Here is a 105785-nt window from a genome sequence, read left to right as displayed (position 1 = left end):
TGTTTCGCTTGTTTCTCAAAGCGGGTGCAAAACTAAAAATTATTTTTGTTTCATGCAAGAAAAATTTAAAAATTTTTGAAACTTTTTTTTCGCCTCATCTTTCAAATCTCTCTTTCAATCTATCAAGGAACTTTCCGTGTTTTGCGGGGTGCAAATCTAAAAAGCATTTCCGAATCTCACAAGCTTTTCTGAATCTTTTTTTTTTGGAATTTTTACCCTCCTTTGATCCGTCTGCTTGTCAGTATTTCAGTGAACATTTTTCGTTGTTGCGGGTGCAAAAGTAGAACCTTTTTCCGCTTCTACAAGCTTTTTTAAAGACTTTTTTTAATCTTTTTTCGATCTTTTTCTTAACTCACTGATAACACCGTTTTTACATTTCAATTATTTTTCATTCACTGTACGGTTTTTCTTCCTTTCATTCTGTTTTTCTTGTTTTACGCGTGTTTTCGGTCGGTGCTTTTGCTAAGTTTTCAGTTTTCAAGACTGTTCTTTGAACGGAATTCAAGTCCGCAAAGCCTCCACTCCGTCGTTTTTAATTCCCTAAATCTTTAAAAATGCAAAGTTTCCCCCTTCTACATCTTCTGGAAACCCATCCCCTAGCCCCGATAGAAGCGGAAATCCTTTTGTTTTGGGGTTCAAAACAAAAGATTGAAGCGCATAGCGGGAAATGGCTCCTAAAAAAAACAATTTCTAAATTCCAAACATCAAGGCTTCGCTGCGCTTAGCATCATTCGCCTCACTTATTATATATTATATGTATACAAAAAAAACAAACATGACAGGTTTTCAAAATCTATCGGGCATAAAACGAGAATCACTATTATATACCGCAGGCAAAAAACCATACTTATATATAATAGAGTAAACTTGTACATATATATTGTATGTATTTTTGTAATCATGTATATTTGCATTCACAAAATTATAAACAATGATCAAGATTACTTTACCCGATGGGTCAATTAGAGAGTTCGCTTCAGGCGTAACTCCAATGGAGGTCGCTAAAAACATTAGCGAAGGTTTTGCTAGAAACGTGATTTCAGCATCTTTTAATGGTACAACTATTGAAACCGAAACTCCATTAACGACCGACGGTAATCTTATATTATATACTTGGAATGATGCGGAAGGTAAAAAAGCTTTCTGGCATTCGACTTCTCACGTAATGGCACAAGCTCTTGAGGAATTGTATCCTGGAATTAAATTAACTCTTGGACCTGCAATTGCTAATGGTTTCTATTATGATGTGGATTTTGAAGATCAGAAAATCTCTGAAGCTGATTTCAAAAAGATCGAAGATCGTATTCTTGAGATTTCAAGAGGAAAATACGATTTCAAAATGCGTCCTGTAACTAAAGCGGAAGCACTAGAAATGTACAAAGACAACGTTTACAAGACCGAATTGATTTCGAATCTTGAAGATGGAACTATTACTTTCTGCGATCACGCTACTTTTACTGATTTATGCCGTGGTGGACATATTCCGAATACTGGAATTATCAAAGCTGTAAAAATCATGAGCGTTGCTGGTGCTTACTGGAGAGGTGACGAGAAAAACAAACAGTTGACTCGTGTTTACGGAACTTCTTTCCCTAAACAAAAAGATTTAACTGAATATCTTGAACTTCTGGAGGAAGCAAAACGTCGTGATCACCGTAAATTAGGAAAAGAACTTGAATTGTTCGCGTTCTCTCAAAAAGTAGGTCAAGGTTTGCCTTTATGGCTACCAAAAGGAGCCGCTTTAAGAGAGCGTTTAGAGCAATTTTTGAAAAGAGCTCAAAAGAAAGCAGGTTACGAGCAAGTTGTTTCTCCGCATATTGGTCAGAAAGAATTGTATGTTACTTCTGGTCACTATGCTAAGTACGGCGCAGATAGTTTTCAGCCAATTCATACTCCAGCAGAAGGTGAAGAGTTTTTATTGAAACCAATGAACTGTCCTCACCACTGTGAGATTTACAATGTAAGACCTTGGTCATATAAAGACTTACCTAAGCGTTATGCTGAATTTGGTACTGTTTATAGATACGAGCAATCTGGTGAATTACATGGTTTAACTCGTGTTAGAGGATTTACTCAGGATGACGCGCACATTTTCTGTACTCCAGAGCAATTAGACGAAGAGTTCAAAAAAGTAATTGACCTTGTATTATATGTATTTGGTTCATTAGGTTTTGAAAACTTTACTGCTCAGATTTCATTAAGAGATCAAGAAGACAGAGAAAAATACATTGGTACTGATGAAAACTGGGAGAAAGCAGAAAACGCTATTATCAACGCTGCAAAAGACAAAGGTCTTAATACTGTGGTTGAATATGGTGAAGCAGCATTTTACGGTCCGAAACTAGATTTCATGGTTAAAGATGCTTTAGGAAGACAATGGCAATTAGGAACAATTCAGGTAGATTACAACTTGCCTGAGCGTTTTGATTTGACTTATAAAGGTGCTGATAATGAATTACATCGCCCTGTTATGATTCACAGAGCTCCTTTTGGATCTATGGAACGTTTTATAGCAATTTTGCTAGAACATACAGCAGGAAATTTCCCACTTTGGCTAATGCCTGAGCAGGCTATTATCTTGTCTTTGAGCGAGAAATACGAAAATTATGCTAAAAAAGTTTTAGATTTGCTAGAAAATCACGAAATTCGCGCCCTAATTGACAATCGAAACGAAACAATCGGCAAGAAAATTAGAGATGCAGAAATGCAGAAAATCCCATTTATGCTGATTGTAGGTGAAGAAGAAGAGAAAAATGGTACAATTTCTATTCGCCGTCACGGACAAGAAGGAAAAGGTAATATTACCGTTTCTATCGAAGAATTTGCTTCGATTGTGGACGAAGAAATAAAAAAGACATTAAAAGTATTTACAGTTTAACTTAAATTAGAAAGTCATAGCAATAAGAAGCAACAGAGGTTTTCAACCTCGAGTAGAAAAAAAAGATGCACACAGAATAAACAATCTTATTCGTGTTCCAGAGGTACGTCTTGTAGGTGAAAACATTGAGCCTGGCGTTTTCAAAATCGCAGATGCGTTACGTTTAGCAGACCAATTCGAATTGGATTTAGTTGAAATTTCGCCAAACGCGGAACCGCCGGTTTGTAAAATCATGGATTACAAGAAATTTGTTTACGAACAAAAGAAAAGAGACAAAGCTTTAAAAGCAAAATCTTCTCAAGTGGTTGTAAAAGAAATTCGATTTGGTCCTCAAACTGACGAGCATGATTATGAATTTAAAAGAAAGAACGCTGAGAAATTCTTAAAAGAAGGAGCTAAATTAAAAGCTTTTGTATTCTTCAAAGGACGTTCTATTATTTACAAAGATCAAGGTCAGATTCTATTATTACGTCTTGCTCAGGATTTGGAAGAACACGGTAAAGTTGAAGCTATGCCTGTTTTGGAAGGAAAGAGAATGATTATGTTCATTGCTCCTAAGAAGAAAAAATAGTCTCAGTTTGCAGTTTCAGTATTCAGTTTTGAACCTGAAACTGTAAACTTGAAACAAAATATAAGTAAGTAAGAATAAATTAAAACACTAGGAAAAATGCCTAAAATGAAAACAAAATCTAGCGCTAAGAAACGTTTTAAAGTTACTGGCTCTGGAAAGATTAAAAGAAAGCATGCTTTTAAAAGTCACATCTTGACTAAAAAATCTAAAAAACGTAAATTAGCTTTGACACACTCAGCGCTAGTTCACCAAACAGATATGAAAAGCATTAAACAACAATTAAGAATTATCTAATAATTCTTTAGGTTAAAAAATTATTTATATAACCTTGGAGTATGGCTTTAAGTTCCTTTGATTCAATTCAGGACGCCTGCTACAAAAACACATTAAAATTATGCCAAGATCGGTAAATTCAGTTGCTAAAAGAGCAAGAAGAAAAAAAATAATGAAGCAAGCCAAAGGTTTCTTTGGAAGACGTAAAAACGTTTGGACAGTTGCTAAGAATGCAGTAGAGAAAGCGATGAGCTACGCTTACCGCGATAGAAAACAAAACAAAAGAAATTTCCGTTCATTATGGATTCAACGTATCAACGCTGGGGCTAGATTAGAAGGAATGTCTTATTCTCAATTCATGGGGAAAGTTAAAGCTAACGGAATCGAATTGAACAGAAAAGTTCTTGCAGATTTAGCTATGAACCACCCAGAAGCTTTCAAAGCTATTCTTAATAAAGTAAAATAAAACGTTTTATAAACTCAATTTAAGATTACTTACTTATTATAGAAAAACCATTCGTCTATTCGAATGGTTTTTTGTTTTTACACTATTCTCATCCCAAATCAAAATAAAACCTACCTTTACTTATCAAACAACAAATACAATGCAAAACGCTATTCTAAATCATATTCAAAAGTTTATCCACCTTGAACCTTCGGAAATTGATATTCTAGAATCATGTTTTAGTACTTCGCAAATTAAACGAAAAGCTCATGTTTTAGAGGAAGGACAAATCTGTAACACGATGTATTTTGTTATAAAAGGCTGTATGCGTCAATACATTATTAATCCAAAAGGAACAGAACAAACCTTGCAATTTGGAGTTGAGAACTGGTGGATCACTGATTATTTAAGTTATCATAACCATACTCCTTCTCATTTCTATATTCAGGCTGTTGAAACAACTGAAGTTATTGCCCTTGAAAAATCTGTTTTAGAATCGGTATTGGTGCAAATCCCAAATCTCGAGAAATACTTTCGTATTGTTGCTCAAAAAGCTTTTGGCGCTGCACAAATGCGTATTAAATTTCTATTTACAATGTCTGCAGAAGAAAGATACCATCATTTCAATAACCAGCAACCCGACTTCGTTCAGCGTGTTCCACAATATATGCTTGCCTCCTATTTAGATTTTTCTGCAGAATTTATGAGCAAAATTAGAGCAGGAAAAGTCTAAACTGTATTTCTTGAAGTAGTTCAAGTTTTTGAGAGCATACATTGCTGACCTTTGTAATGAACTTTTAAAACATATAAAAAATGAAATCAAGAATTCTTATCCCGAATGTTGCTCCAGAAGCTTACAATGCTTTATTGAATTTAGAAAAATACATTTCTTCAACTTCATTAACTCCTGTTCATAAAGAACTAATCAAAATTCGTGCTTCTCAAATTAATGGTTGTGCTTACTGTATTAACATGCATACAGCTGACGCTAGAAAACATGGTATTTCTGAGCAAAGAATTTACTTAATAAGTGCTTGGCGAGAAGCTGATGTTTATACTGAAGAAGAAAAAGCAATCTTAGCTTTAACAGAACAAGTGACTTTAATCAACAACCACGTTTCTGATGAAGTTTATGAAAATGCAGCCAAATTCTTTGATGAAAAATACCTTGCTGAAATCATTTTAGCCATCATCACAATTAACTCTTGGAATAGACTTGCAATTACAACCGGATTGCGTGCTGTATAATTTATAAAGAGAATATTTACAAGCTCTTAGAACTCGAAAGTCCTTACTACAAAAGGGCTTTTCGTATTTAATTAAAAATCAGAATTAAAAAAATTGCCAATTGAAAATATTTTAAAATACCGTATTTATACTCTTTCAGGATTTCGGGGATTTTTTATTTTTGGCGCATGATACCAAAAAGAATACAATTATTTTGCCCCATAATTATATTTTTACTGATTCTTTTTTCTTGCCAGAAGAAAACAAGTATTACCAAAAATGAAATTACAAATAGCCCGGAAGTTAAGAGATTAATAGCTGTTGCCGACACCTTGTTTGATAATAATAAATTCGATACTGCTTTTTATTACTACAACGAAGCCATATTTAAATGCAATCCCATAAAAGATCCTGAGAACTATATCAGTACCCTAAACAGGATGGCTATTATTCAGCAGACGCATGGAGATTATGCGGGAAGCGAAGCCACTATTACTAAGGCTCTACCTTATACCAAATATGTAAAAAACCAACTTCATATCTGGAACTTGTATGTTACCTTAAGCACAAATTACCTAGATACTTATGATTATAAAAATGCTATTTTATATAATGAAAAAGCTTTAAAACTTGATACCAAATATTGGAGAAAATTAGCTGCTAAAAACAATATCGGAGTTGCCCTAATTCAGGATAGAAAATTTGAGGAAGCGCTTGACATTTTTTTACCACTAGAAACAAAAGAGCAAGTTATAAGAGATAAGGACTTTTACGGTTCATTACTAGACAATATCGGACTATGTTATTTCAAAATAAACGATAATGAAAAAGCTCTGAATTATATGAACAGAGCTATAAAAGTGAGACAGCAAATAAAAAACCCTTTCGGTTTGGGAAAAAGCTACATTCATCTTGCACAATTTCACGAAGAACAGAATCCTAGAATGGCTAAAAGATATATGCTTTTAAGCTATAAAGAATTCTCAAAAATCAATTATGTTGAAGGAAGACTATCAGCATTAAAAATGATCATCAAAAACAGTACAAATAGCGAATTAAGAAATTATTCTAATACGTATGTGAATTTAGTTGACAGCACTAATGAATTTAGACAAAAAGCTAAAAATCAATTTGCTAAGATCAAGTATGATTCAAAACGAGAAAAAGAAGAAAATCTAAGACTTAAGGCACATAAAGCCGAAAATGAATTAAAACTAGAAAAACAAAAAAACAGAAATATCATATCGTATATCATTATAGTTATAAGTTTATGTCTGATTCTTGTTTTATATTATTACCTCACTTCTAAAGCTAATCGTGAAAAAATAGAAGCTGCATACAACAGCGAAACTAGGATTTCCAAAAAACTTCATGACGAGTTAGCCAATGATATTTACCACACCATGGCTTTTGTAGAAAACAAAAATTTGTCTCTAACAGAAAACAGAGCACATTTATTAAACAACTTAGACACCATTTATGCCAGAACTAGAGATATTTCTAAAGAAAACTGCACCATTATAACAGACGAAAACTACACGATACTTCTTAAAGAAATGATTTCTGGATTTGGTACTAAAAACATAAACTTAATTTTGAACGGTTTAGATACTTTATCCTGGGATGAAATTAGCAAAACAAAAAAGATCACTATATACAGAGTTATACAGGAATTGCTCGTAAACATGCGAAAGTATAGCGAAGCTACTCTTGTTGGAATAAACTTTAAAACAACAGATAAAAATATATTTATTAATTATACCGACAACGGAAAGGGAATAGATACAGACAAAATTATATTTAAAAACGGTCTTTATAATGTAGAGAACCGAATCTTAAAAATAAAAGGAGCTATTGACATCTCAAGTAGTACGAATGAAGGATTCAAAGTTTTTATTAAAGTGCCCCTATAAATGAAACCTTCTAATTTTGTTAAAATTTTATTTCTAATCGTATTGTTTTTTCTAATTGCATCTTGCGAAAAGAAAAAACAAATAACCTCTGTAAAACCAGATTTTACCAGTGAAGTAAGAAAACTTACAACTGAAGCCGATCGTGAATATGATGAAAATAAATACGAAAGTGCTACCAAAAAATACAAACGAATCTTATCTATCGCTGATCCTGTAAAAAACAGAATTGACTATGTTGACGCTATAATTTCTCTTGGTTACATCTATCAAGATCTGGGAGATTATATTGAAAGCGAAGCCATTACCATACAAGCATTACCTCACTTAAAATACATGAAAAAACCAAGATTTGCTTGGAATGTATATTATATACTGGGGTATAATTATTTTAAAACCAACGATACCGAAAATGCTCTTTTGTATTTTAGAAAAACATTATACATCAATTCAAATGCATGGAGAAACTGGAGTAGCCTCAATAGTATAGGTATTGTTTATATGAAACAAAATAATTTCAAAAAAGCCGCCTATATATTTAATAAAGTCACAACAGAGGGCTATTACGGTGAGAAGTACAAAAAAAACAGCTTAAACAAATTCGATAAGATCGAATATATTATTATGCTAAACAATCTAGGTCTTTGCTATTTCAAACAAAAAGATCCAAGAGCATTATATTATTATAAAAAAGCATTACAACTAAGGCTAGAGACAAAAAATGAACCTTATATATCTAATAGTTACACTTCTCTTTCTGAATACTATTTAAAAAGCAATCCAAAGCTTGCAAAAAAATATGCAGAGCTAGGATACAAAAAGGCTTCAGAAAATAATTTATATGAAGACAAAAATTATTGCTTGTCTTTTTTAGTTCAAAGCAGTGAAGGAAATGATCTTAGAAAATACGCCAATCTTTATATTCACTTTACTGATAGTATCAATAACGTTAGATTAAAAAAGAAAAATCAATTTTCCAATATAAAATACCTCTCCAAAAAAGATAAAGAAGAAAATTTATATCTAAAAACGCTAAGAACAGAGAACGAACTTCAGCTGGAAAGGCAAAAAAACAGAAGTTATATATCTTATGTTATTATTTCTATTAGTCTTTTCATTTTACTTTTCCTCGTTTTTTACATTACTTCAAATGGAAAAAGAGAAAAAAATGAAACTGTTTTTAGAAGTGAAATGAGAATTTCGGAAAAATTACACAATGAACTCACTTCAGATTTGCGTCAAACTTTGATTTTTGCAGATCACAATAATTTACACGATGAAAAAAACAAGGAAGAATTGCTTCAGTTTTTAAATAATATTTACATCAAAACTCGGAACATCTCAAAAGAAAACAGTAAAATCCCAACCGACAATCGGTACAGTTCTGTCTTAAAAGAAATGATTTCAGAGTATATGACTCTGGATGTAAACATTATTTTAAATGGTTTTGATCTGATTCCGTGGAATTCGATTGAAAAAAACAAGAAAATAATACTTTACAGAGTTTTACAAGAGTTGTTGTTTAACATGAAAAAGCACAATAACTCTAATATGGTAAGTATTATTTTAAAATTAAAAGACAAAAAATTAAATGTTTTATATGTTGAAAACAGTAGTGAATTTGCGTCTAATCAAACTATTTTAGAAAAAAGACTACAAAATGTGGAAAACCGTATTAAAACAATAAAAGGAACTATTAATTTTGATACAAGCTTAGAAAAAGCGTTTAAAATAAATTTCACATTCCCTATATAAGATAACAATATGTTTAAGAAAGTTTTAGTTGCCGAAGATTTAGACAGTATCAGTATTGCTGTTGTTCAAGTATTAGAAGATTTACAAGTTCCTGTAATTGACCATGTGAAATACTGTGATGAAGCCTTACTAAAAATAAAAAAAGCTTTGCTTGAAAATGAACCTTATGACCTATTAATTAGTGATTTATCTTTTAAATCAGATCATAGAAAAACAATCTTAAACAGTGGAGATGAATTAATTGAAGCCGTAAACAAAGTACAACCCAAACTAAAAAAGATCATTTTTTCTATTGAAGATAAAAGTTTTAGAATTAAAACCCTTTTTAATGATTTAGGAATAAATGCTTATGTATCTAAAGGAAGAAATAGTATCACCGAACTTAAAAATGCTATTATAAGCACTTATAATAATGGAGAGAAAATTGTTTCTTCTGATTTATCTTTTAGCTTTAATGACAAGGCTTTGATTGAAATTGAATCATATGACATCTCTATTCTTAAACTTTTGTCTCAAGGCTATATTTTAGAAAGTATTTCTAAAGAATTCAAAGATTTAGCTATTACACCAAACGGAACAAGCAGTATCGAAAAAAGAATTAACAAACTAAAAATCTATTTCAAAGCCAACAATAACGTACATCTTATAGCTATTGCAAAAGATTTTGGTTTGGTATAATCCATGTCTTTACGGAATCCCGTAAAGAAAATCTTTTTTATAGCCCTAAATTTGTTAATTGCCCCCTATCAACCTACGAATGAAACCAAAAAATAAAACGATTACTTTTTTTGACAAAATCAACACCACTCAAAATAAAATCATCATGAAAACCATGTTTCTGTGTCTATTTTTATCGATAAGCTTTGCGTATGTCTCTGAAAAAACCGGCTGGCTGGAAATTGATTGGAAAATAATTTTTATTCCAGCATTACTTGTATTGCAAATTATAATTATTGGAACTGCTTTAAAAAACAGATATAAAAAACACTAATAATTTAGGAGAAAGGCCTTATGGATATTATAGGAAATACCTATATATTTGATTTCATTCCATTTTTTACATGAAAAGTATTCTAAGCCCTGTACTCCTATTATTTACATTTTTATCTTTTGCTCAAACCAAAGTTTTATCATGGAATATCCAAAACTTTGGTAAATCAAAATCTGATATTGAATTAAATTATATTGCTAAAAAAATTTCCAACTACGATATAATTGCTATTCAGGAAGTAGTTGCTGGTTATGGTGGAGCACAATCTGTAGCTAAACTGGCTATGCTTCTTAATGAAAAAGGAAATAAATGGGAATATACTATTAGTAATCCAACTACAAGTAGCAGTTACAAGGCCGAACGTTATGCTTTTATCTGGAAAACAGCAAAAGTTAAATTAAAAAACAAACCTTGGCTGGAACAAAAATTCAATTTAGAGATTGACAGAGAACCTTATTTCGCCACATTTGAAATAAACAAAAAGACAATTACACTAGGTAATTTTCATGCTATAACTCAAAAAAGGCAACCCGAAACGGAGATTAAATATTTCAAATTTTTACCCAACGAATATCCAGATCTAAATCTTGTTTTTCTGGGTGACTTTAATTGTCCTGAGAAACACACTGTTTTTAATCCTCTAAAAAAAATGGGATACGATTCTGTTTTAAAAAATCAGAAAACAACATTGAAACAAAAATGTAAAAACAATGTCTGTTTGGCTTCAGAGTTCGATAATATCTTTTACAAAACTTCCAATTTCAAAATCATTAATTCAGGAATTATAAAATTTTATGAAGATTTTGATTCTCTTCAGGACGCAAGAAAAGTGTCCGATCACATTCCGATTTGGTTTGAATTCTCTTTAAACTAAATTATGTTTTAAGCTTCTTCTTTCTCGCAGCCGGAAACAAAACATTGTTCAAAATCAGCCTGTACCCAGGAGAATTAGGATGCAAATCTAAAACTGTTGGCGGGTCTCCAACCTGATGTTGATAATCTTCAGGATCGTGTCCTCCAAAAAAGGTAAACATTCCTTTTCCTTTTTCACCGTGTATATATCTTGATTCTCCATTAAACTCGCAAGTTCCCATTATCAGAACGTTTGATTTTATTAATGAAGTATCAAAAGAAGTCGTTTGTCCCATAAAACCTTTTACCAATTGTGTATGATTCTGACAAAGCATACTTGGAATAGGATCCCATTTTGCAGAAAATTCCATTAAAGTAAAATAATCCTTATCCATCACAACTCTTCTCTTTGTCGTCATATCAATATCTGAAAACTCATACACTTCTGGTTTTCTTTCTAACGTAAAATTTTTAAACGCAAAAGAGTTGTTATAATTTAATTTTGATTGATAATTTGATTCGCTTGGATCTCCGTCAAACATTGCTTCACAAATATCCACTCCATCAGCAGATAGCGCAATATCAAAGCTATCTGTAGCAGAACACATAGCAAACATAAAACCACCTCCCACAACAAAATCTCTGATTTTTTTTGCTACAGCACCTTTTTCTTGAGACACTTTTGCATAACCTAATTTTGTAGCCAATGCCTCAGTATCTCTTTTTTGATCAATATACCAAGGCGTATTTTTATAAGCTGCATAAAATTTCCCATACTGACCTGTAAAATCTTCATGATGCAAATGAAGCCAATCATACATTAAAAGTTGATCACTTAAAACTTCTTCGTCATAAATTGGAGTAAAGGGAATCTCAGCATAAGTCAGTACTAACGTTACAGCATCATCCCAAGGTTGTTTTCCTTTTGGAGTATAAACAGCAATTTTTGGCGCTTTCTCCAAAATTACTGATTCCATATTTTGCGATGGACTCGAAATTTCATTTAAAATTGAAGCCTGTTCACTATCCGAAATAACTTCAAAACTAACACCTCTAATTTTACATTCTTTTCGAATTTCCTCAGCATCTGGAAGTAGGAAAGAACCTCCTCGATAATTTAGAAGCCAACTTGCTTTATAATCTCTACTCAGACACCAATACGTTATACCATACGCTTTTAAATGATTCTGTTGTGTAGATTCATCCATTGGAAGCAAGATAAACGATGCCCGAATATTAAATGATATTAAAAGTATAAAAAGGCAGAATAGGCTCTTATTCATCAGAAAATTATTTTAGTAAAGATATAAAGGAAGACTTAAAAAAAAGAATGCTCACTATTTTTTCTGGCCTAATAGAATGTTAAATAAAGAAACAGGGGGTAAATACCTGATTTGGAATGTGTAGAAAAAACAGGTAAAAACACCTATAGGACGCTAGAATAATCTATCTACATTTGCTATCCCAGATCATCAAACTAATCAATGTAAAAAACAACCAACCATGAAGTTTAATGATAGTAATAATCAAGAAAAGGGTATGAATATAATTCAAAAAATAGGTTTATGTGTACTTGTAGTAACCATTATATTGTATTACATCTTGTCAATTCAATTTTTGACAGCGAATTAAATCGTCAAAACTGCTAAGTCATTCTGAATAGCATACACAACTAAACCAGCGATATTTCGTGATTCTGTTTTAAGCAGTAAATTATTTCTGTGTCCTTCTATAGTTCTCGGACTTAAAAAAAGCTGTTCTGCTATTTCTGCAGTTGTCTTTTGCTGGCAAATCAATTGCAATATTTCGACTTCACGAGGCGAAAGAAAATTAGTTTCCAATCCACCTTTCGAATTTTTAGGTGAAACTATGGTTTCTTGAATTGTTTTTAGAACACTTTCGTTATAGTAGAAACCTTTAGCAGCTACTTCATTGATTGTGAGAATTAAATCTTTTGGAGTGGTATTTTTTATCAAATAAGCTACTGCACCAACCTGAATCATATTAGCTATAAATGACTTTGTATCGTAACTTGTCAAAGCAATAATCTTAATATCAGGATATGTTTTTCGAATAATTTTTGTGGCTTCAACACCGTTTAAGATCGGCATCTTCAAATCCATAACAATTATATCGGGTTTGATTTCGTTTTTATCTAACTGAGAAATAAGTTCATCTCCGTTTGAGGCTTCAAAAATAATTTCAATATTTTCTTCCCTCTGTAATAAAAAAGAAATTCCTTTCCGAAACAAAATTTCATCATCGACTAAGGCAATTTTAATAGCAGCATTCATCTTATTTGATTTTGGTCGTTTAGTTTGGTCTGCCGAATGTACGAAATATCATTTACAAATTACCTAATTACCTTATTTTATTGACCAAAAACTATATTTAAAGTATATCGTTTAGCCTAAAAAGTGAAGTTTACTATAATTCCGTTATTAATTTCTGAAGTAATTTTTATTGTTCCTTCTAAAAATGAAATACGACTGTCAATATTTTTCATCCCCAGACCTTTTTGATTATCAGCACTTTTACTATCAAACCCAAGCCCATTATCTTCATAGTCACAAATATTCACTCCTTCTTTAGTGGTAAATGCTATCCAGATTTCTGTTGCTTTGCCATGACGAATGGAATTATTCATCAGTTCTTGTAAAATTCTGAAAACATGCAGAAGTCGATCGATATCATTATCATCAAAATCGATTTCATTTTTATAATGTGTTTTTACAGATTTACTGCTTTCAAATTCTTCACACAATTCCTCTATTGCAGCATTTAAACCAAATTTTTCAAAAACTGGCGGTAGTAAATTATGCGCAATTTTTCTAGAATTGTCTAAAGCTTTCGTTGTTAAGGCGATTATGTTTTCTGTAATTTCAGTCGTTTCTGCTTCTGTAAGATTTGGTGCCGTTAACAAATGACTGTTTAATGAAACAATATTTAATTTTGAACTGATATCGTCATGAAGATCCTGTGCGATTCTTTTACGTTCTTCTTCTTGTGTAACAATAACAGCATGCAACTGTTCTTTTTGGTATCGAAGTACTAAATCTTTTTTCTCCAATTCCTTTTGAATAATTTTCTTTCTTGAATAATAAAAGAATATAATTAATGCTACGGCAACAATTATAAAAAACAGGGAGATATATAATATAATTGCAACTAACTCTTTATCAGGAATTGAATGGGCGTTCATCTTTGCTTATTTAGGTTACAATTACAAATTAGCTTTGTAAACTTTTTTGTTTGAAAAACTCACCATCCATTCGTACATAATAAAAAGATAATAAACTATATTTAAAAATGCATTCAGTTTCCAACTTAAATATTTCACATCACTATTCAGTGTCGAAGTAAGATTACCGATAATAAATAATACCGTACTAGATAATAAATAAATGATTATTCCCATACTCACGTAATAATAAGACTTGTTTTCTGTCAGCATATTATAAAAATGCAATAGGGCAAAAACAACAATCATCAATGATGTCAGGGTAATTCCAAACAAATTAAACTTCAGGAACTCGTGAGGTGAATTAATAAATTGTATTGAAAGGACGCATAAAGCCAGAACAAAACTGATTCTTACAAATTGTTTTTGAACTTTTACTTTTAAGATCGACTGATAAAACAGACTTAAAAATATCATTTGACCTATAAAAAAACTATTTACTAAAAATAAATTATTCATTTTAAGATGCCATAATGTTTCCATTGAAACTTGCATAAGCAAGGCATAAGCTAGGTAACAAACAAAAAAAACATTAGCTTTTTCCTTTCGGAAAAAGCTATATGAATATAGTATTAGATCAATTAATAGAATCAAATAACCTGAATATATTAAAAAATCATCCATTATTGAAACTTGTTTTAATTAATACGGAGGACTTGGGCGAGAACCATCATAAACAACATCTCCACCTTCTACAGTACCTTCTGGCGGACCGTAAACATCAATGTATTTACCTGTTTTTTCATCTTTTTTTGCACCAACAAAAAGCAAAGTTTTCTCATTGTCGTCATTAATACCGATGTAAGCACGAACAGCTTCAGTTTTTAGTTTCAAAACCAGTTCTAAACTTTCTCTTGGTATTAAATAAGATATTACTTTTTTGCTAAGATCTTCGACAGCTTTATCGTCTTCGTATCTTTTCTCCCATTTTTTAGCAGTAGCTAAGGATACCTCTATAGGTCCCGGAAAAGTTTCTTCATTCATAATTTTAATTTGTTATTGGTTAATAATTTAAAAAAATAAAATAGTTTCTTAATGGTATGGCTAAACTACTGATTTTAATTAATAACATAACACTCAAATATAAAAAAAACCTTAAAAAATAAGGCTTTTTACATTTTATTAAAACGGAACGTCACTATCATCGTCATCATCATTCAAATTGCTTCCAAAAGCTTCATTGGCTGAAGGCAGATTTTTAGTGATAAACGGATTGTCGTCGTGGTTCATTTTTGAAGGTAAATCATCATATCCACCAGTAAATTCTTCAAGATTATCAAACTTACCAAGATGTCCTAAGAATTTCAGACGAATATTCTCTAATCCACCATTACGGTGTTTGGCTATAATAAACTCCGCCTGACCTTGTGTAGAAGAAGCTTCGTCATCATCCCATTCTTCAATTTTATAATATTCAGGACGGTAAATAAACGATACAATATCGGCATCCTGCTCAATCGCTCCAGATTCACGAAGATCCGAAAGAAGTGGTCTTTTACTAGATCCACGCGTCTCAACGGCACGAGACAACTGAGAAAGTGCAATTACCGGAACGTTCAACTCTTTTGCCAAAGCTTTTAAGTTTCGGGAAATTGTAGAGATCTCCTGCTCACGGTTTCCTCCTCCTTTTCCACTTCCTCCCGCAGTCATTAACTGCAAGTAGTCAATGATAATTAATTTGATTCCGTGCTGAGAAGCCAAACGACGACATTTTGCACGTAAGTCGAAAATAGAAAGTGAAGGCGTATCATCAATAAACAATGGTGCCTTTTCTAAGTTCTTAACTTTTGTACTTAATTGCTCCCATTCGTGTTTTTCTAACTTACCAGTTCTTAATTTTTCAGAAGATAATCCTGTTTCAGAAGAAATAAGCCTCGTAATCAACTGTACCGACGCCATCTCCAGAGAGAAAATAGCAACTGCATGTCCAAACTGAATACTTACGTTTCTCGCCATCGAAAGGACGAAAGCGGTTTTACCCATACCCGGACGAGCCGCAATAATAATTAAATCCGAAGGCTGCCATCCAGAAGTTACTTCATCTAATTTCTCAAATCCAGTTGCAACACCACTCAATCCTTCTTTTCCAGCAATTTCCTCAATACGTTTTTTCGCCTGAAGAACCAAACTCTGTGCTGTTTCAGAACTACGTTTAATGTTTCCCTGAGTTACTTCGTATAATTTAGATTCGGCTTTATCCAACAAATCGAATACGTCTGTAGTTTCGTCATAAGATTCTTCAATAATTTCAGAAGAAATTCGGATCAAACTTCTTTGAATAAATTTTTGAAGAATAATACGCGAGTGGAATTCGATGTGTGCAGAAGAAGCAATCTTTTGCGTAAGCTGAATTAAGTAAAAATCTCCACCAGCTAAATCTAACTTTCCATTTTTCTTTAACTGAGTCGAAACCGTTAGAATATCAATGGGCTGTGTTTCGGTAAAAAGTTGCAGAATCGCTTCAAAAATATGTTTGTGAGCGTCTTTATAAAAAGCATCAGGCTGCAAAATATCAATTACATCATCTACCCCTTTTTTATCAATCATCATAGCGCCAAGTACAGCCTCTTCCAAGTCAATTACTTGAGGAGGAAGCTTACCTTTTTCTAGATTGATAATGGTGGTTTTGTCGACCTTAACAGGGTTTAAGTTTTTGAAATTTTCCATATAGCGAAAGTAGCAAAATTTAAAAAATATATGCTATCGAGTTATAACTATTACGATGTTTATAAATAAGTTTTTTTGTTGATAACCAAAAAAAAATCCGAAACCGTAGGGCTTCGGATTGTAAGTCATTTTTTATGAATTTATTCTTTATACTCGCCCATATTACTGTATTTGTCCATTCTTTGGGCAATTAAGTCAGCTGTTGATAAGTCTTTCAATTCATTATATCCTTTAGTGATGTATTCTGCAACTGTTTTAAAAGTTGTTTCACGGTCATAGTGTGCTCCACCAAGTGGCTCAGGAATAACATCATCAACTAATTTTTGTCTTTTCATGTCAGAAGAAGTCAATTTTAATGCTTCTGCTGCACGTTCTTTATACTCCCAGCTTTTCCATAAAATAGAAGAGCAAGATTCTGGAGAAATTACAGAATACCAAGTATTCTCTAACATATATACTTTATCTCCAACACCAATTCCTAAAGCTCCACCAGAAGCACCTTCACCAACAATAATGGTAATGATTGGCACTTGCAAACGAACCATTTCGAAAATATTTCTAGCAATAGCTTCTCCTTGCCCTCTTTCTTCTGCTTCTAATCCTGGATATGCACCCGGAGTATCTACCAAAGTCAAAACTGGAATTCCGAATTTTTCTGCCATTTTCATCAAACGCAAAGCTTTACGGTATCCTTCAGGATTTGCCATACCAAAATTACGGTACTGACGTGTTTTAGTATTAAAACCTTTTTGTTGACCAACGATCATAAACGATTGTCCGTTTATTTTTCCAAGACCACCAACCATTGCTTTATCATCTTTAAAACCTCTGTCTCCATGAAGTTCCAAAAACGTATCACCACAAATTGCTTTAATATAGTCTAAAGTATAAGGTCTATTTGGGTGTCTTGACAATTGCACACGCTGCCAAGCAGTAAGGTTTTTGTATATATCTTTCTTGGTTTCTTCTAATTTCTTGTTGATTTCTGTACAAGTAGGTGTTACATCAACATCAGATTCTTTTCCAATAATAACGCACTTTTGTAACTGTTCTTCAAGTTCTTTAATTGGAAGCTCAAAATCTAAATATTCCATGGATTTTTGAATTTTGTTTGTAAATCGAACCGCAAATATAAAAATATTATATCATTGGCGAAGTTAATTGTTATTTAAAGTATAAAAATGCAATTTAAAAATAAGGAAACTATTACAAGTTTTCTTTCTTATTCTGATAATGTTTAAAAACACCATTCAAGATTACTGTGATAATAATTATGACAGCTCCTATGTAAAATTCTACGCTCATTTTCTCTTTTCCACCCAATATAAAATAAGCCAAAACGATTCCGTAAACAGGCTCTAAATTAGTGGTAAGCATGACTGTGTAAGGCGTCAAACGCTGCATTACTTTTACCGAAGCAGTAAACGCATAAGCGGTACAAATTGAAGCCAAAATCAATAATAAAACCCAATTATTTAAAGACATTTGAAAGAAATCTGCAGTAAATTTCCCCTGAAATAAAAAATAAATCGTGATAAAGAAAACTCCTGCACCAAATTCATAAAATGTGATTACAGAAGGCTCATGATCTGAAATCAATTTCCCATTCATTAAAGTAAATAAAACTCCAAGAATGATCGCGGCTAACGCATAATAAACACCCGTAAGATATTTAATTTCGACCTGAAGAATTAGTGCTAAACCTGCAATAATTACAAGTCCGAAGAAAACTTCATACCAAAGCACTTTCCTTCCGTAAAACAATGGCTCCAATAATGATGCAAAAAATGCCCCTAGAGAAAATATAGAAAGTGTAATGGATACATTGGAAACATGAATCGCTTTAAAAAAGAAAATCCAGTGTAAAGCAATTAATAAACCAACAAAAATCAATTTAAAAAATTCCTTTACAGGAACCTGAAACGACTGTTTTTTAAAGGCAATAAATCCGCCAAGAAAAATCATGGCAATCAGCATTCGATACCAAACCAAATTATCGGCATCAATAGTTATTAAAGCGCCTAAAATGGCTGTAAAACCCCAGATAAAAACAATTAAGTGAAGATTTAAATAACTTTTTAAATTATCGTTTCGCATTGCGTAATAAGTAAACTGCCAGAATTCCGAAAACAATGTTTGGGAACCATACAGCTAATAAAGGTGAGAAAGTAGATTTTTCGGCAAGTGTACCAAAAATTTTATCAAAAAACACAAATGAGAAAGCAATGGCGATTCCGATTGCCAAGTTAGTTCCCATTCCACCGCGTCGTTTCATAGAAGAAACAGCCACTGCAATAATCGTTAAAATAAAAGCCGAAACTGGTACGCTATATTTTTTATAAAGAACAACTAGATAAGTATTGATATTCCCAGAACCTCTTTTTCTTTCCTTATCAATAAAATCGATTAATTTACCTAAAGTCAATGTTTCTGCGATATATACAACAGGTGTTAAATCAGCAAGTTCAAACTTAAAGGCAACATTCTTTTCCGGTGATTTTTCAAGAACATCGTTTAAATCACCAATAGTTCTTTTAGTGTAATCGTACAAAATATAGGTCTTTTTCTTAGGATCCCATTTTATACGACTTGCTGTAATTTTATAGGTTAATTTTTCTTTTTCAAAATGTTCTAAAGTAAAATTAAAAGCGGTTTTAGATTCCTCATTAAAACTATTTACAAAAATAAAATCGTTGTCATTAATTTGTCTGTAAACGTTGGTATTTTCCCCGCGCATGAGCTCCTTACCTCCTCCTTTTAAATATGTATATCTAAAATTGTTGTACCCTTCACTTGCCGCAGGAACAATAAAAAATCCCATTAACAATACAAAAACCGAAACAATTGTAGCACCTATAATATAAGGACGTAAAAAGCGAGTAAACGAAATTCCAGAACTCAAAATCGCGATAATCTCCGTATTATTAGCCAATTTGGAAGTAAACCAAATCACCGATAAAAACAGGAATATCGGAAACAGTGAATTGATAAAATAGATTGTAAAATTGTAATAATAGAAAGCAATATCCATAAACGGAATCTTGTTTTCGAGCATTTTATTTACTTTTTCAGAAACGTCAATAACGATTCCGATGGGTGCAAATAAAAGTAACATCACAGAGAAAGTTCCCAGATATCTTTTTAAGATGTATTTATCTATTATTGATAACATATTTCAAATTATAAATTATGAATTATGAGTTATGAGTTACAAATTATATGCGCAAGCTAATTTATAATTTACAACTCATAATTTATAACTATTTTTAAAGTCTTTGACTCATATTTTTAACCATCATTTCTTTCCATGGTCTAAAATCTCCGGCTAAGATATGCTTTCTCGCTTCACGAACCAACCACATATAAAACCCAAGATTATGAATGGTTGCAATTTGTTTTCCTAAATATTCATTAGCAGCAAACAAGTGACGCAAATAAGCTTTTGAATATTCTGTATCCACAAAAGTATGCCCCATTTCATCAATTGGAGAAAAATCAGCTTCCCATTTTTTATTTTTGATGTTGATTGTTCCGTTTGCTGTAAACAACATTCCGTTTCTCGCATTACGCGTTGGCATAACACAGTCGAACATATCAATTCCTAACGCGATATTTTCTAAAATATTTATTGGAGTTCCAACACCCATTAAATAACGAGGTTTATCTTCTGGAAGAATTTCGCAAACTACTTCAGTCATAGCATACATTTCTTCAGCTGGCTCACCAACAGAAAGTCCGCCGATAGCATTTCCTTGCTGACCTGCATTTGCAATATATTCAGCCGACTGGCGACGTAAATCTTTGTAAGTACTTCCCTGAACAATCGGGAAAAACGTTTGTTCGTAACCGTATTTATAAGGAACTTTTTCCAAATGATTAATACAACGATCCAACCAACGGTGCGTCATATGCATCGAACGTTGTGCATAACGATAATCACAAGGATAAGGAGTACATTCGTCAAATGCCATAATGATATCAGCTCCAATGGTACGCTGAATTTCCATTACATTTTCTGGAGTAAAAAAGTGGTAAGAACCATCAATATGCGATTTAAACTTTACTCCTTCTTCTTTAATTTTTCTGTTTGACGAAAGAGAATATACTTGATATCCTCCAGAATCGGTCAAAATATTACGATCCCAGTTCATGAATTTATGCAATCCACCAGCTTTTTCTAGAATTTCAGTCTGCGGACGTAAATATAAATGATAGGTATTTCCAAGGATAATATCCGGGTTAATTTCTTCTTTCAATTCACGCTGATGAACTCCTTTTACAGAAGCCACCGTCCCTACAGGCATAAAAATTGGCGTTTCAATTACGCCGTGATCAGTAGTGATACTTCCCGCTCTTGCTTTAGACTGCGGATCTTTTTGTAATAAATCGAACTTCATTTGTTTCTTTTTTCAGAGCGCAAAGATAGTTTAATTTCAGGGAAATTTTATGAATTAGAAAATTTGTGAATTAGAAAATTAGCTAATGTTTTCTTAATTTCAGATTCCGCGATTTAGAAATTCACAATTAACAACTAGTCATTAACAATTATTTTGGCGTTTCCCAAGGGTCGGGCTATCCGCTATATCTTTTGCTCCAGTTCGTTTTGTGTATAATTAAGACCGTTTAATTGTCGCAAAAGGATGCCGCTTCTATCCCTAACGCAAACGTCGTTGCAAGTACCATTCAATTCTAAAATTTCAAAACGAATGTAAAAACTACAATATCAAACCAATAAAAATGTAACACACCAACCTTTCTATTTCGTAATTTTAGATAACTCGAAATAAAACATTCTTTCAACTAAAATTATAGAAATCATGATAAACGCTGACGAAAAATTAGACCAAATCAAAGATGATCAAATTGAAAAAAACCTTGAAAACATGAATTATCCAGCAAACGAAGATATTTACAATCAGGACAACAAACTGGAAGATATTAATCCCGAAGAAATTTCAGGTGAACGAATCATCAATCAGGACAATCACGAATGGAAACAAAACAGTGACAAAATCGGCAACGATCTCGATGTTCCTGGTTCTGAATTAGACGACCAACAGGAAGATATTGGTTCTGAAGATGAAGAAAACAATTATTATAGTGAAAGCGATACGAATTAAATCTTAGCTTTTAAGAGAAAACAAAAAAGTCCTAGATTTTAGGACTTTTTTGTTTATCTAATATATACTCATTTTTTTACTATATATATATTATATCCATTTACGCAGTCAATTTTTTCTATTCTTTTCAAAGAAAGTAAATTCTGAATTTCTAATTCTTCTTTCGCTGTTACATTCATTTTTGTTTTTTTAGCCACCCTAGAAACTATATATCTTGATTTATCTAACTCCGAATCAAGAGGCAAAATCTTTTTATCCATTGAAAATTTATTATCTGTGAATGCATTAAAAGACTCAGTAGTTCTTATTGATTTTTTTGTAAAATAAATTTCATTTACATCTATTTCATTGAGTTTTTCATACAAAGTATAGACATTATTATCATTTGCTGGAGTATACAAAGAATACAAAAACAAAGTGATAATTGAAACTAAAACATATATTTTTTGAAAATGCTTTTTAACTATAGTAAAATCTGAAATAGTCACTATTGATGATCCTAGAATCAAAATAAGAAAAGGAGAAATATAGAGATACAATCTATCTGAAAACGGATACATGTGAAAAACATTCAATGTTAAATGTACCAAAACAATGCAGAAAAGCAACGCAATTTCATCTCTAAACATTACTCTCTTTTTGTAAAAAACCAGAAAAAAAGGAACCATTAGCAACATCATAAAAACTCCCCAAATTTCAAAAGAATTTAAGATATAAATCCATAAGCCATGAATTGTATAAAGTAAATATTTAAAAATAGAACCATTAAGTGGTACAAAAGTACCGCTCCAATATTGAACCATAAAAGCCTGTAACTCTTTAGCCCCTTTCTGATTCATAAACCAGAAAAAATAAATTACATACGGCACTGGTGTTAAAATCGTAAGTATGTTCTCTTTTATGTAATTTAAAAAACTTGTAAAACTTGCAAAAGCTCGCTGAGTAAAGAAACCATAAATTAAATATCCACAACAAGCAAACAATCCAATATTTGACATCAAACCCCAAATCAAAAAGAAACACCAATTGTATTTTTTAAAAATTTTCGATTTAAAATAAACCAATAAAAAAATAACCCCTGTTAAATCAATCGTATATTGCTTTACTGTTATCGAATTATAAACAATAAACGGATTGAACAGAAGAATTATAAACAAAAGCAAAAATATAGGTGCATAATTATTTCTCTTTATAAAAACATAAAACAATATCACTCCAAGAACTGAAGATATGAAACTTAAAATTTTAATATTTATCCAAAAGCTAAAAGGAAAAACCTGAATAAAGATTTTCTGGAGCCATAAATACAATGGAGGAGCACTTTGATAAAAATCTAACGGATAAAGCAGTTCTACAAAACTCAAGTGTTTGATATTGTTTCCTAATGCAATTTCATCAACATTAAAAACCGGAAAAACAAACTGCATTACAAATCTGAGAATAATACCAGAAATCAAAAGAATCAAAAACACTTTTTTCATTTAACCGCATATTTTAGTATACAATAAATAGCTCTAAAACCATCTTTCCAGCTTATTTTTTTACCTTCTTCGAATGTTCTTCCATAATAACTTATTCCAACTTCATAAATTCTAATTCCTTTAATTTTAGAAATTTTTGCTGTTACTTCAGGCTCAAAACCAAATCTATTTTCTTTCAGTTTTACTTTTTGAATAATTTCTGTCCTAAACATTTTATAACAGGTTTCCATATCTGTTAAATTTAAATTAGTAAACATATTACTTAAAAAAGTTAAGAACTTATTTCCTATACTATGCCAGAAAAACAATATTCTATGAGGTTTCCCTCCCATAAATCTACTTCCATAAACAACATCAGCATACCCTTCTAAAATAGGAGCCAATAATACATTATACTCTTTAGGATCATACTCTAAGTCGGCATCCTGAACTATTAATATATCCCCTGTAGCTTTATTTATCCCAGAATGAAGAGCCGCTCCTTTCCCTTTATTTTTTTCATGAGTCAAAATTACAATATCCAAGTCAGGATTATCTGCTTTATATTTTCTAAATACCGCTAGTGAATTATCTGAAGAACAATCGTCTACGATTATAATTTCTTTAGTAATATTTTCTATTAATTCAACTTTTCTAATTTTATCTAATATAAATTTTATGGTATTTTCTTCATTATAAGCAGGTATAATGATTGATAGTTTTTGACTCATTCTTAGGACTCTTAGTGGGGACTTATTCTTGTTCGTTTCTATTCAAAAAACAGAAAGTACACAAAAATGTTTCTGGTTAATTAAAGCTTTTGTTTTAAAAAAATTCGAGGTAAATATACTCGTTTTATGATGTGCAGAATATATATATTTAATATTTCTTTAAGTTTTAATTAACTAGCAAAAATTCAATTACTTTCTTCAAATTAGCTTTCAGATAAACAATGGCACAATTACTATTCATTTTTTTTCAATCAGAAACGACTAATTAGAAGAAATTAGAAAATCCTTTTATACAGTAAAAAATGAAGTTGTTACTTTTTTTTTATTATTATTAAAAAAAGTTCAAAAAAATATCACAATTGAAACCAACTAAAGCAGAAAATGATTTGTCTTCCCGCAAAATAACCTTTACTTTTGCTTCAGTTTAAAAATTTTACATATAAATGAAGCCTAACACACAACAATTAAGCGATTTAACGATCCAAGTAAGAAGAGATATTCTTAGAATGGTACATGCTGTAAACTCTGGACACCCAGGTGGTTCATTAGGTTGTACTGAATTTTTGGTAACACTATATCAAAATATAATGGACCGCAAGGAAGGTTTTGATATGGACGGAATTGGAGAAGATTTATTTTTCCTTTCAAACGGACATATTTCACCTGTATTTTATAGCGTATTAGCACGCAGTGGTTATTTTCCAGTTTCAGAACTTGCTACTTTTAGATTATTAGATTCTCGTTTACAAGGACATCCAACGACTCACGAAGGTTTACCTGGAGTTCGTATTGCCTCTGGTTCATTAGGACAAGGTTTATCTGTAGCTCTTGGAGCGGCACAAGCTAAAAAATTAAACAAAGACAACCATATCGTGTACACTTTGCACGGTGATGGTGAATTACAAGAGGGTCAAAACTGGGAAGCAATTATGTATGCCTCTGCTAAAAAAGTAGACAACATTATTGCAACAATCGATGTTAACGGAAAACAAATTGACGGAACAACTGACGAAGTTTTGCCAATGGGAAGTCTTCGTGCTAAATTCGAAGCTTTCGACTGGGATGTTTTAGAAATCAAAGAAGGAAACAATATCGATGCAATCATTGCAGGATTGACTGATGCTAAATCAAGAACTGGAAAAGGAAAACCAGTTTGTATCTTACTTTACACAGAAATGGGTAACGGAGTAGATTTCATGATGCATACGCACGCTTGGCATGGTAAAGCACCAAACAATGACCAATTAGCAAGTGCTTTGGCTCAAAACGTTTCAACTTTAGCAGATTATTAAAAAGCTTTAAGCCATAAGCAGTAAGCTTCAAGCCTATTGCGTATAGCCTATTGCGTAAAGCATACAAATAAAAATGAAAAAATACGAAAATACAGGAAGTAAAGATACTCGTTCTGGTTTTGGAGCGGGAATGACTGAATTAGGTCAAAAAAATGAAAATGTTGTAGCATTATGTGCTGATTTAATTGGATCATTAAAATTTGATGAATTCAAAAAAAATCACCCAGAACGTTTTTTCCAAATCGGGATTGCAGAAGCTAACATGATCGGAATTGCAGCAGGTTTAACAATTGGAGGAAAAATTCCATTTACAGGAACTTTCGCTAACTTCTCTACAGGTAGAGTTTACGACCAAATTCGTCAGTCTGTTGCTTATTCAGATAAAAACGTAAAAATCTGTGCTTCTCACGCTGGTTTAACTTTAGGAGAAGACGGTGCAACTCACCAAATCCTAGAAGACATCGGATTAATGAAAATGTTACCTGGAATGACTGTAATCAACACTTGCGATTACAATCAGACTAAAGCCGCTACAATTGCATTAGCAGACCACCACGGCCCAGCGTATTTACGTTTCGGACGTCCAGTTGTAGCTAACTTTACTCCTGCAGACGAACCATTCGTAATTGGAAAAGCTATTTTATTAAACGAAGGAACAGATGTTACTATCGTAGCTACTGGTCACTTAGTTTGGGAAGCCCTTATCGCTGCTGAAGCTTTAGAAGCAAAAGGAATTTCTGCTGAAGTAATCAACATTCACACTATCAAACCACTTGACGAAGAAGCTATTCTTAAATCGGTTGCTAAAACAAAATGTATTGTTACCGCAGAAGAGCACAACTACCTTGGAGGTCTTGGAGAAAGCATTTCTGGCGTATTAGCCTTAAACAATCCAGCTCCACAAGAATTTGTAGCTGTAAAAGATAGTTTTGGTGAATCTGGAACTCCAGAACAATTAATGGAAAAATACAAATTGAACAACCAAGCAATTGTTGAAGCTGTAGAAAAAGTAATCAAAAGAAAATAATTTTTAGATTTTCTTACTTTATACAAAAAACCTCGAAATCTTATTTCGAGGTTTTTTTATTCCTTAAAGCAATCAAAAACAAGTCCAAAAATTGAATAGCAAGAACTTTTCTAGAACAATTTCAAAATTCAACATCTTTCCTATTAGAAAAATAATCAAAAGATCAACAAACAAAAAAGCCTCGAAATTTACATTTCGAGGCTTTTCTTTTTTCAGACTTATCTTTTCTTACAAAGGATAAGGATATGTTTTATCTAAGTGAATTCTTAATCTACCAGGCGTAGTGTAATCTTCTGGAACAAAAGCTCTAGGATTTGTTTTAGATTCCGCTTGAGATGGATCCTTAAGCGCTCCAGTAGGTCTTCTTGGAATTCCCCACGGCTCAGACTCATCTATATTTGGAGTTGCAGGATTATCAGGAACAGGCTCATTATACGGATAATACCTACTTATTCCGTAATAAAAATCCTGTCCATTAAGTTTACCCCATCCAACCTGATCTGTTGGCTTAGTAACCTCCAATCTAGTGGTGTAACCATCTCCATCATCATCAAAATCAAGATAATCAGGAATCCCATCCTTATCACTATCATCACCAAGCATATAATCAGGCGGATTTGGATATCTAGTTGTATTTCTAAGATCATAAAGATAACCATCACCATTTATATCCTCTAAATAATCTGGAACACCATCACCCACAATGGTTATCCCTGTACTAGTGACATTATACTCATTATCCATTCTCTGAAGAGCAAACAGCTTAATATTAAAGTAAATACAACTATAAGCCGGAATAACACCACTCGGACTAGCATAATACGCCAATCCAGAAGGTAAAAACATAACTCCAGCCCCATAATTGTCATAAGTTATCACACCATCATTAGAAGTAGTTGGACTATCTCCTGTTTTAAATTTAGGCATAATCTCAGACCAACCTTGAATAACAGTATTTCCACTTGCGAATGGGAATAAATTGGCTGTAAATGGATTTCCATAAGACGAATCCGCAAGAGTATTATTCATTAAATAACAACTGTAAGCCACAGAAACTCTATCTGTATTGGTAGGAGATTCACCCGTACCTTCTCTTAAAACTAAATAATAAACTGTATACTTGACATCATTACTATAAACCTCTCTACTTTGCAACTTATACGTTTGCTGATCCCAAATAGAAGTCTGAGTTCCTCCTGCTGGTATTTTTGATATTTTTGCCTCAAAATCAGCTGTAACATTTTCAATATAATTGGTCTTCAAAAATTTCTCAATAGAATCTTTATCTGCTTCATACTGCACTTTATAGTCCCTGATCGGAGTAACTTCAATCTCATCATCATCCTTTTTATTACAAGAAACGATGGCTAAACCAGCAAGTAATAAAACAAAATAATATTTAAATCTATTCATTATTATGATTTTTTTAGGTGCGCAAGATACAATATTGATTTATTTTTGTAAAGAATTTAACTTCTATTTTAGAAAAATTATGAGAATAGACAAATACTTATGGTGCGTTCGATATTACAAGACCAGAAACATGGTTACAGAGGCTTGTAAAAAGAACCATATCACTGTAAACGGGCAGGTTGCAAAACCATCTAAAGAAGTTTTCCCTACTGACCGCATCACCTTTAGAAAAGATCAAATTACACAGATAATAACAGTTCTAGATATTCCAGAAAGCCGTGTCGGAGCAAAATTAGTCGATATTTATCGCAAGAATGAAACTCCACCAGAAGCTTACGCACATTTAGAACTTCTAAAACTATCAAAAGAGCATTATCGAAAAAGCGGTACCGGAAGACCAACCAAAAAAGATCGTAGAGATATCGACGATTATGGAGATGAGATTTACGACGAGGAAGAGGATGAGAATTAAATTCCAATTTTAAAAATTCCAAATCCCAATTTTAAACGATAACAACAAACTTTTAATTTTCACTTTTAAACAATGCCAATTTACTTTTACAAATTTGGAATTTGGAATTCATAAATTGGAATTTCCTTTTTTAAATATTGGAATTTAAATTAAGTATATTAGCAAAAAATTACATTATGAGCAATAACATCATCCTAACCAATCAGGAAATCGAACATAAAATTAAACGTATCGCTTATCAAATCTACGAGACTTTTGTTGATGAAGAAGAAGTTGTTATTGCCGGAATTGCTTCTAACGGATTTGTTTTTGCCGAGAAAATAGCCGTTGCCTTAAGCAGCATTTCTACATTAAAAGTTTCAATCTGCGAGGTTAAAGTAAACAAACAAAAACCACAAGATGCTATACAAACTTCGTTAAGCCAAGAAGAATACACTAATAAAGGATTAGTTCTTGTTGATGATGTTCTAAATTCTGGAACAACCTTAATTTATGCTGTTCGTCATTTTCTTGATGCGCCGCTTAAGAAATTTAAAACAGCTGTACTTGTAGACAGAAACCATAAAAAATACCCTGTAAAGGCAGACTTTAAGGGCATTTCTCTTTCAACTTCACTATTAGAACACGTACAAGTAGTTTTCGATTCAGAAAACGGCGACTACGCTTCTTTAAGCTAAGATTTTTAAAATATCCTGAACCGTTTCTTCGACAGATCTATCATCAACCACTACTTTATGTTGTGCTTGATTGTAGTAAAAACTTCTGTCGAATAAATGTTTCGCGATAAATTCTCTCATTTCCTCTTCATTCATATTAGCAATTAAAGGACGCTTACTTTTATTATGTATTAATCTATTATATAAAGTATCAATTGATGCTTTTAAATAAATAGAAGCAACATTATCTCCTTTTAGCAATTCATGATTATTGGCATAACACGGAGTTCCTCCTCCTAATCCAATAATATTATTTTCGTCAGATTGCAGTAATTCGACAAATATTTCGTGTTCTAATTTTCGAAAATAGATCTCTCCATGCTTCTCAAAAATCTCATTGATGGACATTTTTGCTCTTTCTTCGATAATTTTATCCAAATCTAAGAACGGAATATTTGTAATTTTTGACAAATTTTGGGCAATTGTCGACTTTCCGCAACCCATGTAACCTAACAATACAATTTTTTTCATATTAATAAAACCTTATAAACTAAGCGATTGGAAACTTTTCCAAAAAAAAGACAAATTTATGATAAAATTCCTTGGAAACTTCAAAAAAAACTCCTTATATTTGCACCCGCATTCAAGAAATTAAATGACTCGATAGCTCAGTCGGTAGAGCACATCACTTTTAATGATGGGGTCCTGGGTTCGAGCCCCAGTCGGGTCACAAATTTTGTGATTAACAAATTAAATTTCTTGAAAGCAATGACTCGATAGCTCAGTCGGTAGAGCACATCACTTTTAATGATGGGGTCCTGGGTTCGAGCCCCAGTCGGGTCACAAATTTTGTGATTAACAAATTAAATTTCTTGAAAGCAATGACTCGATAGCTCAGTCGGTAGAGCACATCACTTTTAATGATGGGGTCCTGGGTTCGAGCCCCAGTCGGGTCACAAAAGGTCGAGTATTAATTTACTTGACCTTTTTTCATTTTAGGCCATGTGGAGAAACGGTAGACTCGCCATCTTGAGGGGGTGGTGCTCTTAAGGGCGTGAGGGTTCAAATCCCTCCATGGTCACTCAAACGGAACAAAGAAGATTTTTCTACTTTGTTCCGTTTTTTTTGAATTCAAATTTTTCTCTTTATAAGTTTTCAAAACTTCAAAAAAAATAAAATAGTTTTCAAAAAAATCACAAGTTTTCTCAAAGAGACAGAACATTCCGAAAGCAGACATAATATCTGACAAAAAAAATATTTTGCAGGATATTTTTCTATCTTTGGAAATCAGATTTTTTAATCTGCATGGCTTTAACTTTGAGCCTTTAGAAAATAAATACGCATTATGGAACAGAAAATACATCAGGGAAGAAACGTAAAACGTTTTAGAGAAATGCTTAACATAAAACAGGAAGCGTTAGCTTATGATCTGGGAGAAGACTGGAATCAGAAGAAAATTTCTATGTTGGAGCAGAAAGATGTAATTGAGGAAAATCTTCTAAAACAAATTTCTGCAGTATTGAAAATTCCTGTAGAAGCGTTTCAAAATTTTGATGAAGAACAAGCAATAAATATTATTTCTAATACTTTTGGAGAACACGCTTTCACTAATTCTTTTAATTACGGAACAATTAATATTCATCCAATTGATAAATTAATTCAACTTCACGAAGAAAAAATAGCTTTGTATGAACGCATGCTAAAAGAAAAAGAAGAGATGATGCAAAGACTTGAAAAGCTAATCAAATAAATAATTCAGAAAGATCAGCGGTTTCAATTCTACACCGTTAAAGTCACCAAAAAATCAAAAGCCTATTTTATTGTAAAATAGGCTTTTATAATTTATTCTAAAAATCATTTCAAAAAAGGTGCGAAAAACTAAATAAAGTACTTATCTTTGCACCCTCATTGAAGAAATGAATGACTCGATAGCTCAGTCGGTAGAGCACATCACTTTTAATGATGGGGTCCTGGGTTCGAGCCCCAGTCGGGTCACAAAAGGTCAAGTAATTATTTTTACTTGGCCTTTTTTGTTTTTAGGATATTTTGAAACTCTATAACAATTTGTTCTTATACAACAACTCCAACTGACTTTCTCTCATATCAATTCCCATAATTAAACCAAGCTTATTTCTGTAAGCAACATCTAGCAATTCTAAGAAAGACTCCGCAATCTTGCTATCTTCAAAATGCAAATTGTCTTTATCGAGATAAAGAAGCTCAACATCTTCATGCGTTATCCAATTTGAAATTCCCATCCTATCTTGAGACAAAAAATCATTCCAATTATCGAGTTCTCCAATGATATTCCAAGAAATTGTTTTTATCGGAATATCAAAATTTCTAGACACACCACCCTTTCCCAATCCTAAATGCGGATTGTAGTCGGCACAGGTTTTAAATATATAATATTCCAGAAATTGACAAAATTCATAATGACCATCAAGGCTTCCTATAAAACGGTTTTGAGTATGATAATCGGTAATTCCATGAAATTCTTGATGAATTTTAAACGTTTCATCAAGCGACTTTGAGACAGAAATAATCTTTTGAATATTCTCTTCAATAAGACTATTCAATTTTTCTTCAGAAAAACGAGCAATTCCTCCAACCAGATAATGTTTTAAGAATTCCCGAGTGGCTTCGGTCAAATCACCAACTTCTCCTCTTAACTGCGGAACTACTTCACTATAAAATAATTTCTTATCATCAAACAAGTGTAGACTGCACCAATATCCCATCTTAGATTTTTCTTACGAATGTAAATAAATAATCTAACCGAAACTGATTTTATCTCATTATCTAAACCATTATTTAAAAAAGAAATTCTCTTACAAAATAAAAACTTTCTTAAATTCGTTTTAGAAAATAACGAATCACTAATCCCAAATTAGTTTTATGAAAAACCTACTATTAGCATCACTTATGATGATGACTTGCTCTATCTGGGCACAATCTGCAACTGGCTATTTTGATAAAGCCATGAAAAAAGCTGAAGCTGGAAATACAAAAGGCGCAATTGCCGATTACACTAAAGCTATTAGCATGAATTCTAAATTTGTCGAAGCTTATCAAAATCGCGGTGTCGCAAAATACAAATTAAACGATTTGAAAGGCGCTGAAGCAGATTTCAGCAAAACCATTGAATTGGACAACATGAATGCCGATGCTTTTACCGGCAGAGCAAACGTGTATTACAAATTGAAAAACTACAAAAACGCCATTGATGATTGTACTTCTTCTTTAGGTTTAAATCCGAAAGATTATATCGCTTATAATTTACGAGGGTTAGCCTACAATGAAAATGGCGATAAAAGAAATGCTTGCAAAGATTTTACTAAAGCAATTGAATTAGGAAGTCAAAGCGCCATAAAAAACAAAGCGAATTATTGCAAATAATTCCAACTCAAAACAAAAAACAGTCTTCTTATTTTTATTTGAAGGCTGTTTTTTATTTATTATCAAAGTAATAATTTTCTTAAGAAAAAAATACCTGATTTTAGGTATAAAATATATTTTAAATATATAAACCGCTAATCTTCTATCTTTTTAATGTGCTTTTAAGGTTGTATATTAGATTTTGTTTTACATTTGTTGACCTAATCGCAAAAAATGATAAACAATATAAAAACTGTTTTCAGCATAAAAGATCTTGAGAACTTATCTGGAATTAAAGCGCACACCATACGCATCTGGGAAAAGAGATACAATATTCTTGAACCAATGCGAACCGATACCAATATAAGATTTTATAATCTACACAATCTTCAGAAACTTTTAAACATTACGTTATTACACGAATATGGCTATAAGATTTCTAAAATAGCAACGTATCCAGAAGAAAAGATACCGCAATTGGTACGCGAAATCATTTCAAAGAAAAACTCCCAAAACTACGCCATTACTTCATTCAAAATGGCGATGATGAACTTTGATCAGGAATTGTTTTTCAATACTTTCGATTGGCTTATTTCTGAGAAAACTTTTAAAGAAGTTTTCAAAGAGCACTTTTTACCTCTTCTTAAAGAGCTTGGATTGTTATGGCAATCTGAAACTATAACTCCCGCAAATGAACATTTTATGAGTCATTTGATTAAACAGAAAATCTTAATATATACGGAGAGTTTACAAATAAGAAAACCAACCAAAACAGACCGAATTTTTGTTTTATCGCTTCCGCTAAATGAAATTCACCAAATTGGATTATTGTATCTGCAATACGAAATTCTGGATAAAGGCTACAAAACGATTTATTTAGGCGAAAGTATGCCAATTGAAAACCTTCAGGATTTAACACGTCATTTTGAGAACATTACCTTTATCTCGTTTATGACTGTTCAACCAGATCGAAGCGTAATCAATCAATACGTAAAATCGATGGGACAGAAATTGTTGCAAAAAAACAACGAAATCTGGCTGATGGGAAAAATGGTCGAACATATCGATCAAAAGATTTTAAACGACAGAATCCGCATTTTTGACTCCATGGAAGAAACTATTAACATGATCTAATTTTATTTTGTTTAAAGTTTTTCTATATTTGTTAAACAAATGAGAAAAACAATCAAAATAATCGGATCTGGCTTTTCCTCCCTGGCCGCCGCATGTTATCTTGCTCAACAAGGAAACAGTGTCACTATTTATGAAAAAAATCCAACTATTGGAGGCCGTGCCAGACAATTTAGAAAAGAAGGTTTTACTTTCGACATGGGACCAAGCTGGTATTGGATGCCCGACGTTTTTGAACGTTTTTTTCAAGATTTCAATAAAAAACCATCCGATTTCTACGAGCTTGTAAAACTAAATCCGGCTTATCGTGTTTATTTCGGAATCAATGATTTTATAAGCATTTATGATAATCTGGAAGATATCAAATCTGCATTTGAAGAAATTGAAAAAGGAAGTGGTCAAAAACTTCAAACCTTTATCGATCAAGCCAAAAGCAATTACGACATTGCCATAAAAGATCTGGTTTATCGCCCAGGAGTTTCTCCACTTGAATTAATCACAAAAGAAACCGCTTTAAAACTCAATCAGTTTTTGGGTAATGTAAGTGCTGATATTCGTAAAAAATTCAACAATAAAAAACTGATTCAGATTCTAGAATTTCCTGTTTTGTTTCTTGGCGCAAAACCAACCAAAACACCTTCCTTTTACAATTTCATGAATTATGCCGATTTTGGACTTGGAACCTGGCATCCGAAAACCGGAATGTTTGATGTCATTAGAGGAATCGAAAAATTAGCTTTAGAACTTGGCGTAACCATTAAAACCAATTCGCCAATCGAAAAAATAATTGTTGAAGACAAAATCGCAACCGGAATTGTCATTAATGGAGAAATCTTAAAAGCTGATATCATTTTAAGCGGAGCCGATTATCAACATACTGAAACTTTACTGGAAAAAGAGCATCGCGCTTATTCTGATCAATATTGGGAAAGCCGAATCTTTGCTCCTTCTTCGCTCTTATTTTTTATTGGTTTCAACAAAAAGATCGAAAACATCTCGCATCACGCTTTATTTTTTGATACTGATTTTAATCAGCATGCGATTGATATTTACGATCATCCAAAATGGCCTGAAGAACCTTTGTTTTATGCCAATTTTCCATCAAAAACAGATTCAAGCGCTGCACCAGAAGGAATGGAAACAGGTTTCTTTTTAATTCCGCTCGCACCAGGAATTGAAGATAACGAGGAACTTCGCGAAAAATACTTTGAAAAGATAATCACTCGTTTTGAGCAACTTACACAGCAAAAGATAAAAAATAGCATTATATTTAAGGAATCATTCTGTAAAAACGATTTTGTGGCAGATTACAATGCCTACAAAGGAAACGCCTACGGAATGGCGAATACTTTATTGCAAACGGCATTTTTGCGACCAAAATTAAAAAGCAAAAAAGTTCGTAACTTATATTTTACAGGACAATTAACTGTTCCTGGTCCAGGTGTTCCGCCTGCGTTAATTTCTGGAAAACTAGCAGCTGAATTAATTCAAAAATCTTTAAGATCTTAAAAAAATGAAATCACTATTCGACGCCGTTTCTTTCAAATGCAGTAAGCTGGTTACCAAAAACTACAGCTCTTCTTTTTCGATTGCCGTAAAAATGTTGTCACCAAGCATACGCGACGCCATTTACAGCATTTACGGATTTGTACGTTTTGCAGATGAAATTGTAGATTCTTTTCATGATTATGAAAAAGAATACCTCATTGAAGATTTTGAAAAAGAATATTACAAAGCAATGGAATTGGGAATTAGTTTAAACCCTATTCTTAATTCTTTTCAACATACCGTTAAAGAATATAATATTACAGACGATCTGGTTCAGGCATTTTTAAAAAGCATGAAATTGGATCTTATAAAAACAACTTACAACAACCAAACCGAATATGCCGATTACATTTACGGTTCTGCCGATGTTGTGGGTTTAATGTGCTTAAAAGTTTTTGTTTCAGGAAAAGAACACAAATACGAACAGTTAAAAGAAGAAGCCATGCGATTAGGTTCGGCTTTTCAGAAAGTAAACTTTTTAAGAGATTTAAAAGACGATAATACCATTTTAAACCGAACTTATTTCCCTGGCGTTAATCTCGAAAATTTCAATGAAGATTCTAAAGAGCAAATCATCAAAGAAATCGAAGAAGATTTCAGAATCGCTTATCAAGGAATTGTAAAACTTCCTATGGAAGCCAAATTTGGAGTTTATACGGCTTATGTTTATTATAAAAAACTGCTTAAAAAACTAAAAAATACGCCATCACACGAAATTGGAAATGCAAGAATTCGAGTTTCTAATTATACCAAAGCGGGACTTTTGGCGCAGTCTTTTGTGACTTATAAATTGAAATTGGTGTAAACTAAGCGTACAGTTTGTCATTTCGACGAAGGAGAAATCGCACTAGTAGATCGACAAAGATTGGTAATTCACGTTGCGGAGCTTCTTGTGTGATTCTTCGTTCCTCAGAATAGCAAACAAACAAAAAATTCATTTGAGTTAATCTTTTATAATCTAAAGCTAAACTCAACAGATTTAAAACTATAATTTTAATTACAACATTTATAAAATGATTTCTTTTCTAATCTTTTTAGGCGTTTTTTTATTCATGGAATGTGTTACCTGGCTTACGCACAAATATGTAATGCACGGTTTTATGTGGTATTTTCATGCCGATCACCATCAGCCGAAATACGAAAACACCTTTGAGCGTAACGATATTTTCTTTGTCATTTTTGCTACTCCAAGTATTATCTTATTCTACTTTGGCGTTCAGGGCGGATTCAATTATTTATTTTTCATAGCCTGCGGAATCACACTTTACGGTGTTTGTTATTTTTTAATTCACGATGTTTTAATTCATCAACGTTTTAAATGGTTTAAAAACACGAAAAACAAATACCTCATCGGACTTAGAAAAGCGCATAAAATACACCATAAACACCTTAACAAAGAAAAAGGAGAATGTTTTGGAATGTTGTTTGTACCCTTTAAATATTATAAAATGTAGCCTTCAAAAGCCATTTGTAACAATTGATTTAGGAAAAGATGAAATTATACAAAATAGCAACCGTTCAATATGTAAATGCCAGTGTAGAAGAATGCTGGGATTTTTTCTCAAGTCCAAAAAACCTGCAGACCATTACACTCGACAATATGAATTTCGAAATCAAAGACTTCGATGACAAACGAATGTATCAGGGACAAATTATAACCTATACTTTGAGACCGCTTTTAGGAATAAAGCTTTCTTGGGTTACTGAAATTACCACTTGTAAAGAAAATGAGTATTTTATCGATATTCAGCGTTTTGGTCCATACAAACTATGGCATCATAAGCACTTTTTTGAACGAACATCAGATGGAGGAACAAAAATGACAGACATTGTACACTATTCTTTACCTTTTGGAATCTTAGGACGTTTAATGAATCGATTAGTAGTAAGAAACAAACTGAAAAGCATCTTCGATTTCCGTTACCATAAAATCGAAGAATTATTCAATTCTAAATCACAACCCAAAATTATACAGATTAATGCTGAACAAAAAAGCATTTAAATCTAAAAAATAATCTCGCAAAGACGCCAAGTCGCTAAGTCTTTTCTTTTCTTAAGCATTTAATAAAAACTTGGCGACTTGGCGACTTGGCGAGGAATTTTCATAGCAAAAACTTTAAAATCATCGAGCGAAAATAAAAACAATGACAAAACAAAAAGTTTCTTTTTTCTGGTTTAGACGTGATTTGCGTTTAGAAGACAACACCGGATTATTTCATGCTTTACAATCTGATTTTCCTGTAATTCCTTTATTTATTTTTGATGAAGATATTCTGGACAATCTTCCGAAAAATGATGCTAGAGTAAGTTTTATTTACGATTCACTTCAAAAAATAAATACCGAATTAAACACATTTGAATCTTCAATTTTAATCAAAAAAGGAAAAACAAAAGAAGTTTGGAAATCTCTTTTGGAGGAATTCGATATTCAGAATGTATTTTTCAATAAAGATTACGAACCTTTTGCCACCAAGCGCGATACAGCAATAACAGCTTTATTAAAAGAAAACAAAATAGAATCTTTCTCTTTTAAAGATCATGTAATCTTCGAAGAAAAAGAAATCACAAAAGCCGATGGGCTTCCATATACCGTTTACACACCATATAAAAATAAATGGCTCGAAAAATATCATTTTCTAGGAACAGCTCCCGAATTTGACTCGACTTCCTTTCAATCTAATTTCTTCAAAAGCAAATTCAAATTCCCTGAATTATCTGAAATTGGCTTTGAAAAAAGTACGATTAAAGTTCAACCTCACAATTTAACGCAAATTGCCAATTACAAAGAAATAAGAGATTTTCCTGCCATAGACGGAACTTCTTATCTTTCTCCACATTTGCGTTTTGGAACTGTTAGTATTCGAAAATTAGTGAATTGGGCAAACCGAAAAAATCAGACTTTTTTAAGCGAACTGATTTGGAGGGAATTCTTTATCCAAATTCTATTCAGCTTCCCAAATTGTGTGAATCATAATTTTAAATCGGCTTACGACGGAATTCAATGGCGAAATAATGAAGATGATTTCAAACGCTGGTGTTCCGGAACTACAGGTTATCCAATGGTCGATGCAGGAATGCGTCAGCTCAATGAAACGGGTTACATGCACAATCGTGTTCGTATGGTTGTCGCTAGTTTTTTATGCAAACATCTCTTAATCAACTGGCAATGGGGCGAAGCTTATTTTGCCGAAAAACTTTTGGATTTTGAATTGGCTTCAAATGTAGGCAACTGGCAATGGGCTGCTGGAACAGGTTGCGATGCTGCGCCTTATTTCAGAGTTTTTAATCCTGAAATTCAACAAAAGAAATTTGACGAAAAAGGAGCATACATTCGCAAATGGATTCCAGAATTTGATCTTGGTTATAATGAACCAATGGTTGATCACGCTTTTGCAAGAGATCGTGCGATTGCAACGTACAAGGCTGGGATTTTGAAATAAAATTATACTTACATAAACTTGTCATTCTGAGGAACGAAGGATCACACAAGAAGCTCCGCAAAGATTTTGACCCTAATGTTAAAACATAGCCCAAGGTTTCAACCTTGGGTACACAATATATTCTTTCTATGGGGAATTACTAGTGTGATCCTTCGTTCCTCAGGATGACAAACTAGACGAAAAAACCTTTGTCAAAGTTCAAAACTTTGACAAAGGCTGTTCTTTCTAAATTTGGATTTTGGAATTTACGAAGTCTAGTATTTCAAATAATTATCCACCACAATCTTCGCTTTCAAATCGAACATTAAATTATACAATCCGAAGAAAGTACGGTTCATGTAGATGAAATGTTTGGAACCACGGTTTCCGTTCATTTTTTTCAGATTCGTATCTTCAGAAAAGCGTTTTCCTAACTCTGCGATGGCGTTAAAGAACTTTTCATCTGCAAAATCGAAAGTTTCGTTTTGAAAAGGTTGTGTGAAAAGTGATAATAAATCATGAAACATAGCCGTGAAATATTCTACTTCTGCTGGTGTATCATCTTCACGAAGGATTTCTAATTCAAATAATTTTTTATTGAAAAGCTCTTCATTAGTAATCACATTTTTATTGATTAGCTCAAAATATGGTACATAAAAATCTTCTGGAATTTGTTTCATACAACCAAAATCCAAAGCAATTAATTGATTTTGATCACCAACCAAGAAATTTCCAGGATGCGGATCAGCATGAACTTTTCGTAAAACATGTATTTGATACATGTAAAAATCCCAAAGCGCCTGCCCTATTTTATCTCCAACTTCTTGATCTGTATTTTTAGCCGTAAATTCCGAAAGATGAATTCCAGTCATCCAATCCATCGTAATGATTTTCTCTGACGAAAACTCTGGATAATAATTCGGAAAAGTGATATTTTCTATTTTACTACAAGCATCAACTACTTCCTGACTTTGTTTTAATTCCAACAAATAGTTTGTTTCTTCAATCAATTTATCTTCAACTTCTTTAAAATATTTATCAGAATCTTTTCCTTGAAGATTGAACATTCTAATTGCAATTGGTTTTACCAAAGCCAAATCTGATGAAATACTATTCGCAACTCCAGGATACTGAATTTTAACGGCTAGTTTTTTGTCATTTTTCTTTGCCAAATGCACCTGACCAATACTCGCCGCGTTTACAGAATTCGGGTTGAATTCGTCAAAAATTTCATAAGGCGTTTTGCCAAAATTATTTTTGAAGGTTTTTAAAACCAACGGAGCCGAAAGAGGCGGGACAGAAAATTGCGACAATGAGAATTTCTCCACATAAGCCTGTGGCAGAAAATTCTTGTCCATGCTTAACATCTGTGCGACTTTAAGTGCGCTTCCTTTTAAGCTTTTTAGTCCGTCGTAAATATCTTCGGCGTTGTTTTCGTTTAGTTTATCTCGAGTCAAATCTGGATTTACTACTTTTTCAGCATAATGCTTGATATAGTTTACTCCGATTTTAGCCCCCGTTTGAACTAATTTTCCCGCTCTTTCAATTTTTGAAGTTGGGATATAATCGATTGTTTTCATTATCTGCTGTGTATTTTTTCTTTAAATAGAAATTTTCCAAAATCTATCAAATGATTCATTGGCGCTACATTCATCAATTCAAACGAAGCATTAACCGATTTCTCGATGAAAATATCTGTTTTCTCAAAAGCTGCCGATTCGTCTTCCATCCAGAATTTAATCGTCATCATCAATTGCAGCCAAGATGATTCTTGAATAGCTTTTTCTTGAAACTTCTGGAATTTTTCTTGCTCCAGTCTATAATCGTCAGTTAGGATTTCTGAAACGTAATTCTTGAAGCTTTCGCGAAGCGTAGTCAGCTGTACTAAATTTTTAAGCGGATTTCTGTCGATTTTAAGCGTTTGTAAAACATAGCTTCGGTTTGCCGTTAAAATCTCGAAGAAAGTAAAATAGAAACTTAGCATTTTATTTTTCATATCGTATTGCTGATATTCTTCGTTTTTATGAAGCAGATTTACTGTGTTTTCAAAAAACAATCTAAAAATTTCTTTTTCTAAACCTTCTAATGTTCCAAAAAAAGAATAAAATTCAGCTTCTGTAAAATCATTTTCCTTGGCAAAATGATAAACTGATTTTGGTTTTTGACCTTTTTCTAAAACCTCATCCATATATTTTGAAACGATATCATCTTTGGTAATTTCCTTTTTTTTAGTCGCCATTTTATTAAAATTTAGAATTTGCCATAAAGGTAAACATTGTTTAAGTACCTTTACTAATCCTTAAACAAGTTAGACTGTTAAATATATTATAAACTATTATGACTCAAAATGTTCTACTAACAGGCGGAAGCGGTTTCATTGGAAAACATTTAACTGATGTTCTTCTAGAAGCTGGATTTTCTGTTTCTGTTTTGAGTCGTTCCAAAAGAGAGAATTCGCCGGCAATTCAATATTACAAATGGGATTTGAATAAAAGTTACATTGATGAAGATGCCGTTTTAAATGCCGATTATATCATTCATCTTGCTGGAGAAGGAATTGTAGAAAAAAGATGGACTGCAAAAAGAAAAAAAGCCATTGTTGAAAGCCGTGTGAAACCAATCGATGTAATTCTTTCTGTTTTAGAAAAGCACAATAAAAAACTCGAAGCTTTTGTTTCCGCTTCAGGAATAGGAATTTATGGCGCCATTACAAGCCATAAAATCTGTATCGAAAATATGTCCCCAGCTGATGATTTTTTAGGCACAACCTGCCAAAAATGGGAAAGCGCCGTTGATAAAATTGGCGCTTTGAATATTAGAACTGTTAAAATTAGAACTGGAATTGTTTTAGGCAAAGATGAAGGTTTTCTAAAAAAACTGACTCCGAGCTTTAAAGCTGGATTTGGCGCCATATTAGGTTCAGGAAAACAATATCTTCCTTGGATTCATATTGACGATTTATGTAATATCTATCTCAAAAGTATCCAAGATCAAAACTTAGAAGGTCCTTACAATGCCTGCATAACCGACAATACTACCAATTCTAGATTTTCTAAAACGTTTGCCAAGCAATTTGATTATACTATTTGGCTTCCTAAAATTCCACCTTTTTTTCTCAAATTAGTATTGGGAGAAATGAGCGAAGTCATTTTAACCGGACAGCGTGCCTCTTCAGAAAAAATTCAGAAAACAGGTTTTGAATTTCAATTTACGGATTTAGAAAAAACGTTGATTAACTGTTTAAAATAGTTTTAAACACATAGAAACATAGATTTTGTAATCTATAAAAAGGCGTTTCACTGGTTTAAATTCACATAGTAATAATCCAAATTTACTTATTTCAAAGTAGCATACATCGTTTCATCGCTATGTACTATTCCAGTCAATTCTGTATTGGCAGTTTGAGCAATTTTAGACGCAATTTTACTTGGAATTTTAATATTGAAATCTGAAACCATAATTGGAAAATCTGAAATGATCTGAATTCCGTCCTGAACTCTTTTGATTAAAGCATTAACGACAATCTCTTTCGTCTTTCCTTTCATGTTTAATTTCCCTTTGATTTCATATTTCTTTTCGACTTCATTAATATCTTTCAAATCAAATTTTTCAATCTTACCTTTAAATACCGCTTTTGGATAGCGATTGCTTTCTAAATAATTTTCGTTAAAATGTTCTTGCATTAAATCCAATTTAAAGCGAAAATCTTTGATCATAACAGTACAGATAAAAGTACTTGTTTTAGGTTCTAAAAGAATCATAACCTGTCTGTTTACTGCTTTTATTTCTTCAAAAAGAGGTACAGAAGCTTCAAAATTTACAGTACCGGTGCTGGTAAAGAACTTGTCTTGTGCCAATACAGAAAAAGCAGTTAAAAGTAAAAATAATAAGGTAGTTGTTTTCATAATCGTCTGCATTTAAACAATTATGTCATTCCATTTTCCTGTTTAAGAGAAGGTAAAAATTAGATTCAGATTAAGCTTGAAAATTGAACGGCAATATTCCGTGAAAAAAAATTTCGTAACCCTAATGATTACAATTAAAGTTACGAAATTTATGCTTGCATAGTTCTCTCACTTATGCTAAATATTTGTGAATGTTTTGAATGCGAAAATCAGTTTCAAAATTTAAACTACATTTTCTACTTCTGTGCAGATTTCAATTAAAAAACCATCTAAATCTCTAACATATGCCACAACTTGTCCCCAAGGTTTTTCAACAGGTTCTGAAACCATTATGGCTCCGTGCGAAGTCGCTTTTTGTAAAATTTCTGGAACATTATCTACAATAAAACCAATTTCTATAGCAAAAGGTTTATCTCCCAGACTGCTTTCTAGAAAACCATCTTTTAAATTTTGCGATGCCAATTGTTTTGAAGCAAACGAAAGTGTTGTCCCGCCAGTAATTAATTCACCATAATCATGATCGGGGCTTATAAATTTGCGTGAAAAACCAAATGCATTTTCATAGAATGTAATAGATGCCTCTACATCCTCAACGTACAATATTGTATATCCAAACTTTATCATCTTTTCTCTATTTAATGTGTTTGAAATAAATATAAGAAAATTAACTGATTTCTAAAAGAACATTATATTTTTCTAAACTTGCTAAATCTTCAATCGAATTAATTCGAGACAATTTTTCGTGTTCTTCCACTTCTTTACGAACCTCAATATGTTTAATTGCTTTTCTGAAGCGACGAACTTCCTGCAAATTAGACAAAATCAATCCAGGAACTTGAACACTTTTACCTTCTTTATCTTTGGCAACCATTGTAAAATAAGATGAATTACAATGTTTGATTACTCCTGTTTGAATGTTTTCGGCTTCTACTCGAATTCCAACAACCATCGAACTTCTTCCAACGTAATTTACAGAAGCTTTCATGGTTACCAATTCTCCCACTTCGATTGGTTTCAAAAAGTTTACTGTATCAACAGAAGCCGTCACACAATAATTTCCACTAAATTTTGATGCCGAAGCAAATGCAATCTGATCTAATAATTGTAAAATATATCCTCCGTGAATTTTTCCGCTGAAATTAGTATGCGAAGGAAGCATCAATTCTGAAATGCTCACTTTTGATGAAGAAACGGGTTTAAAATCTGTAGTCATGTTTTTGTTTTTGGTATTTTGTGATTAGTTGTATTTTTTCTAAACACATAGAAACATAGATTTTAATTTTATTTAAAAAGAGTAATAAAAAAGAAACTAGTTTCTAACACATAGCTATGTGCATTTATGAAAGTGAAACGCCTTTTTTAAGTTTACAAAGCCTATGTATCTATGTGTTAAATTTTTAATTTTTAATTCAATAACTCATTTTCATCCGAATTTAACGCTCTGGAAATAATACTTTCAGGAAGAGATTTCTTTGCTTTGGCGCCCATTTTTTTCAATCTTTCGACGCTGGTAATCAAATTTCCTTTTCCTTCAACCAGTTTATTCATGGCGCTTTCGTATTCTGTTTTCGTGTCTTTTATTTTATTTCCAATTCGGACTAAATCAGATACAAATCCTTCAAATTTATCATATAACGCACCTGCTTGTCTCGCAATTTCAAAAGCATTTTCCTGTTGTTTCTGATTCGTCCACATGCTGTCGATTGTTCTTAAAGTAGCTAAAAGTGTACTTGGCGTTACAATTACAATGTTTCGGTCAAAAGCTTTATTGTATAATGCTGGATCTTCATTTAAGGCAATGGCAAAAGCAGGTTCCATCGGAATAAATAATAAAACAAAGTCAGGACTTTCTATTTGATATAAATCGTGATAATTTTTACTCCCAAGACCTTCTACGTGTCTTCTAATAGAATTGACATGTTCTTTTAAAAACTCTATTTTCAACAGTTCCGATTCTTCATTGATCCATTTCTCGTAAGCAGCAAGCGAAACTTTAGAATCGACAATCATTTTCTTACCGTCAGGAAGATTAATTACCACATCTGGAAAAACACGGTTTCCTTCTGAATTGGTAAAACTTTGCTGTACTTCATATTCTCTACCTTTCTCTAAACCTGATTTTTCAAGAACACGTTCCAAAACCAATTCGCCCCAATTTCCCTGCATTTTACTGTCGCCTTTTAAGGCTTTGGTCAAGTTCAAGGTTTCTTTGCTCATTTGTGCATTCATTTCGCTTAAACCAATAATTTGTTGACGAAGTGCAGCATGATAATCGATACTTTCTTTATGAGTCTGATCTACTTTTTGTTCGAAAATTTGAATTTTATCCTGTAAAGGCAACAGAATACTTTTCATGTTTACAGTATTTTGTTCGGTAAACTTCGCCGATTTTTCTTCTAGAATTTTATTGGCTAGATTTTCAAATTCTTTGGTGAATTTTTCCTGAAGTTCACTGATTTCGCTTTTTTGTTCTTTATGACGCTCCCATAAATTTTCAAAATCGACTTCTTTTTTAGAAAGCTGAATGGCTAAACTGTCTTTTTCTGTTCGAATATTTTCTTTCTCCACATTATTGAATTGCAATTGTTTCTGAAAATTTTTTTTTTCACTTTCAAATTGTTCTTTCTGCATTTGCAATTGCGTGTCTAATACCTTTAGTTTTTCTTCTAAAATAGCTTTTTCCGACTGATTTTTAGAAGTCGAAAGCAATTTTCCTAAGTAAATCCCAATGCATAAGGCAATGATAAACCCCAATAAAAACGGTAAATAATCTAACATAACTAAGTTTATTTTACGTAAAAGTACGCAATAATACGTAGTACTTAGTTTTTAAAATCAAAATTTCACGAATTCATAATCAATCCAAACTAAACCAACATTTTATCAGAAAGAAAAAAATAAAAAAAATTACAACACCTACGCAACCTTTTAAAAAAAGCACCATCTACAAGATATAAACCTATTAAAATAAATTATGAAAAAATTAATGCTGAGCTTATTTGTAGCTTTTGGATTTAGTGCCTGCTCCCTTAATAATGGAGATGATGCTAATATGAATTGCGGAGTTAATAGTCTTGTAAATTTTACTGGATTTCCATTTTTATGCAACTATACTATTAAAACCCCACCAGTTATTCCTTCTGTTGCTGTCGTTACGTCTCAGGAAGAAATGGATAAATTGTTTACAAAAACTGCAGGAAGCTGTCCAGTTCCAAGTGATCCAAACATTGATTTTACAAAACAATATCTAGTTAGTATTTTCTCGGGTACAAAGACTACCAGCGGTTATGCTGTTAAAATCACTTCTATCGTAGAAAACAACTGTGAGATCATTGTTAACTATTATGAAAAAGCTCCTGCTGCTGGTGAAACAGTAACACAAACTCCAACTAACCCGTCTGATTTTGTTTTAATTCCTAAAACATCTAAAGGATTCTTATTCAACAAAACAAACGAAAATCCGGATAATATTGTAATTGGAAGTTTTTACAGTGAGTGTGCAAGTTCAAATTGTCAAAAATTCTATCAAATTAATGATTACAACACTTTAGAATTCTTAAATGTTGAGTCAGGACAATATGAATTTGGTCAGTACAAATATACTCCAACCATCAAAAGAGGAGAATATAGCTTACTTTTAAAAGATGTTCCTTCTGAAATTTTAGCTTTAAAAGGACAAACTAAAACTTACGGCTCTCCAGATTCTGCAGATCAAGGTGGAATTTATTTCGAATTACGTCAGGGTGCAGCAGTAACTAAAGTTTATATTGACAATACAGACACTGCAGATCAAAGTGCTGCTATTATAGCTTTCAAAAAAGTTATTCAAAATAAAATCACAAGCTTAAAATAACTCCATTATGAAACACCTTTTTGTATCTTTTACTGCCTTTTTTCTTTTTGCCAGTTTTATTTCAGCGGATGCTTCTAAAGTAAATTCGAGCGCAATTATAAATACTTGGACTTGGGAAAAATCTGTTGGAGGAACGAAGAATCCGTACCTTGCAACTCCGAAAACTATTGGTTTCACCAAGAAAGTTATCTTCACTCAAACTGGAAGAGTAATAACTTATAAAAACAATGTAGAAATTAGAAACAGTGCTTACGAGATAGAAAAAGGAATAGGTTATTCTGACCAGACAGAACATGACTTAATTACCTTTGAAGGTAAAACTTATGTAATAGAAAAACTTGATAATCAAAACCTAACGATTGTAAGCAACAATCAAGATGGTTCTCGAACTATTTTTAAAAGATAGTTTTGTAAGCTATTTAAAACTATTTTTGCCAAATCAAATTTGAACCATTTCTTGAAAGACGAGTTAGAAAAATACATCAAACTGTGCATGAAAAATGACAGAGAGGGACAACTGAAAATTTATCAGTTGTTCTCTCCTGTTTTGTATGGTATCTGCTTGAAGTATATGAAAAATGAAGATGACGCGAAAGACGTTTTTCAGGAAGCTTTTGTAATCGTATTTCAAAAAATAAACCAATATAAGTTTGAGGGAAGTTTTGAAGGATGGCTTAAACGGATTTTCATAAACAAACTCATCGAAACTTTAAACAAGAAGAAAAAAGAGAGTTTTTTTCTCGATGTTTTTGATCCCGACACAGATTTTGTAGAAGAAGAGGAATTAGAAGCGATTCCGATGGAACAGGAAAAGCTTTTAGAATACATTCGGGATTTACCAGATCAATATCGGACCGTTTTTAACCTATATGTTTTTGAGAAAATGAAACACAAAGAAATAGCCGAATTACTAAAAATCTCCGAAGGGACATCCAAATCAAATTTAAATCGCGCCAAACATATTTTACAAAAGCGAATTTTGAGCATAAAAAATTTTAAGACAGCATGAAGAAGCAAAAAATAGAAGATATTTTTTCATCAATGGAAGACTTTTCTAGTGTTCCGCCTCCTGAATTGTGGGCACAAATTGAGGAAAAATTAGACAAACCAAAAAAGAAGAAGAGAGCTATTCTTTGGTGGTCGGCTGCTGCATGCTTATTATTAGGATTACTTCTGCCTTCAATTTTACATTTGAGTTCTCTAGAAAATAAAAACTTTGACACTAACGGATTTAATAACAACCAAGTAGTTCTTGACGAAAAAGGAAATAATACCTCTAAAAACAATAATACGAATCAGGATAAAAACAATAATGAAGTAAAAGATTCTTTAAAAAATAGTACTCCATCAGAAAAACAATTCAATAATTTAAATTCTAACGGAATTCAAGAGCAGGAAACAGCTGTTGCACATAGCGATTCTAAAAACAAAACCAATAAAAAGGATTCTGAATCTAATCTGCAAAAAAGCACAAATGTTCCAAATCAGTCTCTTGCAATTCAGAATTACAATACATCAGAAGATAAAACCAAAGCGACATCTTCTAAAAAAGCTATTTTAGTAAACAAGCAAACCAATAACAAAGGCATTTCTGAAGAAAGAATTGTTTTTGGAAAAGAAAACAAATTTAATTCTACTGCTAAAAAACAGCTTTCTAATTCGATTTTTGAAAGTTTAGCTCCTTCTAAAAACAATAATCTTGCTTTTTCAAACCAAAATTCACAAAAAGCACCAACCGAAAATACATCTACTGAACTGGCATATAAAACCAATTCAAAAGAGAATTCAACTAAGTTTAAAGAAAATGTTTTAAGCAAAATTGATTCTGTTCAACTTGCAGAACTTCAAAATCTAGAAAAAGGAATCTTGAGTCCGGAAGCTAAAAAAGAAGAAAAAGAGAAAAAAGACAAACTTATTGATAAGAACGAAAAATGGGCAGTTGCTGTTTTTGCTGGAGTTGCTAGTTCTGAAAATACCAAAAACGAAAAGACTCTTGGTAACACAAACGATTCTAAACAATCCAACTCTTATGGAGTTAGAACTAAATACAATATCAATAAAAAATGGGCTGTAGGTTCTGGTTTAAAAATTAATGAATTGGGACAAAGCGTTGCAAATGTATCGTATGTAAGTGCCAAAAGTAATACACTTTTTATTCCCGGCGCTTATCTTACTGCCAATGCTAATGCTGCTCCTGTGAGTAATAATCCAGATTACCTTTTGGTATCCAGCACTACAAAAGAAGCTTTAAAAGATGCAACCAATGTTCAAACAGGAAAACTGGATCAGAATCTAAGATATATTGAATTGCCTCTAGAAGTGTCTTATTCTGTTTTTAATAAAAATAAGGCAAGCATTAATTTAAATACAGGAGGATTTGTTGGGAAATTGATTTCGAACAATGTCGCCTTAGATGGACATTCTATTGGACAAAATACTAGTGCCAATGATTATGTTTATGGTTCAACGTTGAGCAGTACATTACAATATCGCGTTTACAAAAAAACCAATGTATTTGTAGAACCTGCAATGAATTACTATATCAATCCGTTAAGCACTCAGTCTTTCAACCAGTTTCAATGGGGATTAAATTTTGGTTTGAATGTTTCGTTCTAAATTTAGTTTAGCGTAATTTTCAAAAAAAATTAATTCTTGTTTATGGATTTTACAGCTTCTTCAATCGATTCTCTTTCAACTGATTTAAAATTGGCAAAAGAAATTGTTTTTGAAAAATCAGGTTTAGCAATCAGATTTCTTCAAAAAGAAAACGAAAGCGAGGAATACAGTGCTTATCGTTTTGAATTAAACGATAAAAAAATCTGCTATCGGGAAGCCAAAATAACTCCAACCAAAACAGGACAATTTGTTACGCTTTGGAAACGAAATAAAAACGGAATTATTGAACCTTTCGATTATTCTGACTCCATTGATTTTGTGATAGTAAGTGTTCGAAAAGACGTTAATTGGGGACAATTTATATTTCCCAAGAAAATATTGCTAGAAAAAGGGATTTTTTCGACACCAAGCAAAGAAGGAATTAGAGCAACTAGAGTTTATCCGCCTTGGGATGAAACTACGAGTAAACAGGCTCAAAAAACTCAAAAATGGCAATTAGACTATTTCTTTTCTTTCACTGATCAAAATAATATTGAACTCAACAAGCTAAAAAAAATATTGGAATAAAAAAAGGCAGTCAATTTAAGACTGCCTTTTCTTTTATGTTAAAAATCTAGATTATTTCTTGATAATCTTATCTTTAAAAATCACCTTATTATTTTCTGTAACCGTATAGAAATAAACACCTGAAACAAGATTGTTAACAGAAACAACTGCTGTACTAATTTCAGATTCATTCTTAACGCTTATTGGACTACCAACTGCACGTCCGTTAAAATCATATAATCTAATTTTCAGGTCTCTTCCTTGCGTTGTTTTAATATCAAAGTTTAAAACATCCGTCGCTGGATTTGGATAAGCTTTTACATAATATTTGTTTTTTCCAAAATCTGGCGTAGAAAGCACATCTTCTTTTAATTGGAAACGGGCAATAACTGGTCCGTGATCTGAAGTTGTACTGATATAATTTGAAATATCATTTCTAGGATCATAAACTGCAATTGACTTAGCGATATATTGATCTGTTAATTCATTCGAAATAATAATATGATCTAAGAAACTTGGCGGAGTATAATTTAAATAACTAACAGCTCCTGCTTTACTAATTTCTAAAGTTAAAGGATTAAAACCAGCCGTATCTTCTACAAAACTCTGATAAGATGATGGAGTACTTGCGTTTCCAACCCATGCTTTTACATCATCATTTAAATCTCCTAAAAGAATGATATTTTTATCTGCATAATTGGCATCTAAATCTTGTTTTAGATAATCAACGTCGTATTTACGTTGATTGTATTTCATTACATCAGTACCGCTATTGGCACGTGCGTGAAAGTCAATTAAACTAATTGTTTTTTTAATACCTCCAATGTTCGTTTCCAACTCAACCAAATAAGGCAAACGTCCTGAAGCGAAAAAACTATCGTCATTTCTCTCTGTAGCACCTTCTCCTGGATAATTTGGAAGAACCACTACATCATTACGAACTTGATCATACACTTCCTTAAACATCACTTTTGTGCTTTTTACGGTAGTTGTTTGTGTATTGTAAAGTACTACTAATTTCTGAGCTGGATAATTTGGATCACTTGGAGGATCTTGCCATGAATAAGACCAAGAAGTAGAAGTCGCTTTAGCGAAAGTTTTTCCATTGATATTGATCTGTTTAATCAAATCATCTATTGATGTATCACTTGATACTTCTTGAAGAGCGTAAACGTCTGCATTCAATTTGTTCATGACTTTTGCCACATTTTCAATTTGCAACGCATTGTTTGTTGGACCGTATGTATTATTTGTTGATCCAAAAAATGATACGTTGTATGTTACTACATCAAAAGTATCTGCTTTTGGCCATGAAGAAGCCGTAAACGAACCTATTTCTTTATTTAATGAAGTACCTGTAACTGTTAAGACACCCGAAATTGTTGGTTCTTTTGTTGTAGGTGCGAATCTTGCATAAACCGTTTTTCCGGCTGCTGCATCTGCAGAAGAAACAACTATACTAGAAGTAAATGAGATATTATCTGCTGATAATTGATACGAAGCTGGAGCTTGAAGTGTAATATCATTATAGCCCGCTGCTTTAAAAACAAAAGACTGACTTGCAGAAACCGAATTTGGATTTACATCTCCGAAATCTAAAATTGGATTTGAATCTAAATATTTCGTTTCATTGACAACAGCAAAATCATCAAAAGACCATTCTGCAGCGTTCCCACTTCCTCCTGCTGTTGTTTCATAAACCCATGCCAAATAAGTATGATTGGTTTTGTAAGCAGAAAGATTAATATATTGTGATTGAGCGTAAGATCCTGTTGTATTTGGAAATTTACCATCTATTACTGTCCATGTAGCTGTACTTGGATTACTTGTTCCATCATAATCAGTAGAAACCATTAGTTTTAAAGATGGTCCATCATAAAATTGACGAGAATAAAAAGATAGCAATGGAAGATCAGTAAAACTATCTAAACGTAATTTTGGAGAAATCAACCAATCTTTACTTGCTCCAGAATCAGAAAAACCATTCACAAGAACAGCTCCTGTTCCAGAATTTACGTTTCTAGCTACAGTCGTGTGAGTCCATTTGTTTAGTGGTCCTGCCTCATTATATTGTGACCATCCGCTGTTTGTTAAAACATTAGGGTCATCAAAATTTTGTATAAAAGGATTTGTTCCAAAAGCTGTTACATCAACTGTTTTTGTTGGGCCACCAGTTGTTTCGTGAGTAATTTTACCCGTAAAACTACCAATTGCATTTGGAGTAAATTTTACATAAACTGTTGGCGTTGCATTAGAAGCAAAATCAGCAGGAATAAATGTTAGCGATGATGCGAATGTAGCATTGTCTTTTGAAAGTAAAAAATCTGATTGAGCCGTTACCACAACATTTGCAGTAAGATCTGTAGCTCCTACTTGATAACTTTTAATTAAAGCATCAAAATTTGGTTCAGTTCCACCTAAATTTAACACATCAACTGTTGTAGAAATAGCAGGAGGAGTAACACTTATCGTTTTAACATCTACCTTATTTACTGTAGCTTGTACATTATTATACGGATCCTCAGAGATTGAGAAAACAGAATAAGCCGTATTTAAAGATAAACCTGTAAAGCTTTTTAGATAATCAAGAGAAGAATTTGTAACATCAAAAACTCCTGATTGTAACGCAGCAGTTCCATTTGCATTTTGTCCTGCTTTTATTTGTGCAACTGTTGGCTCTGCACTTCCGCCTGCTACCAATACGTAATATGTTTTTCCAATCTCATCAATTTTACTAGTAAAATCGAAACTATCAGCCAGAACATTATCTGCTTTTGGATAACCTGAAACATTTATTGGAGCAAAAGTATCTTTTCTAATATCAATATTATCAATTGCAAAAGACGGACGTCCTCCACCACCAGAAACTTGTCTAGAAGCCCAACGTAACTGCACTATTGGCTGATTGTCACATTCTGCAGGCAATGTAATTTTTCTTAGCTGAGAATTAAGCGGCAGAGTAACATTAGTTGTCTGATTAACATCATTATTTCTGTAAGCAGTTCCTAAAAGTGAAGTAAATTCTCCTGTAGTACCTACTCTATATTGCAAGATCACTTCATTGATTCTCGTGTTTGTAGCATCAACGAAATTTCTTATCGTCATAATATCGTACTGAACCTGTACATTGGTAGTTCCTTCGCTTGAAAAAGCAAAACCAATGGTAAGATTAACATTTCCCGTATTTAAAAATCCTAATTTACCAACATAGTTATAGAAACCACCTCCTGTATTATTTGCTCCTCTACCCGTAATTATAGTATTAGAATCTGTAAAAGTTGGAGAAGTTAGGTACTGAGTTGCTCCAGAAACATTACTACCAAGAGTCCATCCTTGAAATCCTGCAGGAAACTGTGCATCAGTCGCATCCCATCCTTCAAAATTTTGTTGGTACGGTAAGTTCTTTTGAGGATCCGGCATAGTCTGGGCAAACAAATTTCCAGAAAAGCAGACCAACAAACATATCAAAGCCAAAAGCTGGCGCGAAAAGTAAAGTTTTTTCATACTGTTAAATAATAGAGTTTTTAGAATTCAAATTTATCGCCTTTAAAGTTAAGCCAGTATTATAAAACCTTAAACTTAACGTTTTGGATTTTGTTAATATTATTCAACAAAACCTAGCTTACACTTAAAGTTAATAAAATAAAACCAACCAAACAGCATTTACACAAAACATTATTCAATACAGGACATTCTACAGACAGCTAAAACAAATTCCATATTTCTTACAAATAATAGTATTTTATAAAACAAAAAAAGCAGCAAACTTTCGCTTACTGCTTTTTCTAATTCAAAATATTATACTCTAAAAAATATTATACCGCTGTATAACCACCATCGGCAATAATATAACTTCCTGTAGTAAATGATGATTTATCTGAATTTAAGAAAACCACCAATTCTGCAATTTCCTCTGCTGTTCCTAAACGGTTCATAGCCGACTTTGCAGCAACAGCTTGCATCATATCTTTATTTAAATTGTCTTTTAAAAGTGCTGTTTCAATATAACCTGGTCCAACAGCATTACATCGAATGTTTTTCTGGGCATATTCTACAGCTATATTTTTAGTCAAACCTACAACTGCATGTTTAGAAGCTGTGTACGCAGGACTAAGTGGTGCGGCAACTTGACCATGAATAGAAGCAATATTTACAATACTTCCTCCTCCATTTTTCTCCATTTGTTCTAATTGGTAACGACAGGCATAAAAAACACCATTTAAATTGAGTCCGATAACACGATCCCAGTCTTCAGGTTCATATTCACCGGTTGGTTTTGCTGGTCCGCCCATTCCTGCATTGTTGCAGGCAATATCCAATCTTCCATATTTTGAAACCGTAACCTCAACCATATGTTTGTTATCGCTTGCACTCGACGAATCTCCTTTTATAAAAAAAGCTTCTCCGCCTTTATCTTTTATCATTTTAACGGTTTCTTCACCGTGATCCACATTGATATCTGAAACTACAACTTTTGCTCCTTCTCGAGCGTATGCCTCTGCTACTGCACGCCCAATTCCAGAGCCGCCACCAGACACAAAAGCTACTTTATTTTCTAAAAGTGCCATATTCTTACGTATTAAATTTGTTCTCTAAATTTACGAAGATATCAGCGGATACTCAAGATTTGACGCGAGTTTAGAATAAGATTAACGCTTCAAGCTAATCTTATGTTATTTGACATTAAAATGACTTTGTTTCACTAAAAATTTCGTATTATTTTATTGGTCTTCGTCCAATTTCATATTGCCACGATCCTCATGGCTTTCAGGATTTGAATTCGGATATCGATTGGGTGTGATATCAGAATTACGATCTTTGTTTTCGACCGTTTTTTTAGCTTCCTCATCAGAACTTACACCACGATTTGCATTTGGATTATTGGAATCCGTCTTTGAAATTTTGGTTTTAATATCTTCGTTTTCGTTTCTTGCTCTTTCCACTATTTTTTTATCTCCATCTGCATCTGTTACCAGTTCTTTATTGAGTTTGGCATCTTTCAGATCTTTATCGTGCGAAACGTTTTTTCCTTTAGATTCGTCGATATTCTTCTGAGTTCCGTTTATCTTTTTTGTTCCTAATTTATTCGTTTCCATAACATTGTCTTTTAATTTATAATATTACAAATTCTAAGTATGAAAAAATTATGACTTAAGATTGCTTTCTTTTATAATTGCCATCTGCTTTTTATTTTATTACCTTTATTCAAAGCAACTTAACAAACTAATTATCATGAATTTCTTCAAAATCAAAACTAGCTGGTCTAATGCCGAATTTATCTTAATCAAACTTTGTATGGCTTCTGTTTATATTTTGGTTGGAAGTTATTTTCATGAATTTTTCGAAAACTATTATTCGGTTTTGATAGTCATTTTTATCATTACCACAATTTGGTTTGTTTACCAATGGCTGAAAAAGATGAAATCAAAAAAGCAGTAGTTGGTTTTAATTTTATGAAAGAACTATCTTTGCAAAAAATTAAAAATGCACAGACACTTCCTTCTTTTTAAACCTTACGGTTATTTAAGTCAATTTATCTATGAATTAAAAAGGAAGAAAAAGCTTTTGGGCGAATTACATGATTTTCCCGAAGGAACAATGGCTATTGGAAGATTAGACGAAGATTCTGAAGGTTTATTACTATTGACAACCGACGGAATGGTTAGCGAAGAAGTAAGAAGCAAAAAAGTTGACAAAGAATATTACGTTCAAGTTGACGGCGTTATAACACCTGAAGCAATAGAACAATTACAAAAAGGTGTTGAAATTGGTTTTGACGGCGGAAAATACAAAACCAAACCTTGCAAAGCTTTTATTGTTACTGAAATTCCTGATTTTGGACCAAGAGCCAAAAAAATCAGAGACGAGCGCCACGGTCCAACTTCTTGGGCTTCTATTACCATTAATGAAGGTAAATTTCGTCAAGTTCGAAAAATGACTGCAGCCGTTGGTTTTCCAACTCTTCGTTTGGTTCGCGTTCGAATAGGAAATGTATATTTGCAAAATCTAAAAGCGGGCGAAGTGCTAGAGGTTGAGAATTTTCAATTGGATAATTAGATAATGTGACAATTAGATAATTCCCAAAAACTCAAAACTCAAAACTCAAAACTCAAAACTTATAACTTATAACTTATAACTCATAATTCATAACTAAAAACATGCTAAACGTAGTTCTTGTTGAACCTGAAATACCAAATAATACCGGAAACATTGGCAGATTGTGCGTGGGTACAGAAAGTCGTCTTCATTTAATTCACCCTTTCGGATTTGTCATTAATGATAAAAATCTAAAACGTTCTGGTCTGGATTACTGGGTTCATTTGGATGTTACCGAATATCAAAATGTAGAGGAATGGATTGCGCAAATTCCAGATCATTCCCGTGTGTTTTTGATGAGTTCACATTCTGAAAAATCTTATCTGCAAAATGAGTTTCAAGATGGTGACTGGCTGGTTTTCGGAAAAGAAAGTGTTGGTTTAAGCGCAGCGTTCATGTCAAGATTCGAAAATCATTTGACGATTCCGATGTCTCCGCTTATTCGTAGTTTTAATATTGCGAATTCGGTTGCTTTTGTGGTTGGTGAGGCGAAAAGACAAATTGGGATTAAAAAAGTTTAATCGTTTATTTGTTTAGCTGTTTAATCGGAAAATCATCTTCTGAAAACGGAACCCCTAGCCCTGATGGAAGCGGCATCCTTTTGTGGTGGGGTTCACCACAAAAGATATAGCGGACAGCAGGATTAGCTTCAAAAAAACTAACTCACTAAAAACTTCCCTTTTTCAGCATCAAAAACAATATTTTCGTCTTTGAATAAATTGCTGAAACTTCCGTTTGAGATTAAATTACATGGTTGATCTTGTATGATATTTTCTGGTGTCATCATAATCATTTCGTCACTTAATTGAATTGCCAGATCAATATCGTGTGTAGAAAACAAAATGCATTTTTGAGTTTCCTGAGTTAGTTTTTTCAATAATTTGAATAATGAAACTTTGTGCAATAAATCCAAATGTGTTGTCGGTTCATCTAAAATAATTAACGGAGTATCTTGTGCCAAAGCTCTTGCAATTAAAACTTTCTGTAATTGTCCATCGCTAATTTGAAAATGCTTTTTTGAAGCTAAATGTTCTATTTGAGTTAAACTCATAGCTTCATGAACTTTTGCAATATCTTCATCAGACAATTTATCAACCCAATTCGTGTATGGCTGGCGGCCTAAGGCTACTAATTCAAAAACAGAAAGATTACTTGGAGGTAGTTTCTCCGTCAAAACCAAACTTAGGTTTTGAGCTAATTCTAAAGGTTTATAATCGGAAATATTTTTTTCGTTTAAATGTACATTTCCTGATAATGGCTTTTGAATTCCTGTAATAGTTCGAAGTAAAGTCGATTTCCCTATTCCGTTTGCTCCTATTAAAGTAATTAGTTTTCCTGCTTCTAGGTTTAGATTCAGATTCTCAGCAATAGTCGTAACGCCTTTGTTGGATTTATATCCAATATTTAGATTTGAAGTTGTTAAGATGTTTTTCATTTTTTTTAAGATTCTAAGTTGCTGAGATACTAAGTTTCTAAGTTTTTTCTTTTGCCACTGATTAGAAGGATTAAAATGATTAAAAAAAATCTGTGTAATCTGTGGCTAAACAAATTATCTAAAATTTCTTTTCCTAACTAAAAGCCAAATGACAACAGGCGCACCAATGATAGACGTAATCGCATTAATTGGAAGTGTGACCTCAAAACCTGGCATTTGTGACACAATATCACAAAACAACATGATAATGGCTCCGAAAAACAAAGTACTCCAGAATAATATGGTGTGATTACTGGTTTGAAAAGTCAATTTTGCAATATGTGGTACTGCCAAACCAACAAAAGCAATTGGACCTGCAAATGCGGTGATGGCCCCAGACAATATACTTGTTGCAAATATGATTATTAATCGTGCTTTTTTAAAATTCAGCCCCATGCTTTTAGCGTAGTTTTCTCCTAAAAGCAAAGCATTTAAAGGCTTTATACTTTTCGCACTTAAAAGCATTCCGATTCCAACACAAAAAGTCAAAATTCCGATTGTAGGCCATGAAAGATTTCCAAGACTTCCCATTGACCAGAAAGTAAATTTTTGCAACTGTTCGGCTGTACTGAAATACGTTAAAACATTTATTATTGCTGCGCTAAAACTTGCAAACATTAATCCCACAATCAGAATTGCCATTGTATCCCTCAATCTTTGTGAAACTACTAAAACTAAAAGCAGAACCAAAATACTTCCAGCTGTAGATGCTAGAACAATTCCGTACGAAGACAATGCGATTGCGCTTAAAAAAGAAGGCAAAAATCCAGCTCCCAAAATCACAAAAGCAACTCCTAAACTAGCGCCAGAACTCAATCCTAAAACATAGGGTTCAGCCAATGGATTACGGAATAAAGTCTGCATCAAAAGTCCGCTGATTGAAAGTCCAGCACCAACCAACACTGCAGTAATTGTTTTTGGCAAACGGTAATTAATGATAATATATTCCCAAGTCGATTTTGTTGCTTGGCCTCCAGTTAAACTTGCAAAAACATCTTTCAACGGAATCATAACAGAGCCTAAACTAATGCTTGCCAAAAACATCAGCAAAAGACCTAAAGCTAGAATAACAAATAAAATGGTATTTCGTTTTTTATTCGCCAATTTAATTCAGTTTTGATGCAAAAGTAAATTCATAACTGGCCAATAAATCTGGATGGAAAATTTTGATGTAATCTTTTAAAACTAAATCTGGTCGGCTCGGTGCCAATTCGTAATAAACAGTTCCTCCAGTTGCGCCCAATTTCCCTTCAAAATTATAAACCGTTTTATTTCTGAAAGCATCAAATTCTGCATAATGCGGATTTGCTTTCTGTAATTCTTCCAGATTTTTAAACGATCCTGAAGCAATCCAAACATTGGCACTTTTGGCTTTGTCTAATACTTTTTCAAAAGACAATCCTTCACTTCCTGTTCCTTGTAAATTGGCCCATAAATAATTGGCTTGTGCGTCTTTCATAAATTGCGCTACCCAGCTATTTCCTTTGGCAACATACCAAACATCTTCATACATTGAACCGTATAAAACTTTAGAAGTCGCTGGTTTATCGGCAACTAATTTTTTAGCCTGATTATAACTTTCTACAATTTTATCAAAAAGCTCTTTTGCCAGCTCTTCTTTACCAAATAAAGCGCCATAAAGTTTAATCCATTCTGCTTTTCCAAGCGGTGATTGTTCCATCCAATCTCCTTGAATCAATACTTTTAATCCGCTTTTTTTCAAATTATCAAGCATCGGATTGTTATTGTCTACTCCAAAAGTTACAATTAAATCAGGAGACAATTCTATTAATTGTTCAATGTTTAGTTTTTCATTTTGTCCAACATTTTTCACAGAACCTTTGTCAATTAAAGCTCTCGTTTTTTCTGAAGAAATATAATCGGTATGTGGAAAACCAACTAATTTGTTTTCTACTTCCAGCATTTCTAAAAACGGAATATTAGTAGTCGAAGTAACCACAACAGACGTTAACGGAACCTGAATTGTTGTATAAGTTTGAAGGCTGTCTGGAACTTTTGCATCTTTTTCTTTTAAAATATATTTGAAATCTTTATTCGCACTTGGCCATGGATTTGAGACAGTTACAACTGAATAATCATCATATTTCACAATCGAAAGTCCGCTTGCGTATTCTATACTGTTTTTTACATTTTCTGCTTTTACTGTTTCTGTATTTTCATTCTTCTTACATCCTGTCAGGATAAAAAAAGAAGCTATAAAAATCATTTTCGGTAATAAATGTCTCATATTTTATGTTTTGGATCACGACAAAGGTAAAGTATTTTCTATTTTTTTTGTTTACCTTTATTCTTACAAATTTAAACAATTGTATCTTTACAACATGAATACCACAAAAATGAAAATTTGCTCAAGCTGTGATTCTGAATTCAGCTGTGGAGATATATCTGTAGAAAAAAAGTGCTGGTGTAATGATTACCCGCCTATTTTTAACCTTTCCGAGGGAGGCGATTGTCTTTGTCCTATTTGTTTTAAAGAAGCTTGTGAAGACAAGATCGAAGCATATGTAGAAACCATGACTCCCGACAAAGCTCCAACCAACAAAGCTATCTCGCTCCCTAAAACCGATAATTTAATTGAAGGTATCGACTATTATATCGAAGATGGTCAATATGTTTTTAAACCTTGGTTTCACTTAAAAAGAGGAACTTGCTGCGGAAACGATTGCCGACATTGCCCTTATTAAAAGTTATGAGTTATGAATTAAAAGTTATGAGTTGGTCTTCAAAATTAATTATAACTTGCCAAACGAAACTCATAACTTATAACCCCTAACTTATAACTACTAAAACATGATTTATTTGGTGACCGGTGGCGAACGCTCTGGAAAAAGCAGTTATGCTCAAAAACTGGCTTTAGAACTTTCTGATTCTCCTATATATGTAGCAACCGCCAGAAAATGGGATTCTGATTTTCAAAATCGTATCGATCGTCACCAACAAGAACGTGACGAACGTTGGACGAATGTTGAAGAAGAAAAATATCTCAGTAAAATTGATTTTTCTGAAAAAACAGCCTTAATTGATTGTGTCACACTTTGGCTCACAAACTTTTTTGTTGATCATCAAAACGATGTTCATCTAAGTTTAGAAGAAGCAAAGAAAGAATTTCTAGCCATTACAAAACACCAAAACACTACTATCATTATTGTAACAAACGAAATCGGAATGGGAGTTCATGCAGAAACTCATATTGGAAGAAAATTTGTTGAACTTCAAGGCTGGATGAATCAGTTTCTTGCCGAAAATGCTGATGAAGTCGTTTTGATGGTTTCTGGAATTCCTGTTAAAATAAAAGGATAAAAATCAATGTCAATGTCAATGTCAATGTCAATGTCAAAAATAAATAACAATTGTAAAATTCAACTGCATTTCAATTTTAAAAATTAATAATCTGTATTTTTTCCTATAAGTCAAATATTACTTTTGATTCCAAAACGAATACTTTAACTTTACAAGAATTAAAATTTTTCAGATTTAAAATTGAATTTGATTTTTGAAAATGTTATTGATTTTTGAAAATGAGCCAACTAGACGACATCTTAAAATCACGCCGTGACACCCGACACTTTACAAATGACGAAGTTCCTGACGATGTAATTCAGAAAGCGTTACAGGCTGGGCACTGGGCACCTTCTGTTGGGCTTACCGATGCTACTAGATATTTCCTGATAAAATCTAATGAAGTTAAAACTTCAATTAAAAAGCTGTTTTTAGATTATAACAAAAAAGCAGCTGAACTTACGGATAACAAAGAACAAAAAGAACTGTACAATTCCCTGAAACTTGAAGCAATAGAAGAAGCTCCAATTGGGCTAATTATTGCTTATGACCGTTCTGTTCTCAATCAGTTTACTATCGGAACTATTGGCAGTAATGAAGCCGTTAAATTTAGCTCGGTTTGTGCGGCACAGAATATTTGGCTTTCGCTTACTGAACAAGGGTATGGAATGGGATGGGTTTCGATTTTAAATTATTATCAATTCAAAAAAATACTCGATTTACCAGACAACATAGAACCTCTTGGTTATTTCTGTATTGGAAAACCTGCTACCAATTACAACAACCAACCTATGCTACAGCAATTGCATTGGAAGCAGAAATCGGAAGCTCCAATTTGTAGCGAGATTTCAGAAATTCAAAAGATAAACATTTCTAATCTTGAATTAAATTCCAAAAGTAAAACGGAAAACGAAACTGATTTCTCTAAACTTTTACGGGAGAAAATAGATTCTAAAACAAAACCTCTTGGCGCCTTAGGAACTTTAGAAACTTTAGCTTTTCAAATGGCAACTGTTTTTGAAACCTTAAACCCTAAAATCACCAATCCAAATATTGTTGTTTTTGCCGCAGACCACGGAATTGCCAATCATGGCGTAAGTGATTATCCGCAAGACGTGACACGTCAAATGGTCAATAATTTTCTTGATGGAGGCGCCGCAATAAATGTTTTCTGCAAACAAAATAATATCGAATTATCTATTGTAGATGCTGGTGTAAATTATGATTTTCCAACCAATGTCAAATTAATTGATGCTAAAATTGCTAAAGGAACGCAGTCTTTTCTATATGTTCCAGCCATGAGCGAATCTGAAGTTCAATTGTGTTTGGACAAAGGAAAAGCCATTGTAGAAAATATCGCAAAAACAGGTTGCAACTGTATCGGTTTTGGTGAAATGGGAATTGGCAATACCTCAACGGCTTCTGTTTTAATGAGTCTCTTAACAGGTTTTCCTATCGAAGATTGCGTCGGGAAAGGAACCGGAGTTTCTGACGAAAAGCTAATTCAAAAGCAAAATATTCTCAAAAAAGCAATCGAAAATTATTCTGGTCAAGCCGAATTAATATCGCAACTTTCTTATTTTGGAGGTTTTGAGATTCTACAAATGGCAGGCGGAATGCTCTCTGCTTTTGATCATAAAATGCTGATTTTAATTGACGGTTTTATTTGTACGACAGCTTTTTTAATTGCTACTAAAATCAATCCGAATATTTCAAAAAATGCTGTTTTCTCTCATTGTTCCGCAGAAAAAGCACATATCAAATTACTTGATTATCTCGATGCAAAACCGATTTTAAATCTCGATTTGCGATTAGGTGAAGGAACCGGCTGTGCAATTGCTTTTCCTATCTTAAAATCTGCAGAAGCTTTTTTGAATGAAATGGCTAGTTTTGAAAGCGCGGGAATAAGCAGGAAGTAGTTTGCAGTCGCAGGTTTCAGTCTCAGAAAACTTCAAAACATATTGATTCTTCAAAATAATTATGTTACAGCATTATTTATTCTCATTTTTGCCATGGAAACCAATTATAAAAAATGAAAAAAGAACTACATATTTTCTTTACCTGTTTAATGTTCTATACCCGAATTCCATGTCCAAAAAACATTACACATCATCCTGATTATTTAAATAAAGCCACAAGATATTTTCCTTTTATTGGATGGATTGTTGGAAGCATTTCATTTCTTACTTTCTATCTTTTTTCACTTTTTCTTTCAATAGAAACTGCTGTTATTTTTGCCATTATAATTTCTGTTTTAACAACGGGCGCTTTTCATGAAGACGGTTTTGCAGATGTTTGCGACGGATTTGGCGGAGGCTGGACCAAAGAAAAAATCTTAATGATTATGAAAGACAGTGCCATTGGTGCTTATGGAGCAATTGGATTGGTTTTGCTTTTTCTCTTTAAATTCAAATTACTTTCGGAATCTATTTCACTTTTTACACATAATTTCATTTTAATTTATCTCCTCTTTATTTGTGCCCATTCTTTAAGTCGATTAGCAGCAATCAGCATCATTTTTACTCATGAATATTCTCGTGAAGACGCTTCGAGCAAAAGCAAACCTATAGCCAAACAATATACTTGGAAAGAAGTTTTTGGCTCATTCTTTTTTGGTTTAATTCCGTTAATTATGTTTTCTTATTTTGATTATAAATTCTTTCTAGCTGTAATCCCTGTTTTTATTACCCGATATTTTTTAGCGCGTTACTTCCAAAAATGGATTGACGGTTATACAGGAGATTGTCTTGGAGCGACACAGCAAGTTTGTGAAGTAATTTTTTATTTGAGCATTTTATTTATATGGAAATTTATCTAGTTCGTCATACGGAAACAATCTGCGAGAAAGGAATCTGCTACGGACAATCTGATGTCGCTATTCTAGAACCTTTTGATGAAATATTCAGTAGAATTGTTTCAGAACTTCCTTCAGAAGCTGTTATTTTTTCTAGTCCTTTGAAACGTTGTGCAATTCTGGCAAAACACATTCGTGAAAACGTTAAAACAATTTCTTATCAGGAAGATGATCGATTAAAAGAAATGAATTTTGGTGACTGGGAATTGAAAAAATGGGACGAAATTCCGCCTCAAGAACTTAATCCGTGGATGGAAGATTTTGTGAATATCAAAGTTACAAATGGAGAATCTTTTATAGAATTACATGAAAGAGTTGGTCGTTTTTTTAATGAAATTTCAAAAATAAAAGAACCTATTATTATTGTTGCTCATGCTGGAATTATTAGAAGTATTTTATGTCACCAAACTTCTCTTCCTTTAAAAGACGCATTTAATAGCAAAGTTGATTTTGGAGAAGTTATCAGAATTGAATTATAAATTGGTGTTTTGTTTGAGTATTACCTCTTAAAAATTACACAAATTTGATTAATCCATATTTTTAACTTTATCTTTGCAGCAAATTAAGGTTGTGTTTTTTTTATAAACACATTAAAAGGGAATCAAGTAAATTCTTGAGCTGTACCCGCAACTGTAAGCTGAGTTCTAAACGAATGCTTGTTGTTAACTGCAAAGCCACTGTCACGCAGCCGTGATGGGAAGGAAAACAACAAGACGCAAGCCAGGAGACCTGCCTTTATAACCAATATCGAGCTCTCGGGAAAAAGAGTGTAGAAATTATGACTATAAAATTAAGGTTTGCTTTTTGTCTTCTATTGTTGTGCCAGATTACTTTGGCGCAGAACGATTCTATCAATAAACTAAAAGAGGTCATTGTTTCTGATAATAACCTTAAAAACTTCTCGAATACGCAATCCATTCAACGCTTAAATGATTCTATCATTAGCAAAAACCAATCGTCATTAACTTCTCTTCTGAATTATAATACCGTAATCTATTTTAAAGAAAATGGATTAGGCATGACTTCGGCGCCTTCATTTAGAGGAACTACTTCTCAGCAGACTGTTGTAGTCTGGAATGGAATAAATATCAACTCTCAGTTATTAGGACAGGCAGATTTTAATACCATTTCAACAAGAGGTTTTAATTCGATTGATGTAAAAGCAGGCGGAGGAAGTGTAGTTTATGGAAGTGGTGCAATTGGAGGGACCATTCATTTAAACAATGATTTGAAATTTTCGGATACTTTCAAAAATGATTTTCAGATCTATTATGGTGAATTTAATACTCTAAGTGCTGTTTACGGGATTACTGCAGCAACTAAAAAATGGAGTTTTAATGCCAGTTTTACCAGAAACAGTTCTGACAATGATTTTAAATTTGTCGGACAAGAAGTATGGAACAAAAACGGACAATATTACAATAATACACTCGATGCTGCTATTGGTTATAAAATAAATGACAAAAACAGCATTAAATTTTACAGTGAAATATTTGATGGCGAAAGACATTTTTCGCTCACTTCTCCAAATCAAACCAAAACTAAATATCAAGATTACAACACTCGTAATTTAGTAACCTGGAGCAGCTCTTTTAGCAAATTTGATTCAAATTTAAAGCTCGCTTATATTACTGAACATTATAATTATTTTGAAGATATAAATCGGGACGGATATACTTCGGGAGGCGTAAAAAGCTTTATCGGAAAATATGATCTTGATTACACGATATCTTCTACAATGAAAATAAGTACCATTTTAGATTATACCAAAAATGATGGAATAGGTTCTGGAATTGGCAAAGCTAACCGCGAAATTGGTGGTGCTAGTTTGCTTTGGAAACATACCCTGACAGATAAATGGAATTACGAAATGAGTGCCCGAAAAGAAGTTTCAGACGCTTATAAAAGTCCTGTTCTTTTTTCTGTGGGTTCCCGATATGATTTTTCAGATTTCTATAAGCTTAAATTTAATTTATCCAGAAACTTCAGAATTCCAACATTTAATGATTTGTATTGGTCAGGAAGTGGAAATCCAGATTTAAAACCAGAAAGTTCCTTTCAGGCAGAAATTGGAAATGAATTTAAATACAAAGATTTTCATTTGACTGTCACAGCATATGGAATGAAGATTAAAGATATGATTAGATGGATTCCAAACAGTTCAGGAAACTGGATTCCGGAAAATACAGACAGAGTTACGATCTATGGTGCTGAAGCACTTTTAGGATGGAAAAAAAGTTTTGACAAACACACCTTTGATTTTAGTGGCACCTATGCTTATACTGTTTCATTAAACGACCAAACAGACAAACAGCTTTTTTATGTCCCTTATCATAAACTAACTGGTTCATTGTCTTATTATTTCAAAAAACTTTCAGCCTATTATCAAATTATGTATACAGGTGAAGTTTTTACAACATCAGACAATAGTCCGAAATATATACTTGATGCTTATAATGTTTCAAACGTTGGTGTTGATTACAATTTTAGCAAAAAAAATATCTTCAAAATAGGCTGCAAAGTAGCCAATGTTTGGAATGAAAAGTATGAAGCGCTTCCTAATCGCTTTATGCCCGGAAGAAATTTAACCATTTATTTAAACCTTAATTATTAATAACATGAAACTGAAAAATCTTTATTTAGGAATTATAGCATCGGCTTTTCTGTTTGCTTCTTGTAGCAGCGATAATGATGACAAAATTGATACTCCGCTAGGAGCATACGACAATGGAGTACTTATTTTGAATGAAGGAAACTTCTTGTCGACAAATGCTTCTGTATCTTACCTTTCAAATGATTTAGTTACTTTTCAAAATGACATTTTCAAAGTAGTAAATCCAACTGTTGTTTTAGGAGATGTTGCTCAATCTCTAAGTTTTAGCGATGATAAAGCTTTTATTGTTGTAAACAATTCTAACGAAGTAGAAGTAGTAAATCGTTATACATTTAAAAGTCTTTACACAATTACTGAAAAACTTGAAAATCCACGTTACAGTGTTGTTTTAAATGACAAATTGTATGTTACAAATGCTATTTCTAAAGCAGTAACTGTTTATGACGCAAAAACATATGCGTACTTAACTTCGATTTCATTAAATAAAACAGCTGAAAAAATTGTAGCAGCAAATGGAAAACTTTATGTTACAAACGCTTCTTACGGTAACGGAACTGAAGTTACAGTAATCAATCCATCAACTAATAGCGTAACGAAAACTATTACACTTGAAAATGGCATCAACTCAATTGAGGCAAATAACGGAACTGTATATGTATTAGCTGGAAACAGTACTAAAAGTCAATTATCTAAAATCAACACTTCTACTGATACAGCAACTTCTTTCGAATCAACTACAGTTAAAGGAGCTTTGAATATGGATATTGATGGAAATAAAATCTATTACACTCAAGGATTAGGAGTTTATGCAATGAATTTATCTGCTACGACATTTTCTGAAAAAGCCATATTCTCGGTACCAGATAATAACTGGTCAACTTTTTACGGGTTTGGCGTTATTGACGGCAAAATATATTCAGGAGCTGCAAATGAGTTTACTCAGGACGGAACTGTTACGGTATATTCTTCAACTGGAGAAGTTTTAAAAACAGTTACTGCTGGTTTAGGACCAAATGGTTTTTATTCTAACAATAACTAGAATTAGTTTACATTTTGGATAAAAAAAGGCTTTCATTTCTGAAAGCCTTTTTTTTATTTAAAGAAGTCCTTAAAACCCTTTTGGTGCAGTTTTTAAATACATACCATGATTCAAACCGTTGATGATTTTAGAATCTGTAAAATACGGACGATTTGGCTGTGAATCATCAGGAATTCTTTTGGCTGTCGCTCCTGTAATTTTTGAAATAGCAAGATTCAGTAATGGTTCAGAAGCATCTCCTAAAACTCCATAATTAGTAACTCTTTCATATTGTTGATATGTTGGTACCAATCCACCTGTATAATCTCCAAAATTTTGCGAGTTTGTAATTTTTAAAACCAAAGGCTGCATCGCATATTTATGATTTGGATTAACATTCCTTTTTGTCAAAGTTTCTGAATCGTAAACTGTAAACGAACCTACATTTTTTCCTGTTGTAGTTTCTCCAATCTGAACCACATTGATATACGGTTTTAGTCCGTTGATAATTAATTCACTTGCAGAAGCCGTACTCGCCGTCGTTAAGATATAAACAGTACTCATATTTAGGCTATTTAAATTCTTAACAAATCGCACATTTAAATCTTCCAAATCTGCAGTAGACAAACCTTGCATTAGTTTAGCATTATATGTCATTTTTGAAAAAATCTGTGTATCAAATTGCCCTGTAATCATACTGGCAAGTTTAGCTGCCGATGAAATGGCTCCTCCTCCATTATAACGTAAATCCAAAACAAAATCTGTAACACCTTGCGCTTTAAGTTCTCCAAAAGCCTGATTTAATCGATCATCATATTCATCATAAAAACCATTGTACATCAAATAACCAATTTTATGACTTCCAGAAACAATTACTTTATTAATAAAAATCGGATTCTCTTCTAAAACCGTTTTTGTCAAAGCCACTGATTTTCCATTGGAGACAAAAGTAGTTCCGTTATAATCGGCTAAATTCAAAGTATAACTGTCCTGATTCAATAAAGTCTGATAATTTGAAACCGTAAGTTTGGTTCCGTTTATACTTGTAAATATATCACCACGTTTTATTGCTTTATTCGAAGCATCTGAATTTGGAATAATATAACGAACATAACCCCATAAATCATTTGAATCTGCACTAATGTAACTCAACCTAAAGTCCACTCCATTGTTTTTTGTAATACCGCTTAATTGTTGTTCCAAAACAGTATAATCGTCAACGATCCAGCTAAAACGGTCAACGGCTCCCCCATTTGGATATTTACTTTCCGGTTTGTATAATAAATCTTCAAACAAATCTTCCGGTTTTGAATATCCTTTTAAAAAAGAATTGAAATCGGGCTGTAAATTACGACCATCGGCTAGATTTGGAACATCAGCCTGCCATAAATAAACTTCATTTAAACCTCTCCAGATAAAGCTATTAATTTGTACATCTGCAGGAGCAGCAACATCATCATTATCTTCGCAAGACTGCAAAGAGAAAGCTAGTAAAAAAAGAAAAAGAATACTTTTTAAAGGTGTTTTCATATCGTTTGGGTTTCTATAATAGAATAAACGTAAAAGTAGTATCTTTAGTTTTAGCTTCGTCAAAAAGCAGTATTTTTTTACGTACAAAAAAATATTTTAGTTTTTGTTGTAACAAACAGAATTGTGCCTCGTCTTGAATATATAAGCTAACGACTAACCATCAGATTAATGAACCAAATTGTATTTATAGAATTAATAAATCCTTTTAAAGACAAAGTTTTTCGTCTGGCAAAAAGATTGCTTACAAGCACTGAAGAAGCAGAAGATGCGACTCAGGAGGTAATGGTAAAATTATGGAACAAAAAAGAAAGTCTGGAAAGTTACAATAGCGTGGAAGCCCTAGCCATGACAATGACTAAGAATTATTGTCTGGATCAGCTAAAATCTAAAAGAGCCAGTAATCTCCAGATTGTTCATAATAATTTTACAGATCGACAACCACAACTGGACAAAAAACTAGAAGATGAAAATAGTCTGGAATGGGTTGAAAAAATTATAAACGAATTACCCGAACAAATGCAGTTGTTAATACAGCTTCGGGATATTGAACAATATGAATTTGACGAAATAGCAAAAATCGTCAACATGAATGAAACAGCAATACGAGTTGCACTTTCGAGAGCAAGAAAAAAAATTAGAGAATCAATGACCAATACACACCTTTATGGAACTAAATAAAATAGAAGATATATTAGAAAAATACTTTCAGGGAGAAACTTCTATTGCTGAAGAAAATCAATTAAAAGAATACTTTTCTTCATCGAATGTTGCGCAGCATTTGGAGCAATACAAACCTATGTTTGGATATTTCTCTCAAGCAAAAGAACAGAAATCGACGTATGAAATTCCACTACAATCTAAAAAACGTAACGTAGCGTGGTTATCGATTGCGGCTTCGGCTGTTGTTTTGCTGGGAATTGGAACCTACTTTTTTGTAAGCGAAAAAAAGGATACTACTGCAGTAGCTTCGCAAACCGAATTAGGAACTTACGATGATCCCGAAGAAGCGCTAAAAGCCACTCAAAAAGCTTTAGCATTATTATCAAACAATGTTAATGTAGGTATCGAAAGTGTACATTACATTAAAGAATACGAACAATCAAAAAACAAAATTTTTAAACAGTAATTAAATTCAAATAAAAAAAATCATGAAAAATTTCATTATAACTTTAGTATTCGCCTTTGTTACCACAACTTTTTACGCACAAGGCGCTTTTGACAAATTTGACGGTCAAGACGATGTAACTTCTGTAATTGTAAACAAAAAAATGTTCGATTTAATGAGCAAAGTAAAAGTAGATGCTTCTGATAAAGAAACACAACAATACATCAATCTGATTAAAAAATTAGATTATCTAAAAGTGTTTACAACCAAAAATCCTAAAATTGAGGCCGACATGAAAGCTTCTGCAGATAAATACATTAAAACTGCAGGTCTTGAAGAATTAATGCGAGTAAACGATAGCGGTAAAAATGTCAAAATAATGGTAAAATCCGGAGCAAGCGACACACAAATCAAAGAATTATTGATGTTTGTAGATGGTGCTAAAAACGACGAAACGGTTTTATTATCTTTAACAGGTAATTTTGACCTTAACGAAATCTCAGTTTTAACAGATAAAATGAATCTTCCTGGTGGTACCGACCTAAAGAAAGCTTCTAAAGGCAAAAAATAAAATGAAAGCAACTATTTTCACTTTAGCACTTGCAGCTTTACTAACGTTAGGGAGCTGCAATTCTGAACCAACACTGCAGAAATATTTTGTTGAGAATTCGGAGAAAAAAGATTTTATTGCTTTAGATGTTTCTCCAACTATTCTAAATGTTGATAAAACAAAATTATCAGCAGAACAAAGTGAAGCTTTAAACTCGTTTGACAAAATGAATATCTTGGCATTTAAAGCCGATCAAAATAATCAAGCGCAGTTTGAGACCGAAAGAACAAAGGTAAAAGCGATCTTAAAAGATCCGAAATATCAAGAATTAATGAAAATTGGTTCTGGTAAAGATGGCGCTTCTGTAAGTTATGTTGGTAGTGATGACAACATTAAAGAGTTTGTCATTTTTGCCAATAGAAAAGAAAACGGATTCGCTGTAGTTCGGGTCTTAGGTGAAAATATGAATCCGAACAACATTATGACTTTAATGTCTGTTTTACAAAAATCTAAAATAGACATGGAGCAGTTAAAACCTTTAGAACAATTGCTTAAAAAATAACACAATCTTACTTTTTCCATTTAAGAAAGCTCCATTTTATGGAGCTTTTCTTTTTAACAACAAGAAAGATAATACGTACTAATTTAAATCTGATTTATTTTCCCATTAACTAAAATTAGTTACATTTACGATTCAAATCTCAAAACCTAATTAAACCAGAATTGATATGATACAAAAAACTTCAAATGCCTTTATTGCGGCATCTTGGGTAGCTCTTGGAGCAGGAACAATTGGATTTATTGTCGGACTTGCCAGAGCGGAAATGCTTTTAAATGAAAAAGGATATTATTTTACCGTTTTAATGTTCGGACTTTTCGCTGTAGTTTCATTACAAAAAAGTGTAAGAGACCGTCTTGAAAATCTTCCAGTAACCGATATTTACTACGGAATCTGCTGGTTTGGAACCTTATTATCAATCGTTCTTTTAGTTGTTGGGTTATGGAATGCAACTATTCTTCCAAGTGAAAAAGGTTTCTACGCATTTGCTTTTTTATTAGCTTTATTTGGCGCTATTTCAGTACAGAAAAATACTAGAGATAATATGAATTTCGGTCAAAAGGAATAGATTTAAAATTCATTAAGTTAAAAAAAAAGCTCCAATTTTCATTGGAGCTTTTTCTTTTATAATAGAATCTGAGATTATTTACTCAAATACATTTTTCTTCTAGAGTACAATTCGTAGAATTGATCGTCTTTTAAGTCATCAATAAACAAGATACTTTCTCCTGTTGACTTCATTTCTGGTCCTAACGCTTTGTTTACGTTCGGGAATTTGCTGAAAGAGAAAACTGGTTGTTTGATTGCGTAACCTTTCAATTGTGGGTTAAAATCAAAATCAGTTACTTTATTGTGACCTAACATTACTTTTGTAGCGTAGTTTACGTAAGGTTCTCCATAAGCTTTTGCAATAAACGGAACCGTTCTAGAAGCTCTTGGATTTGCCTCGATAATGTAAACCGTATCGTCTTTAATCGCAAACTGAATATTGATTAATCCAACAGTTTTTAAAGCTCTAGCAATTTTATGTGTATGATCTTTAATTTGCTGCATTACAAATTCTCCTAAGTTGAAAGGAGGCAATGTTGCGTTACTATCTCCAGAGTGAACTCCACAAGGCTCGATGTGCTCCATAATTCCGATGATATAAACATTTCCATCAGCGTCACAGATTGCATCAGCTTCTGCTTCGATTGCTCCAGCTAAGTAGTGATCCAGTAATAATTTGTTTCCTGGAATTGCTTTCAACAAATCGATTACGTGCTCTTCAAGCTCTTTTTTATTGATTACAATTTTCATTCCCTGACCTCCTAATACATAAGAAGGACGAATTAAAAGTGGGAAATCTAAAGTATCTGCTAATTTAGAAGCTTCATCTGCCGTTTCAGCGATTCCGAATCTTGGGAAAGGAATATGTAATTCAGTCAACAAGTCAGAGAAACGTCCTCTGTCTTCTGCTAAATCAAGCGCGTCGAAACTAGTTCCGATGATTTTCACTCCGTATTTAGAAAGTTTATCAGCCAATTTAAGAGCTGTTTGTCCACCTAACTGAACAATTACACCTTCTGGTTTTTCGTGTTGGATGATGTCATAAATATGCTCCCAGAAAACTGGTTCGAAGTATAATTTATCAGCTGTATCGAAATCTGTAGAAACCGTTTCAGGATTACAGTTAATCATGATCGTTTCGTAACCACATTCTTTAGCCGCTAAAACTCCGTGTACACAAGAGTAATCAAACTCGATTCCTTGTCCAATTCTGTTTGGTCCAGAACCTAAAACAATTACTTTCTTTTTCTCTGTAACGATACTTTCGTTGTCTACAAAACGTTCTCCGTTTGCCTTTTCGATTTCAGCTTCAAAAGTTGAATAGTAATATGGAGTTTGTGCTTTAAACTCAGCCGCACAAGTGTCAACTAATTTAAACACACGGTTGATGTTCATGTCTGTACGTAAAGTGTGAACTTCACTTTCTAAACAATTCATCATGTGTGCTAATTGCCTGTCTGCAAAACCTTTTTGTTTCGCTTCTAACAACAATTCTTTAGGAAGATCTGCAACTTTGTAGTTTGAGATTTCTTTTTCTAAAGTATAAAGCTCTTCGTATTGTTTTAAGAACCACATATCGATTTTTGTAATTTCGTGAATTGTACTCAACGGAATTCCCATTGCAATTGCATCGTAAATTACGAAAACACGATCCCAGCTTGCGTGAGTCAGTTTATCGATGATTAATTCGTAATCTTTATATCCTTTTCCGTCAGCTCCTAAACCATTTCTCTTAATCTCTAAAGATTGAGTTGCTTTATGAAGTGCCTCTTGGAAAGAACGTCCGATTCCCATAACCTCACCTACAGATTTCATCTGAAGTCCTAAAGTTCTGTCTGAACCTTCAAATTTATCGAAGTTCCAACGTGGTATTTTTACGATTACGTAATCTAAAGTTGGCTCGAAAAGAGCCGAAGTAGATTTTGTAATTTGATTTTGCAATTCATCTAAGTTATATCCTAAAGCTAATTTAGAAGCAATTTTTGCAATTGGATATCCAGTCGCTTTTGATGCTAAAGCAGAAGAACGAGATACACGAGGATTGATTTCGATTGCTACGATATCTTCTTTTTCGTCTGGCGAAACTGCGAACTGTACGTTACATCCTCCCGCAAAGTTTCCGATACTTCTCATCATTAAGATAGCATAGTCACGTAATTTTTGGAAAGTTGTATCTGATAATGTCATCGCTGGCGCTACTGTAATCGAATCTCCAGTGTGGATTCCCATTGGGTCCATGTTTTCGATTGAACAGATAATTACAACGTTGTCATTTTTATCTCTTAAAAGCTCTAATTCGTACTCTTTCCATCCCATCAAAGCTTTGTCGATCAAAACTTCGTGAATTGGAGAAGCTTCAAGTCCGCGAGTTAAAAGCTCATCAAAATCTTCTTTTTTGTAAACTACTGCTGCTCCAGTTCCTCCAAGTGTAAACGAAGGACGAATTACAAGTGGGAAACCAAACTCCTGAGCTATTTCTTTTCCTTCTAAGTAAGAAGTAGCTGTTTTTGCTGGTGCAGTTGGTACATTTATTCTTTCTAAAAGCTGTTTAAATTGCTCTCTATCTTCCGTAATATTAATTGCGTTTACATCAACACCGATTAATCTTACTCCGAAATCCTGCCAGATTCCTTTTTCCTCAGCTTCCAAACACAAGTTTAAGGCTGTTTGTCCTCCCATTGTTGGTAAAACAGCATCAATTTGCGGATGTTCCTTAAGAATTTCAATAATCGATTTTGTAGTTAATGGTTTCAAATAAATATGATCGGCCATAGATGGGTCGGTCATAATTGTCGCTGGATTGGAGTTAATCAAGATAACTTCAATTCCTTCTTCACGAATAGAACGAGCAGATTGAGAACCTGCATAGTCGAATTCGCAAGCTTGACCAATAACAATAGGTCCTGAACCTATTATTAAAACGGATTTAATTGATGTGTCTTTAGGCATTTTTTATGTATTGTGTAGTTATATAAAGTACTTAAAAAAACTTTTCTAGTGTGCTATAAACTAGAAAGTTGAGAAAATTTTTACCGACAAGGTATAAAAAAAGGCGATACTAAAAAAGTAATCGCCTTATGTATGTTTATACAAACATTATTTTTTGTGTCTAGGCTCGCTAGAAACAGTTAATTTATGTCTTCCTTTTGCTCTTCTACGCGCTAGAACTTTTCTTCCATTCGCAGAAGCCATTCTGTCCATAAATCCGTGCTTATTTCTTCTTTTTCTTTTCGATGGTTGAAATGTTCTTTTGCTCATTGCTTTGTATCTTTAAAAATGGTATCTATTAACTCGTTGTTTTGGTTTTGGATATCGTTATTCAAAAACCGAGTGCAAATATACAAAGACTTTTTTTTCTGGCAAGCACTTTTATAAAAATATTTTTAATTCCTTTTACTATCTTTGCAATCACAAATTTACAACAATTATGTTTCACAAGAATATTAAACTTATTTTGGCCGGACTTCTAGTAGTAGCGGGCATTTGGCAATTTACAGAAAGTAATATCGGAAATGGAATTTTTCTTATTTTATTAACTGCAATTCCAATTTTTCTTTATTTCAAAAACGAATTTATCCTTTTAGCTTTCCTAAAATTAAGAAAACAAGACTTTGAAGGCGCTAATAAATGGTTATCATATATTAAAAATCCTGAAGGTGCATTAGTAAGAAAACAACAAGGATACTTAAATTATTTACAAGGTATTATGTTGTCTCAAACGAATATCAACCAAGCTGAGAAACATTTCAAAAAAGCAATCGAACTTGGATTATCAATGGATATGGATTTAGCTGTAGCGAAATTAAACCTTGCAGGAGTTGCCATGTCACGTAGAAGAAAACTGGAAGCGACTAATTTGTTAAATGAAGCTAAGAAATTAGACAAACAAGGAATGCTGAAAGAGCAAATCTCTATGATGAAAGAGCAAATGAAGAAAATCTAAATTTTCTTTAAATTACAATATTAGAAATCCCAAATTCCAAAAAGAGTTTGGGATTTTTTTATCATTGCGTACCCAAGGTTGAAACCTTGGGCTATGTTTTTAAATATTGGGAGTTAAAATCTTTGTCGAATTACTAGTGTGATCCTTCCTTCGTCAGGATGACAAACTTTGGGGTTACTTTATCCGAATCTTTCAAAATTTTAAAACTTTGACAAAGATCTAAAAACTAACAATTGGAATTTGGAATTTGATTTTTTTTGGAATTTTACTCCAATATAATAGAAGGCAGATTCTCATTCAGCCATTTATATTTATTTAAGATCATAATATGCGTTCCTCCTTTTACTATAATACATTTATCAATGTACTTAATAGGAAAAACATCATCTTGATCTCCGTGAATATGTATTACGTTTTCATCGATTTGATTTCTGTCCCATAATATTACATTTTCTACCGCCCATTGCAGATAACCTAAATCACGAACAGCTAAAAACTTTTCATATAGCTTAATTCTTTTGTTGACTTTTTCACCAAATGAAAATTTAGCCAATTTCTCTACATTTAAAATCAACTGCATCGGGATTAATTTGTAAGCTTTTGTTGTCTTCCCTATTTTCATCCTTCTAGGAAATTCGACATTACTTCTAACACTCGATATAATAATGATTTTCCTCGCTTTGATATGTTTAGAAATTTCCTGAACCAAGATTCCTCCAAAAGAAACTCCTATTAAAACAGGATTTTCATGTTTTATATTTTTACTAATTCGAAGCGCGTAATCTGACAAAGATTCTTTTGGGCTTGGAATTTCCCATTCCAAAAGATGCATTTCAAAAGCATTTTCATCCAATTTAATTCTTTCAAAAATAGATGAACTTGCCGCCAGACCCGGCATAAAATAAACTGGAATTTTACTCATAACATTAAAATGAAATTACCACTAGGACATTTATTCGAAAAAATAAAGTTACCTTTTTTAACAGGATGACAATCAAAATTTAAGCCTAATTATCATTAAAATTCAAAAAAATCAAATTTCAAAACGACATCCCAAGATTTACAACTTTAAAAAATAATTTAATATTGAAAATCAAATGATTACCTTTGCATTCGAAATATTTCTTGAAACAAAACCTTATAAAGAATTTTCTTTCATAAATATTTTGGATCCCAAATTCACTATTTACCGTAACCTAACAAGAAATTACTATGGAAACTTTTGTAACTATGGAAATCAAAGACAACACTTTTGCACGCCAATTTGAAACTGTCGTACCTGAAGGAATGCTGGCAGTTGAATATTCATTTCAAGAAAAAAAAATCTTCTTAACCAAGATCAATACACCGGACTCTTACGAAAATGAAGAAGCCATAAATGCTTTACTTAAAAACGTATTGGATTTAAGTTCTGAAAAAAATTACAGAGTTGTTCCAATTCACCCAAAGATTGTTTCATTCTTCAAAAAAAATCCTAGATACAAAGAATTACTTCCTCCAGGAATAAGAATCTAAAAATCACCAATAATTCGGAGCCACAATCCTCCAATTACCATATAAATCAAGAGCATAACCAAACCTGTCACCAGTCCTTTGATCCACCAGCTCTTTAAATCTACGTAGCCGCTCCCGAAAAATACGGGTGCCGGACCGTGACCATAATGCGTTAAAGTTCCGTAAAGCGAACCTATAAATCCGAGCATAAAAGCCAGTAACAATCCTGGAATTCCAAGTGAAATTCCTACTCCAAGCAAAGCCGCATACATTGCTGCCACGTGTGCTGTTGCACTTGCAAAAAGATAATGGCTGAAAAAATACACTAAAACTATAATCGGAAAAGCCATTTGCCAACTTAATCCACCAATTTGAGTTTTTACCAAATCACTAAACCATGCTATAAAACCAAGTTCGTTTAGTGAACTCGCCATCATCACCAGCACCGAAAACCATACAATGGTATCCCAAGCTCCTTTTTCAGCTTTGACATCATCCCAAGTTAAAACAGACGTTAGAAGCAAAATTACTAAACCAATAAAAGCGGTTGTTGTAGCATCAATAGAAAACAGATCGCCTGTCATCCATAGAAACAGAAGAATAAAAAAAGTTAAAAGCATCATCCATTCATTTCTCGTTACTGCTCCCATTTCTTTTAATTTTTGAGCCGCAATTTGCGGAGCATCACCTGTTTTCTTTAATTCTGGCGGATAAATTTTGTACAGCACAAAAGGAATCACAAAAAAAGCACACAGACCAGGAACAATTGCTGCCGCCGCCCAAGACATCCAGGTAATCTTAATTCCCAAATTAAGAGCAAACTTTTGACACATTGGATTACTGGCAGTCCCCGTCAAAAACATAGAAGACGCAATCAAATTCATATTATAACTATTTAAAGTCAAATACGAACCTAATTTTCGATGGGTTTCAGACTGATCTGGCATTGAACCAAAACTCATTGACATTGATTTCATAATAGGATAAATAATTCCACCACCTCTAGCCGTATTACTTGGAACGGCTGGCGCTAAAACCAAATCGGCCAATCCTAAACCATAAGCCAATCCTAACGAACTTTTTCCGAATATTCTAATAAACAAAAAAGCTATCCTATTTCCTAAACCTGTTTTAATAAATCCTCTTGCTATAAAAAACGAAATTCCGATCAACCAAATTACTTTATCTCCAAAACCTTTTAACGCCAACGTAATTGATTTCCCTGGATCTCCGGGAGCCAAAACTTGAGACATCGCCGTTAAAGCAACTGCAATCATACACATGGTTCCCATTGGTGCTGCTTTCAGGATAATTCCTAAAATTGTAGCGACGAAAATGGCAAAAAGATGCCACGCTTCTATTTTAACACCATCTGGTGCAGGAATAAACCAAATTGCGATTCCAATTATTAATGTTATTAAAGTCTGAGGGATTTTTACTTCTTTCATAAAAAACAAAATTTAAGTGAATTATAATCGGAGCTGCAATTGTATTATAAACAAATCGTCGTTGTAGGTTGACGTATTAGGAACATTCCTATCAAATCTATCAATTTCAAATCCCATCTCGATTCGGCCTAAATAAGCTTTTCCAAATTCTAAACTTATCATTGGCGTATAAGTCTGCCTCACGTTTGAATCAACTTTGTAACTTGGATCAAAAGTTTCATAGCGACAGGACAATTCTAAAGCCGTTAATTTTTTATAATTCACCACATAACGCAGATTTGGTAAAAAATAAATTCCGCGCATTTGATAATTAGACACATCTCCTACTCTGTTTTCAGCAGGAAGTGAGAAATACAAATTATGATTGGTACCTTGTTTATACTCTATTTGAAGATCAAAAGCAAAACGATCTGTCAGTTTAAAATCACTGGTAATATCAGCTCCTATTGCAAAAACATTTTCTTTAAATACTTTTCCGAAACCACCGTTTAAACCCAGATTTATTTTATGTTCTTTGGACAATTCAAAAACCCATCTTGTAGAATATTGTTTTCCGTTGTCTTTATCCATTTCGACATTTTTCCCATTTCCATTTAAAACAGAAACAGCATAATTGACCGGAATTTTTCCAATATCAAAAGCTCCAGTTGCCGAAGCTCCAATTTGAAAACTGGTCCAGCCATTTTTCCCAAATTCATAATATTGATTCGAGAAATCAAAAGATTTAATGATATCAACCGGAACAAGCTCTTCTATACCAAATGCGGGACGAAATTGACCTCCTGTTAAAGCAATGTATTTATTAAAAGTATATTTTCCGTAGGCATTTTCAAGAACTTTTCCTTTGGTATCCGATTTAAAATCGGCTAAGTTGACTAAGATTACAACTTCTGTAGCTTCACTTAATTTGGTATTTAAACCTACACGCATTCTTTTAATATCGAAAGATTGCTGTGTAACATCTCCAGTAGCATGATGAGCTCCTAAAACATCAACATTATCTCCGAAACTTTCGAGATATCGTGCCTGTAAAAGACCTTTAAGCTGATATTGCGGATATTTTACTTCGCTTTCTGTTTTTTCCGTTTTTTCACCTTCGTTTACATCACCTTGAGCATGCAAACAGAATGGCATTATAGAAAATAAAAAAACAAGTGGAACTAGTAGAATTTTACTCATAGACTTCAAATAAATAAATTATCAATTTTTCTATAACCGAATTCAAAATATTGCTCTACCGTTTATCAAGAGCCAAATATTTCTAGTTAACACGAAATGGGAGTACTAAAATAGCAAAAAAATATATTTATTGTAAAAAAAATTGCATTAAAATAGTGTTATCAATCTGTTGAAAACAAAAAAAGGGACAAGAATCAACTTGTCCCTTTTTAAGTATTTTATCTAAAAAACTATTTTTCTATTTCTCGCATAGAATCCATTTTCTTGTGCGCAAGGAAACCTGCAACATCTTCAAAATGCTCTTTCACTCTTTTGTTTCCAAATTCAAAAACTTTAGTCGCTAATCCATCAAGGAAATCACGGTCGTGAGAAACCAAGATCAAAGTTCCGTCGAAATCACGTAAAGCATCTTTAATGATATCTTTAGTTTTCATATCTAAGTGATTCGAAGGCTCATCTAGAATCAACAAGTTAACTGGCTCCAATAACAATTTAATCATTGCCAAACGAGTTTTCTCTCCTCCAGAAAGCACTTTTACTTTCTTGGTAATATCATCACCTTGGAACATAAATGCACCTAAAATATTTTTAATCTGCGTTCTAATATCTCCAACTGCAATACTGTCAATTGTCTCAAAAATTGTTGCATTTTCATCTAATAATGCTGCTTGATTTTGAGCAAAATATCCGATTTGCGCATTGTGACCAATTTCAACACTTCCAGAATCAACACCAATTTCTTTCATGATCGCTTTAATCATAGTTGATTTTCCTTCACCATTCTTTCCAACAAAAGCTACTTTCTGACCACGTTCGATTACAATGTTTGCATCTTTAAAAACTACGTGATCTCCGTAAGCTTTAGACATTTCTTTTACAATAACAGGATATTGACCAGAACGTGCTGCTGGCGGGAATTTTAATCGTAAAGCAGAAGTATCTACTTCATCAACTTGAACAATTTCTAATTTTTCCAACATTTTCACACGAGATTGAACAGCATCTGTTTTAGAAAAAGTCCCTTTGAAACGCTCAATAAAAGCACGATTTTCAGCAATCATTTTTTGCTGTTCGTCATACGCTTTTTGTTGGTGAATTCTACGATCTTTTCTTAATTCTAAATAATGCGTATATTTTGCTTTATAATCATAGATTCTTCCCATTGTAACTTCGATAGTTCTGTTTGTAATATTATCTACAAACGCTCTATCGTGAGAGATTACTACAACGGCTTTTGCCTGATTCAACAAGAAATCTTCTAACCACTGAATACTTTCAATATCCATGTGGTTGGTAGGCTCATCCAGCAAAATCAAATCTGGTTTTCTCAAAAGAATTTTAGCCAATTCGATACGCATTCTCCATCCTCCAGAAAACTCAGAAGTCTGACGTGTAAAATCTTCTCTTTCGAATCCTAAACCAACTAATATTTTTTCTACCTCAGCTTCATAATTCACTTCTTCGATTGCATAAAATTTTTCGCTTAAGTCAGAAACTCTTTCGATTAATTTCATGTATTCGTCACTTTCATAATCGGTACGAACAGTCAATTGCTCATTGATTTCGTCGATTTCAGATTTCATTTTAAAAATCTCACTGAATGCTTTTGACGCTTCTTCCATTACAGTTGCTCCATCTTCTGTAAGCAAATGCTGTGGCAAATAAGCAACAACAGCTTCTTTTGGAGCAGAAATACTTCCGGTTGAAGGTTTATTTACACCAGCAATTATTTTTAAAAGTGTAGATTTTCCCGCACCATTTTTACCCATAAGGGCAATTTTATCATTTTCATTAATAGCAAAAGAAACATCGCTAAAAAGTGTAGTTCCGCCAAACTGAACCGAAATATCGTTAACTGTAATCATTTGTTTTCTGTGAATTTATTGAATCGGTTAATCATTTGTTTGATCAGCCGTTTTTTCGTGGTGCAAAGATAGATTAATTAGATAATTAGGCAATTTGAAAATTAGATAATTTTGGAAATGTGTCAATTAGACAATTCACTAGTTAATAACACTTTAATTCTGATGAATGAAACTCAATCGTTTTTTAAAATTTCAAAAATTTAATCTTACCTTGTAGTGTAATTTTAAAAATCAGCAAAATATGAAAACGAAATTAAAACTGACCGTTTACTTAATTGCAGGGTTACTATTTGGACTTTCTGCAAATGCTCAAAAAACTGTAATTAAAAAAGAGGCTTTACCTGCAAATGCTCAAACTTTTTTAAAAACACATTTTGGATCAAAAAAACCGAACTATATACTAGAAGACAAAGAAATTCTTTCGACAGAATACAAAGTTAAATTTGACAACGAAATTGAAATCGAATTTGACAAAAAAGGAAATTGGAAAGAAGTTGATGGCCAAAACTCCAAAATTCCAAAATCGATCGTTCCTAAAAAAATCGCTTCTTACATCAAAACTAATTTCCCAAAAGAAAAAGTAACCAAAATAGAAATCGGAACTTCTGGTTACGAAACAAAACTTACTAATGGCTTAGAATTGAAATTCAATCTAAAAGAAGATTTCACTAAGGTTAGTAAATAAATGAGATAATTAGAAAATTAGTCAATTAGAAAATGCTCAAAAAACCTTAGATAAAAACAAAACCCGACAGGTTTTTGAAACCTGTCGGGTTTTCTATGCGAAAATTTTAGCCACAGATTACAGGATTTTCATTGATTTTTTTCTAAATATGATTTAAAAAAATCCTTTTTAATCATATAATCTGTGGCAGAAAAAAAAAAACAAAAACAAAACCCGAAAGACAAAAGTCTATCGGGTTTGAAAAATTATCTAATTGACTAATTTTCTAATTATCTCATTAAAAACTTAATCTTTTCTCCACTTTTTAGTTTCTTCGAAAATGTGTTCTAAGATTGCCTGTTCCGTTGCATCAAAATCGATATTTCTTCTTGACAAAACTAAACGCGCTGTTTCAAAAGCTTTTTTAGTCACATAAGTTGTAAATCCGGCTGCGCCTCCCCATGAAAAACTTGGCACAAAATTACGAGGAAAACCTGATCCAAAAATATTGGCACTTACTCCAACAACAGTTCCGGTATTAAACATAGTATTGATTCCACATTTACTGTGATCTCCCATCATTAAACCACAAAACTGAAGTCCAGTTTTAGCAAAACCTTCTGTTTCGTAGCTCCATAATTTCACTTCTTCGTAATTATTTTTTAGGTTTGAATTATTAGAATCTGCACCAATGTTACACCATTCGCCCAGAACAGAATCGCCTAAAAACCCTTCATGTCCTTTATTTGAATTTGCAAAAAGAACAGAGTTTTTAACCTCACCTCCTATTCTAGATCCAGGTCCAACCGTTGTTGCACCGTAAACCTTAGCCGACATTTTTACCATTGCATTTTCACATAATGCAAAAGGTCCGCGAATTACGGTTCCTTCCATAATCTCGGTATTCTTACCTATATATATAGGTCCGTTTGAAGCATTTAAAGTCACAAACTCTAACTTTGCCCCTTCTTCAATAAAGATATTTTCAGGAGCAATTACATTTACACTTTTCGGAATGGGCTGTGATTTTCGATCTTCAGTCAAATAATTAAAATCCTGACGAATTGCGGCATCATTTTTAGAGAAAATATCCCAAGTATGCTCTATCGTTATACAGTCATCATTGTACTGAATAATTTCATAAGAATCAAAATCGACTTCCTCCTGATTTTCGCTTGCAAAAAATGCAATCACATCTTCACCTTTAAATATAGCTTGATTTTCGGATAAATTAGAAACCATCTCTGCCAGCGCATCATTTGGCAAATACGCTGCATTGATCATTACGTTTTCTTCCATTTCAACCATCGGAAATTTTTCAGACAAATATTCTTCGGTTATGGTTGTAATCGTAGATCCCAGACGTTTTTCCCATTTTTGGCGAATCGTCATAATTCCAACCAAAATATCGGCAACTGGTCGCGTAAAAGTAAAGGGCAATAAAGCATTCCGAACGGGGCCGTCGAAAAGAATGTAGTTCATAAATAATTGAGTGTTTGTTAAAATATTGATTTGGTTACCTGCCCCAAAGTTACAAATATTTTGCTGGTTTCATTAAAAAGCACTTTAACGAAAAGTAATATTTAACGCATAAAAAAAGCCTTTCAGAGATTGAAAGGCTTTTGTATAATTTAAAACAGCTATTATTTTTTAGCGTGTTTAGCATATTTAGTTTTGAATTTATCAATACGTCCTGCAGTATCGATAAGTTTAGATTTACCAGTATAAAAAGGGTGAGATGTTCTAGAAATCTCCATTTTTACAACTGGATACTCAACTCCGTCAACTTCAATTGTTTCTTTTGTATCTGCAGTAGATTTAGTGATAAAAACGTCATCATTAGACATGTCTTTAAATGCAACTAATCTGTAATTTTCTGGGTGAACTCCTTTTTTCATCTTTTCTTTTATTTATTGTTTTAGAGTATTTTTATTTTGAAGCTTTTCCTTGATTTTGAAAAGGTGTAAACAATACTACTCTTTTTTGTTTAAAAATTTAATTATTTTTGAGTGTGCAAATTTACAATTCTTTTTTAATAAACAAATACTTAGCTCACTTTTTTTTAGTTTATTTCGAAAAGCTTTTTTTATCTCCGATTATAGTATGAATTACTATATTTGTGGATTAATTTTAAAACCTATAGAAATATGATTAATGAAGTTATAAAAAAGAATGGAATTACTTATGGAATCGCTTTAGGAGTTATTCTTTCATTGATTACAGCAACTATGTATGCTATAGATCTTAAATTATTTGTTTCAGGCTGGATTGGTGGCCTTACTTTTGTTATTTATTTAGTATTCGGAATCGTTTTACTAACCAAAACAAGAAAAGACATTAATGGCTTTTTCTCTTTCAAAGATGCCTTTACGACCTTTTTTATAACTACCATAATTGCTCTTGCAATTTCTTCACTGTTCAGCATTTTATTATTTAATGTAATTGACCCAGAAGCAAAAAACACTTTAAGTGAATTACTGGTTAAATATATGGCCGAAACATTACAAAAATTCGGAACTCCTGCTTCTGCAATAAACGAAGCATTAACTAAAATGAGAGAAAACAATCCTTTTTCGACAATAGAACAAATAAAAGCTTTGGCTTTTAGTATTGTCGGTTATTCTATATTAGGATTAATTCTGGCTGCATTTTTTAAAAGCAAATCTACACAAGAATAAAAATATAAATGAATTTATCTATACTTATACCGCTTCTAAACGAGGAGGAATCACTTCAAGAACTCTATGCATGGATCATTAAAGTGATGCAATCTAATAATTACTCTTATGAAATCATTTTTGTAGATGATGGTAGTACAGATAATTCTTGGCAGATTATTGAAGGTTTTTCTAATGAAAATCCGAATGTAAAAGGCATTCGTTTCATGAAAAACTTTGGAAAATCTCAGGCTTTGCATGCTGGTTTCGCAAAAGCAAAAGGCGACGTTATTATTACAATGGATGCCGATTTACAAGACAGTCCTGACGAAATTCCGGAATTATACGAAATGATTACAGCTCAGAAATACGATTTGGTTTCTGGCTGGAAAAAGAAACGTTACGATTCTGTTGTCGCCAAAAATCTTCCTTCAAAATTATTTAACTGGGCCGCTAGAAAAACTTCTGGCGTTGAGCTAAACGATTTCAACTGTGGATTAAAAGCCTACAAAAATGTTGTGGTAAAAAACATTGAAGTTTCTGGTGAGATGCACCGTTATATTCCTGTTTTAGCTAAAAATGCTGGTTTTGGAAAAATTGGCGAAAAAGTGGTTATTCACCAAGCCAGAAAATATGGAGAGACTAAATTCGGAATGGAGCGTTTTATTAACGGATTCTTGGATTTAATTACCATCTGGTTTTTATCGCGTTTTGGAAAAAGACCAATGCACCTTTTTGGAGCAATGGGTTCCATCATGTTCATCATCGGATTTTTGTCAGCAGGATATATTGGAGTTTCAAAACTATACCATATGTATAACGGAATGAAATATTCTTTGGTTACCAACAACCCTTGGTTTTACATAGCATTGACAACAATGATTTTAGGAACGCAGCTTTTCTTGGCTGGATTTTTAGGTGAAATTATTTTAAGAACCAAAAACAACGAAGAACGATACAAAGTAGCACGAGAAGTGAATTTTTGACACAAATCAGGAAAAAAAAATCTTTTTGAGTCAAGTTAAACTTTCTTGAAAAACTATCTTTATCAAAACATAAAAACAGTAAACATGAACATAGCACCTAATATTTTAAGCGCTGTAAACGAATGGCTGACACCTACTTTCGATCAGGAAACACAGGCTGCAGTTAAAGAATTAATGACCACTTCTCCAAAAGAACTTGAAGAAAGTTTTTATAAAAACCTAGAATTTGGAACCGGAGGTATGAGAGGTGTTATGGGCGTTGGAAATAACAGAATCAACAAATATACACTTGGAAAAAACACTCAGGGATTATCTGATTATTTACACGAAGTTTTCCCTAACGAAACCCTAAAAGTTGCTATTGCTTACGATTGTCGCCATAACAGCAACACCTTAGCAAAAGTAGTTGCTGATGTTTTCTCTGCTAACGGAATTCAGGTTTATTTGTTTTCTGACTTAAGACCTACTCCAGAATTATCATTTGCTCTTAAATATTTAAAATGCCAATGTGGAATTGTTTTAACAGCTTCACACAATCCACCAGAATATAACGGATACAAAGTATACTGGCAAGATGGTGGACAAATTGTTCCTCCACAAGACAAAGCAATTGTCAATGTAATTGAAAACTTAACTTATGATAAAATTAAGTTCAATGCTAACGAAAGTTTGATTCAGTATATTGATACCGAAATCGACAAAGCCTTTATAAATTCGTCAATCGAAAACGCAAGTTTTAACACTCCAGCTGAAGCAAAAGACAATCTTCATATTGTTTTCACTTCATTACATGGAACTTCTATAAAATCTATTCCAGACGTTTTATCACAAGCAGGCTACAAGAATGTTCATATCGTACCTGAACAGGCAATTCCAGATGGAGATTTCCCAACAGTAAAATCTCCAAACCCAGAAGAACCTGAAGCTTTAACTATGGCTTTAGCTTTAGCTGACAAAACCAATTCAGATATTGTAGTTGGAACAGATCCCGATTGTGATCGTTTAGGCGTTGCTGTTCGTAATAACGACGGCAAAATGATTTTACTAAACGGAAACCAAACAATGGTTTTAATGACTTCTTTCTTATTGAAACAATGGAAAAAAGCAGGTAAACTTAACGGAAAACAATTTGTTGGCTCAACTATCGTTTCGACTCCAATGATGATGGAATTAGCATCAAGTTATGGAGTTGAATGCAAAGTTGGCTTAACTGGTTTCAAATGGATCGCAAAAATGATCGTAGATTTTCCTGAACTTCAATTTATCGGAGGTGGTGAAGAAAGTTTCGGATTTATGGTTGGCGACGCTGTTAGAGACAAAGATGCTGTTGCAGCTACCTTATTAATCTGTGAAGTTGCAGCTCAAGCAAAAGCAGCTGGAAGCTCAGTTTACAAAGAACTTTTACAACTATATGTTGAAAATGGTTTCTACAAAGAATTCTTAGTTTCTTTAACTAAAAAAGGAATGGAAGGATTAGAAGAAATTAATCAGATGATGGTTAATTTACGTCAAAATCCTTTGAAAGAAATCAATGGACAAAGAGTAGTTATGGTTGAAGATTATCAATCATCGACAGCTTTGAATTTATTGACGAATGAAGAATCTCCGATTGATATGCCAAAATCTAATGTATTGATTTATTATACAGAAGACGGTTCAAAAATCTGTGCAAGACCAAGCGGAACTGAACCAAAAATTAAATTCTATATCAGTGTAAATGCTGAAATCGAATCAGTTTTAGATTTTGATGACGCAGAAAAATTCTTAGATCAAAAGATAGAAAATATCATTGCAGATATGAAATTGAAATAAATCTTCAATACATTTTCAATTATACACATAACATGTAAACAATTGAAAAACTCGATTATAACGAACTCTGATTTACATTCTTGAAATGCAAGTCAGAGTTTTTTTTATAAAAAAAACTAAAAAGGAATTGAAAACACCTTAATTGGATTAATTTTGTGCAGTAAAAATTCCGTGCTCAAAATGATTCAATATCAATAAGAGCTATCACATCAAAAGAAAACAATATCAAAAGAATAAATGAGTAATTTCAAAAAAATAGTTCCTTTTATATATCCTTATAAAAAATACGCATTTCTAAACATTTTTTTCAATGTTTTATATGCACTTTTCAGCACACTTTCGTTTGTTGCTTTAATTCCAATGCTTCAGGTTTTATTTGACAAAGCAAAAACAGTGACTACCAAACCAGTTTACACAGGCATTTTCGAAATTAAACAATATGGGGAAAATTATTTAAGCTACTACATTACCACATCAAAACAAACACACGAACCTGGTTTTGTTTTAGGCGTTATGGTTACCATAATAATTTCGATTTTCTTACTTAAAAACTTAGCTGATTATCTGGCTATGTTTTTCATCAACTTTTTAAGAAACGGAGTTTTAAAAGACATGCGTAATGCGCTATACAAAAAGACACTGGAACTTCCTTTGGCATTTTATTCTGAAAAAAGAAAAGGAGACGTAATTTCAAGAATTTCTGCAGATGTAAACGAGGTCCAGACTTCATTCTTGGCTATTCTTGAACTTATCGTAAAAGAACCTTTAACTATTATTTTCACGATAAGCACAATGTTGATCATTAGTGCCAAACTAACTTTATTTGTTTTCATTTTTATTCCAGTTTCAGGATACATCATTTCATTGATTGGAAAACAACTTAAAAAACAATCTACGAAAGCTCAGGAAGAACAAGGAAAATTTCTTTCTACAATTGAAGAAACAATCGGAGGATTGAAAGTCGTAAAAGGTTATAATTCTGAAAATTATTTCAATACTGTTTTTCAAAATTCTACAGAACGTTTTTTCAGCTTATCCAACAGCATTGGAAATCGTCAAAACTTAGCTTCTCCTGCCAGCGAATTTATGGGAATTACCGTAATTGCCATTTTGTTATGGTACGGAGGTCAAATGGTTTTAATTGACAAAACTCTAGAAGGCGCTGCTTTTATTGCTTACATGGGATTAGCATACAACATTTTGACTCCTGCAAAAGCTATTTCTAAAGCTTCTTACGGAGTAAAAAGAGGAAATGCAGCAGCAGAACGTGTTCTTGAAATTTTAGAACAGGAAAACACTATCGTTTCTAAGGAAAATGCTGTTGAAAAATCAACTTTTGATAATAACATCGATATTAAAAACATCAACTTTAAATATGAAGAAACAAGTATTTTAAAGGATTTTTCTCTTCAAATTAAAAAAGGGCAAACTGTTGCTTTGGTTGGACAATCTGGAAGTGGAAAAAGTACAATTGCAAACTTATTAACGCGTTTTTATGATGTAAACGAAGGTACAATTTCTATTGACGGAATCAACATCAAAGACATGAACCTACATTCTCTTCGCGGCTTGATGGCATTAGTGACACAGGACATTATTTTATTTAATGATACTATTAAAGCAAACATTGCACTAGGAAAACTTGACGCAACCGATGACGAAATTATCGAAGCATTAAAAATTGCCAATGCTTATGAGTTTGTGAAAGATTTACCACAAGGAATTTATTCTAATATTGGAGACAGTGGAAGCAAACTTTCTGGCGGACAAAAACAACGTCTATCAATTGCTCGTGCCGTATTAAAAAATCCTCCAATTATGATTTTGGATGAAGCAACATCAGCTTTAGATACTGAAAGCGAAAAAATTGTTCAGGTTGCTTTAGAAAACATGATGCAGAACAGAACTTCTATCGTAATTGCACACCGTCTTTCAACTATTCAAAAAGCAGATGTGATCGTCGTAATGCAAAAAGGAAAAATTGTAGAACAAGGAACACACGAAGAATTAATTGCTTTGAACGGAACTTATAATAAATTGGTAACGATGCAGTCTTTCGAATCGTAAAACAGATCGAAACTAAATAATTTACACAGATTAAGGAAATATTAAAACTCAGTTTAATTTCTTTAATCTGTGTTTATTTTTATAACTTTAGGTTGGTTAAAGAATAAATCATTTAATCTCACGAAAATGTATCTTAACAACCCCAACATTACACTCCCTGAAAATCCTGACACTGTTGTTTGGAAATACTTAGACTTATCTAAATTTCTCGATTTATTACTTTCAAAAAAACTATTCATGTCACGCTCTGACAAGTTTGAAGATCAGTACGAAGGCACTTTCAGCGAACCAACTTACGAAGAGATTAAAAAGCTGGCAATTGACAATCCTGACTTCTTAAAATACTACAAAACGCAACGTGAACAAGTCGCTATAAGCAGTTGGCATATCAACGAATATGAATCTTTTGCCATGTGGCAGATCTTCACTCAAAACAGCGAAGGCTTGGCCATTCAATCTACTATTGGAAGATTACAGAAAGCATTAAAACCAGAGAATAATTTCGACCAATATATTGGCGAAGTAAATTATATCGATTACAGAAAAGAATACATTCCGTTTGATGATTTGTTTTTTCCGTTTTTATTCAAAAGGAAAAGTTTTCAATACGAGCGGGAAGTTCGCATTTTGACAGACACTTCTAAAAGTGACATCAAATTAAACGACGGCTTAAAAATCAATGTAGATATTAATCAGTTAATTGAGAAGATTTACATTCATCCAAAATCGGAGAATTGGTATAAAAGACTAGTAATCGAATTAGTTGAACGCTTGGATTTTGGTTTCGAAATCGAAAAATCAGATTTGGAAAGTGATATTTTGATTTAAAGATTCTAAGTCCCTAAGATTCTAAGGTACTGAGTCTTTCTTATGATGACTAAATATAAAAACCGCATAGAAATTAAAATTTTTATGCGGTTTTTGTATTTTCAATCTTTGGCAAGCCTTAGAATCTTAGCACCTCAGTACCTTAGAATCTTTAAATAGGCTTATAAGCTTTAACCTCCCATTTCTTAGCTGTCAAATCTATATAATTATAATGCAAAACATCATTTTTATCAAACTGACCGTTTTGGTTCGTATCTTCAATTGTTCTAAAATACAGACGACTTTTAGACTCAATTAAATTCCAATCAACCAATTCTTCTAAGTCAGCAGAAACTTTGGTAAAGTTTTCCCCACTGATATCGCTTAAGTACAAAGTTTTAATATCACTGGTATCGATTTTTCCGTCTTTGTTGGTATCAGAATCTGTCAAAGTGTACACCATAACATTGTTATGCGTTTTGTCTGCAACCGTTTTTAAATAAGTTGCTGTTAAAATCAAAATGGGTTTATCTGATAAAGGACGAATAGAATCTGAATCTACTTTCTGAAATTTCAAATTCTGCAAATAACCTGTTATTTCATATTCACCTAGATTAGAAATCGTAAAACTCACATCATTTACACTAGACGATCCATAACGAGCTTTAGAACCTCTTTCAAAAACTCTTAAATCTCCAACAGGATGAATCAGGTAATTTGTACCTTCCATTTGGATTGGAAGATCAGCGATTTCGATTTGAGTGGTATCAGTTTTGGCTATACTTACTTTATTTGAAGCTGCGTAACTTACTTTTGGCTTTTGAACTTCTTCACGACAGCTTATTGCAGTCCCGATGATTACTATGGCGATATATTTAAAATACTTTTTCATCTACAACGATTATATACGATTATCAAATATACTATTTTTGATTGTAATATTTGTTTTTATTGAATTTTACTAAACTATCGAAAAGGTTTTACAACCTCGCATTAATCTTAACGTTAAAAACCCTCGAAGTCATATAATTTGGAATCGCATATTGATTTTTAGAATACACATCACGAACCCAAGTATTTGTAATAGCATTTTGATTATTAAAAAGATTGAAGATTTCTAAGCCGACAGCTAATTCTTTAAAATTTTTCAACCAGCCTTTTTTCGTATTCTGCGTACTGCTGTCTACAAAAACTTTTGCAAAACCAATATCTGCTCTTCTGTAATCATTTAATCTGTTTTGATACAAATACGGATCTGAATAAGCTGGCGCACCTCCTGGCAATCCAGTATTGTAAACTAAATTCAGATACACTTTTACACTTGGAATGTTCGGCATATAATCCTGAAACAACATGGCAAATTTCAATCGCTGATCTGTCGGACGCGCGATATAACCTTTGTTTTCGTAGTTTTCTTCGGTTTTCATATAGCCAAAACTTACCCAAGATTCTGTTCCTGGCACAAATTCACCGTTTAATCTAAAATCTAAACCTTGAGCATACGCTTTTGCATTATTATTAGCAACGTAACGAATGCGGACATTATCTATAGAATAGACATTTACATCTGAAAGGGATTTATAATAAAGCTCTGTTACCCATTTAAATGGACGATTCCACATTTTAAAATTGTAATCGTTACTCAAAACGACATGGACTGCTTCCTGAGCTTTTACATTCGGATTTACAACTCCGTCCAAATCACGAAGCTCTCTGTAAAATGGCGGCTGATGATACAATCCTCCGGAAATCCTGAATACCATATCGGTATCCCAATCTGGTTTTATAGCAAACTGCGCTCTTGGACTTACCACAAATTGATTTTTCCCTTCTTCTGAAGCACCTGAAACATTCCAGCTCTGAAAACGAGCTCCTAAATGGTACCAAATTCTACTGGAACCAATATCAGATTGTTTGTTCCATTGTGCATAACCCGAAAATCTATTTATAGTATTAAAATTCGTGGCACGAATATCCTGATAAGGCAAAAGTGGTCCAGTATAAGGCGAATAAGGCTGATTGTTTTTGGGAAGCGTAATGATTGGAGGATTTATTGAAAACCCTGCAGAATCAATCATCTCCCATTCTACCAGTCTGTCACGAATAGATTCTCTAGTATATTTCAAACCGAATTCTAACTGACTTTCTTTCCAGTCTTTAGTTCCTTTCAATTCAATATTGGCAATTAAAGCATCCAAATCATTTCTAGCATGATTTAACTGAGAACCTATTCCACGCGTAAAATCAATTGTAGACGGATCTGTTGGATTTTCAGGATCAACATTTCCTAAACGATATTGGGCCAAAATATCAAAATGCTCTTTTTCTGTTGTATGAAATAAAGATCCGATTAATTTTAAAGTCAACGAAGAAGAAACTTTATAAGTGGTTTTTAAAGCTCCGAAATACGTATCGTATTGATCTTTTTCTTGACCTTGATAATAAACCGCCAGAGCCATTGGCTGATCAATTGTACCAAATTTAGTTTCGCGCGTTAAAGGCTGATACAAATATTTGTTCTGAGAAATATTTCCTAAAAAACTCATTTGCCATTTTTCAGAAATATCATAATTAATATTGGTCTGAACATCAGCAAAAGTTGGTGTATAATTCGTTTGCGTATCCTGACTATTAACCAACAAACTATTGTTTCGATAACGAACTCCAGTAACAGCTGACCATTTTTTATTTTTAGAAACCAAATCTACAGAAGCGCTTCCTCCTAAAAAACTAGCTTCAAAAGAAGCTCCAAATTGAGTTGGTTTTCTATACGTAATATCCAAAACTGAAGATAATTTATCACCAAATTTGGCCTGAAATCCTCCTGCTGAAAATTCAACATTCTGCACTAAATCGGTATTGGTAAAACTCAAACCCTCCTGTTGCCCTGAACGAATTAAAAACGGACGATACACTTCAACTTCATTTACATAAACTAAGTTTTCGTCATAATTCCCGCCTCGAACCATATATTGCGAACTTAGCTCGTTATTTGAATTTACTCCTGGAAGTGTTTTTAGAACATTTTCAATTCCTGCATTAGCGCCTGGAATCTTTTTTATTGTGGCCGCGTCAATTGTCGCAATTCCTTGAACTCGCTTTCGATTTCCGGAAGAAACAAACACTTCCCCCATCTGTTCTTCAGAATTATTCATAATAGGATTAAAAACAAAAACTTCATTCGTCTTCAAACTAACCGTTAAACTGACCATTTTTAAAGATACATGGGTAAATACCAATGAAATCTTTTTATTTGAGGGAACAGTAATTTCAAAAAAGCCTTTAGCATCTGATTGCACCAAAGTTCCTTGCGAAGCAATATTCACATTCGCAACAGGATGTTTATCTGTATCTAAAATTATCCCTTTAATACGGGCAGTCTGAGCTAATGAAATACAGCTAAAGAATAGAAAAAGAAAAGCGAATATAAACTTGTTATGATTCAAAAGTTGGGGTTTTATTTTTGACTTCTAAAAAAATGAGTTTCAAAGATAGCAGTATTTCCTACATTATCAACAACTTCAACTTTTAAAAAGTTTTCACCTTCAACCAAATATTGCGCATCAAAAGTATGTGTAATTCTTCTGGCCTTATTTTCATATTCAAACAAAACCCAGCTTCCGTTCAAATAACCATTATAAGACTTTATTCCAGACAAAGAATCACCAATTGTAAGATCAATTTTCTTTTGCTCACTGATCCATTTTCCTTCAATTGGTTTTGCAATTTTAATTACGGGCTTAATAGTATCTAAAACCAAACCATATACACCTAATATTTTTGCTTTAGCAGTAAAAACATCTCCTTTTCTAATCGTTCCGTTATGACTGGTTCCTTTTCCGATATAAAGTTTATCTCGTAAATTCTCAGGATAAGAATCGTCTTTTATCGTTATGGTGAAATTAGAATGAACAGGAACCGTATCATCATGAATAAAAACTTTGTTATTTCTGACATCAAAGTTCATATTAAAATCTTCGTAGAAAGTTCCAGCTGGAAAGAAAACAGACATGTTATCTTTTTCGAAATTAGAATCTTTGTTATATCTAACAAAATATTTAGAAGTCGCTGTTGCTGCTTCAACAATGGGTGTTGCTGCATCAAACTCAATTGGAACTGTAACAGATCTTAGATTTCCAAAATAATCCGAAATCTCAATTTTATAAGTTGAAGAAAGATTAGGTTCAGCCTTAACAATTCCACGTAGAGAATCTGTTTTGATAATACTTAAAGCAAAAGGCGTTTTCATAAAAAGTTTCTGAACACGCTGTCCCATCTTTTTATATCTCGAATAATCAATTAAAGCATTGATGTAACGCATTTCGTCAAAAGAATACGTATTAAACTGATAGTTATAATTTTGATTCCCATTTAAAAAAGTAGAAACATTAAAAACTCCATTTTTATTAAATGAAACATCATCTGTATCTACAGCATTGATTCCGAAACCGATTCTTCCATTTGTTTTAACTTTTGAAGCTAAATACGTTCCATCTTTCTGCAGTGCCATATTAAGCAACAAAGGCTGTTTAGACTGATTTACCGTTGCATTATACAAAGGATACACATATAAACTTGATAAAGTTGGTTTTTTGGTATCTTTAATATTTTGGTCAAAGCCAAAGAAAATCGGATTGATTACAAATTCGGTTTTAGAATCACGAATTTCAAAATGAAGATGTGGTCCTTCTGATGAACCCGTGTTTCCAGAAAGTCCGATAATATCACCTTTCGTTACTGGAAGCTCACCTGGCTTAGGAAACATTTCGATTTCATACGCTTTCTCTTTATAATGAGTCGCTTTTACATAATCTAAAATAGGACCAACAGGAGTTTGCAAATGTCCATACACAGAAGTATAACCATTTGGATGCGTTATGTAAATACATTTTCCGTTTCCAAAAGTCGAAATTTTAATTCTTGACACATATCCATCGGCAATGGCGTGCACGCTTAATCCTTCTCTTTGATTCGTTTTTAAATCAAAACCCGCATGAAAATGGTTCGGTCTTAACTCCCCGAAATTACCCGAAAGTTGCATCGGAATGTCAAGTGGCGGGCGAAAATAGTCTTTTGGATATTGCGTTTGGGCAAGTACAGAATTACAAATCAGAAGGGCAAGTAAATATAATCTCATAAACAACATTTTTGCTAAGATAAACAAAAATAAGGCAATAAAAGCAGGAAAAAACACACAAAAACACAATTAATTGAAATACATACATTTATCTATTTTAATGCAAAAAAATCGAGAAAAAATTGCATTAATAAAAAGGAATATTAACTTTGTAGGATTAAGTAATGAATAGGATGTATAATGAGTGTAATTGCAGAAATAATTGATACTCTTGAATATAAAGTCGAAAAACTTTTTGAAAAATCAAAAGGTTTGGAGAAAAACAATCAAGTATTACGATTAGAATTATCCAAAGCTGCGCAAATTATCCAGAAACAATCTGAAGAAATTGAAGCTTTGAAAAAGCAAAATGAAACACTTAAGATAGCCAATTCGTTGCTTGGCAGCGACAATAACAAGAGAGAGACAAAGCTTAAAATAAATTCATTAATTCGCGAAATCGATTACTGTATAGCGCAATTATCAGATTAGTAATATGGACGGAAAGCTTAAAATTAAAATATCAATTGCTGACCGCGTTTACCCACTAACGGTTGAACCCGCTCAAGAAGAAGGACTTAGAAGTGCTTCTAAAAAGATTGATGCTATGATCAAGCAGTTCGAAGAAAATTATGCAGTTCGTGACAAACAAGATGTTCTAGCAATGTGCGCATTGCAATTTGCTTCGCAAGTAGAACAAAAACAGATTGATAACGCAATCGATGGAGAAGAGACTATCGAAAGAATTAAAAGATTAAACACGCTTTTAGATCAATATCTCGAAAATTAAACGTTCTTTACAAGAAACTAAGATACTGCCTACATTAGTTCACAATTGGTAAACTCAACACTAACAATTTAGAATGAGCAAATCGTCGCTACTATAGTATGCCCTCCTTTTGGCTGGGAAACTTGAACAGTGAGTTAGCTCAAAACTTGTCTTTACGAGTTTATTCAAGCAATTAATGTAGGCTTTTTTTATATATAAACCCTAACAAACATGGACATCATAACGATCATTATTGGTATTGTAGGTATTGCAGCAGGATTTGCGATAGCTAAAATTATCGAGAAAAGTAATATTTCAAACCTAATCAAAAACGCTAAAAAAGAAGCAGCTTCAATTTTAAAAGACGCTAATTTAGAAGCTGAAAATATCAAAAAAGATAAAATTCTTCAAGCCAAAGAGCGTTTTATCGAACTTAAATCAGAACACGAACAAGTTATTTTAGCACGTGATAAAAAAGTTGCTGAAGTAGAAAAACGCGTTCGCGATAAAGAATCTCAAGTTTCTAATGAGCTTTCTAAAGCTAAAAAAGTCAATGACGATTTTGAAGCTAAAACAGCTGAATTCAATAATAAAATTGAAGTTTTAGACAAAAAACAAGCTGAAGTTGACAAACTTCACAAAAGTCAATTACAGCAATTAGAAGTAATTTCTGGTCTTTCTGCTGAAGAAGCAAAAGAGCAATTGGTAGAAGGTTTAAAAGCTGAAGCTAAAACAAAAGCAATGTCTCATATTCAAGAAACTATTGAAGAGGCAAAATTGACTGCACAACAAGAGGCTAAGAAAATCATCATCAACACTATCCAAAGAGTTGGAACTGAAGAAGCGGTTGAAAACTGTGTATCTGTTTTCAACATCGAATCTGACGATGTAAAAGGACGTATCATTGGTCGTGAAGGACGTAACATTAGAGCTCTTGAAGCTGCAACTGGAGTTGAAATCATTGTTGACGATACACCAGAGGCTATCATTCTTTCTTGTTTTGATCCAGTTCGTAGAGAAATTGCTCGTTTATCTTTACATAAATTAGTAACTGACGGACGTATTCACCCAGCAAGAATCGAAGAAGTTGTTGCCAAAACAGCTAAACAAATCGACGATGAAATTATTGAAGTTGGAAAACGTACTGTAATCGACTTAGGAATTCACGGTTTACACCCAGAATTAATTAAAGTGGTTGGTAGAATGAAATACCGTTCTTCTTACGGACAAAACTTATTACAACACTCAAGAGAGGTTTCTAAATTGTGTGGTATCATGGCCGCAGAATTAGGATTAAACGTAAAACTAGCTAAAAGAGCAGGTTTACTACACGATATTGGTAAAGTGCCAGACACTGAAAGTGATTTACCACACGCACTTTTAGGTATGCAATGGGCAGAGAAATACGGTGAGAAAGACGAAGTTTGCAACGCTATTGGAGCGCACCACGACGAGATTGAAATGAAATCATTGTTATCTCCAATTGTTCAGGTTTGTGATGCTATTTCAGGAGCTAGACCAGGAGCTAGACGTCAAGTATTAGATTCTTACATCCAACGTTTGAAAGATCTTGAAGATGTAGCTTACGGATTCAGCGGAGTTAAAAACGCTTACGCAATTCAGGCTGGTAGAGAACTTCGTGTAATTGTAGAAAGCGAAAAAGTTTCAGATGATAATGCTGCAAACTTATCTTTTGAAATTTCGCAAAAAATTCAAACAGAAATGACTTATCCTGGTCAAGTAAAAGTTACTGTAATTAGAGAAACTAGAGCTGTAAATATTGCTAAATAATCAGGAAACATACATAAAAAGAAAGGCTGTCAATTGACAGCCTTTCTTTTTTATAATTAATTCAAACTTCACATATCGTTAAAAACGATTTTAAAGCTTGTTCCCACTCCTACTTCACTTTCTACCAAAACAGTTCCTTTCATGGCTTCTATTTGGTTTCTTGTAATATACAAACCAATTCCGCGTGCTTCTTCGTGTTTATGAAAAGTTTTATACATTCCAAACAATAAATCTCCATACACTTTTAAATCGATTCCGAGTCCATTATCTGTAATCTTTAACGATTTAAACCCTTCGGGTTCTATTGCAAAATCAAAAACAATTACAGGATCCCGATCAGGATGCGCATACTTAATTGCATTTGTGGTAAAGTTCAACAAAACACTCTCCATATATGCCGGATTAAAATTAATCGTCAAATACTTTGGAACGTTGTTTATAATTGTGACCTTACGCTGTTTATCATAACCTTTTATTGTTGAAATCGTTTTTTCAATATACTCACACAACATTAAAGGAGCAACTGCAATATTAATATTACTCTGCGTTTTTACAATCTGTGTAAGATTAGAAATCGTTTCATTTAAATCATTTGAAACTGTTCGCAAATGTTCCAACATTTCTTCAACTGTTTGCTTGTTCACATCAGCATCTATAAAATCCAAAATCGATTTTATATTACCTGCCTGTGTATTCAAATTATGCGAAACAATATGTGAGAAATTAAGCAAACGACTGTTCTGGTCACTGTACAATTTCATCGTTTTTAAAAGCTCCAACTCTTTTTCTTTTTGCGCAGAAACATCGGTATGCGTTCCAATAACACGTAAAGGTTTTCCGTTTTCATCACGTTTAATTACTTTTCCACGATCCAGAATCCATTTATAATTACCGCTTGAGGTCATCACTCGATGATAGTTTTCATAATACGGAATCTTATTATCAAAATGTTCTTGAATATCCGAGTAATATTTTGGAAGATCATCTGGATGCACAATTTTGTCCCAACGTTCTGGATCATCAAAAATATCAGTGGACTCTAATTCTAGAATTTTAAGAGACAAAGACGAATAAAAAACACTGTTTGTCACCATATCCCAATCCCAAACTCCAGCTGTTGAAGCATCGAGTGCAAATTGAAAACGTTCTTCGGATATCCTAAGCTTTTCTTCCTTATCTTTTAGATCGGTTATATCAGATACATGACCATAAAAAACAACCTTATCATCTAAAGTCAACTCCGTTTTTGAAGTAATCTTAAACCAACGAATTCCCTTTTTAGGAAGAACCGCTCTAAATTCAATTTCCCAAGGCGTTATCTCTCTTCGGGCTTTTACTAAAGACTGAAAAAAGTAATCACGATCCTGTGGTACAATTCTATTGTAAATTATAAGCTTTGTATCATTAGTAAAATCTGAAACAGAAAGCTCAAATATTTCATCTGCCGACTTACTTACAAGTGGAAACGAATAGTTATTATCAGGATCAATTGTAAACTGAAAAAGTAAGTCAGGCATTTCGGCCAACAATTTTTTATAAAAATTATTTACCTCCAAGCAATCGTCATTTCCATATAAATCAAAAATCATACACTACTTCTTTATGTAAATAAAATATTTCAGATTTTTTCCTTTAAAAAAGAGAGAAAAATCACAACTTATTCCGTTATTGTTTTTATTACAACAATATTTTAACACAATATATAAATTTTTACAACAAAACAAACGCAACATTTAAAAAATTATTTCCTCGGATGAAAACTATGCATCACTTCTTTTAAGAAACTACGATCCAAATGCACATAAATTTCTGTTGTTGTAATTGATTCGTGGCCTAGCATTAATTGAATTGATCTCAAATCTGCTCCATTTTCCAATAAATGTGTAGCAAAAGAATGTCTCAGCGTATGGGGGCTTATACTTTTTTTAAGGTTTATTTTTTGAGCAAGATCCTTTATAATAGTAAAAATCATGGCTCTTGTTAATTGACTCCCTCTTCTATTAAGAAACAAGGTATCTTCTGCTCCTTTTTTAATAGTCAGATTACTGCGAACAGCATTTTTATAGATATCAATATATTTCTGAGTTAACGGTCCAATTGGAACGAATCTTTCTTTATTTCCTTTACCTGTGATTTTGATAAAACCTTCATCAAAATACAAATCTGAAATTTTAAGTGTTACTAGTTCCGAAACACGAAGTCCGCAGCCATATAAAGTTTCGAGCATTGCTCTATTTCTTTCTCCTTCATTTGTACTTAAATCGATAGCATCAATTAAATTGTCAATTTCTTGAAGAGATAATGTATCTGGTAATTTTCGTCCCGTTTTTGGGGTTTCAATCAACTCCAACGGATTGTCATTTCTATAATCCTCAAAAACCAAGTAGTTAAAAAAGCTTTTGAGCCCGGAAATAATTCTTGCCTGCGATCTCGGGTTTACTTCTTTTGCAACAGTATAAATAAACTGCTGTATCGTTTCATCAGAAATCTTTATTGGAGAAACATCTACTTGATTCGTCTCTAAGAAAAGACACAAGCGTTCAATATCAAAGCCGTAGTTTTCGATCGTATTTTTAGACAAGCCTCTTTCTATCCTTAAATAGGATTGATAATCTTTAATATATCTGCTCCAATTCATGTTTACAAAGTAAAACAATTTTAGAAAGAAAAATGCCTCATATTACGAAATAAAAAAACCTTTCTTAAGAGAGAAAGGTTTTTATAATTACTAAATGTTTTAATTTAATTTATATCCCAAAACCAAAGAAAACATGTTGTTTTTTATTTTATAATTATCATCTCCAACATGAAAATCCACAGCATCTGACAAAGCCAAGTTATAACGAAGATCTATAGAACAAACCTCCAGAAAATTACAGCCAATACCAAAATTCAAACCTAAATCGATAGTTTTAACATGATCTGTAATATTAACTCCGTTTTCTTCAGCCTTCATTAAAAAACTAACTTGCGGACCTGCCTGAACACTTAATCCCTGAACAACAAAATATTTAGCCAAAATAGGCAAACTCAAATAGCGGTATTTAATATCATTATTGTATGCTACACCATCCCTTTCAAATTTATTTTTCACCCCATGAGTTGAGTAGAAAAGTTCTGGTTGAATAGCAAATTTTTCATCTGTTTTAATTTCCGAAAAAAAACCAACCTGGTACCCTATTAAAGTTTCATTTTCCTGGAAATCACTAGAACTATTTGGAAAATTAATACCTCCTTTAATTCCAAATCTCCCCCCAGTTCCTTGAGCATTTGCAAAACCAAATACCATAACTACAAGAGCAGATAAAATAATTTTCTTCATTTTTAATTTCTTTTTTTGCTTGGTTAAATTAATTGCCCAAATATAAAAATATACTTACCAAATAAATATTTAATTTAAAAAAATCACATAAAAAAAACCTTCCAGATATCAGGAAGGTTTTACAAAATACACTGAACTATAAATTAGAATTTATAATTAAAACCGATATTTAAAGAAGAAAGTGTTGCATCATCAGATATTGCTTTATAAGAAGCAAACACTTCAATTTTATCATTTTGATAACCAAATTTTGGCTGATATAAAATTCCTCCGTCTCCACTTCCACTTCCTGCATAGATAGCATATCCTAAATCTGCACCAACAAATAAATTATCTGTTATTGAATATTGTGCTGTACCCGCAACTGGAATAAAACCAGCATTATCTCCTTTAATATCAACTGAAGTTATACCGTTATAAAAGGTATACGTTTTTGCAAAATAAGTTGTATAACCTGTTGTTGCTCCAACACTGAATTTATCAGCAACATTCCATAGATACGCCACGTCAACACCTAGATTAAGTGAATAAGAATCTTTAAAATCACCTAGAACTACACCTGTGTGAGCTCCAACTTTAAAGTGTCCATCCTGTGCATTTGCAAAACCAAATGCCATAACTGCGATTGCAGATAAAAAAATTTTCTTCATTTTATTTGTTTTGGGTTAAATAATTTTCGCCAAATATAAAAATATACTTATTAAATACAAGTAATTTATTTAACAGATAAAATACTACTATTTAGAAAATGAAATAAAAAAACCTTCCATTTTGTGGAAGGTCTTTTTTAAATATTTATAAATCAAAAACTTAAAACTTGTAAGCTAATGAAAGTGCTAAAACACTATTTTTTGGACTATCAAAATATTGATCAAAATCTTCAGCATTATAGTCTGCTATATTAGACACACCCACAGTGTAACGAAGATTTACAGAAAGGTTGTCTGTAAAATTGTATCCACCTCCGAAGTTAAAACCAAAATCAGTTGATTTATATCCATCTTTAGCATCTTCTCCATCTACTTTAGCAGAAACTAAGAATCCAATTTGAGGACCTGCTTCTACTGTCCATTGTTTCGTAATGAAAAATTTCGCTAAAACTGGTACGTTGATATAATTTAATTTTGCATCCACATTTAAATCATCCAGTTTTGCACCTTGCATTGAGAACAATACTTCGGGTTGAATTGCTAATCTTTCTATAACTTTAATTTCAGCAAAACCTCCAACATGAGCACCAACAAGAGATTTAGCATCCCAATAATTTCCTCCAGCAAAAGTAGTTAGGTTAAGACCTCCTTTTACTCCAAACCTTGTTTCCTGAGCATTTGTAAATGCAAAAGCCATAATTGCAATGGCTGATAAAATTATTTTTTTCATTCTAATTTGTTTTGGGTTAAATTAATTTTCATATCAAATATAAAAATATTCTTCATAAAAACTAATTTGGAATTTAACAAATAAAATAGTAACAAGTATATAAATTGTTAAATAGCAATTAATTCCTGATAAAACTTATCAAAAACAGAAATAAAAAAGCCTTTCTAAAATTGGAAAGGCTAAAAAACTAACTTAAACTTTTTTATTAAAATTTGTAAATTACTCCGAAACTTACGTCACGTAAATCAGTACCAAAACCAAAACTATTTGTTTTTTCAGCATCGTGACCTCCATTATTGTTTACACTATATCCTAAACCAAGCCAAGTAGCTTCGATCGCGAAATGGCTAGATAAGAAATAGCTTAAACCTAAACCAACATTAGCTCCAATTTCGTTTTCTTTGTAATCACCAGGCTTACTTTTTGAATTAGTAAAATCTAAACCAGCTTGACCATAAACTGAAAATTGAGAAGCAGGAGTAAAGTAATATCTACCAAATGCACCAACTGTAAAGTCATTAGTTTTATCATCACCCATTTTTGATGAACCAAAACCTAATTTTGCCCCAATAGCAATGTTTTCAGACACAAAATAACCTACACTAGGAACAAGAGTAAAGTTATTTGATTTAGCATCACCTGTTTTATGAGAATCTACACTAAATGCTCCAGAAACAAATACATCTCCTTTAGAAAATCCTCCTGTTTGCGCATTAGCAAAACCAAAAGCCATTACTGCAATAGCAGCTAAAACAATTTTTTTCATGTTTATATTTTTTAATTACTGATGCCAAAACTAAGATTAGACTTACAAACAATAACACACCAGAAGTTTAAAAAATATCAAAATAAGACATATTTTTTCCATCAAAAAAGAGTCTGAAAATCAACACTATATTTACAAAAATCATCGTTTAAGTACTTAAAAAATCATTTATAGTGGGAATTTTATTAATTATTTAATCCAAAATATAATGCAATAAAATGCTAAATATGTAGTTTTGAACTTTAGAATAATATTTAAATACCAAAAATTTAAAAAAAACATTTTATGAAAAAAATAATTGTAGCCGCTGTATTGTTCCTTGCAACATCAGCAACAATGAGTGCCCAATTTGTACAAATCGGGGTAAAAGCTGGGGTTAACTTTGCTAATCAAACTGGAGGTTCTGACTTTGATGGAATTTCAGTTGACAAAGAAGGTATTACAAGTTACCACGCAGGTCTTGTAGCTGAACTTAAATTGTTAGAAAAATTCTCTATCCAACCAGAGCTTTTGTATACTACACAAGGAGCTACTTATAAAAATGCTTTATCAGAATTTAAAAACGAAATGGGATATATTGCTATTCCAGTAATGGCAAAAATTTACATGACTAAATCTTTAAGTTTAGAACTTGGTCCACAAGCTTCTTTCCTTGTAAGCAATAAAAAAGAATTTGACGTTGCTGATCCAAAAACATTTGACTTCTCTCTTAATGCAGGTTTAGGATTAAAAGTTGTTGGAGGCCTTTTTGTTCAGGCTCGTTACGGAATTGGTTTGACAGAAATTTCAGAAAATGCAGATTTCAAAAACTCTGTATTCCAACTTTCAGCTGGATACATGTTCTAAAAGAATATCACATACTTTTACAAAAACCGCTCTATTAATTAGAGCGGTTTTTTTATTTTTACAAAGTACAATTGCAATTGCAATTGCAAAAATCAATAACAATGGCAATACCTAATTAAAATCTAAAATAATAATATTAAATATGAAAATCTGCATTATCAACGGCCCTAATTTGAATCTTCTAGGAAAAAGAGAACCTGAAGTTTACGGAAGTCAAACTTTTGAAGACTATTTTGAAACGTTGAAAGCAAAATTTCCAAATGTTGAACTTTCTTATTATCAAAGCAATATTGAAGGAGAATTGATTGGAAAAATTCAGGAAGTTGGTTTTTCATTTGATGGAATTATTCTGAATGCCGGCGCTTATACTCATACCTCTATTGGCTTGGGCGATGCTATGAAAGCCATTACAACTCCAGTTATAGAAGTTCATATTTCTAATACTTATGCGCGAGAAAGTTTTAGACATCAATCGTATTTATCTGGAAATGCAAAAGGCGTTATTTTAGGTTTTGGACTTAAAAGTTACGAACTGGCAATTCAATCTTTTTTGTAATATTTTGAATTGAATAAAGATTCATATCCTCTCGCAGATTTTACAGATCAAGTAGATTATCTTTAAAGACAAAAAAATCCAAGAAAAAAATCTGCCAAATCTGCGAGAAATAAAAAATCATTGCACATTTATTATTAGTAAATTCAACTCAAATAAGCCATTCATAATTTAACATTTTATTAGTAAGCTCAGATTTAACTTATTCTATTTTTGTAAGATACAACATCTTACATGAGAAACTTTATTTTAGTTGCCTTTCTATTTTTTTCACTTTCAAACTTTGCTCAGATCAAAGGAACGATCACAGATGATAAGGGAAATCCACTGCCTTTTGTATCGGTTTTTGAAGAAAACACATATGCTGGTACAACCTCAAATGAGCAGGGAAAATATCAATTAAACGTCAAAGAGATTGGAAAAAACAAAATCATTTTTCAATATTTAGGTTTTAAAACTCAGAAAATAACCGTTGGTTCTGAATCTAAAACCATCACTTTAGACATCAAACTTCAAGAAGAGAGTTTTGATCTGAATGAAGTGGTGATTGATCCTAAAAATAATCCTGCAAACGCTATTATAAAAAGCGCCATTGCAAACAAAAAAGAAAACTCAGAAAAAACAGGACGTTATACTGCCGATTTTTACTCTAAAGGAATGTTTAAAGTAAAAGATCTTCCTAAAAAAATCTTGGGCCAAAAAGTAGATCTTGGTCCCGATATGGCGTCTAATTTAGATTCGACAGGAACAGGTATTTTATATTTATCCGAAACAATCTCTAAGATCAGCCTTGAAAAACCAAACAAGTTTAAAGAAAATATTATTGCTTCTAAAGTTTCTGGAAACAACCGTGGTTACAGTTATAATACAGCCGCATTATCAAATTATGACTTTTATGATAATACTTTGGATTTTGATGTAAAACTCATCTCTCCTATCGCAGACAATGCTTTTAGTTATTATAAATACAAATTGGAAAGCAGTTTTTACGATGATAATAAACAGCAGATTTATAAAATTAAAGTAATTCCGAGACGTGACAAAGAACCTGTTTTTGAAGGTTATATTTATATTGTAGACGATAGTTTTGCTATTTATGCCATCGATTTAGAAATAAAAGGATATCGAATGAAAAACGAATTTACTGAATCAATGAATCTAAAACAGAGTTTCAGTTATAATGTCAAAAATAAAATCTGGTCCAAAAACGCACAAACACTTTCTTTTACTGCTGGATTTTTCGGAATAAAGTTCTCCGGAAATTTCAATTATGTTTATTCTAATTATGAATTTC

Annotated in this window: 105 protein-coding genes, 5 tRNA genes and 1 riboswitch (1 of these 111 running past the window's edge); of the genes, 65 read left to right on the top strand and 45 right to left on the bottom strand. The window is 32.7% G+C overall.

What is annotated here, in order from left to right:
- The 12 genes from NQQ59_RS10205 to NQQ59_RS10150 all read left to right on the top strand — a co-directional run.
- On the top strand, positions 1-284 hold a 284-nt coding region (locus NQQ59_RS10205; RefSeq protein ID WP_257698191.1), incomplete at its 5' end, for a hypothetical protein.
- 647 nt (positions 285-931) lie between these two features.
- A complete protein-coding gene (thrS, locus tag NQQ59_RS10200) occupies positions 932-2878 on the top strand; it encodes a threonine--tRNA ligase (protein WP_144218212.1) in 1947 nt (648 codons plus the stop codon).
- Positions 2879-2900: 22 nt separating this feature from the next.
- Positions 2901-3449, top strand: a complete 549-nt coding sequence (gene infC / locus NQQ59_RS10195; RefSeq protein ID WP_091497511.1) for a translation initiation factor IF-3 — start codon at positions 2901-2903, stop codon at positions 3447-3449.
- A 96-nt stretch (positions 3450-3545) separates the two neighbouring features.
- On the top strand, positions 3546-3743 hold the full coding sequence (gene rpmI, locus NQQ59_RS10190; RefSeq protein WP_026727505.1) for a 50S ribosomal protein L35: 198 nt from the start codon (positions 3546-3548) through the stop codon (positions 3741-3743).
- Between the two features lie 100 nt (positions 3744-3843).
- Positions 3844-4188 carry a 50S ribosomal protein L20 gene (gene rplT / locus NQQ59_RS10185; protein ID WP_008464948.1) on the top strand — a complete coding sequence of 115 codons (345 nt, stop codon included), beginning with the start codon at positions 3844-3846 and terminating at the stop codon, positions 4186-4188.
- Between the two features lie 139 nt (positions 4189-4327).
- Positions 4328-4900: a Crp/Fnr family transcriptional regulator gene (locus NQQ59_RS10180; protein WP_144218210.1), complete on the top strand. Its 573-nt coding sequence runs from the start codon at positions 4328-4330 to the stop codon at positions 4898-4900.
- An 80-nt stretch (positions 4901-4980) separates the two neighbouring features.
- Positions 4981-5415 carry a carboxymuconolactone decarboxylase family protein gene (locus NQQ59_RS10175; RefSeq protein WP_144218208.1) on the top strand — a complete coding sequence of 145 codons (435 nt, stop codon included), beginning with the start codon at positions 4981-4983 and terminating at the stop codon, positions 5413-5415.
- Positions 5416-5582: 167 nt separating this feature from the next.
- Positions 5583-7307: a tetratricopeptide repeat-containing sensor histidine kinase gene (locus NQQ59_RS10170; RefSeq protein ID WP_144218206.1), complete on the top strand. Its 1725-nt coding sequence runs from the start codon at positions 5583-5585 to the stop codon at positions 7305-7307.
- Complete coding sequence (locus NQQ59_RS10165; protein ID WP_144218204.1) at positions 7308-9059, top strand: hypothetical protein; 1752 nt, start codon at positions 7308-7310, stop codon at positions 9057-9059.
- A gap of 9 nt (positions 9060-9068) precedes the next feature.
- Positions 9069-9737 (top strand): response regulator, encoded by a 669-nt coding sequence (locus NQQ59_RS10160; protein ID WP_144218202.1) that lies wholly within the window; start codon positions 9069-9071, stop codon positions 9735-9737.
- A 79-nt stretch (positions 9738-9816) separates the two neighbouring features.
- Positions 9817-10050 carry a hypothetical protein gene (locus NQQ59_RS10155; protein ID WP_144218200.1) on the top strand — a complete coding sequence of 78 codons (234 nt, stop codon included), beginning with the start codon at positions 9817-9819 and terminating at the stop codon, positions 10048-10050.
- A gap of 70 nt (positions 10051-10120) precedes the next feature.
- Entirely contained in the window at positions 10121-10924 is an 804-nt protein-coding gene (locus NQQ59_RS10150) for an endonuclease/exonuclease/phosphatase family protein (RefSeq protein ID WP_144218198.1), read from the top strand.
- A 1-nt stretch (position 10925) separates the two neighbouring features.
- On the opposite strand, the gene NQQ59_RS10145 is transcribed toward NQQ59_RS10150, so the two are convergent.
- The 10 genes from NQQ59_RS10145 to tgt all read right to left on the bottom strand — a co-directional run bounded on the left by NQQ59_RS10145 (position 10926) and on the right by tgt (position 21207).
- Positions 10926-12185, bottom strand: a complete 1260-nt coding sequence (locus NQQ59_RS10145) for an asparagine synthetase B (RefSeq protein ID WP_144218196.1) — start codon at positions 12183-12185, stop codon at positions 10926-10928.
- A 345-nt stretch (positions 12186-12530) separates the two neighbouring features.
- Positions 12531-13196, bottom strand: coding sequence for a response regulator transcription factor (locus NQQ59_RS10140; RefSeq protein ID WP_144218194.1), 666 nt, complete (start codon positions 13194-13196; stop codon positions 12531-12533).
- A 116-nt stretch (positions 13197-13312) separates the two neighbouring features.
- Entirely contained in the window at positions 13313-14104 is a 792-nt protein-coding gene (locus NQQ59_RS10135) for a sensor histidine kinase (protein ID WP_144218192.1), read from the bottom strand.
- Between the two features lie 21 nt (positions 14105-14125).
- Positions 14126-14602 carry a hypothetical protein gene (locus NQQ59_RS10130; protein WP_257698190.1) on the bottom strand — a complete coding sequence of 159 codons (477 nt, stop codon included), beginning with the start codon at positions 14600-14602 and terminating at the stop codon, positions 14126-14128.
- Positions 14603-14785: 183 nt separating this feature from the next.
- Entirely contained in the window at positions 14786-15127 is a 342-nt protein-coding gene (locus NQQ59_RS10125; RefSeq protein ID WP_144218188.1) for a hypothetical protein, read from the bottom strand.
- Between the two features lie 138 nt (positions 15128-15265).
- Positions 15266-16810 carry a replicative DNA helicase gene (gene dnaB / locus NQQ59_RS10120; protein ID WP_095931682.1) on the bottom strand — a complete coding sequence of 515 codons (1545 nt, stop codon included), beginning with the start codon at positions 16808-16810 and terminating at the stop codon, positions 15266-15268.
- A 140-nt stretch (positions 16811-16950) separates the two neighbouring features.
- Positions 16951-17904 (bottom strand): acetyl-CoA carboxylase carboxyltransferase subunit alpha, encoded by a 954-nt coding sequence (locus tag NQQ59_RS10115; RefSeq protein ID WP_144218186.1) that lies wholly within the window; start codon positions 17902-17904, stop codon positions 16951-16953.
- A 112-nt stretch (positions 17905-18016) separates the two neighbouring features.
- Positions 18017-18907 carry a DMT family transporter gene (locus tag NQQ59_RS10110; RefSeq protein ID WP_144218184.1) on the bottom strand — a complete coding sequence of 297 codons (891 nt, stop codon included), beginning with the start codon at positions 18905-18907 and terminating at the stop codon, positions 18017-18019.
- Positions 18894-19982 (bottom strand): LptF/LptG family permease, encoded by a 1089-nt coding sequence (locus NQQ59_RS10105; protein ID WP_144218182.1) that lies wholly within the window; start codon positions 19980-19982, stop codon positions 18894-18896. The genes NQQ59_RS10110 and NQQ59_RS10105 overlap by 14 nt, the downstream gene beginning before the upstream one ends.
- A 94-nt stretch (positions 19983-20076) precedes the next feature.
- Complete coding sequence (tgt, locus tag NQQ59_RS10100) at positions 20077-21207, bottom strand: tRNA guanosine(34) transglycosylase Tgt (RefSeq protein ID WP_026727521.1); 1131 nt, start codon at positions 21205-21207, stop codon at positions 20077-20079.
- 420 nt (positions 21208-21627) lie between these two features.
- Here tgt and NQQ59_RS10095 point away from each other — a divergent pair, with 420 nt between their 5' ends.
- Positions 21628-21930 carry a hypothetical protein gene (locus tag NQQ59_RS10095; protein WP_144218180.1) on the top strand — a complete coding sequence of 101 codons (303 nt, stop codon included), beginning with the start codon at positions 21628-21630 and terminating at the stop codon, positions 21928-21930.
- A 68-nt stretch (positions 21931-21998) separates the two neighbouring features.
- Here the strand turns inward: NQQ59_RS10095 and NQQ59_RS10090 are convergent, their stop codons facing one another.
- Positions 21999-23411 carry a glycosyltransferase family protein gene (locus NQQ59_RS10090; RefSeq protein ID WP_144218178.1) on the bottom strand — a complete coding sequence of 471 codons (1413 nt, stop codon included), beginning with the start codon at positions 23409-23411 and terminating at the stop codon, positions 21999-22001.
- On the bottom strand, positions 23408-24121 hold the full coding sequence (locus NQQ59_RS10085; protein ID WP_144218176.1) for a glycosyltransferase family 2 protein: 714 nt from the start codon (positions 24119-24121) through the stop codon (positions 23408-23410). The genes NQQ59_RS10090 and NQQ59_RS10085 overlap by 4 nt, the downstream gene beginning before the upstream one ends.
- Before the next feature lie 443 nt (positions 24122-24564).
- Here NQQ59_RS10085 and NQQ59_RS10080 point away from each other — a divergent pair, with 443 nt between their 5' ends.
- Both NQQ59_RS10080 and NQQ59_RS10075 read left to right on the top strand, forming a co-directional pair.
- Positions 24565-25413 carry a transketolase gene (locus NQQ59_RS10080; RefSeq protein WP_144218174.1) on the top strand — a complete coding sequence of 283 codons (849 nt, stop codon included), beginning with the start codon at positions 24565-24567 and terminating at the stop codon, positions 25411-25413.
- 73 nt (positions 25414-25486) lie between these two features.
- Positions 25487-26440 (top strand): transketolase family protein, encoded by a 954-nt coding sequence (locus NQQ59_RS10075; protein WP_144218172.1) that lies wholly within the window; start codon positions 25487-25489, stop codon positions 26438-26440.
- 228 nt (positions 26441-26668) lie between these two features.
- Here the strand turns inward: NQQ59_RS10075 and NQQ59_RS10070 are convergent, their stop codons facing one another.
- Positions 26669-27853, bottom strand: a complete 1185-nt coding sequence (locus NQQ59_RS10070) for an FKBP-type peptidyl-prolyl cis-trans isomerase (protein ID WP_144218171.1) — start codon at positions 27851-27853, stop codon at positions 26669-26671.
- Between the two features lie 79 nt (positions 27854-27932).
- On the opposite strand from NQQ59_RS10070, the gene NQQ59_RS10065 reads away from it, so the two are divergent.
- Positions 27933-28325 (top strand): RNA-binding S4 domain-containing protein, encoded by a 393-nt coding sequence (locus NQQ59_RS10065; RefSeq protein WP_144218169.1) that lies wholly within the window; start codon positions 27933-27935, stop codon positions 28323-28325.
- A 176-nt stretch (positions 28326-28501) separates the two neighbouring features.
- A complete protein-coding gene (locus tag NQQ59_RS10060; RefSeq protein ID WP_144218167.1) occupies positions 28502-29002 on the top strand; it encodes a phosphoribosyltransferase domain-containing protein in 501 nt (166 codons plus the stop codon).
- On the opposite strand, the gene NQQ59_RS10055 is transcribed toward NQQ59_RS10060, so the two are convergent.
- Positions 28994-29512 carry a shikimate kinase gene (locus NQQ59_RS10055; RefSeq protein WP_144218164.1) on the bottom strand — a complete coding sequence of 173 codons (519 nt, stop codon included), beginning with the start codon at positions 29510-29512 and terminating at the stop codon, positions 28994-28996. The two genes, NQQ59_RS10060 and NQQ59_RS10055, sit on opposite strands and share 9 nt — an antisense overlap.
- A gap of 126 nt (positions 29513-29638) precedes the next feature.
- On the opposite strand from NQQ59_RS10055, the gene NQQ59_RS10050 reads away from it, so the two are divergent.
- From NQQ59_RS10050 to NQQ59_RS10025, 6 genes are all read left to right on the top strand, one after another.
- Positions 29639-29711: transfer RNA gene (locus NQQ59_RS10050), tRNA-Lys, on the top strand.
- Positions 29712-29751: 40 nt separating this feature from the next.
- Positions 29752-29824: transfer RNA gene (locus NQQ59_RS10045), tRNA-Lys, on the top strand.
- 40 nt (positions 29825-29864) lie between these two features.
- Positions 29865-29937, top strand: a tRNA-Lys gene (locus tag NQQ59_RS10040).
- A gap of 42 nt (positions 29938-29979) precedes the next feature.
- Positions 29980-30062 (top strand) — tRNA-Leu (locus tag NQQ59_RS10035).
- A 264-nt stretch (positions 30063-30326) separates the two neighbouring features.
- On the top strand, positions 30327-30731 hold the full coding sequence (locus tag NQQ59_RS10030) for a helix-turn-helix domain-containing protein (RefSeq protein ID WP_144218162.1): 405 nt from the start codon (positions 30327-30329) through the stop codon (positions 30729-30731).
- 172 nt (positions 30732-30903) lie between these two features.
- Positions 30904-30976 (top strand) — tRNA-Lys (locus NQQ59_RS10025).
- Between the two features lie 59 nt (positions 30977-31035).
- Here the strand turns inward: NQQ59_RS10025 and NQQ59_RS10020 are convergent.
- On the bottom strand, positions 31036-31722 hold the full coding sequence (locus tag NQQ59_RS10020) for a hypothetical protein (RefSeq protein WP_144218160.1): 687 nt from the start codon (positions 31720-31722) through the stop codon (positions 31036-31038).
- Between the two features lie 157 nt (positions 31723-31879).
- Here NQQ59_RS10020 and NQQ59_RS10015 point away from each other — a divergent pair, with 157 nt between their 5' ends.
- From NQQ59_RS10015 to NQQ59_RS09985, 7 genes are all read left to right on the top strand, one after another.
- The gene (locus NQQ59_RS10015) at positions 31880-32380 is read left to right on the top strand and encodes a tetratricopeptide repeat protein (protein ID WP_257698189.1); all 501 of its coding nucleotides are present in this window, start codon (positions 31880-31882) and stop codon (positions 32378-32380) included.
- Positions 32381-32593: 213 nt separating this feature from the next.
- Entirely contained in the window at positions 32594-33493 is a 900-nt protein-coding gene (locus tag NQQ59_RS10010) for a MerR family transcriptional regulator (protein WP_144218158.1), read from the top strand.
- Between the two features lie 39 nt (positions 33494-33532).
- Positions 33533-34999, top strand: coding sequence for a phytoene desaturase family protein (locus tag NQQ59_RS10005; RefSeq protein ID WP_144218156.1), 1467 nt, complete (start codon positions 33533-33535; stop codon positions 34997-34999).
- Between the two features lie 4 nt (positions 35000-35003).
- Entirely contained in the window at positions 35004-35843 is an 840-nt protein-coding gene (locus tag NQQ59_RS10000; protein WP_144218154.1) for a phytoene/squalene synthase family protein, read from the top strand.
- Between the two features lie 208 nt (positions 35844-36051).
- Positions 36052-36492, top strand: a complete 441-nt coding sequence (locus NQQ59_RS09995; RefSeq protein ID WP_144218152.1) for a sterol desaturase family protein — start codon at positions 36052-36054, stop codon at positions 36490-36492.
- Positions 36493-36530: 38 nt separating this feature from the next.
- Entirely contained in the window at positions 36531-37040 is a 510-nt protein-coding gene (locus NQQ59_RS09990; protein WP_144218150.1) for an SRPBCC family protein, read from the top strand.
- Positions 37041-37182: 142 nt separating this feature from the next.
- Positions 37183-38478 (top strand): cryptochrome/photolyase family protein, encoded by a 1296-nt coding sequence (locus tag NQQ59_RS09985; protein WP_144218148.1) that lies wholly within the window; start codon positions 37183-37185, stop codon positions 38476-38478.
- Between the two features lie 254 nt (positions 38479-38732).
- Here NQQ59_RS09985 and NQQ59_RS09980 read toward each other — a convergent pair whose 3' ends face one another.
- Positions 38733-40037, bottom strand: a complete 1305-nt coding sequence (locus NQQ59_RS09980; protein ID WP_144218146.1) for an ABC1 kinase family protein — start codon at positions 40035-40037, stop codon at positions 38733-38735.
- Entirely contained in the window at positions 40037-40696 is a 660-nt protein-coding gene (locus tag NQQ59_RS09975) for a TetR family transcriptional regulator C-terminal domain-containing protein (protein ID WP_144218144.1), read from the bottom strand. The genes NQQ59_RS09980 and NQQ59_RS09975 overlap by 1 nt, the downstream gene beginning before the upstream one ends.
- Before the next feature lie 98 nt (positions 40697-40794).
- Here NQQ59_RS09975 and NQQ59_RS09970 point away from each other — a divergent pair, with 98 nt between their 5' ends.
- Positions 40795-41706, top strand: coding sequence for a TIGR01777 family oxidoreductase (locus NQQ59_RS09970; RefSeq protein WP_144218142.1), 912 nt, complete (start codon positions 40795-40797; stop codon positions 41704-41706).
- 86 nt (positions 41707-41792) lie between these two features.
- Here NQQ59_RS09970 and NQQ59_RS09965 read toward each other — a convergent pair whose 3' ends face one another.
- The 4 genes from NQQ59_RS09965 to rmuC form a co-directional block, all read right to left on the bottom strand.
- Positions 41793-42362, bottom strand: a complete 570-nt coding sequence (locus NQQ59_RS09965; RefSeq protein WP_186296625.1) for a YceI family protein — start codon at positions 42360-42362, stop codon at positions 41793-41795.
- A gap of 222 nt (positions 42363-42584) precedes the next feature.
- Positions 42585-42986, bottom strand: a complete 402-nt coding sequence (locus tag NQQ59_RS09960; protein WP_144218138.1) for a VOC family protein — start codon at positions 42984-42986, stop codon at positions 42585-42587.
- A gap of 40 nt (positions 42987-43026) precedes the next feature.
- Positions 43027-43575 carry an acyl-CoA thioesterase gene (locus NQQ59_RS09955; RefSeq protein WP_144218136.1) on the bottom strand — a complete coding sequence of 183 codons (549 nt, stop codon included), beginning with the start codon at positions 43573-43575 and terminating at the stop codon, positions 43027-43029.
- A gap of 191 nt (positions 43576-43766) precedes the next feature.
- Positions 43767-45140: a DNA recombination protein RmuC gene (gene rmuC, locus NQQ59_RS09950; RefSeq protein WP_257698187.1), complete on the bottom strand. Its 1374-nt coding sequence runs from the start codon at positions 45138-45140 to the stop codon at positions 43767-43769.
- A 196-nt stretch (positions 45141-45336) separates the two neighbouring features.
- On the opposite strand from rmuC, the gene NQQ59_RS09945 reads away from it, so the two are divergent.
- Genes NQQ59_RS09945 through NQQ59_RS09925 form a run of 5 tightly spaced genes read left to right on the top strand, consistent with a single transcriptional unit; the run spans position 45337 to position 49398 of the window.
- Positions 45337-46215 (top strand): protease complex subunit PrcB family protein, encoded by an 879-nt coding sequence (locus tag NQQ59_RS09945; RefSeq protein ID WP_144218134.1) that lies wholly within the window; start codon positions 45337-45339, stop codon positions 46213-46215.
- A 7-nt stretch (positions 46216-46222) separates the two neighbouring features.
- Complete coding sequence (locus NQQ59_RS09940) at positions 46223-46621, top strand: hypothetical protein (protein WP_144218132.1); 399 nt, start codon at positions 46223-46225, stop codon at positions 46619-46621.
- Between the two features lie 51 nt (positions 46622-46672).
- A complete protein-coding gene (locus NQQ59_RS09935; protein ID WP_144218130.1) occupies positions 46673-47224 on the top strand; it encodes an RNA polymerase sigma factor in 552 nt (183 codons plus the stop codon).
- Entirely contained in the window at positions 47221-48831 is a 1611-nt protein-coding gene (locus NQQ59_RS09930) for a hypothetical protein (protein ID WP_144218128.1), read from the top strand. Before NQQ59_RS09935 ends, NQQ59_RS09930 begins: the two co-directional genes overlap by 4 nt.
- A gap of 42 nt (positions 48832-48873) precedes the next feature.
- Positions 48874-49398 (top strand): MepB family protein, encoded by a 525-nt coding sequence (locus NQQ59_RS09925; RefSeq protein ID WP_144218125.1) that lies wholly within the window; start codon positions 48874-48876, stop codon positions 49396-49398.
- 51 nt (positions 49399-49449) lie between these two features.
- On the opposite strand, the gene NQQ59_RS09920 is transcribed toward NQQ59_RS09925, so the two are convergent.
- The 3 genes from NQQ59_RS09920 to NQQ59_RS09910 form a co-directional block, all read right to left on the bottom strand.
- Complete coding sequence (locus NQQ59_RS09920) at positions 49450-52881, bottom strand: T9SS type A sorting domain-containing protein (RefSeq protein ID WP_144218123.1); 3432 nt, start codon at positions 52879-52881, stop codon at positions 49450-49452.
- Between the two features lie 311 nt (positions 52882-53192).
- Positions 53193-53945, bottom strand: coding sequence for an SDR family NAD(P)-dependent oxidoreductase (locus NQQ59_RS09915; protein WP_144218122.1), 753 nt, complete (start codon positions 53943-53945; stop codon positions 53193-53195).
- Positions 53946-54098: 153 nt separating this feature from the next.
- A complete protein-coding gene (locus NQQ59_RS09910) occupies positions 54099-54473 on the bottom strand; it encodes a hypothetical protein (RefSeq protein ID WP_144218119.1) in 375 nt (124 codons plus the stop codon).
- A gap of 136 nt (positions 54474-54609) precedes the next feature.
- Here NQQ59_RS09910 and NQQ59_RS09905 point away from each other — a divergent pair, with 136 nt between their 5' ends.
- The 3 genes from NQQ59_RS09905 to NQQ59_RS09895 all read left to right on the top strand — a co-directional run bounded on the left by NQQ59_RS09905 (position 54610) and on the right by NQQ59_RS09895 (position 55994).
- Complete coding sequence (locus tag NQQ59_RS09905; protein ID WP_144218117.1) at positions 54610-54816, top strand: hypothetical protein; 207 nt, start codon at positions 54610-54612, stop codon at positions 54814-54816.
- A gap of 45 nt (positions 54817-54861) precedes the next feature.
- On the top strand, positions 54862-55434 hold the full coding sequence (locus NQQ59_RS09900; protein WP_144218115.1) for a pseudouridine synthase: 573 nt from the start codon (positions 54862-54864) through the stop codon (positions 55432-55434).
- Positions 55435-55535: 101 nt separating this feature from the next.
- Positions 55536-55994, top strand: coding sequence for a tRNA (cytidine(34)-2'-O)-methyltransferase (locus NQQ59_RS09895; protein WP_144218113.1), 459 nt, complete (start codon positions 55536-55538; stop codon positions 55992-55994).
- 137 nt (positions 55995-56131) lie between these two features.
- Here NQQ59_RS09895 and NQQ59_RS09890 read toward each other — a convergent pair whose 3' ends face one another.
- The 3 genes from NQQ59_RS09890 to NQQ59_RS09880 all read right to left on the bottom strand — a co-directional run bounded on the left by NQQ59_RS09890 (position 56132) and on the right by NQQ59_RS09880 (position 59195).
- On the bottom strand, positions 56132-56908 hold the full coding sequence (locus tag NQQ59_RS09890; protein WP_144218111.1) for an ABC transporter ATP-binding protein: 777 nt from the start codon (positions 56906-56908) through the stop codon (positions 56132-56134).
- A gap of 114 nt (positions 56909-57022) precedes the next feature.
- Positions 57023-58051, bottom strand: coding sequence for an iron chelate uptake ABC transporter family permease subunit (locus NQQ59_RS09885; protein ID WP_372497222.1), 1029 nt, complete (start codon positions 58049-58051; stop codon positions 57023-57025).
- Between the two features lies 1 nt (position 58052).
- Positions 58053-59195, bottom strand: a complete 1143-nt coding sequence (locus NQQ59_RS09880; protein ID WP_144218109.1) for an ABC transporter substrate-binding protein — start codon at positions 59193-59195, stop codon at positions 58053-58055.
- A gap of 94 nt (positions 59196-59289) precedes the next feature.
- Between NQQ59_RS09880 and NQQ59_RS09875 the strand changes: the two genes are divergently transcribed.
- From NQQ59_RS09875 to NQQ59_RS09845, 7 genes are all read left to right on the top strand, one after another.
- Entirely contained in the window at positions 59290-59652 is a 363-nt protein-coding gene (locus NQQ59_RS09875; RefSeq protein WP_144218107.1) for a DUF5522 domain-containing protein, read from the top strand.
- Positions 59653-59758: 106 nt separating this feature from the next.
- A complete protein-coding gene (cobU, locus tag NQQ59_RS09870; protein WP_144218105.1) occupies positions 59759-60268 on the top strand; it encodes a bifunctional adenosylcobinamide kinase/adenosylcobinamide-phosphate guanylyltransferase in 510 nt (169 codons plus the stop codon).
- 218 nt (positions 60269-60486) lie between these two features.
- Positions 60487-62166, top strand: coding sequence for a nicotinate-nucleotide--dimethylbenzimidazole phosphoribosyltransferase (gene cobT, locus NQQ59_RS09865; RefSeq protein ID WP_144218103.1), 1680 nt, complete (start codon positions 60487-60489; stop codon positions 62164-62166).
- Between the two features lie 113 nt (positions 62167-62279).
- Positions 62280-63065 carry an adenosylcobinamide-GDP ribazoletransferase gene (locus tag NQQ59_RS09860; protein WP_144218101.1) on the top strand — a complete coding sequence of 262 codons (786 nt, stop codon included), beginning with the start codon at positions 62280-62282 and terminating at the stop codon, positions 63063-63065.
- Positions 63050-63580, top strand: coding sequence for an alpha-ribazole phosphatase (cobC, locus tag NQQ59_RS09855; RefSeq protein ID WP_144218099.1), 531 nt, complete (start codon positions 63050-63052; stop codon positions 63578-63580). The genes NQQ59_RS09860 and cobC overlap by 16 nt, the downstream gene beginning before the upstream one ends.
- Before the next feature lie 69 nt (positions 63581-63649).
- A riboswitch (cobalamin riboswitch) is annotated at positions 63650-63852 on the top strand.
- Positions 63853-63879: 27 nt separating this feature from the next.
- Positions 63880-65715, top strand: a complete 1836-nt coding sequence (locus NQQ59_RS09850) for a TonB-dependent receptor plug domain-containing protein (RefSeq protein ID WP_144218097.1) — start codon at positions 63880-63882, stop codon at positions 65713-65715.
- 4 nt (positions 65716-65719) lie between these two features.
- Positions 65720-66754 (top strand): YncE family protein, encoded by a 1035-nt coding sequence (locus NQQ59_RS09845; RefSeq protein WP_144218095.1) that lies wholly within the window; start codon positions 65720-65722, stop codon positions 66752-66754.
- A 69-nt stretch (positions 66755-66823) separates the two neighbouring features.
- On the opposite strand, the gene NQQ59_RS09840 is transcribed toward NQQ59_RS09845, so the two are convergent.
- Positions 66824-68263, bottom strand: coding sequence for a S41 family peptidase (locus NQQ59_RS09840; RefSeq protein ID WP_144218093.1), 1440 nt, complete (start codon positions 68261-68263; stop codon positions 66824-66826).
- 168 nt (positions 68264-68431) lie between these two features.
- Here NQQ59_RS09840 and NQQ59_RS09835 point away from each other — a divergent pair, with 168 nt between their 5' ends.
- From NQQ59_RS09835 to yiaA, 5 genes are all read left to right on the top strand, one after another.
- A complete protein-coding gene (locus tag NQQ59_RS09835) occupies positions 68432-68941 on the top strand; it encodes an RNA polymerase sigma factor (protein ID WP_144218091.1) in 510 nt (169 codons plus the stop codon).
- Positions 68928-69389, top strand: a complete 462-nt coding sequence (locus tag NQQ59_RS09830) for a hypothetical protein (RefSeq protein ID WP_144218089.1) — start codon at positions 68928-68930, stop codon at positions 69387-69389. Before NQQ59_RS09835 ends, NQQ59_RS09830 begins: the two co-directional genes overlap by 14 nt.
- 22 nt (positions 69390-69411) lie before the next feature.
- Positions 69412-69939, top strand: coding sequence for a DUF4252 domain-containing protein (locus NQQ59_RS09825; RefSeq protein WP_144218087.1), 528 nt, complete (start codon positions 69412-69414; stop codon positions 69937-69939).
- 1 nt (position 69940) lies between these two features.
- Positions 69941-70480, top strand: a complete 540-nt coding sequence (locus NQQ59_RS09820) for a DUF4252 domain-containing protein (protein WP_144218084.1) — start codon at positions 69941-69943, stop codon at positions 70478-70480.
- A gap of 166 nt (positions 70481-70646) precedes the next feature.
- On the top strand, positions 70647-71045 hold the full coding sequence (yiaA, locus tag NQQ59_RS09815) for an inner membrane protein YiaA (RefSeq protein WP_144218082.1): 399 nt from the start codon (positions 70647-70649) through the stop codon (positions 71043-71045).
- Between the two features lie 74 nt (positions 71046-71119).
- Here yiaA and carB read toward each other — a convergent pair whose 3' ends face one another.
- Both carB and rpmH read right to left on the bottom strand, forming a co-directional pair.
- A complete protein-coding gene (carB, locus tag NQQ59_RS09810; RefSeq protein WP_144218080.1) occupies positions 71120-73975 on the bottom strand; it encodes a carbamoyl-phosphate synthase large subunit in 2856 nt (951 codons plus the stop codon).
- A 147-nt stretch (positions 73976-74122) separates the two neighbouring features.
- A complete protein-coding gene (rpmH, locus tag NQQ59_RS09805) occupies positions 74123-74284 on the bottom strand; it encodes a 50S ribosomal protein L34 (protein ID WP_008464848.1) in 162 nt (53 codons plus the stop codon).
- Positions 74285-74453: 169 nt separating this feature from the next.
- Between rpmH and NQQ59_RS09800 the strand changes: the two genes are divergently transcribed.
- Entirely contained in the window at positions 74454-74969 is a 516-nt protein-coding gene (locus NQQ59_RS09800) for a hypothetical protein (protein WP_011921618.1), read from the top strand.
- A 265-nt stretch (positions 74970-75234) separates the two neighbouring features.
- Here the strand turns inward: NQQ59_RS09800 and NQQ59_RS09795 are convergent, their stop codons facing one another.
- On the bottom strand, positions 75235-75891 hold the full coding sequence (locus tag NQQ59_RS09795; RefSeq protein ID WP_144218078.1) for an alpha/beta hydrolase family protein: 657 nt from the start codon (positions 75889-75891) through the stop codon (positions 75235-75237).
- A gap of 290 nt (positions 75892-76181) precedes the next feature.
- Here NQQ59_RS09795 and NQQ59_RS09790 point away from each other — a divergent pair, with 290 nt between their 5' ends.
- The gene (locus NQQ59_RS09790; RefSeq protein WP_257698183.1) at positions 76182-76484 is read left to right on the top strand and encodes a GNAT family N-acetyltransferase; all 303 of its coding nucleotides are present in this window, start codon (positions 76182-76184) and stop codon (positions 76482-76484) included.
- On the opposite strand, the gene NQQ59_RS09785 is transcribed toward NQQ59_RS09790, so the two are convergent.
- The 3 genes from NQQ59_RS09785 to NQQ59_RS09775 all read right to left on the bottom strand — a co-directional run bounded on the left by NQQ59_RS09785 (position 76481) and on the right by NQQ59_RS09775 (position 80955).
- Positions 76481-77911, bottom strand: a complete 1431-nt coding sequence (locus NQQ59_RS09785; protein ID WP_144218077.1) for an anion permease — start codon at positions 77909-77911, stop codon at positions 76481-76483. The genes NQQ59_RS09790 and NQQ59_RS09785 overlap by 4 nt on opposite strands.
- 21 nt (positions 77912-77932) lie before the next feature.
- The gene (locus tag NQQ59_RS09780) at positions 77933-79090 is read right to left on the bottom strand and encodes a porin (RefSeq protein ID WP_144218075.1); all 1158 of its coding nucleotides are present in this window, start codon (positions 79088-79090) and stop codon (positions 77933-77935) included.
- 230 nt (positions 79091-79320) lie between these two features.
- A complete protein-coding gene (locus NQQ59_RS09775; protein WP_144218073.1) occupies positions 79321-80955 on the bottom strand; it encodes an ABC-F family ATP-binding cassette domain-containing protein in 1635 nt (544 codons plus the stop codon).
- A 241-nt stretch (positions 80956-81196) separates the two neighbouring features.
- Here NQQ59_RS09775 and NQQ59_RS09770 point away from each other — a divergent pair, with 241 nt between their 5' ends.
- Complete coding sequence (locus NQQ59_RS09770) at positions 81197-81640, top strand: PepSY-like domain-containing protein (RefSeq protein ID WP_144218071.1); 444 nt, start codon at positions 81197-81199, stop codon at positions 81638-81640.
- 285 nt (positions 81641-81925) lie between these two features.
- On the opposite strand, the gene NQQ59_RS09765 is transcribed toward NQQ59_RS09770, so the two are convergent.
- Entirely contained in the window at positions 81926-83101 is a 1176-nt protein-coding gene (locus NQQ59_RS09765; protein ID WP_144218069.1) for a GlmU family protein, read from the bottom strand.
- 161 nt (positions 83102-83262) lie between these two features.
- Positions 83263-83517, bottom strand: coding sequence for a type B 50S ribosomal protein L31 (locus NQQ59_RS09760; RefSeq protein WP_007804523.1), 255 nt, complete (start codon positions 83515-83517; stop codon positions 83263-83265).
- 249 nt (positions 83518-83766) lie between these two features.
- On the opposite strand from NQQ59_RS09760, the gene NQQ59_RS09755 reads away from it, so the two are divergent.
- From NQQ59_RS09755 to NQQ59_RS09735, 5 genes are all read left to right on the top strand, one after another.
- On the top strand, positions 83767-84297 hold the full coding sequence (locus NQQ59_RS09755; RefSeq protein ID WP_144218066.1) for a DUF4199 domain-containing protein: 531 nt from the start codon (positions 83767-83769) through the stop codon (positions 84295-84297).
- An 8-nt stretch (positions 84298-84305) separates the two neighbouring features.
- Positions 84306-85262: a glycosyltransferase family 2 protein gene (locus tag NQQ59_RS09750; protein ID WP_144218064.1), complete on the top strand. Its 957-nt coding sequence runs from the start codon at positions 84306-84308 to the stop codon at positions 85260-85262.
- An 84-nt stretch (positions 85263-85346) separates the two neighbouring features.
- Positions 85347-87074: a phospho-sugar mutase gene (locus NQQ59_RS09745; protein WP_144218062.1), complete on the top strand. Its 1728-nt coding sequence runs from the start codon at positions 85347-85349 to the stop codon at positions 87072-87074.
- A 237-nt stretch (positions 87075-87311) separates the two neighbouring features.
- Positions 87312-89141, top strand: coding sequence for an ABC transporter ATP-binding protein (locus tag NQQ59_RS09740; RefSeq protein WP_144218060.1), 1830 nt, complete (start codon positions 87312-87314; stop codon positions 89139-89141).
- A 126-nt stretch (positions 89142-89267) separates the two neighbouring features.
- A complete protein-coding gene (locus NQQ59_RS09735) occupies positions 89268-89969 on the top strand; it encodes a DUF2971 domain-containing protein (protein WP_144218058.1) in 702 nt (233 codons plus the stop codon).
- Positions 89970-90120: 151 nt separating this feature from the next.
- On the opposite strand, the gene NQQ59_RS09730 is transcribed toward NQQ59_RS09735, so the two are convergent.
- The 3 genes from NQQ59_RS09730 to NQQ59_RS09720 all read right to left on the bottom strand — a co-directional run bounded on the left by NQQ59_RS09730 (position 90121) and on the right by NQQ59_RS09720 (position 95085).
- Complete coding sequence (locus NQQ59_RS09730; protein ID WP_144218056.1) at positions 90121-90840, bottom strand: CREC-EF hand family protein; 720 nt, start codon at positions 90838-90840, stop codon at positions 90121-90123.
- 88 nt (positions 90841-90928) lie between these two features.
- Positions 90929-93394 (bottom strand): TonB-dependent receptor, encoded by a 2466-nt coding sequence (locus NQQ59_RS09725; RefSeq protein ID WP_144218054.1) that lies wholly within the window; start codon positions 93392-93394, stop codon positions 90929-90931.
- An 11-nt stretch (positions 93395-93405) separates the two neighbouring features.
- Positions 93406-95085, bottom strand: a complete 1680-nt coding sequence (locus NQQ59_RS09720) for a M23 family metallopeptidase (protein ID WP_144218052.1) — start codon at positions 95083-95085, stop codon at positions 93406-93408.
- Positions 95086-95265: 180 nt separating this feature from the next.
- Between NQQ59_RS09720 and NQQ59_RS09715 the strand changes: the two genes are divergently transcribed.
- The 3 genes from NQQ59_RS09715 (at position 95266) to rny (ending at position 97624) form a co-directional block, all read left to right on the top strand.
- The gene (locus tag NQQ59_RS09715; RefSeq protein ID WP_144218050.1) at positions 95266-95556 is read left to right on the top strand and encodes a hypothetical protein; all 291 of its coding nucleotides are present in this window, start codon (positions 95266-95268) and stop codon (positions 95554-95556) included.
- A gap of 4 nt (positions 95557-95560) precedes the next feature.
- Positions 95561-95854: a cell division protein ZapA gene (locus NQQ59_RS09710; RefSeq protein WP_091497311.1), complete on the top strand. Its 294-nt coding sequence runs from the start codon at positions 95561-95563 to the stop codon at positions 95852-95854.
- A gap of 210 nt (positions 95855-96064) precedes the next feature.
- Entirely contained in the window at positions 96065-97624 is a 1560-nt protein-coding gene (gene rny / locus NQQ59_RS09705; protein ID WP_144218048.1) for a ribonuclease Y, read from the top strand.
- A 68-nt stretch (positions 97625-97692) separates the two neighbouring features.
- On the opposite strand, the gene NQQ59_RS09700 is transcribed toward rny, so the two are convergent.
- The 6 genes from NQQ59_RS09700 to NQQ59_RS09675 all read right to left on the bottom strand — a co-directional run bounded on the left by NQQ59_RS09700 (position 97693) and on the right by NQQ59_RS09675 (position 103092).
- On the bottom strand, positions 97693-99213 hold the full coding sequence (locus NQQ59_RS09700) for a PAS domain-containing sensor histidine kinase (RefSeq protein ID WP_144218046.1): 1521 nt from the start codon (positions 99211-99213) through the stop codon (positions 97693-97695).
- A 152-nt stretch (positions 99214-99365) separates the two neighbouring features.
- The gene (gene xerD / locus NQQ59_RS09695; RefSeq protein WP_144218044.1) at positions 99366-100262 is read right to left on the bottom strand and encodes a site-specific tyrosine recombinase XerD; all 897 of its coding nucleotides are present in this window, start codon (positions 100260-100262) and stop codon (positions 99366-99368) included.
- Positions 100263-100361: 99 nt separating this feature from the next.
- The gene (locus NQQ59_RS09690; RefSeq protein ID WP_144218042.1) at positions 100362-100946 is read right to left on the bottom strand and encodes a porin family protein; all 585 of its coding nucleotides are present in this window, start codon (positions 100944-100946) and stop codon (positions 100362-100364) included.
- A gap of 143 nt (positions 100947-101089) precedes the next feature.
- Complete coding sequence (locus NQQ59_RS09685) at positions 101090-101596, bottom strand: outer membrane protein (RefSeq protein ID WP_144218040.1); 507 nt, start codon at positions 101594-101596, stop codon at positions 101090-101092.
- A 160-nt stretch (positions 101597-101756) separates the two neighbouring features.
- A complete protein-coding gene (locus tag NQQ59_RS09680; RefSeq protein ID WP_144218038.1) occupies positions 101757-102326 on the bottom strand; it encodes a porin family protein in 570 nt (189 codons plus the stop codon).
- A 205-nt stretch (positions 102327-102531) separates the two neighbouring features.
- Positions 102532-103092: an outer membrane beta-barrel protein gene (locus tag NQQ59_RS09675; protein WP_144218036.1), complete on the bottom strand. Its 561-nt coding sequence runs from the start codon at positions 103090-103092 to the stop codon at positions 102532-102534.
- A gap of 285 nt (positions 103093-103377) precedes the next feature.
- Between NQQ59_RS09675 and NQQ59_RS09670 the strand changes: the two genes are divergently transcribed.
- The 3 genes from NQQ59_RS09670 to NQQ59_RS09660 all read left to right on the top strand — a co-directional run.
- Complete coding sequence (locus NQQ59_RS09670; protein ID WP_144218034.1) at positions 103378-103938, top strand: porin family protein; 561 nt, start codon at positions 103378-103380, stop codon at positions 103936-103938.
- Between the two features lie 142 nt (positions 103939-104080).
- Positions 104081-104494 carry a type II 3-dehydroquinate dehydratase gene (gene aroQ, locus NQQ59_RS09665; protein ID WP_144218032.1) on the top strand — a complete coding sequence of 138 codons (414 nt, stop codon included), beginning with the start codon at positions 104081-104083 and terminating at the stop codon, positions 104492-104494.
- A gap of 231 nt (positions 104495-104725) precedes the next feature.
- Positions 104726-105785: the 5' end (the start) of a DUF5686 and carboxypeptidase regulatory-like domain-containing protein gene (locus NQQ59_RS09660; protein WP_144218030.1), read on the top strand. It continues 1430 nt past the right edge of the window; 1060 of the gene's 2490 nt are visible here — the first part of the coding sequence; it begins with the start codon at positions 104726-104728; its stop codon lies beyond the right edge, outside the window.

It is taken from the genome of Flavobacterium panacis, assembly GCF_024649945.1.
GTDB lineage: Bacteria > Bacteroidota > Bacteroidia > Flavobacteriales > Flavobacteriaceae > Flavobacterium > Flavobacterium panacis.
This window is presented reverse-complemented; position numbering and strand designations above follow the sequence as displayed.

What these genes read in the sequence shown, in the direction of transcription:
- cobU (WP_144218105.1), top strand. Translation starts at nt 59,759, where the DNA reads ATGATTTATTTGGTGACCGGTGGCGAACGCTCTGGAAAAAGCAGTTAT.
- NQQ59_RS09700 (WP_144218046.1), bottom strand. Translation starts at nt 99,213, where the DNA reads ATGATTTTTGATTTATATGGAAATGACGATTGCTTGGAGGTAAATAAT.
- rmuC (WP_257698187.1), bottom strand. Translation starts at nt 45,140, where the DNA reads ATGTTAGATTATTTACCGTTTTTATTGGGGTTTATCATTGCCTTATGC.
- NQQ59_RS09980 (WP_144218146.1), bottom strand. Translation starts at nt 40,037, where the DNA reads ATGAAAACAATCGATTATATCCCAACTTCAAAAATTGAAAGAGCGGGA.
- NQQ59_RS10080 (WP_144218174.1), top strand. Translation starts at nt 24,565, where the DNA reads ATGAAGCCTAACACACAACAATTAAGCGATTTAACGATCCAAGTAAGA.
- NQQ59_RS10145 (WP_144218196.1), bottom strand. Translation starts at nt 12,185, where the DNA reads ATGAATAAGAGCCTATTCTGCCTTTTTATACTTTTAATATCATTTAAT.
- NQQ59_RS09965 (WP_186296625.1), bottom strand. Translation starts at nt 42,362, where the DNA reads ATGAAAACAACTACCTTATTATTTTTACTTTTAACTGCTTTTTCTGTA.
- NQQ59_RS09910 (WP_144218119.1), bottom strand. Translation starts at nt 54,473, where the DNA reads ATGGAAACGAATAAATTAGGAACAAAAAAGATAAACGGAACTCAGAAG.
- NQQ59_RS09960 (WP_144218138.1), bottom strand. Translation starts at nt 42,986, where the DNA reads ATGATAAAGTTTGGATATACAATATTGTACGTTGAGGATGTAGAGGCA.
- NQQ59_RS09745 (WP_144218062.1), top strand. Translation starts at nt 85,347, where the DNA reads ATGAACATAGCACCTAATATTTTAAGCGCTGTAAACGAATGGCTGACA.
- NQQ59_RS09715 (WP_144218050.1), top strand. Translation starts at nt 95,266, where the DNA reads ATGAGTGTAATTGCAGAAATAATTGATACTCTTGAATATAAAGTCGAA.
- NQQ59_RS10175 (WP_144218208.1), top strand. Translation starts at nt 4,981, where the DNA reads ATGAAATCAAGAATTCTTATCCCGAATGTTGCTCCAGAAGCTTACAAT.
- NQQ59_RS09800 (WP_011921618.1), top strand. Translation starts at nt 74,454, where the DNA reads ATGTTTCACAAGAATATTAAACTTATTTTGGCCGGACTTCTAGTAGTA.
- NQQ59_RS10060 (WP_144218167.1), top strand. Translation starts at nt 28,502, where the DNA reads ATGAGCAATAACATCATCCTAACCAATCAGGAAATCGAACATAAAATT.
- rny (WP_144218048.1), top strand. Translation starts at nt 96,065, where the DNA reads ATGGACATCATAACGATCATTATTGGTATTGTAGGTATTGCAGCAGGA.
- NQQ59_RS09990 (WP_144218150.1), top strand. Translation starts at nt 36,531, where the DNA reads ATGAAATTATACAAAATAGCAACCGTTCAATATGTAAATGCCAGTGTA.
- rplT (WP_008464948.1), top strand. Translation starts at nt 3,844, where the DNA reads ATGCCAAGATCGGTAAATTCAGTTGCTAAAAGAGCAAGAAGAAAAAAA.
- NQQ59_RS10015 (WP_257698189.1), top strand. Translation starts at nt 31,880, where the DNA reads ATGAAAAACCTACTATTAGCATCACTTATGATGATGACTTGCTCTATC.
- NQQ59_RS09670 (WP_144218034.1), top strand. Translation starts at nt 103,378, where the DNA reads ATGAAAAAAATAATTGTAGCCGCTGTATTGTTCCTTGCAACATCAGCA.
- NQQ59_RS09835 (WP_144218091.1), top strand. Translation starts at nt 68,432, where the DNA reads ATGAACCAAATTGTATTTATAGAATTAATAAATCCTTTTAAAGACAAA.
- dnaB (WP_095931682.1), bottom strand. Translation starts at nt 16,810, where the DNA reads ATGGAAAATTTCAAAAACTTAAACCCTGTTAAGGTCGACAAAACCACC.
- NQQ59_RS09995 (WP_144218152.1), top strand. Translation starts at nt 36,052, where the DNA reads ATGATTTCTTTTCTAATCTTTTTAGGCGTTTTTTTATTCATGGAATGT.
- cobC (WP_144218099.1), top strand. Translation starts at nt 63,050, where the DNA reads ATGGAAATTTATCTAGTTCGTCATACGGAAACAATCTGCGAGAAAGGA.
- NQQ59_RS09675 (WP_144218036.1), bottom strand. Translation starts at nt 103,092, where the DNA reads ATGAAAAAAATTGTTTTAGCTGCTATTGCAGTAATGGCTTTTGGTTTT.
- NQQ59_RS10000 (WP_144218154.1), top strand. Translation starts at nt 35,004, where the DNA reads ATGAAATCACTATTCGACGCCGTTTCTTTCAAATGCAGTAAGCTGGTT.
- NQQ59_RS09880 (WP_144218109.1), bottom strand. Translation starts at nt 59,195, where the DNA reads ATGAGACATTTATTACCGAAAATGATTTTTATAGCTTCTTTTTTTATC.
- NQQ59_RS10090 (WP_144218178.1), bottom strand. Translation starts at nt 23,411, where the DNA reads ATGAAAAAAGTGTTTTTGATTCTTTTGATTTCTGGTATTATTCTCAGA.
- NQQ59_RS09785 (WP_144218077.1), bottom strand. Translation starts at nt 77,911, where the DNA reads ATGAAAGAAGTAAAAATCCCTCAGACTTTAATAACATTAATAATTGGA.
- NQQ59_RS09920 (WP_144218123.1), bottom strand. Translation starts at nt 52,881, where the DNA reads ATGAAAAAACTTTACTTTTCGCGCCAGCTTTTGGCTTTGATATGTTTG.
- NQQ59_RS10140 (WP_144218194.1), bottom strand. Translation starts at nt 13,196, where the DNA reads ATGAATGCTGCTATTAAAATTGCCTTAGTCGATGATGAAATTTTGTTT.
- NQQ59_RS10125 (WP_144218188.1), bottom strand. Translation starts at nt 15,127, where the DNA reads ATGAATGAAGAAACTTTTCCGGGACCTATAGAGGTATCCTTAGCTACT.
- NQQ59_RS10020 (WP_144218160.1), bottom strand. Translation starts at nt 31,722, where the DNA reads ATGGGATATTGGTGCAGTCTACACTTGTTTGATGATAAGAAATTATTT.
- NQQ59_RS09900 (WP_144218115.1), top strand. Translation starts at nt 54,862, where the DNA reads ATGCACAGACACTTCCTTCTTTTTAAACCTTACGGTTATTTAAGTCAA.
- NQQ59_RS10065 (WP_144218169.1), top strand. Translation starts at nt 27,933, where the DNA reads ATGAGAATAGACAAATACTTATGGTGCGTTCGATATTACAAGACCAGA.
- NQQ59_RS10075 (WP_144218172.1), top strand. Translation starts at nt 25,487, where the DNA reads ATGAAAAAATACGAAAATACAGGAAGTAAAGATACTCGTTCTGGTTTT.
- NQQ59_RS09755 (WP_144218066.1), top strand. Translation starts at nt 83,767, where the DNA reads ATGATTAATGAAGTTATAAAAAAGAATGGAATTACTTATGGAATCGCT.
- NQQ59_RS09845 (WP_144218095.1), top strand. Translation starts at nt 65,720, where the DNA reads ATGAAACTGAAAAATCTTTATTTAGGAATTATAGCATCGGCTTTTCTG.
- NQQ59_RS09820 (WP_144218084.1), top strand. Translation starts at nt 69,941, where the DNA reads ATGAAAGCAACTATTTTCACTTTAGCACTTGCAGCTTTACTAACGTTA.
- NQQ59_RS10005 (WP_144218156.1), top strand. Translation starts at nt 33,533, where the DNA reads ATGAGAAAAACAATCAAAATAATCGGATCTGGCTTTTCCTCCCTGGCC.
- NQQ59_RS10180 (WP_144218210.1), top strand. Translation starts at nt 4,328, where the DNA reads ATGCAAAACGCTATTCTAAATCATATTCAAAAGTTTATCCACCTTGAA.
- NQQ59_RS09760 (WP_007804523.1), bottom strand. Translation starts at nt 83,517, where the DNA reads ATGAAAAAAGGAGTTCACCCAGAAAATTACAGATTAGTTGCATTTAAA.
- NQQ59_RS09875 (WP_144218107.1), top strand. Translation starts at nt 59,290, where the DNA reads ATGAATACCACAAAAATGAAAATTTGCTCAAGCTGTGATTCTGAATTC.
- NQQ59_RS09830 (WP_144218089.1), top strand. Translation starts at nt 68,928, where the DNA reads ATGGAACTAAATAAAATAGAAGATATATTAGAAAAATACTTTCAGGGA.
- rpmH (WP_008464848.1), bottom strand. Translation starts at nt 74,284, where the DNA reads ATGAGCAAAAGAACATTTCAACCATCGAAAAGAAAAAGAAGAAATAAG.
- NQQ59_RS09850 (WP_144218097.1), top strand. Translation starts at nt 63,880, where the DNA reads ATGACTATAAAATTAAGGTTTGCTTTTTGTCTTCTATTGTTGTGCCAG.
- NQQ59_RS10095 (WP_144218180.1), top strand. Translation starts at nt 21,628, where the DNA reads ATGATAAACGCTGACGAAAAATTAGACCAAATCAAAGATGATCAAATT.
- NQQ59_RS09795 (WP_144218078.1), bottom strand. Translation starts at nt 75,891, where the DNA reads ATGAGTAAAATTCCAGTTTATTTTATGCCGGGTCTGGCGGCAAGTTCA.
- NQQ59_RS09825 (WP_144218087.1), top strand. Translation starts at nt 69,412, where the DNA reads ATGAAAAATTTCATTATAACTTTAGTATTCGCCTTTGTTACCACAACT.
- NQQ59_RS09685 (WP_144218040.1), bottom strand. Translation starts at nt 101,596, where the DNA reads ATGAAGAAAATTTTTTTATCTGCAATCGCAGTTATGGCATTTGGTTTT.
- NQQ59_RS09890 (WP_144218111.1), bottom strand. Translation starts at nt 56,908, where the DNA reads ATGAAAAACATCTTAACAACTTCAAATCTAAATATTGGATATAAATCC.
- NQQ59_RS09720 (WP_144218052.1), bottom strand. Translation starts at nt 95,085, where the DNA reads ATGAGATTATATTTACTTGCCCTTCTGATTTGTAATTCTGTACTTGCC.
- NQQ59_RS09940 (WP_144218132.1), top strand. Translation starts at nt 46,223, where the DNA reads ATGAAACACCTTTTTGTATCTTTTACTGCCTTTTTTCTTTTTGCCAGT.
- NQQ59_RS10135 (WP_144218192.1), bottom strand. Translation starts at nt 14,104, where the DNA reads ATGAACGCCCATTCAATTCCTGATAAAGAGTTAGTTGCAATTATATTA.
- NQQ59_RS10055 (WP_144218164.1), bottom strand. Translation starts at nt 29,512, where the DNA reads ATGAAAAAAATTGTATTGTTAGGTTACATGGGTTGCGGAAAGTCGACA.
- NQQ59_RS09790 (WP_257698183.1), top strand. Translation starts at nt 76,182, where the DNA reads ATGGAAACTTTTGTAACTATGGAAATCAAAGACAACACTTTTGCACGC.
- NQQ59_RS09770 (WP_144218071.1), top strand. Translation starts at nt 81,197, where the DNA reads ATGAAAACGAAATTAAAACTGACCGTTTACTTAATTGCAGGGTTACTA.
- NQQ59_RS10030 (WP_144218162.1), top strand. Translation starts at nt 30,327, where the DNA reads ATGGAACAGAAAATACATCAGGGAAGAAACGTAAAACGTTTTAGAGAA.
- NQQ59_RS10085 (WP_144218176.1), bottom strand. Translation starts at nt 24,121, where the DNA reads ATGAGTCAAAAACTATCAATCATTATACCTGCTTATAATGAAGAAAAT.
- NQQ59_RS09680 (WP_144218038.1), bottom strand. Translation starts at nt 102,326, where the DNA reads ATGAAAAAAATAATTTTATCAGCCATTGCAATTATGGCTTTTGCATTT.
- NQQ59_RS10130 (WP_257698190.1), bottom strand. Translation starts at nt 14,602, where the DNA reads ATGAATAATTTATTTTTAGTAAATAGTTTTTTTATAGGTCAAATGATA.
- NQQ59_RS09895 (WP_144218113.1), top strand. Translation starts at nt 55,536, where the DNA reads ATGCTAAACGTAGTTCTTGTTGAACCTGAAATACCAAATAATACCGGA.
- NQQ59_RS10110 (WP_144218184.1), bottom strand. Translation starts at nt 18,907, where the DNA reads ATGCGAAACGATAATTTAAAAAGTTATTTAAATCTTCACTTAATTGTT.
- NQQ59_RS10160 (WP_144218202.1), top strand. Translation starts at nt 9,069, where the DNA reads ATGTTTAAGAAAGTTTTAGTTGCCGAAGATTTAGACAGTATCAGTATT.
- NQQ59_RS09955 (WP_144218136.1), bottom strand. Translation starts at nt 43,575, where the DNA reads ATGACTACAGATTTTAAACCCGTTTCTTCATCAAAAGTGAGCATTTCA.
- NQQ59_RS10010 (WP_144218158.1), top strand. Translation starts at nt 32,594, where the DNA reads ATGATAAACAATATAAAAACTGTTTTCAGCATAAAAGATCTTGAGAAC.
- tgt (WP_026727521.1), bottom strand. Translation starts at nt 21,207, where the DNA reads ATGAAGTTCGATTTATTACAAAAAGATCCGCAGTCTAAAGCAAGAGCG.
- NQQ59_RS09765 (WP_144218069.1), bottom strand. Translation starts at nt 83,101, where the DNA reads ATGAACTACATTCTTTTCGACGGCCCCGTTCGGAATGCTTTATTGCCC.
- NQQ59_RS09730 (WP_144218056.1), bottom strand. Translation starts at nt 90,840, where the DNA reads ATGAAAAAGTATTTTAAATATATCGCCATAGTAATCATCGGGACTGCA.
- NQQ59_RS09775 (WP_144218073.1), bottom strand. Translation starts at nt 80,955, where the DNA reads ATGATTACAGTTAACGATATTTCGGTTCAGTTTGGCGGAACTACACTT.
- NQQ59_RS09930 (WP_144218128.1), top strand. Translation starts at nt 47,221, where the DNA reads ATGAAGAAGCAAAAAATAGAAGATATTTTTTCATCAATGGAAGACTTT.
- NQQ59_RS09970 (WP_144218142.1), top strand. Translation starts at nt 40,795, where the DNA reads ATGACTCAAAATGTTCTACTAACAGGCGGAAGCGGTTTCATTGGAAAA.
- NQQ59_RS09975 (WP_144218144.1), bottom strand. Translation starts at nt 40,696, where the DNA reads ATGGCGACTAAAAAAAAGGAAATTACCAAAGATGATATCGTTTCAAAA.
- cobT (WP_144218103.1), top strand. Translation starts at nt 60,487, where the DNA reads ATGAGCCAACTAGACGACATCTTAAAATCACGCCGTGACACCCGACAC.
- NQQ59_RS09925 (WP_144218125.1), top strand. Translation starts at nt 48,874, where the DNA reads ATGGATTTTACAGCTTCTTCAATCGATTCTCTTTCAACTGATTTAAAA.
- NQQ59_RS09945 (WP_144218134.1), top strand. Translation starts at nt 45,337, where the DNA reads ATGAAAAAATTAATGCTGAGCTTATTTGTAGCTTTTGGATTTAGTGCC.
- NQQ59_RS10155 (WP_144218200.1), top strand. Translation starts at nt 9,817, where the DNA reads ATGAAACCAAAAAATAAAACGATTACTTTTTTTGACAAAATCAACACC.
- thrS (WP_144218212.1), top strand. Translation starts at nt 932, where the DNA reads ATGATCAAGATTACTTTACCCGATGGGTCAATTAGAGAGTTCGCTTCA.
- NQQ59_RS10170 (WP_144218206.1), top strand. Translation starts at nt 5,583, where the DNA reads ATGATACCAAAAAGAATACAATTATTTTGCCCCATAATTATATTTTTA.
- NQQ59_RS10070 (WP_144218171.1), bottom strand. Translation starts at nt 27,853, where the DNA reads ATGAATAGATTTAAATATTATTTTGTTTTATTACTTGCTGGTTTAGCC.
- NQQ59_RS09735 (WP_144218058.1), top strand. Translation starts at nt 89,268, where the DNA reads ATGTATCTTAACAACCCCAACATTACACTCCCTGAAAATCCTGACACT.
- NQQ59_RS10105 (WP_144218182.1), bottom strand. Translation starts at nt 19,982, where the DNA reads ATGTTATCAATAATAGATAAATACATCTTAAAAAGATATCTGGGAACT.
- NQQ59_RS09690 (WP_144218042.1), bottom strand. Translation starts at nt 100,946, where the DNA reads ATGAAGAAAATTATTTTATCTGCTCTTGTAGTTATGGTATTTGGTTTT.
- NQQ59_RS09840 (WP_144218093.1), bottom strand. Translation starts at nt 68,263, where the DNA reads ATGAAAACACCTTTAAAAAGTATTCTTTTTCTTTTTTTACTAGCTTTC.
- NQQ59_RS09915 (WP_144218122.1), bottom strand. Translation starts at nt 53,945, where the DNA reads ATGGCACTTTTAGAAAATAAAGTAGCTTTTGTGTCTGGTGGCGGCTCT.
- NQQ59_RS09905 (WP_144218117.1), top strand. Translation starts at nt 54,610, where the DNA reads ATGAATTTCTTCAAAATCAAAACTAGCTGGTCTAATGCCGAATTTATC.
- NQQ59_RS10150 (WP_144218198.1), top strand. Translation starts at nt 10,121, where the DNA reads ATGAAAAGTATTCTAAGCCCTGTACTCCTATTATTTACATTTTTATCT.
- xerD (WP_144218044.1), bottom strand. Translation starts at nt 100,262, where the DNA reads ATGAATTGGAGCAGATATATTAAAGATTATCAATCCTATTTAAGGATA.
- NQQ59_RS09750 (WP_144218064.1), top strand. Translation starts at nt 84,306, where the DNA reads ATGAATTTATCTATACTTATACCGCTTCTAAACGAGGAGGAATCACTT.
- NQQ59_RS10115 (WP_144218186.1), bottom strand. Translation starts at nt 17,904, where the DNA reads ATGGAATATTTAGATTTTGAGCTTCCAATTAAAGAACTTGAAGAACAG.
- rpmI (WP_026727505.1), top strand. Translation starts at nt 3,546, where the DNA reads ATGCCTAAAATGAAAACAAAATCTAGCGCTAAGAAACGTTTTAAAGTT.
- NQQ59_RS10165 (WP_144218204.1), top strand. Translation starts at nt 7,308, where the DNA reads ATGAAACCTTCTAATTTTGTTAAAATTTTATTTCTAATCGTATTGTTT.
- NQQ59_RS09860 (WP_144218101.1), top strand. Translation starts at nt 62,280, where the DNA reads ATGAAAAAAGAACTACATATTTTCTTTACCTGTTTAATGTTCTATACC.
- NQQ59_RS09740 (WP_144218060.1), top strand. Translation starts at nt 87,312, where the DNA reads ATGAGTAATTTCAAAAAAATAGTTCCTTTTATATATCCTTATAAAAAA.
- NQQ59_RS09710 (WP_091497311.1), top strand. Translation starts at nt 95,561, where the DNA reads ATGGACGGAAAGCTTAAAATTAAAATATCAATTGCTGACCGCGTTTAC.
- NQQ59_RS09780 (WP_144218075.1), bottom strand. Translation starts at nt 79,090, where the DNA reads ATGAGTAAAATTCTACTAGTTCCACTTGTTTTTTTATTTTCTATAATG.
- NQQ59_RS09985 (WP_144218148.1), top strand. Translation starts at nt 37,183, where the DNA reads ATGACAAAACAAAAAGTTTCTTTTTTCTGGTTTAGACGTGATTTGCGT.
- yiaA (WP_144218082.1), top strand. Translation starts at nt 70,647, where the DNA reads ATGATACAAAAAACTTCAAATGCCTTTATTGCGGCATCTTGGGTAGCT.
- carB (WP_144218080.1), bottom strand. Translation starts at nt 73,975, where the DNA reads ATGCCTAAAGACACATCAATTAAATCCGTTTTAATAATAGGTTCAGGA.
- aroQ (WP_144218032.1), top strand. Translation starts at nt 104,081, where the DNA reads ATGAAAATCTGCATTATCAACGGCCCTAATTTGAATCTTCTAGGAAAA.